At 48.4% G+C, this 115,343-nt stretch carries 107 protein-coding genes and 8 pseudogenes; 54 read left to right on the top strand and 61 right to left on the bottom strand.

Annotation, left to right across the window (positions count from 1 at the left end; all coding sequences use genetic code 11):
- The coding region (locus ACJHYO_RS10220; RefSeq protein ID WP_252518029.1) for a pyridoxal-dependent decarboxylase at positions 1 to 576 on the bottom strand (576 nt) is incomplete at its 3' end.
- Positions 577 to 937: 361 nt separating this feature from the next.
- A pseudogene (locus tag ACJHYO_RS10225) lies at positions 938 to 2,095 on the bottom strand (M16 family metallopeptidase); the annotation flags it as partial.
- A 19-nt stretch (positions 2,096 to 2,114) separates the two neighbouring features.
- Between ACJHYO_RS10225 and ACJHYO_RS10230 the strand changes: the two are divergent.
- Positions 2,115 to 2,240 carry a hypothetical protein gene (locus ACJHYO_RS10230; RefSeq protein WP_122083086.1) on the top strand — a complete coding sequence of 42 codons (126 nt, stop codon included), beginning with the start codon at positions 2,115 to 2,117 and terminating at the stop codon, positions 2,238 to 2,240.
- Here the strand turns inward: ACJHYO_RS10230 and ACJHYO_RS10235 are convergent.
- From ACJHYO_RS10235 to hipB, 14 genes and pseudogenes are all read right to left on the bottom strand, one after another.
- Positions 2,206 to 3,363, bottom strand: a complete 1,158-nt coding sequence (locus tag ACJHYO_RS10235) for an anaerobic sulfatase maturase (protein WP_085455346.1) — start codon at positions 3,361 to 3,363, stop codon at positions 2,206 to 2,208. The genes ACJHYO_RS10230 and ACJHYO_RS10235 overlap by 35 nt on opposite strands.
- 51 nt (positions 3,364 to 3,414) lie before the next feature.
- Positions 3,415 to 5,097, bottom strand: a complete 1,683-nt coding sequence (locus ACJHYO_RS10240) for a sulfatase-like hydrolase/transferase (RefSeq protein WP_001296072.1) — start codon at positions 5,095 to 5,097, stop codon at positions 3,415 to 3,417.
- Positions 5,098 to 5,498: 401 nt separating this feature from the next.
- The gene (gene ydeO / locus ACJHYO_RS10245; RefSeq protein WP_000060473.1) at positions 5,499 to 6,260 is read right to left on the bottom strand and encodes an acid stress response transcriptional regulator YdeO; all 762 of its coding nucleotides are present in this window, start codon (positions 6,258 to 6,260) and stop codon (positions 5,499 to 5,501) included.
- Between the two features lie 75 nt (positions 6,261 to 6,335).
- Entirely contained in the window at positions 6,336 to 6,533 is a 198-nt protein-coding gene (safA, locus tag ACJHYO_RS10250; protein WP_001445447.1) for a two-component system connector SafA, read from the bottom strand.
- A gap of 247 nt (positions 6,534 to 6,780) precedes the next feature.
- On the bottom strand, positions 6,781 to 9,060 hold the full coding sequence (ydeP, locus tag ACJHYO_RS10255; RefSeq protein WP_085455347.1) for an acid resistance putative oxidoreductase YdeP: 2,280 nt from the start codon (positions 9,058 to 9,060) through the stop codon (positions 6,781 to 6,783).
- A 338-nt stretch (positions 9,061 to 9,398) separates the two neighbouring features.
- Positions 9,399 to 10,313, bottom strand: coding sequence for a fimbrial protein (locus ACJHYO_RS10260; protein ID WP_085455348.1), 915 nt, complete (start codon positions 10,311 to 10,313; stop codon positions 9,399 to 9,401).
- 59 nt (positions 10,314 to 10,372) lie between these two features.
- Entirely contained in the window at positions 10,373 to 10,876 is a 504-nt protein-coding gene (locus tag ACJHYO_RS10265) for a fimbrial protein (RefSeq protein WP_000825468.1), read from the bottom strand.
- A 12-nt stretch (positions 10,877 to 10,888) separates the two neighbouring features.
- On the bottom strand, positions 10,889 to 11,419 hold the full coding sequence (locus tag ACJHYO_RS10270) for a fimbrial protein (RefSeq protein WP_000876778.1): 531 nt from the start codon (positions 11,417 to 11,419) through the stop codon (positions 10,889 to 10,891).
- 13 nt (positions 11,420 to 11,432) lie between these two features.
- Complete coding sequence (locus ACJHYO_RS10275) at positions 11,433 to 14,084, bottom strand: fimbria/pilus outer membrane usher protein (protein ID WP_085455349.1); 2,652 nt, start codon at positions 14,082 to 14,084, stop codon at positions 11,433 to 11,435.
- 41 nt (positions 14,085 to 14,125) lie between these two features.
- Positions 14,126 to 14,836: a fimbria/pilus periplasmic chaperone gene (locus tag ACJHYO_RS10280; protein ID WP_001195181.1), complete on the bottom strand. Its 711-nt coding sequence runs from the start codon at positions 14,834 to 14,836 to the stop codon at positions 14,126 to 14,128.
- Positions 14,837 to 15,197: 361 nt separating this feature from the next.
- Complete coding sequence (gene fimA, locus ACJHYO_RS10285) at positions 15,198 to 15,761, bottom strand: type 1 fimbrial major subunit FimA (RefSeq protein ID WP_001296074.1); 564 nt, start codon at positions 15,759 to 15,761, stop codon at positions 15,198 to 15,200.
- A gap of 432 nt (positions 15,762 to 16,193) precedes the next feature.
- Positions 16,194 to 16,460, bottom strand: a pseudogene (locus ACJHYO_RS10290) (helix-turn-helix domain-containing protein); the annotation flags it as partial.
- A gap of 271 nt (positions 16,461 to 16,731) precedes the next feature.
- Positions 16,732 to 18,054, bottom strand: a complete 1,323-nt coding sequence (hipA, locus tag ACJHYO_RS10295) for a type II toxin-antitoxin system serine/threonine protein kinase toxin HipA (RefSeq protein ID WP_001125428.1) — start codon at positions 18,052 to 18,054, stop codon at positions 16,732 to 16,734.
- Positions 18,054 to 18,320 carry a type II toxin-antitoxin system antitoxin HipB gene (hipB, locus tag ACJHYO_RS10300; protein WP_001304368.1) on the bottom strand — a complete coding sequence of 89 codons (267 nt, stop codon included), beginning with the start codon at positions 18,318 to 18,320 and terminating at the stop codon, positions 18,054 to 18,056. The genes hipA and hipB overlap by 1 nt, the downstream gene beginning before the upstream one ends.
- Positions 18,321 to 18,664: 344 nt before the next feature.
- Between hipB and ACJHYO_RS10305 the strand changes: the two are divergent.
- Positions 18,665 to 19,084 (top strand): annotated as a pseudogene (locus ACJHYO_RS10305) (trans-aconitate 2-methyltransferase); the annotation flags it as partial.
- 3 nt (positions 19,085 to 19,087) lie between these two features.
- Here the strand turns inward: ACJHYO_RS10305 and ACJHYO_RS10310 are convergent.
- The 6 genes and pseudogenes from ACJHYO_RS10310 to sad all read right to left on the bottom strand — a co-directional run bounded on the left by ACJHYO_RS10310 (position 19,088) and on the right by sad (position 26,169).
- A complete protein-coding gene (locus ACJHYO_RS10310; protein WP_001313828.1) occupies positions 19,088 to 20,002 on the bottom strand; it encodes a bestrophin family protein in 915 nt (304 codons plus the stop codon).
- Positions 20,003 to 20,198: 196 nt separating this feature from the next.
- The gene (gene uxaB / locus ACJHYO_RS10315) at positions 20,199 to 21,650 is read right to left on the bottom strand and encodes a tagaturonate reductase (RefSeq protein ID WP_001764530.1); all 1,452 of its coding nucleotides are present in this window, start codon (positions 21,648 to 21,650) and stop codon (positions 20,199 to 20,201) included.
- 226 nt (positions 21,651 to 21,876) lie between these two features.
- Positions 21,877 to 23,293: pseudogene (locus ACJHYO_RS10320) on the bottom strand (diguanylate cyclase domain-containing protein).
- A gap of 138 nt (positions 23,294 to 23,431) precedes the next feature.
- Entirely contained in the window at positions 23,432 to 23,791 is a 360-nt protein-coding gene (locus ACJHYO_RS10325; protein WP_001191031.1) for a DUF4186 domain-containing protein, read from the bottom strand.
- Positions 23,791 to 24,717 (bottom strand): glutaminase B, encoded by a 927-nt coding sequence (gene glsB, locus ACJHYO_RS10330; protein ID WP_000257409.1) that lies wholly within the window; start codon positions 24,715 to 24,717, stop codon positions 23,791 to 23,793. Before glsB ends, ACJHYO_RS10325 begins: the two co-directional genes overlap by 1 nt.
- 63 nt (positions 24,718 to 24,780) lie before the next feature.
- Positions 24,781 to 26,169, bottom strand: a complete 1,389-nt coding sequence (gene sad / locus ACJHYO_RS10335; RefSeq protein ID WP_071343035.1) for a succinate-semialdehyde dehydrogenase — start codon at positions 26,167 to 26,169, stop codon at positions 24,781 to 24,783.
- A gap of 100 nt (positions 26,170 to 26,269) precedes the next feature.
- On the opposite strand from sad, the gene ptrR reads away from it, so the two are divergent.
- The 3 genes and pseudogenes from ptrR to ydeA all read left to right on the top strand — a co-directional run bounded on the left by ptrR (position 26,270) and on the right by ydeA (position 28,680).
- Positions 26,270 to 27,151 (top strand): putrescine utilization regulator PtrR, encoded by an 882-nt coding sequence (gene ptrR / locus ACJHYO_RS10340; protein WP_000366517.1) that lies wholly within the window; start codon positions 26,270 to 26,272, stop codon positions 27,149 to 27,151.
- Positions 27,152 to 27,228: 77 nt separating this feature from the next.
- Positions 27,229 to 27,330 (top strand): annotated as a pseudogene (yneK, locus tag ACJHYO_RS10345) (putative protein YneK); the annotation flags it as partial.
- Between the two features lie 159 nt (positions 27,331 to 27,489).
- Positions 27,490 to 28,680, top strand: coding sequence for an L-arabinose MFS transporter (gene ydeA, locus ACJHYO_RS10350; RefSeq protein WP_000210772.1), 1,191 nt, complete (start codon positions 27,490 to 27,492; stop codon positions 28,678 to 28,680).
- A 24-nt stretch (positions 28,681 to 28,704) separates the two neighbouring features.
- Here the strand turns inward: ydeA and marC are convergent, their stop codons facing one another.
- Positions 28,705 to 29,370, bottom strand: a complete 666-nt coding sequence (gene marC, locus ACJHYO_RS10355; RefSeq protein WP_000885033.1) for an NAAT family transporter MarC — start codon at positions 29,368 to 29,370, stop codon at positions 28,705 to 28,707.
- A 211-nt stretch (positions 29,371 to 29,581) separates the two neighbouring features.
- Here marC and marR point away from each other — a divergent pair, with 211 nt between their 5' ends.
- The 3 genes from marR to marB are packed head-to-tail and all read left to right on the top strand — an operon-like array spanning position 29,582 to position 30,670.
- Positions 29,582 to 30,016, top strand: coding sequence for a multiple antibiotic resistance transcriptional regulator MarR (gene marR / locus ACJHYO_RS10360; RefSeq protein ID WP_000843419.1), 435 nt, complete (start codon positions 29,582 to 29,584; stop codon positions 30,014 to 30,016).
- 20 nt (positions 30,017 to 30,036) lie between these two features.
- Positions 30,037 to 30,420, top strand: a complete 384-nt coding sequence (marA, locus tag ACJHYO_RS10365) for an MDR efflux pump AcrAB transcriptional activator MarA (RefSeq protein ID WP_000091198.1) — start codon at positions 30,037 to 30,039, stop codon at positions 30,418 to 30,420.
- A gap of 31 nt (positions 30,421 to 30,451) precedes the next feature.
- Positions 30,452 to 30,670 (top strand): multiple antibiotic resistance protein MarB, encoded by a 219-nt coding sequence (gene marB, locus ACJHYO_RS10370; RefSeq protein ID WP_000803537.1) that lies wholly within the window; start codon positions 30,452 to 30,454, stop codon positions 30,668 to 30,670.
- A 56-nt stretch (positions 30,671 to 30,726) separates the two neighbouring features.
- Here marB and ACJHYO_RS10375 read toward each other — a convergent pair whose 3' ends face one another.
- From ACJHYO_RS10375 to ACJHYO_RS10395, 5 genes are all read right to left on the bottom strand, one after another.
- Positions 30,727 to 32,166, bottom strand: a complete 1,440-nt coding sequence (locus ACJHYO_RS10375) for a 6-phospho-beta-glucosidase (protein ID WP_000012593.1) — start codon at positions 32,164 to 32,166, stop codon at positions 30,727 to 30,729.
- 23 nt (positions 32,167 to 32,189) lie between these two features.
- Entirely contained in the window at positions 32,190 to 33,863 is a 1,674-nt protein-coding gene (locus tag ACJHYO_RS10380) for a carbohydrate porin (RefSeq protein WP_001538767.1), read from the bottom strand.
- Between the two features lie 54 nt (positions 33,864 to 33,917).
- Positions 33,918 to 34,229, bottom strand: a complete 312-nt coding sequence (locus ACJHYO_RS10385; protein WP_001304363.1) for a PTS lactose/cellobiose transporter subunit IIA — start codon at positions 34,227 to 34,229, stop codon at positions 33,918 to 33,920.
- Positions 34,230 to 34,256: 27 nt separating this feature from the next.
- A complete protein-coding gene (locus tag ACJHYO_RS10390) occupies positions 34,257 to 35,579 on the bottom strand; it encodes a PTS sugar transporter subunit IIC (RefSeq protein WP_001304362.1) in 1,323 nt (440 codons plus the stop codon).
- Between the two features lie 114 nt (positions 35,580 to 35,693).
- Positions 35,694 to 36,005: a PTS sugar transporter subunit IIB gene (locus ACJHYO_RS10395; RefSeq protein WP_000722574.1), complete on the bottom strand. Its 312-nt coding sequence runs from the start codon at positions 36,003 to 36,005 to the stop codon at positions 35,694 to 35,696.
- A 198-nt stretch (positions 36,006 to 36,203) separates the two neighbouring features.
- On the opposite strand from ACJHYO_RS10395, the gene ACJHYO_RS10400 reads away from it, so the two are divergent.
- Positions 36,204 to 36,902, top strand: a complete 699-nt coding sequence (locus ACJHYO_RS10400) for a GntR family transcriptional regulator (RefSeq protein WP_000577184.1) — start codon at positions 36,204 to 36,206, stop codon at positions 36,900 to 36,902.
- Between the two features lie 44 nt (positions 36,903 to 36,946).
- Here the strand turns inward: ACJHYO_RS10400 and eamA are convergent, their stop codons facing one another.
- Positions 36,947 to 37,846 (bottom strand): O-acetylserine/cysteine exporter, encoded by a 900-nt coding sequence (eamA, locus tag ACJHYO_RS10405; protein ID WP_000087205.1) that lies wholly within the window; start codon positions 37,844 to 37,846, stop codon positions 36,947 to 36,949.
- Between the two features lie 194 nt (positions 37,847 to 38,040).
- On the opposite strand from eamA, the gene ydeE reads away from it, so the two are divergent.
- The 3 genes and pseudogenes from ydeE to mgtT all read left to right on the top strand — a co-directional run bounded on the left by ydeE (position 38,041) and on the right by mgtT (position 39,555).
- Positions 38,041 to 39,228, top strand: a complete 1,188-nt coding sequence (gene ydeE / locus ACJHYO_RS10410) for an efflux MFS transporter YdeE (protein ID WP_001054186.1) — start codon at positions 38,041 to 38,043, stop codon at positions 39,226 to 39,228.
- 126 nt (positions 39,229 to 39,354) lie between these two features.
- Positions 39,355 to 39,450 carry a protein MgtS gene (gene mgtS / locus ACJHYO_RS10415; protein WP_000901367.1) on the top strand — a complete coding sequence of 32 codons (96 nt, stop codon included), beginning with the start codon at positions 39,355 to 39,357 and terminating at the stop codon, positions 39,448 to 39,450.
- Positions 39,450 to 39,555, top strand: a pseudogene (gene mgtT / locus ACJHYO_RS10420) (protein MgtT). Before mgtS ends, mgtT begins: the two are co-directional and overlap by 1 nt.
- Before the next feature lie 114 nt (positions 39,556 to 39,669).
- Here mgtT and dgcZ read toward each other — a convergent pair.
- On the bottom strand, positions 39,670 to 40,560 hold the full coding sequence (gene dgcZ / locus ACJHYO_RS10425) for a diguanylate cyclase DgcZ (protein ID WP_000592831.1): 891 nt from the start codon (positions 40,558 to 40,560) through the stop codon (positions 39,670 to 39,672).
- A 253-nt stretch (positions 40,561 to 40,813) separates the two neighbouring features.
- Positions 40,814 to 40,903: pseudogene (locus ACJHYO_RS10430) on the bottom strand (TIGR00156 family protein); the annotation flags it as partial.
- Between the two features lie 38 nt (positions 40,904 to 40,941).
- On the opposite strand from ACJHYO_RS10430, the pseudogene ACJHYO_RS10435 reads away from it, so the two are divergent.
- Positions 40,942 to 41,022 (top strand): annotated as a pseudogene (locus tag ACJHYO_RS10435) (hypothetical protein); the annotation flags it as partial.
- Positions 41,023 to 41,066: 44 nt separating this feature from the next.
- Here the strand turns inward: ACJHYO_RS10435 and dcp are convergent.
- Entirely contained in the window at positions 41,067 to 43,112 is a 2,046-nt protein-coding gene (gene dcp, locus ACJHYO_RS10440) for a peptidyl-dipeptidase Dcp (RefSeq protein ID WP_001529113.1), read from the bottom strand.
- Between the two features lie 136 nt (positions 43,113 to 43,248).
- Here dcp and ydfG point away from each other — a divergent pair, with 136 nt between their 5' ends.
- The 3 genes from ydfG to ydfZ all read left to right on the top strand — a co-directional run bounded on the left by ydfG (position 43,249) and on the right by ydfZ (position 45,151).
- Positions 43,249 to 43,995, top strand: coding sequence for a bifunctional NADP-dependent 3-hydroxy acid dehydrogenase/3-hydroxypropionate dehydrogenase YdfG (gene ydfG / locus ACJHYO_RS10445; RefSeq protein ID WP_000636575.1), 747 nt, complete (start codon positions 43,249 to 43,251; stop codon positions 43,993 to 43,995).
- Positions 43,996 to 44,083: 88 nt separating this feature from the next.
- Complete coding sequence (rspR, locus tag ACJHYO_RS10450) at positions 44,084 to 44,770, top strand: DNA-binding transcriptional regulator rspR (RefSeq protein WP_000215549.1); 687 nt, start codon at positions 44,084 to 44,086, stop codon at positions 44,768 to 44,770.
- Between the two features lie 177 nt (positions 44,771 to 44,947).
- Positions 44,948 to 45,151 carry a putative selenium delivery protein YdfZ gene (ydfZ, locus tag ACJHYO_RS10455; protein ID WP_000214712.1) on the top strand — a complete coding sequence of 68 codons (204 nt, stop codon included), beginning with the start codon at positions 44,948 to 44,950 and terminating at the stop codon, positions 45,149 to 45,151.
- 35 nt (positions 45,152 to 45,186) lie between these two features.
- On the opposite strand, the gene ACJHYO_RS10460 is transcribed toward ydfZ, so the two are convergent.
- From ACJHYO_RS10460 to ACJHYO_RS10480, 5 genes are all read right to left on the bottom strand, one after another.
- The gene (locus ACJHYO_RS10460; protein ID WP_410232463.1) at positions 45,187 to 46,647 is read right to left on the bottom strand and encodes a mannitol dehydrogenase family protein; all 1,461 of its coding nucleotides are present in this window, start codon (positions 46,645 to 46,647) and stop codon (positions 45,187 to 45,189) included.
- Between the two features lie 88 nt (positions 46,648 to 46,735).
- Positions 46,736 to 48,103, bottom strand: a complete 1,368-nt coding sequence (gene ydfJ, locus ACJHYO_RS10465; RefSeq protein WP_000151242.1) for an MHS family MFS transporter YdfJ — start codon at positions 48,101 to 48,103, stop codon at positions 46,736 to 46,738.
- Positions 48,104 to 48,160: 57 nt separating this feature from the next.
- Complete coding sequence (locus ACJHYO_RS10470) at positions 48,161 to 49,180, bottom strand: Zn-dependent oxidoreductase (RefSeq protein ID WP_000836075.1); 1,020 nt, start codon at positions 49,178 to 49,180, stop codon at positions 48,161 to 48,163.
- 11 nt (positions 49,181 to 49,191) lie between these two features.
- Positions 49,192 to 50,406, bottom strand: a complete 1,215-nt coding sequence (gene rspA / locus ACJHYO_RS10475) for a starvation-sensing protein RspA (RefSeq protein ID WP_001298659.1) — start codon at positions 50,404 to 50,406, stop codon at positions 49,192 to 49,194.
- A gap of 205 nt (positions 50,407 to 50,611) precedes the next feature.
- Positions 50,612 to 50,938, bottom strand: a complete 327-nt coding sequence (locus tag ACJHYO_RS10480; protein ID WP_000598292.1) for a YnfA family protein — start codon at positions 50,936 to 50,938, stop codon at positions 50,612 to 50,614.
- A 134-nt stretch (positions 50,939 to 51,072) separates the two neighbouring features.
- Here ACJHYO_RS10480 and ACJHYO_RS10485 point away from each other — a divergent pair, with 134 nt between their 5' ends.
- Together ACJHYO_RS10485 and speG are read left to right on the top strand one after the other, a co-directional pair.
- Positions 51,073 to 51,414 carry a DUF1283 family protein gene (locus tag ACJHYO_RS10485; protein ID WP_000705201.1) on the top strand — a complete coding sequence of 114 codons (342 nt, stop codon included), beginning with the start codon at positions 51,073 to 51,075 and terminating at the stop codon, positions 51,412 to 51,414.
- A gap of 34 nt (positions 51,415 to 51,448) precedes the next feature.
- Positions 51,449 to 52,009 (top strand): spermidine N1-acetyltransferase, encoded by a 561-nt coding sequence (speG, locus tag ACJHYO_RS10490; RefSeq protein WP_001138584.1) that lies wholly within the window; start codon positions 51,449 to 51,451, stop codon positions 52,007 to 52,009.
- Between the two features lie 2 nt (positions 52,010 to 52,011).
- On the opposite strand, the gene ACJHYO_RS10495 is transcribed toward speG, so the two are convergent.
- On the bottom strand, positions 52,012 to 52,722 hold the full coding sequence (locus ACJHYO_RS10495) for a YnfC family lipoprotein (RefSeq protein WP_001350228.1): 711 nt from the start codon (positions 52,720 to 52,722) through the stop codon (positions 52,012 to 52,014).
- 107 nt (positions 52,723 to 52,829) lie between these two features.
- On the opposite strand from ACJHYO_RS10495, the gene ACJHYO_RS10500 reads away from it, so the two are divergent.
- From ACJHYO_RS10500 to clcB, 7 genes are all read left to right on the top strand, one after another.
- The gene (locus tag ACJHYO_RS10500) at positions 52,830 to 53,135 is read left to right on the top strand and encodes a DUF1161 domain-containing protein (RefSeq protein ID WP_012601527.1); all 306 of its coding nucleotides are present in this window, start codon (positions 52,830 to 52,832) and stop codon (positions 53,133 to 53,135) included.
- 198 nt (positions 53,136 to 53,333) lie between these two features.
- Complete coding sequence (ynfE, locus tag ACJHYO_RS10505; protein ID WP_085455355.1) at positions 53,334 to 55,760, top strand: selenate/tellurate reductase subunit YnfE; 2,427 nt, start codon at positions 53,334 to 53,336, stop codon at positions 55,758 to 55,760.
- 60 nt (positions 55,761 to 55,820) lie between these two features.
- On the top strand, positions 55,821 to 58,244 hold the full coding sequence (ynfF, locus tag ACJHYO_RS10510; protein ID WP_012601528.1) for a selenate/tellurate reductase subunit YnfF: 2,424 nt from the start codon (positions 55,821 to 55,823) through the stop codon (positions 58,242 to 58,244).
- Positions 58,245 to 58,254: 10 nt separating this feature from the next.
- Positions 58,255 to 58,872: a DMSO reductase like molybdoenzyme iron-sulfur subunit YnfG gene (gene ynfG / locus ACJHYO_RS10515; protein WP_085455356.1), complete on the top strand. Its 618-nt coding sequence runs from the start codon at positions 58,255 to 58,257 to the stop codon at positions 58,870 to 58,872.
- A gap of 1 nt (position 58,873) precedes the next feature.
- A complete protein-coding gene (gene ynfH / locus ACJHYO_RS10520; protein WP_000526467.1) occupies positions 58,874 to 59,728 on the top strand; it encodes a selenate reductase membrane anchor subunit YnfH in 855 nt (284 codons plus the stop codon).
- A gap of 42 nt (positions 59,729 to 59,770) precedes the next feature.
- The gene (gene dmsD, locus ACJHYO_RS10525) at positions 59,771 to 60,385 is read left to right on the top strand and encodes a Tat proofreading chaperone DmsD (protein ID WP_000148699.1); all 615 of its coding nucleotides are present in this window, start codon (positions 59,771 to 59,773) and stop codon (positions 60,383 to 60,385) included.
- Between the two features lie 158 nt (positions 60,386 to 60,543).
- Entirely contained in the window at positions 60,544 to 61,836 is a 1,293-nt protein-coding gene (gene clcB / locus ACJHYO_RS10530) for a voltage-gated ClC-type chloride channel ClcB (protein WP_014639617.1), read from the top strand.
- Here the strand turns inward: clcB and bioD are convergent.
- The 3 genes from bioD to ACJHYO_RS10545 all read right to left on the bottom strand — a co-directional run bounded on the left by bioD (position 61,789) and on the right by ACJHYO_RS10545 (position 64,857).
- Positions 61,789 to 62,484 carry a dethiobiotin synthase gene (gene bioD / locus ACJHYO_RS10535; protein WP_000919226.1) on the bottom strand — a complete coding sequence of 232 codons (696 nt, stop codon included), beginning with the start codon at positions 62,482 to 62,484 and terminating at the stop codon, positions 61,789 to 61,791. The genes clcB and bioD overlap by 48 nt on opposite strands.
- A gap of 124 nt (positions 62,485 to 62,608) precedes the next feature.
- A complete protein-coding gene (mlc, locus tag ACJHYO_RS10540; protein WP_000225284.1) occupies positions 62,609 to 63,829 on the bottom strand; it encodes a sugar metabolism global transcriptional regulator Mlc in 1,221 nt (406 codons plus the stop codon).
- 134 nt (positions 63,830 to 63,963) lie between these two features.
- The gene (locus ACJHYO_RS10545; RefSeq protein WP_001019561.1) at positions 63,964 to 64,857 is read right to left on the bottom strand and encodes a LysR family transcriptional regulator; all 894 of its coding nucleotides are present in this window, start codon (positions 64,855 to 64,857) and stop codon (positions 63,964 to 63,966) included.
- Between the two features lie 106 nt (positions 64,858 to 64,963).
- Here ACJHYO_RS10545 and ACJHYO_RS10550 point away from each other — a divergent pair, with 106 nt between their 5' ends.
- On the top strand, positions 64,964 to 66,217 hold the full coding sequence (locus ACJHYO_RS10550; RefSeq protein WP_000091839.1) for an MFS transporter: 1,254 nt from the start codon (positions 64,964 to 64,966) through the stop codon (positions 66,215 to 66,217).
- Positions 66,218 to 66,266: 49 nt separating this feature from the next.
- Here the strand turns inward: ACJHYO_RS10550 and ACJHYO_RS10555 are convergent, their stop codons facing one another.
- Complete coding sequence (locus tag ACJHYO_RS10555; RefSeq protein ID WP_001299090.1) at positions 66,267 to 66,386, bottom strand: KPN_01571 family protein; 120 nt, start codon at positions 66,384 to 66,386, stop codon at positions 66,267 to 66,269.
- 255 nt (positions 66,387 to 66,641) lie between these two features.
- Here ACJHYO_RS10555 and asr point away from each other — a divergent pair, with 255 nt between their 5' ends.
- The 3 genes from asr to ACJHYO_RS10570 all read left to right on the top strand — a co-directional run bounded on the left by asr (position 66,642) and on the right by ACJHYO_RS10570 (position 68,047).
- Positions 66,642 to 66,950 (top strand): acid resistance repetitive basic protein Asr, encoded by a 309-nt coding sequence (asr, locus tag ACJHYO_RS10560; protein ID WP_001362115.1) that lies wholly within the window; start codon positions 66,642 to 66,644, stop codon positions 66,948 to 66,950.
- A 92-nt stretch (positions 66,951 to 67,042) separates the two neighbouring features.
- The gene (locus tag ACJHYO_RS10565) at positions 67,043 to 67,126 is read left to right on the top strand and encodes a hypothetical protein (RefSeq protein WP_000233090.1); all 84 of its coding nucleotides are present in this window, start codon (positions 67,043 to 67,045) and stop codon (positions 67,124 to 67,126) included.
- Positions 67,127 to 67,225: 99 nt separating this feature from the next.
- On the top strand, positions 67,226 to 68,047 hold the full coding sequence (locus ACJHYO_RS10570) for a trypsin-like serine peptidase (RefSeq protein WP_001260849.1): 822 nt from the start codon (positions 67,226 to 67,228) through the stop codon (positions 68,045 to 68,047).
- A gap of 38 nt (positions 68,048 to 68,085) precedes the next feature.
- Here the strand turns inward: ACJHYO_RS10570 and mdtI are convergent, their stop codons facing one another.
- Together mdtI and mdtJ are read right to left on the bottom strand one after the other, a co-directional pair.
- On the bottom strand, positions 68,086 to 68,415 hold the full coding sequence (gene mdtI, locus ACJHYO_RS10575) for a multidrug/spermidine efflux SMR transporter subunit MdtI (protein WP_000046660.1): 330 nt from the start codon (positions 68,413 to 68,415) through the stop codon (positions 68,086 to 68,088).
- Positions 68,402 to 68,767, bottom strand: coding sequence for a multidrug/spermidine efflux SMR transporter subunit MdtJ (gene mdtJ, locus ACJHYO_RS10580; RefSeq protein WP_000276149.1), 366 nt, complete (start codon positions 68,765 to 68,767; stop codon positions 68,402 to 68,404). Before mdtJ ends, mdtI begins: the two co-directional genes overlap by 14 nt.
- A 411-nt stretch (positions 68,768 to 69,178) precedes the next feature.
- Here mdtJ and tqsA point away from each other — a divergent pair, with 411 nt between their 5' ends.
- Entirely contained in the window at positions 69,179 to 70,207 is a 1,029-nt protein-coding gene (gene tqsA / locus ACJHYO_RS10585; RefSeq protein WP_085455357.1) for an AI-2 transporter TqsA, read from the top strand.
- Between the two features lie 24 nt (positions 70,208 to 70,231).
- On the opposite strand, the gene pntB is transcribed toward tqsA, so the two are convergent.
- Together pntB and pntA are read right to left on the bottom strand one after the other, a co-directional pair.
- Positions 70,232 to 71,620 (bottom strand): Re/Si-specific NAD(P)(+) transhydrogenase subunit beta, encoded by a 1,389-nt coding sequence (gene pntB / locus ACJHYO_RS10590; protein ID WP_000014036.1) that lies wholly within the window; start codon positions 71,618 to 71,620, stop codon positions 70,232 to 70,234.
- Between the two features lie 10 nt (positions 71,621 to 71,630).
- Complete coding sequence (gene pntA, locus ACJHYO_RS10595; protein ID WP_001295398.1) at positions 71,631 to 73,163, bottom strand: Re/Si-specific NAD(P)(+) transhydrogenase subunit alpha; 1,533 nt, start codon at positions 73,161 to 73,163, stop codon at positions 71,631 to 71,633.
- 523 nt (positions 73,164 to 73,686) lie between these two features.
- On the opposite strand from pntA, the gene ydgH reads away from it, so the two are divergent.
- The 3 genes from ydgH to folM all read left to right on the top strand — a co-directional run bounded on the left by ydgH (position 73,687) and on the right by folM (position 76,958).
- Complete coding sequence (gene ydgH, locus ACJHYO_RS10600) at positions 73,687 to 74,631, top strand: DUF1471 family protein YdgH (RefSeq protein ID WP_000769322.1); 945 nt, start codon at positions 73,687 to 73,689, stop codon at positions 74,629 to 74,631.
- A 185-nt stretch (positions 74,632 to 74,816) separates the two neighbouring features.
- Complete coding sequence (locus ACJHYO_RS10605; RefSeq protein ID WP_085455358.1) at positions 74,817 to 76,199, top strand: amino acid permease; 1,383 nt, start codon at positions 74,817 to 74,819, stop codon at positions 76,197 to 76,199.
- A gap of 36 nt (positions 76,200 to 76,235) precedes the next feature.
- Positions 76,236 to 76,958, top strand: a complete 723-nt coding sequence (gene folM, locus ACJHYO_RS10610; protein ID WP_085455359.1) for a dihydromonapterin reductase — start codon at positions 76,236 to 76,238, stop codon at positions 76,956 to 76,958.
- Here the strand turns inward: folM and ACJHYO_RS10615 are convergent.
- Entirely contained in the window at positions 76,955 to 77,290 is a 336-nt protein-coding gene (locus ACJHYO_RS10615; protein WP_000524861.1) for a GlpM family protein, read from the bottom strand. The genes folM and ACJHYO_RS10615 overlap by 4 nt on opposite strands.
- 128 nt (positions 77,291 to 77,418) lie before the next feature.
- On the opposite strand from ACJHYO_RS10615, the gene rstA reads away from it, so the two are divergent.
- The 3 genes from rstA to tus all read left to right on the top strand — a co-directional run bounded on the left by rstA (position 77,419) and on the right by tus (position 80,448).
- On the top strand, positions 77,419 to 78,138 hold the full coding sequence (gene rstA, locus ACJHYO_RS10620) for a two-component system response regulator RstA (protein WP_001296091.1): 720 nt from the start codon (positions 77,419 to 77,421) through the stop codon (positions 78,136 to 78,138).
- Between the two features lie 3 nt (positions 78,139 to 78,141).
- Positions 78,142 to 79,443, top strand: coding sequence for a two-component system sensor histidine kinase RstB (gene rstB / locus ACJHYO_RS10625; RefSeq protein ID WP_000732521.1), 1,302 nt, complete (start codon positions 78,142 to 78,144; stop codon positions 79,441 to 79,443).
- Positions 79,444 to 79,518: 75 nt separating this feature from the next.
- On the top strand, positions 79,519 to 80,448 hold the full coding sequence (gene tus, locus ACJHYO_RS10630; RefSeq protein WP_001332131.1) for a DNA replication terminus site-binding protein: 930 nt from the start codon (positions 79,519 to 79,521) through the stop codon (positions 80,446 to 80,448).
- On the opposite strand, the gene fumC is transcribed toward tus, so the two are convergent.
- Together fumC and fumB are read right to left on the bottom strand one after the other, a co-directional pair.
- Positions 80,445 to 81,848 carry a class II fumarate hydratase gene (fumC, locus tag ACJHYO_RS10635; protein WP_001099099.1) on the bottom strand — a complete coding sequence of 468 codons (1,404 nt, stop codon included), beginning with the start codon at positions 81,846 to 81,848 and terminating at the stop codon, positions 80,445 to 80,447. The genes tus and fumC overlap by 4 nt on opposite strands.
- Positions 81,849 to 81,990: 142 nt before the next feature.
- The gene (gene fumB / locus ACJHYO_RS10640; protein WP_000066637.1) at positions 81,991 to 83,637 is read right to left on the bottom strand and encodes a class I fumarate hydratase; all 1,647 of its coding nucleotides are present in this window, start codon (positions 83,635 to 83,637) and stop codon (positions 81,991 to 81,993) included.
- A gap of 198 nt (positions 83,638 to 83,835) precedes the next feature.
- On the opposite strand from fumB, the gene manA reads away from it, so the two are divergent.
- Together manA and ACJHYO_RS10650 are read left to right on the top strand one after the other, a co-directional pair.
- Positions 83,836 to 85,011, top strand: a complete 1,176-nt coding sequence (manA, locus tag ACJHYO_RS10645; RefSeq protein ID WP_001170643.1) for a mannose-6-phosphate isomerase — start codon at positions 83,836 to 83,838, stop codon at positions 85,009 to 85,011.
- Positions 85,012 to 85,111: 100 nt separating this feature from the next.
- Complete coding sequence (locus ACJHYO_RS10650; protein ID WP_001043378.1) at positions 85,112 to 86,620, top strand: YdgA family protein; 1,509 nt, start codon at positions 85,112 to 85,114, stop codon at positions 86,618 to 86,620.
- 44 nt (positions 86,621 to 86,664) lie between these two features.
- Here the strand turns inward: ACJHYO_RS10650 and uidC are convergent, their stop codons facing one another.
- The 6 genes from uidC to malI all read right to left on the bottom strand — a co-directional run bounded on the left by uidC (position 86,665) and on the right by malI (position 94,266).
- Entirely contained in the window at positions 86,665 to 87,930 is a 1,266-nt protein-coding gene (gene uidC / locus ACJHYO_RS10655) for a glucuronide uptake porin UidC (protein WP_021540985.1), read from the bottom strand.
- Positions 87,931 to 87,968: 38 nt separating this feature from the next.
- Positions 87,969 to 89,342 carry a glucuronide transporter gene (uidB, locus tag ACJHYO_RS10660; RefSeq protein WP_042092970.1) on the bottom strand — a complete coding sequence of 458 codons (1,374 nt, stop codon included), beginning with the start codon at positions 89,340 to 89,342 and terminating at the stop codon, positions 87,969 to 87,971.
- A complete protein-coding gene (gene uidA, locus ACJHYO_RS10665; RefSeq protein WP_085455360.1) occupies positions 89,339 to 91,150 on the bottom strand; it encodes a beta-glucuronidase in 1,812 nt (603 codons plus the stop codon). Before uidA ends, uidB begins: the two co-directional genes overlap by 4 nt.
- 389 nt (positions 91,151 to 91,539) lie before the next feature.
- Positions 91,540 to 92,130: a DNA-binding transcriptional regulator UidR gene (gene uidR / locus ACJHYO_RS10670; protein WP_000969092.1), complete on the bottom strand. Its 591-nt coding sequence runs from the start codon at positions 92,128 to 92,130 to the stop codon at positions 91,540 to 91,542.
- A gap of 228 nt (positions 92,131 to 92,358) precedes the next feature.
- The gene (gene hdhA, locus ACJHYO_RS10675) at positions 92,359 to 93,126 is read right to left on the bottom strand and encodes a 7-alpha-hydroxysteroid dehydrogenase (protein ID WP_000483362.1); all 768 of its coding nucleotides are present in this window, start codon (positions 93,124 to 93,126) and stop codon (positions 92,359 to 92,361) included.
- A 111-nt stretch (positions 93,127 to 93,237) separates the two neighbouring features.
- Complete coding sequence (gene malI / locus ACJHYO_RS10680) at positions 93,238 to 94,266, bottom strand: mal regulon transcriptional regulator MalI (RefSeq protein ID WP_000179504.1); 1,029 nt, start codon at positions 94,264 to 94,266, stop codon at positions 93,238 to 93,240.
- A 174-nt stretch (positions 94,267 to 94,440) separates the two neighbouring features.
- Here malI and malX point away from each other — a divergent pair, with 174 nt between their 5' ends.
- The 3 genes from malX (at position 94,441) to add (ending at position 98,320) form a co-directional block, all read left to right on the top strand.
- Entirely contained in the window at positions 94,441 to 96,033 is a 1,593-nt protein-coding gene (gene malX / locus ACJHYO_RS10685; protein WP_000125605.1) for a PTS maltose transporter subunit IICB, read from the top strand.
- A 9-nt stretch (positions 96,034 to 96,042) separates the two neighbouring features.
- Positions 96,043 to 97,215 carry a bifunctional maltose regulon transcriptional repressor/cystathionine beta-lyase MalY gene (gene malY, locus ACJHYO_RS10690; protein ID WP_000459357.1) on the top strand — a complete coding sequence of 391 codons (1,173 nt, stop codon included), beginning with the start codon at positions 96,043 to 96,045 and terminating at the stop codon, positions 97,213 to 97,215.
- Between the two features lie 103 nt (positions 97,216 to 97,318).
- The gene (gene add, locus ACJHYO_RS10695; protein WP_000567511.1) at positions 97,319 to 98,320 is read left to right on the top strand and encodes an adenosine deaminase; all 1,002 of its coding nucleotides are present in this window, start codon (positions 97,319 to 97,321) and stop codon (positions 98,318 to 98,320) included.
- A gap of 35 nt (positions 98,321 to 98,355) precedes the next feature.
- Here the strand turns inward: add and ACJHYO_RS10700 are convergent, their stop codons facing one another.
- The gene (locus ACJHYO_RS10700) at positions 98,356 to 99,396 is read right to left on the bottom strand and encodes an oxidoreductase (protein WP_001282531.1); all 1,041 of its coding nucleotides are present in this window, start codon (positions 99,394 to 99,396) and stop codon (positions 98,356 to 98,358) included.
- Between the two features lie 242 nt (positions 99,397 to 99,638).
- Between ACJHYO_RS10700 and blr the strand changes: the two genes are divergently transcribed.
- From blr to gstA, 12 genes are all read left to right on the top strand, one after another.
- The gene (gene blr / locus ACJHYO_RS10705) at positions 99,639 to 99,764 is read left to right on the top strand and encodes a division septum protein Blr (protein ID WP_001296096.1); all 126 of its coding nucleotides are present in this window, start codon (positions 99,639 to 99,641) and stop codon (positions 99,762 to 99,764) included.
- A 272-nt stretch (positions 99,765 to 100,036) separates the two neighbouring features.
- Entirely contained in the window at positions 100,037 to 100,252 is a 216-nt protein-coding gene (ydgT, locus tag ACJHYO_RS10710; RefSeq protein ID WP_000217951.1) for a transcription modulator YdgT, read from the top strand.
- An 85-nt stretch (positions 100,253 to 100,337) separates the two neighbouring features.
- Positions 100,338 to 100,778 (top strand): DUF2569 domain-containing protein, encoded by a 441-nt coding sequence (locus ACJHYO_RS10715; protein WP_000214176.1) that lies wholly within the window; start codon positions 100,338 to 100,340, stop codon positions 100,776 to 100,778.
- 76 nt (positions 100,779 to 100,854) lie between these two features.
- Positions 100,855 to 101,436 carry an electron transport complex subunit RsxA gene (rsxA, locus tag ACJHYO_RS10720; RefSeq protein ID WP_000133193.1) on the top strand — a complete coding sequence of 194 codons (582 nt, stop codon included), beginning with the start codon at positions 100,855 to 100,857 and terminating at the stop codon, positions 101,434 to 101,436.
- Positions 101,436 to 102,014 (top strand): electron transport complex subunit RsxB, encoded by a 579-nt coding sequence (gene rsxB / locus ACJHYO_RS10725; protein ID WP_000991809.1) that lies wholly within the window; start codon positions 101,436 to 101,438, stop codon positions 102,012 to 102,014. The genes rsxA and rsxB overlap by 1 nt, the downstream gene beginning before the upstream one ends.
- Positions 102,007 to 104,136, top strand: coding sequence for an electron transport complex subunit RsxC (rsxC, locus tag ACJHYO_RS10730; RefSeq protein ID WP_085455362.1), 2,130 nt, complete (start codon positions 102,007 to 102,009; stop codon positions 104,134 to 104,136). Before rsxB ends, rsxC begins: the two co-directional genes overlap by 8 nt.
- Positions 104,137 to 105,195: an electron transport complex subunit RsxD gene (gene rsxD, locus ACJHYO_RS10735; RefSeq protein ID WP_085455363.1), complete on the top strand. Its 1,059-nt coding sequence runs from the start codon at positions 104,137 to 104,139 to the stop codon at positions 105,193 to 105,195. It abuts the gene before it with no gap.
- Between the two features lie 3 nt (positions 105,196 to 105,198).
- The gene (rsxG, locus tag ACJHYO_RS10740) at positions 105,199 to 105,819 is read left to right on the top strand and encodes an electron transport complex subunit RsxG (RefSeq protein WP_000920791.1); all 621 of its coding nucleotides are present in this window, start codon (positions 105,199 to 105,201) and stop codon (positions 105,817 to 105,819) included.
- Positions 105,820 to 105,822: 3 nt separating this feature from the next.
- The gene (rsxE, locus tag ACJHYO_RS10745; protein WP_085455364.1) at positions 105,823 to 106,518 is read left to right on the top strand and encodes an electron transport complex subunit RsxE; all 696 of its coding nucleotides are present in this window, start codon (positions 105,823 to 105,825) and stop codon (positions 106,516 to 106,518) included.
- A complete protein-coding gene (gene nth, locus ACJHYO_RS10750; RefSeq protein WP_001030339.1) occupies positions 106,518 to 107,153 on the top strand; it encodes an endonuclease III in 636 nt (211 codons plus the stop codon). The genes rsxE and nth overlap by 1 nt, the downstream gene beginning before the upstream one ends.
- Positions 107,154 to 107,763: 610 nt before the next feature.
- On the top strand, positions 107,764 to 109,266 hold the full coding sequence (gene dtpA / locus ACJHYO_RS10755; RefSeq protein WP_000100937.1) for a dipeptide/tripeptide permease DtpA: 1,503 nt from the start codon (positions 107,764 to 107,766) through the stop codon (positions 109,264 to 109,266).
- A gap of 104 nt (positions 109,267 to 109,370) precedes the next feature.
- Positions 109,371 to 109,976: a glutathione transferase GstA gene (gstA, locus tag ACJHYO_RS10760; RefSeq protein ID WP_000765749.1), complete on the top strand. Its 606-nt coding sequence runs from the start codon at positions 109,371 to 109,373 to the stop codon at positions 109,974 to 109,976.
- A gap of 43 nt (positions 109,977 to 110,019) precedes the next feature.
- On the opposite strand, the gene pdxY is transcribed toward gstA, so the two are convergent.
- From pdxY to anmK, 5 genes are all read right to left on the bottom strand, one after another.
- Positions 110,020 to 110,880 (bottom strand): pyridoxal kinase PdxY, encoded by an 861-nt coding sequence (pdxY, locus tag ACJHYO_RS10765; protein ID WP_001296097.1) that lies wholly within the window; start codon positions 110,878 to 110,880, stop codon positions 110,020 to 110,022.
- A gap of 61 nt (positions 110,881 to 110,941) precedes the next feature.
- The gene (gene tyrS / locus ACJHYO_RS10770; RefSeq protein WP_001295400.1) at positions 110,942 to 112,216 is read right to left on the bottom strand and encodes a tyrosine--tRNA ligase; all 1,275 of its coding nucleotides are present in this window, start codon (positions 112,214 to 112,216) and stop codon (positions 110,942 to 110,944) included.
- 128 nt (positions 112,217 to 112,344) lie between these two features.
- On the bottom strand, positions 112,345 to 113,001 hold the full coding sequence (pdxH, locus tag ACJHYO_RS10775) for a pyridoxamine 5'-phosphate oxidase (RefSeq protein ID WP_001282319.1): 657 nt from the start codon (positions 112,999 to 113,001) through the stop codon (positions 112,345 to 112,347).
- A 58-nt stretch (positions 113,002 to 113,059) separates the two neighbouring features.
- Positions 113,060 to 113,389 (bottom strand): C-type lysozyme inhibitor, encoded by a 330-nt coding sequence (gene mliC / locus ACJHYO_RS10780; protein WP_000061974.1) that lies wholly within the window; start codon positions 113,387 to 113,389, stop codon positions 113,060 to 113,062.
- A gap of 97 nt (positions 113,390 to 113,486) precedes the next feature.
- A complete protein-coding gene (gene anmK / locus ACJHYO_RS10785) occupies positions 113,487 to 114,596 on the bottom strand; it encodes an anhydro-N-acetylmuramic acid kinase (protein ID WP_000835060.1) in 1,110 nt (369 codons plus the stop codon).
- A gap of 273 nt (positions 114,597 to 114,869) precedes the next feature.
- Between anmK and slyB the strand changes: the two genes are divergently transcribed.
- The gene (gene slyB, locus ACJHYO_RS10790) at positions 114,870 to 115,337 is read left to right on the top strand and encodes an outer membrane lipoprotein SlyB (RefSeq protein WP_000597201.1); all 468 of its coding nucleotides are present in this window, start codon (positions 114,870 to 114,872) and stop codon (positions 115,335 to 115,337) included.
- Positions 115,338 to 115,343 lie beyond the last annotated feature (6 nt).

A 115,343-nucleotide genomic window follows, 5' to 3' on the forward strand; every position in this document is an offset into this window, starting at 1 on the left:
TTTCGGGTCCATAAACAACTGACCGGGGCGCATAGGGATCTCACGCAACTCCACATCCCAGTAGCGGGCGAATTTATGCCAGCAGATTTGTACCGGACCGCACACCAGGTTCGGTTTGTTAGTCGGCTTACCTGCAGCTTCCATACGCTTGCGCCAACGCCATTTCATCGCCATCCCGCCGAGCATACAGGCCTCGGAAGAACCAATGGTGTTGGTGCCAACGGCCTGACCATTTTTCGGTGCAGGCGCATGCCACAGATCGGCAACCATGTTTACGCAACGCAGATCGATTGCTGCAGATTGCGGATATTCTTCTTTGTCGATCCAGTTTTTGTTAATGGATAAATCCATCAACTTATGGACATTATCGTCGTCCCAGGTCTGGCAGAAAGTGGCCAGGTTCTGACGAGCGTTGCCATCAAGATATAATTCATCATTGATAATCTGGAATGCGACATCATCACGCATTTCGTGCAGCGGAAAACGTTTTGATTCTGCGATAGTGGAAATAGACTTCGCACCAAAACGTGAATCGAGTAGTTCCGACCTTAAATCCGTTACTTGCTTCTTATCCATTTTAAACTCCTTAAAATGATTGGATCGCATTAAAAAAGTAGGATTTATCGATAAAGTAAGCAAGTGCAAAGGACTCGGTTTTAAATAACAAAATCCTAATGTTATTTATCGCGAGATATTGCGTGAATAATGTATTTTTATTAAAAAACAACATAATAGAGAATTCTGTGTGGAGGTAAGGTGTTTTATGTTGTTATTTTATGTGTTTTCTATCGTCTCCTGAATTATCACGTAAAAATCAGACCTTATAATATCATTATTAGTACACGGTTATTTACTTTGAACACATTTATAAAATTATTACATAAAAATAGCGAATATTGATAAAATCCCCGCCAACGATGTGTTGACGGGGCTGTGATTATTTTGGCAATAATACTCCGGTATACGTATTCACCGGATGAGAAAGATATTGTTTAACAGCAGTGTTAACATTCTCTACCGTCATTTGTTTCAACAATTGCTCCTGCTCAATCCATGCTGCAGGATCGTCATATTGAATAAGACTATTTACAATGGTGTTCGCTAATTGTTGAACGCTACGCTGTTGGATATCGAGGCTGCGCTGAACGTTTTGCTGGTATTCGTTCAGTTCTTGCTCACTGATCCCTTTGGCCAGACGCTTAACCATCACTTCATTCGCTAACGTTAACAGTTCATCATGTCGTTCTGGTTGACAAGTAAAAGCCAGCAAATGACTGATATCTTTGGCCTGAGGATCAACCGAGAGGCGAGAAGAAACGCTGTATGCCCCAGATGCCTGTTCACGAATATTAATGCGTAGATCTTTTGCCAGTGCGACGTTAAAAGCATCGAGCGCCATACGCGTCGCCAGATTAACAGGTGTCCGGGAATTATAACGCTTCCACTGTGAAACCTGTGCCACTGGTTCATTTTGTTCTTTTACAGTAACCGATGCGTTGTCCGTCGCGCGAGTTAATGGTTTACCTGCGGCTAATGGCGAATCAGAGTGTTTGATAGATCCTAAGTAACGCGTAATTAACGCCACGAGTTTGTCTTCTGCGACATTACCGACAATGACAAACGTGATATCCGCAGGAGATGAAAACAACTGGCGATCGGCAGCCAGCGCATCTGCGGCAGTAAACTGTGCAATCTGATTTTCTTGCGGTAATTTCGTGCGGTCATCGGCATAGCGCGTCTCATACATCTGCTGGGCGAATTTCTCCGCTGGACGCTGGTCGAGCGTTTTCAACGCCTGAATTTGAGCATTTTGTAGCGATGCCCAAATATTGTCGTTAATCGTGCTGTGGGTGATTCGCTGGTTAATCAACTGGAAACCAGGTTCAGGGTTATTAGTCCGCACGCTAACGGAGAGCAACGTATTCATGCCACTGACTTTACTGCTCATGGTTACCGAGTTTTCCGCACTCCAGCGTTTCAGGCTGGAAGAGGAGAGTTCACCAACGCCGCTTCCGCTTACTGCTTTATTAGCCAGCGCGATAAGTGATTTTTGCTGCGCAGGGAAACTTAAATCGCCTTTATTAGATACGGCAATATTTTCGCAAAGGAAGATGATGAAGACGAAACACCCGACAGGAATTTATGTCGGGTGCCTTGTTAAGGTCATAAGAAGGAGGCTAAGAATGGAGCTAAGGGGGAGCGTTATTAATTATTCTCCATTTGTTTTGCAACATCCATAATGTGGTAAAGCGGTACTCTGTTCTTAGCTAACTCCACCATGGCGTTCATATAAGGTACCATGGTTGAAAAAAGGATTTTATAACCTTCGCAAAAATAGGAAACAGTCTCATTGTTTACTTTAGTAATACGATGCTTAGGGCAACCACCATTGCAGATAGGTTTATATACACATTGCTGACATTTGGCTGAAATCCGTTTTTTTTGCGCTGTCAGTTGTACACTGTTCATCGTTTTGAGTTCCGATTTATTAATGTTTCCAATTTTGTACTGTGGATAGACAAAATGGTCGCATTCGTAAATGTCTCCATTACTTTCAACAACCAGATTATCCTTGCAGGACTCCTGGAAAATACAACTGGTATGCCCATTCCCCAAAAAACGGCTGACAAAGCTTTCAAACTGACGGATGAAAATTTCACCCACATCGTTTTTAACCCATCGCATAAAAATGGTTGACATAAACTTGCCATAAGCCGTGGGAGGCACAGAAAAACCAATGATACGGAATGTGTTCTCACTATGACCACTGAAATCAATATTCGGCGTCCCGGTTTCGAGCAATTCGATAAATTGCATATGTTTACTGCCGATAGATTTTAAAAAATGATAAACCTCAAGAGGGTAATGGACATTAATGTTATTAATGACAGTTAACGTATTAAACTCTATTTGATATGATTTCAGACGCTCGATGGCTGCTATCACTTTTGCAAAAGTACCGTTACCTGAATTACTGCGTCTGTAGCGGTCATGTAGTTCTTGGGGTCCATCGATCGAGATACCAACCAGAAACTCATGTTCTTTGAGAAAGGCACACCATTCATTATTCAATAAAATGCCATTCGTTTGTAATGCATTAAAAATTCGTTTTTGGCCGGCATAGCGTTGTTGATAGTGAATAACTTTACGGAAAAAATCCAGGCCAGCCAGAGTGGGTTCACCGCCTTGCCAGGTAAAATAGACCTGATTGCCAGACGCTGCGATATATTGTTTGATGAACTCTTTCAGAGTGCTGTCATCCATCCATTTTTCATGAGTAAACTGCGACTCTTTTTCAAGGTAAAAACAGTAATCACATTTGAGATTACATTGAAAACTGGAGGGCTTGGCTGTAACGTGCATCGCTATCTCGCTCAATAAGGCGGCGGAAAAATCCGCCGCATGAAGGTTTAGTTATTTCGCTTCGCTTAATGCTTTCTTGATATTGTTAAACTTCTCCTGATTTACCTCGCTAAGCGGTGGCTGGCTGTTATCGATAAACTCTCTTACCACGCCTTGCATCTCTTTAACGACCTGCGGATTGGCGGCGGCAAGGTTATCTTTTTGCTGTAGATCCGTCAGTTTGTATAGACCTAACTGATTATTTTCTACTGTATAGACAAGCGAATAATCGTTATTTCTCACCGTATAAGAGAATTGGCTTAAGTCCTCGGTGTTGGGGTTATGCGGGTAATCGTCTGACTGATGGCGGACAAATTTGTGGTAATTATCCCAGAATGGAATGTTTTCCTCATCAAACCAGTGAGAATAAGATGTTATCCAGGTCAGATTTTTATGTGGCTCGCCCTGTTTCTTATTTTGCAACCAGGGCAGCAAGGAAACGCCATCCAGCTTAAGGTCTTTTGGAATGCTGATATCGGCTGCATCAAGAGCTGTCGGGTAGAAATCCATTGCGGAAATCAGCTTGTCATAATTACCGGGTTGAAGTTTTCCTTTCCACCACATAAACATTGGGGTGTGAGTACCGCCAGGATAGGTCTGACTCTTATAGCCTTTTTGCGCCCCGTTCAGCGGCAGAGGACCATCGATAACTGCACCATTATCGGAGGTAAAGAGAATAATTGTATTGTCATACTGTCCGTTTTTCTTCAGTTGTTCGAGAATGCGTTTTACACCCTGATCAACAGAATAAACGGAAGCGTAGTAATTATCTGCTGTTTGACTGCCGGTATTAAATTGCTTCTGATATTGCTCCGGAGCAGGATTATCATTTGGCAGATGCGGAGCATTATAAGCCAGGTAAAGCATAAAAGGCTGGTCAAGTGTTTTGGCACGATCAACAACGCCAATTGCCTCATCGGTTAACTGATCGCTGATATAACCTTTTGCGGGGACGCGTTCACGGTTTTTGAACAGTGAAGGGGAGTTGTAATATGCCGTTCCCGCAGCATGGAATCCCATAAAGTAATCAAAGCCACGGTTTTGCGGTTGCCATTCTTCCGCAGAAAAGGTAGTGAAGTTGTCATGATAGTCACGCGTTTGTTTATCTTCCGGCACTGGCACATTACTGATTTTTGACAAGTGCCATTTACCTACTGCTGCAGTGTAATAACCATGATTCTGGAATAATTCAGGCAAGAAAGTTTCTGTTAGCGGAATACCATCCTGAGCATCAGTATTGGAATAGACACCAAAGCGGGCGGGTGCTCGACCGGTCATTATTGCGGCGCGGGACGGGCCGGAAACACCGTGCGCCACATAGCCGTTAGTAAAACGTACGCCTTCATCCATTAATGAAAGGAGCGTCGGCGTTGATTTTTGCGCAGCTTCAATGGCTTTATCTATCCCTATTTTGTAGGTATCGACAACTTCACGATTTTCCATTGTTTTTGGGTCAAAAGATCCCTTATCAAAAGGAAGTTGTCCATAACCAAGATCATCCATGGTCAGTACGATAATATTTGGCTTTCCTTTGGTACTGTATTCAGTCGGCGTAAAGTCTGAGAACGCAACGTTTGTTTTGGTTGCTTTCAGCTTTACATCATCTGCCGCATGAGCAGCAAATGCAGCCATACCAGATGCCAGTATCAAAGATATCGAGGTACTTACGACACTTTTCTTTAATGCAGACTTCATAAATGTTCCTCTTCTTATTGTACTTAATTCCAAAGTAATTTTACGAAGAGAAATAAGTTAATGTAAGTGAAGTTAGTCACATAAATAGATAGCAAATTTAGCTAAAAAAAGGGAAATAACAGTCCATAACGCATTGACATTACTTTCTGTTCTACTAAGTAATTTCTCGCCGATAAACAACTAATCTATTGATATTTAATAAATTATTGTATTTTACTGCCAAAATGCCGAACTGAGATCATAAATAATCATGCAACAGGTTATGCAAATGCATAAATATGTGATGACTGTCACTTATTTATTTCAAGAAATATATCGCCTAAAAACAACGCGGGGCAGGGAATGGCTGCCCCATTTAATTCTTACGCAGCGTGTGTGGTTGACTACTCGTTAGCAAATAATCAAATAGCTAAAGCATTCATCGTGTTGTCCGTGTTCATACCCGTGTGCCTTTGACAACGGTACTCCTTAGAAACTCTCTTTGGACTGTTGCCGAAATGTTTGCGGAACGCATAAATAAAATAAGATGTACTCGCATAACCACATTGTTCGGCAATTTTATTGACTGAACCTTCTACGCGTATCAAATTTTTTGCGTGCTGCATTCTGGCATCTAAAAGAATCTGTGAGAATGTCGTTTGCTCTTGCTTTAGTTTTTTCTTCAACAGGCTTTCACTGATGTACAGGCAGTCACAAATATCTTTCAGCTTCCATGGGTGCGCCAGCTTCATGTTGACAATATTTCTCACTTTCCCGGAAACGGATAGCACACCGTTAGTTAATAGTGTAATGAAACCTTTGCATGCGGCAAAAATAGACAGGCAAGAAAAAAGCAAAAGTTCTGAAAAATTATGATGATTGCGTTCTTCCGAGTTGAGATAAGCAATCATTTCATTAAGCAATCCAGTCGGTACATTTGAAGCACGTAAAAACTTCGCAGGAACAGGCACCGTCACTGTCTGGATGTTAGTGCATTGTAGATATTTTTTAATGGTATTTTCATTAAATCCGATTTCTTTAAAATGCCGCTCATAAGGTTCAAAATGCGTACGAACAGCGTTATCTACCATCAGGATCTCGCCGTCAGAGAAGGCGTAATCTTTATCTAAAATGTTAGCGTTGAAGGCATGATGAATAAATATAACAGAACAAACGAGCGACATTTTATCTCCTTAAAACAATAAAGTTTTTATCGATACTTTTTTAACATTTCATATTTATAATTTGCTGTTTATTTTTCAGTCTTGCAAACTATTGATAATGAAATGTGTAAGATCCCTTGCAATGCGACCCATTTCTGAAATACCCAGCTGATTAATTGCCGAAAAAATGGCTATCAATGTAAGGGTCAGTAATAAGACAACCACAATTACAGACATGATCCCTTTATAGTTGTCTCTTTGCGTGATTTTATTTTTCACTATGGTCGCATGCATTTCAAATGTGTTTATTAAACGAATGACGTTAAGCATCGTTAATCAGTATGCTTAATATAACAGGCTGGAGAATAGAGGAAATAGGACGGGTACTTCAGTACTGAGCGGAGTTTCTTACAGCTGTAGGCAGAAGTTTATATCTTATAGTGTGTGGTTTAATTTAATCCATGTGAGCAAATTGCGCGATAATAGTCAATGAGGAATTCTTCTGCTGTGCGGATGACAGCAGAAGAAATGAGGAGGCGAATTAATTTGATGGTTCTAATTCAACCGGAATACTTTTATAGCCAGGAATGCCACTTAATGGATCGTGGTTATCAAGTGTTAGCATGTGATTCGATTCTGGAAAATAGGTCACCAGTGAGCGGTCAGCCATAGGGTAAATGACCACTTTTAATCTATCCATGCGGCGTGAGCTACGTTTACCGTCTGGCGTGAGTGCAATAAGATTAACTCTTTCGCCGTTTTTTACACGGCAAATTTTAGCTTGTTTAGCACTCATAAAGACCACATCTCGTTGACCGAATACCCCTCGATAGCGATCATCCATACCATAAATCGTCGTGTTGTACTGATCGTGACTGCGTACTGTCGCCATGACCAGCTTACTGTTAAACGCTGAAGAGGGATCTTCTAACAGCCCTTTACTGGTAATGAAATTAGCCTTACCTGACGACGTCATCCAGCGCCTTTCAGCTGCTGCGTTTATCAGGTGAAAACCACCAGGATGACGGATGCGCTGGTTATAGTCGGCAAACTCTGGCAGCACAGCTTCAATGTCATTGCGAATGCGATCATAATCTTCCACCAGATACTCCCAGGCTACCACGCTCTGGGGTAGTGCTGCTTGCGCGATTCCCGCGACCACTGCACACTCTGATTTCAGCATTACACCGGCGGGTTTTAACACGCCACGCGAGGCATGAATCATCGACATTGAATCCTCAACGGTTACCGCCTGCGCACCGCTTTTTTGCATGTCAATCTCGCTACGTCCCAGAACCGGCAGAATATAGCTATGCCGTGCGGTCAGCAGATGAGAGCGGTTAAGCTTAGTGGCTATGTGTACCGCCAAATCTAATTGCGTTAACGGTACAGCGCTCGCTTCCCGATCTGGCATTGCCAGTGCAAAGTTGCCCCCCATGCAGATCAATGCTCGAGCCTGCCCCGTACATATTGCTTGCATGCTGGCAATTGCAGCATGTCCAGGTGCATGAGGTGGGGTGAAGCCATAGCGCTCACCCAGGCGAGCCAGAAACTCTGCAGACGGTTTCTCGGTGATACCGACGGTTCGGTCGCCCTGTACATTAGAGTGACCACGTAGTGGGCAGATACCCGCACCAGGCTTGCCAATGTTACCTTTCATCAACAGCAAATTGACCAGTTGCTGTACGTTCTGGGTACCATGTTCGTGCTGAGTGATCCCCATTCCGTAACAGATAATAGTTCGTTCGGCAGCGGCATATGCATCAGCAAGTTCGGCGATTTGTGTCTGACTTAGTCCAGAAATACGTTCGATATCTTTCCACTCGGAATTGAGCACGTCACGGCGTAGCTCGTCAAAGCCGACGGTATGCGTTTGAATAAATTCGTCATCCAGCAATGAGGGCCGACCTGCGGCGCTTGCAGCATCATCGCGCTCAATTAACAGGCGCATCATCCCCTTGAGCAATGCCATATCGCCACCAATGCGCACGTTATAGTAGGCACTGGCCAACTGAGTCTCAGAGTTCGTCAGCATTTCAAACGGGTTTTGCGGTGCGGTAAATCGCTCCAGGCCACGTTCCTGTAGAGGATTGATGGCGATCATTTTCGCTCCCCGCTTCACTAAAGCGCGCAACGAAGTCAGCATGCGAGGGTGGTTTGTACCAGGGTTATGCCCAATGCAAATGACTAAATCGCATTTCTCAAAGTCTTCCAGCAACACGGTCCCTTTACCCACACCGATACTCGCTGCCAATCCCACACTGGTCGGTTCATGGCACATGTTGGAGCAGTCGGGAAAGTTATTGCTCCCGTATTCACGGGCAAAAAGCTGATAAAGAAAGGCAGCTTCATTGGAAGTGCGCCCCGAAGTATAGAATTCAACCTGATTGGGATCACTATAGCTTTGAAGGCGAGCGCCAATTTCGTCGAAAGCTTGTTGCCAGCTTAATGGCTTGTAACAGTCGCTGACGTCATCATATTTCAAAGGCTGAGTGAGACGTCCCGCAGCCTCAAGCTCGTGATCTCCCCAGGTAAGTAATGATTGAACCGTATTCTCAGCAAAGAAAGAGGCATTTACCTGCTTATCCGTGACTTCCCAGGCGATTGCTTTTGCGCCGTTTTCACAAATGTCGAATGACGCACTGTGCTTAGGATCTGGCCATGCACATCCCGGACAGTCAAAGCCCTCTGGCTTATTCATGTCAAACATGGCAATAACATCCTGGCGTATATCCATCTGCTTACGTACTGCATTCGCTACGGATTTAACAGCACCCCAACCACCGGCAGCTCCCTGGTAGGATTCAATTTTTTTCTTCATCTGCTTATCCTGTGTGGAAATGAATTATTAGGATTTGTAATAGCGATGATGCAAAGTATATACAAAGGATTTATCGTCAACATGAATATATAAGAGTAGGGGACTACTCTCTTACTATTTTTACTCTATTATCGTTAAATAATAGAGTAGTATAAATACGATAAGTTAAGCATCATCTCTCATAGGGTTTAAATTAACATGATTCTCAATATAAAAAATAAGACTCTGGCTTCAATTGTGCGCGGATTTTCTTACAAGTGTAGGATAATAGCCTTCACAAAATAATTATCCGCGCAATTTTCGTGAATGGAGCGCATAGACTAATGTCAAAATCACAATTATTCATAGATAAAAGTGACACCAATGACTGACTGGACGGCTCCGGCTGCAACCTTGTTTCCTGTTTGTCCATAGGTTGCGCTTAAACCCAGAGGTACTTTGCTTTTATTTACTGTCCCCAGGGAGACATTTTCTCCTGTTGCCAGTATTTTTCCATTACGTATCAGAGAGACACCCACGCCCGATGCTTTTGTTGCATCTGGTGCTGCGTTAGCAAACACTTGTCGGGCACTGTCAGTGGTGGCACCCGAAAGATAAAATGAGAGCTTTTGTTCGCTAGAGCAATATACACCAAGGGGTATTTCTGCGCTTCCAGGAAAGTCCGGGAGATTCACGGTGACATTACGACTATCAACGGTGCAACCGCCTGTTGGCATAACAACACTGTTATTTGAAATAATATTCCACGTAAAATTACGCGGATTTCCGCTTCCTAACGTGGCAATTTTATACATATGAATACGGGCAATAACTTCCCCTGCTTTTATGACAACTCCACCGGCCACTCCGACTGGGGTAATATAGAGTTTTAACGGTAATGGCATCGGTGTCTTATCACCAATATCCAATACGTTGGTATTTGTCGTCAACGGGAAAGGGTAGGTCACATTATTCCAGTACAGTGATCCTTTATATGACTGTAGGGAGCCTGCGAAAGCTGAACCTTGTACCAGGTTTATATGATCAGTGTCGTACCAGCCGCCGTAATCATTCCAACAACTTATATGCTGAGACAAGTCTACAACCAGATTCTGGCCCGGTTGTATTACAGGATCGAGATTAACATAAACAGAGGTTGTACCTGCTCCAATACTTGACCCGCCATCGACATTACAACTGAAGGCAAAAACTTTGCCTGCCATTAATAGAAGATAAATACCGAACAGGACCTTTATACTGAATGTTTTACCCATGATATATCCTAAGGTTAAAAAATTGATTTAAAAAGGAGGAAAATAAAATCAAATTGATGTTATTGCCAGGTATAGATCACATTGATTAGCGCCTCGATCGTACCCTGGCTTGCGTTTCCATTCACCGTGATAGCTCTTGCCTTAAGTGGAAACTGTGCATTACGAGTGATCACATCAACAATAACCGTTTTGCTATCGCCATTTTTTAACGTCGCATCCTGGTCATCCCTTAGCTCTATCTGAATATTTTCGGCAGTACCTTCATTTTTGTAATAACCCGTATTGTCAGTTGAACCTGTCACGATTGCCGTCACTGCACTTGTTTCAATCGGACAATCGGTTAATGACAAAGTAATATTGTGCCAGCCAGATGCAGAACCAGGTTGTTGCAGATTGCGTGTATAAAGATCCCCGAGATTAACGTTAGCTTCTTTGGTTTGAATAGTGCATGGTTTAGCGACTACCCGACCATTAACAGTGATAGTGACATCGGCGGCCTGGAGAGTTGCTGTGAATAATGTGCAAAACGTAGCTAACAGGAACCTCTTGTGAAGTCTTTTCATATCTGACTCTGATTATTGAAATTCAAGGGTAAAGGTTGCCGAAGCGCTCACCAGTCCTGGATTGACGGACTTCTGAGTTGACTTCAAACGAGCGGAGTAAGGCAAAATATTGTTCTGTTCTGGTACCAATGGGATCCACTGCATCCCAGCATGAAGGTCATTCAATTTCACCGGACGCATATTTCCGTCCAGTATTTCTATACCCAAACCGGAGGCCGTATTGCTTCCTTCATCTAGTTTCAACAGAGTATTATTTTCTGCATCCTCAATACCGTTAAATGCAACCCGAACTCCCGTTGTCCCTTTGCTGCATTCACTTAATGTAATCTGAAAAGGGACGACTGGACTTGTGCTACCGGTCGTTGGAAATTGTCTGGCACTGTTTTTTTGGAGATCTACGGTAAAATTAAGCGAATCCGATGAGACTGTGCAGCCATAATCGAGGACGCGCCCGCTAATTTTAATAACACTATCTGCGGATAAAGCAGAATAGGTGGTTAACCCCAGACATAAACCGAGGAAAATAATGTTATTGTATTTCATAATCTATTGTTCCTTAGCGACAGATTGCTGTCTGCTGGTTCAGCAAGGTTCCAGGAGAGACTACAGGAAGCTTGTAATCGACAATACAGTTTGAGTTTTTATCATTGCCCCATGAAACCTGTAATTTCCCTGACTGTGGAAGTCCAGTCAGATAAACCTGACCATTTTCCGCGACAATGCTGCCATTTTTATTCTCTCCGTGAGTGACAATTGCACCGAATGGAACGCTTTTATTACCGTACTTTAACGTCATTAATACTTTCCCGCCGATTTTTGCATTAAATGTTGCTCTGGCAATAGCACCGTGAGTTGGGATGACAGTGACTACGGTTTCATCCAGTTCAACATTATCTGCAAGGGAATTCGCGTTAAGAGCGACACGATTTTCTCTATATTCTGTCGCAAATGGTAATATGGCATAGCCACGCCAGTCGGTATGAATACCGGTCTGGTTCTCTATTTTGACATTATCAGCGCCAGGAGCCTTAACCAGAACCATTGTGTCGCCCAGCGGCTGTCCAAAGGTGATGCCATCAGCATGAGCAATAATGCCACCACTCATTCCGTAATAAATCTGGCTGCTGTCACCACTCCGACTGTAACCGACATTCGTATTACCGTAAGCTCCACGATAATTAAGAGAACTGTAACCACTGGTGCCAGACGATGTATTACCCCCGTGGGTGTTACCGACCTGAACACTATAATTCAGGTTATTATCCGGTAGCAGAGTGCCATAAACCCCTGATAGGTTGGTCATGCCGCCTTTCAAATCGTTTGACATACTGTAACTGGCGTTTGAATTATGAAATGCCGACTGACTGTCTGTACGCATCCAATGACTAAAGGGAACATTAAGCGTAAAAGCGAGTAAATGATCCCGATCGTTTTGCCATATATTATTGGAATAGCTGTAATTCAGCGAAGTCGTAATATCACCAAACGGCACATTTAATCCAAATGATATTTGCTGGTCGCTGCGTGACGTGTTCCAGTAACTTTGGCGACTGGCACTGAAAAATGTCGTACCGTAATTTCCAAGCTGCTGAGAGATGCTTATTTGTTCCTGACCACGCTTACTGTAGAACAGATTAAAATAATCAATAAATAGTGTCTGCTCACTGGTGTCTCCGGTAGGAGGCTTGACGGTGTAACCACTCATTCGACTGTATGCACTGTCGGATAAGTTATAAAAACCTTGCGTAGAATAGCGATATCCTGCGACCTGGATATTGGTTCCCGTCTGGTAGAAGGATTTGCTGTAGACGGATTTAACCGATTGTCCGCTGTGACGGGTGTCATCTGCAAGCGTCGTATTGGCCTGCGTGATATCGAAAGAAAAGGCACCAAAAAGTCCTAAATCTTTACCAATACCAAGGTTGAAGGCCTGATAATCTTCTGCAATTTGCATTCCGCCATAAGGTGTCCAGTTTCCTTTCAGACCATGCATCAAGCTTGCTTGTACGAACTTGGGGGAGCTTTGCAGGTTATTTCCACTACGATATTCCCCCATGGCAAGCGCATAACGCGTATATCCAGCACGTTGGAGAACCGGAACAGACGAATAAGGAACATATAATGTCTGAATACTGCCGTCTGCCTCTTTTATGGTTACTTGCAGATCACCACCATTGGCCGCAGAGTTGATATCATCAATAGTAAAAGGGCCGGGTGGGACAGTAGTCTGATAAACATCGTATCCATTCTGTTTTACACTCACTTGTGCGGTGCCACGAGCAATACCATGAATCACCGGAGCGAAACCATGTTGGCTATCGGGCAACATCGCTTCTGTTGAATTTATTTTGAGGCCACGAAAGTTCACACTATCAAAAATATCGCCATCGGTATAACTATCACCTACCGTTAAGCGTGAGCGTAAGGGAATAATGTCACGTTCAGCCGACGTATTGATATGCTGCCATTTATTGCTGTCAGATGAATTGCTACTCCCACTGTTATAACTCCACGTTGAGTTATCGCGCAGTCGCCAACTACCAATGTTGATGCCACTCTGTAAATTCAAATATGCATAGTTGGATTTTCCTGCATTATGGTTACTACGATTATTAATAGAATTACTATTAAAACTATAGTTTAGTAGCCCAGCATTTATTCCTTCTTCCCACAGATCCGGAGAAACATAGCCGCGAGCCATTCTGCCAACATAAATTTGCGGAACGGAGAGTGATAGATGTTGCTGACCAACATTAAACTCAGATGATGCGTCAGCCAAACGATCCTGAAGTGGTGTGCATGCGCTGTTGTCCGGCACATGTTTTTCTGCCGAATGTTCCTTGTTGTCTAATAATGCTGATTTTTTTATGCCAAGACTGACAAGAAGGTCTGTACTCAGGCATGGGATGAGATCTGCGTTATTATCATCTGCAATAAAAGTAATATCCCGACTAGCCATAAATTCGTCGTTCAAATAAATGTCGACCCGATATGTACCAGGTGGGGCCTCGCGTCCCTTAGTAAAGGCAGATAAATCGACAGATTCAGCAAGGTCATTGCTTAAAAACCGTGGATTAAAATAATACTCTGCGTCAACGGGAAAAACCGCAGTTGCTAAGCCAAGGGCAAAGGTAAGCCGTGCAAAGCGAGGCAGTATTAACACCTGATGCATACGATATGCCTTAAATGCGGCACGAAAGGCTGTCATTTTTAATCCCGATTGAGTTTATTATTAATTAGGTCACTGGCTTACTGCATGGTTGCCTTAATACGCGGAGTTAATGCACCGTAATCATTGATTGTCTGAAAACTGATATCCCCGGTTACAGCATGCGGGATATCCACCGATACTTCACCTTTTGGCGGCACCATGGTGTTTGGGAGATTGCTATTTCCTGCTTTCATATTTGTTACGGTAATGAAGTAGGGCGTTGGATTAATAAGAGTGAGTTTGCTACCGCTGCGACGAAACCGAAGCATTGCAGGCGCTTCTTCAGGTGCCATTGCCAGATGCGTGGGGCGATAAAACATTTTTATGCGGCTAATAATTGCCAGCTGTAATGTATTCTCATTCTTCTGGTCTTTTTCCATAGCAGGGATAGCTTTAACATTAACCCAGAACAGGCTTTCACGGTCGCCTGGTAACTGATGATTAGTGGCGTTGATTATCCGAAGCGTATTCTCTTTTTTACCTTGCATGGAAAAAAGCGGTGGGGTAATGACAAACTGGGTATCTTTCTGGTCACCCGCATTTTCTATCCATGACTGAATGAGATAGACACTGGCAGGATCATTATTCGTGACAGGCAATAAAACCTGTTTCTGGTTTGCCGGATAAATTACCCGCGTCGCACCAAGTGCGACAGCTGCGTTGGCAATGGTGCTATGGCAAGCAAAGAGCAATAAAAGTAACACTGTCGCCATAAAGGAAACAGAGTAGGGGGTACGCGTAGTTTGCATCTGATGCATTCTCCATGTGTTAAGAGGATAAGCGGGGAAACCGTTACATCAGACAATCGGTAAATATTGCTAATGTATTGGCGAGTCGCCGGTTTTCCAGACTTAATGCGTTTGTAATAAATGTTGGTTCTCTTTTGATAGGAAAACCTTGCTACCAAGTAAATATTTTAAATAACAGCAAGTTTAACTACTGTTGTTTATTGATCGTTTAGATATTATGTGATTTTTCATACCACTCCAAAATACAAACCATTTTTCATTAATAATGAGATGAACATTGGTGAATTTCTCGGGTGTGCGTAGCCATGCCACACACACCCTGTTTCAATTTCAGATGACGCATAGTCACCTTAAGAGTGAATTATAGATATTGAACTTTGAAGGTCGCATCAGCGTTTGCAGTACCAGCTACTGACTGCCCGAGAGCAATATAACGAGCCTGGAACGGCAGTATATTCGTGCCATCAATCAAGTCAGTTTTAGCGCTAAAAGTAGCACCATCAAGTACTAATACCTCCCCTGTACGGTCCAAAATTTGGATACCGACATTTTGGGCAGAGCCTGCCGCTGAACTCTGCAGCGCTAATGTATCGTCATTACTGGTGACAGTAGTACCCAGGAATGCAACAGCTGCATTACTGGAAACATTGGTATCACAATCATTCAGCTTGATATTGAAGCCAACGGCGGAGCTGAGGTCACCCGCTTTAGCCAGGCGAGAAGAACGAACCTGACCCAGCTCAACCGTTTGGTTCATTGATTCTGAATCAATCGCACAAGCGGCATTTACCACTTCACCTTTAAAATGAATTACACCGCCATTAACAGTGGTCGTTACTGATTCATCACCCTCGGCTGCGCTTACCGCAGCAGACGACATCGCCAACACAGAAACGACAATAATACCGACATGTTTGAGTTTCATAATTCTCCAAAATTTATATTTAAGTAGCTGAATAAAGAGAGTTAACAATTAAGTTATTCTGTTATTGCTTATAAAACAAGAATCATTCTTGATTGGATGTTGCCCTGAGAATATAGTTTCCATGGTTATTACATTTCACGAAGAATGATAATATCTTTAAATTACAAGGACACCTATTCACAACAAGTTTATTGCTGCACTTGTTGTAGAGAGTATTTGTAAAAACATTTTATGTCGCTAAATAACATGACGATTTCATTATGCATGTTATTTATAAACAGCGACTAAACAGAATATTATTGCGAACAAGGGAAGTGTCAGGAAAGGTCAAGAGGTACTAATAGTTTATATGGCTATAAACATTAGCTATGGTTAATGTTTGCCTGGTGAAACTAACACGGAATTGCTCTAAACAGATAAGTGCAGGGTTTATTAAAGCTGACCGACAGACTTTCTTAACCTGGTAATATCTCTCTTAGGTGACTCTCCAAACATCCGCGAATATTCCCGACTGAAATGGGATAAGCTTTCGTAACCGACAACATAGGCTGCAGTGGTGACATCGTAATGTTCATTCAGCATCAGTCGCCTGGCTTCATTGAGGCGTAGCCATTTCTGATACCGGAGTGGACTCATTCCCGCAAGCTGTCTGAAGTGTTGATGAAAAGAGGGGGTGTTCATTTGCACGCGGTTTGCCAGCCTGACTCTTCAACGCAGGGAAGATGCGGCAAACGGCAAACCTGCATACCAGCCAGCCTATATCCGGTATGCACAGGCCAATCATGAAAGAGGAGAGGCTTTATGTTCTGGAACCCTGAAGTAATAACGACGACCGGAAAATCGCTTCGCATCACTCAAATTCAATTTAACATAATATACATTATGCGCACCAACATAAACCAAGGGAGAATCCAGTCGTTGGCGGTTCATGATTTGTTCTGCTCATTAACAACGACCAAAACCCCATATCTTACTTAATACCGTATTCTCGGCTTAACCGACCGTGCAACCTCAACACATTGGTTTCAACTGCCGTCACCACGTTCTCCGGAAAATCTGTCGGTAATGAAGTCTTCACGTTATCCAGTGCTGCCGGAATCATTCTGGCAAAGTCACTCAGGATTTCATGCATCTGCACTTCCGGGAATTTCAGCACCTTTGCTGTCGCCAGAAAATGTCGCGGATAAATTTTATCGATTGCCGTTTTTTTGCCTTTGGATGCGTTAAGCCCCATTGCCAGTTTGAGATCGCTGATGTGTATTCCCGTACCGCCAAGGACCGGAAATGCCGAAATGATGTCATAAAATGGTGTGAGCCGATAACTGCCGCCAGCCTGAATAAATACGGAGAAGTTTTTTGCATGGCCATCCGTTGCGCCAATCAACCACTGGAAGACCTGAAACTTCATAAAATCATAGCGATCTTTCAGCGCCTCGCTGGACCCCATCAAAAAAGCCATAATTTGCGCGATACCGGGGCCTCCATCTGATTCATATTTCACCGATGAAGGTAAACCGAATGTCTGGCACATATCCTCCTGTGGCAAGCGAAGTAAAACCGTTCGCTCAGTATTCCAACGCCTGTCAAAACGTTCGACCGCTAACGCGCGCACCCTTCCCGCTTTAATGATTTCTGCGTCCGGAACATTCAACCCGAGTTCTTTCGCCAGCAGCAAACAGTAATACTCATTATCAACGCTTTGGCTAAGATCGAGCGTCGCATTGGGCTGTCTGATTTCGCCAATCGGCAATTTGATAATGTGCGTCGTTGGCGTTATTCCCTTCGGAATGCACCAGTCATTGCCTATTCTGAACAGCGCAGTCTTCTCCTGTGCGCCAGCAACCGAGATGCGAAAGTCATTTTCTTCTCTAATCATGCCTAACGGGATATCTGCTTTATAAGCCGTTAATACTTCTTCAAGTCTGGCTTCAGTAAGCTTTTCCCATGCCATTATCGGACACGTTACGGTTTCATCTTCGGGGATTAACGTCACGGCACCAACGCTATCTCGCCCTATTTCTGACAATAAATCAAACGGTTGTCTGGATTTAGCATGATAACGTTTAACGATCCGGTCACGTACAATCGGGCTATCGGGTAACAGGTTATCGAAGAAGTTAAATACGGCATCAGAGGTGATATTCCCCCTCTGCAATGGCAGCGAAAGTGACAACGGTCTGGCATAACGGCTGGCTAACCACTCAGGTGCATACTTAAAGGTGTGCGCGCCGTTGGCTAACTTCGTTAACTCGCCTACCCGCTGGTTGTTCATCCAAGTGACTAGTTTAGGCATTACCACTCCAAATCTTGCTGTTCTGCTGCTTCTGGCGAGGCATTTTTCGCGTCGCATAGCGTCATTGAGAGTTCAAGCGACTGTAAAATCTTAAAAAATGTCGTGAGCGAGGTATTGTCAGGATTGTTTTCGAAATTGGAAATTGTCGCCTGCTTAATGCCGATTTTTTTCGCCAACTCGCTCTGCGTCCAGCCGTTTTGCTGGCGAACCAGTTTCATTGCATTCGCCAATTGCGTTGGGCTATAGATCTTCTGAAAGCTCATCATGTCATACGTCCACAGCAAATTTATCCGCTTAAGGGGATATTATCAGTTTTATCCTTTAGTGAGGATAAAGTCAATCTGGAAACACATCTTATCCGCTCTACGGGATAAACGCTGCGATATCCGCGATCGCGGATAAAAAGGAGGATTTAAAAAAGCACATCCTAATGCGGTGGCTTCTTTGACTACCGGAATCTGTAATCTTAATGACCTGGCCGCGTAAAAAACGTCTGTTCAATGGGGTGATGCCGTGAGGCGAATTTATCAGTTTTATCTACAATTGGGGTAACGCGCTGACGGGAGTAAAAAAATGTCTGACTGGAACCCCTCTTTATATCTGCACTTTGCCGCTGAACGTTTCGTTACTCAGTCCGCTGGGCGTGCTGGCAGTACAGATGCCAGATAACTGGCTGGAGCCGACCCATGTGCTCATGCGCGAAGTTGCCTGGGAACAAAACTACCCGGATCGCGGGCGTGAGCCGCTGGCTGGCGTTCATGCTTACTACGATATTCTGAGTGAAGCCGGATGTGAGGTCGATATCTGGCGAACCACTTACTATCACCAGATGCCGTCGCACCAGGCGATTATCGATTGGGTGACCGCCACTGGATTACGTCCGTGGTTACAGGATCTGACCGAGAGCGAACAGCAGCATTTTCTTACGCGCTACCATCAGATGCTGGAAGAGCAATATCCCCTCCAGGAGAACGGACAGATATTGCTGGCATTTCCGCGTCTGTTTATTGTTGCCCGCCGTACGGAGTAATTATCACGTCAGCTGGTAATGGCGATCGGGAAGAATTTTCGCTGGAATTTCTGCTTCATCGTTCATCTGTAACAGGTCAATTTCAATAGCGTTGCAGATGGCATCCAGCGGTAAATCATTGTTTTCAGTACCGAAGGGATCTTCCAGTTCTTCCGCCAGACAATCCAGCGAAATAAAAGTGTAGGAAATCAGCACAGAGATAAAAGGCGTCATGTAATGCAGGTCCACGACCAGCGCAAACGGCAGCATGATACAAAACAGATACACGGTGCGATGCAAAATCAGGGTGTAGGCAAAGGGAATTGGCGTATAGGCAATGCGCTCGCATCCTGCCAGGACCGCTGAAATATCATTAAGCCGATCGTTGAGGCTAATAAACAGGATATCTGAAAGTTGTCCATTGCGTCGCTGAACCGCCAACCACTCCCCCATTATTAACAAGATACGGTTAGCTGGAGAGTTCGAAGCCAGTACACGCTGAAGATCTTCAGTCTTGAGATAATGAGCCAGCACTTCCGCCTGTGGCTGTTTGCGTAATGTCATGCGTAAACAGTGGGCGAAGGCGATTTGCAGCCGGGCAAACTCCCTTACACTTGCCGAATCCGGCAATGTCGTTTTTACCTCGCGCAGTAACGACCGCGAGGCAATCATCAACTGCCCCCAAAGTTTTCGCGCTTCAACGTAACGGGCGTAACCGGCATTATTACGAAAACCAAGAAAAATGGCGATGGCGACACCGAGAATGCTGAACGGTGCGAGGGTGAATTTAATGCCCAAATGCGTGTACCAGGGCAGCATGAAAATAACAGCGATAGAAAAGAGAAAATTGAGTAGTAAGCGCGAGGATATCTTGGATAATACTGAACCGTGCCAGACAAAAATACGGCGCAGCCAGTGTTGTTGTGGACGAACAATCATGGTTATCTTCAGGCGTGGAAAAGTCGCCCTATTAAACGTGATTACGATCACATTCTCAAGACACTACTTACAAATTACCTACAAGCTTACAACATTAACAGGTGCTGCATGTGGCACCTGTTAATGATAAAGGCGCATAGGATGTTGTAACTAATATAGTGAAATAAGAAACCCGGTCGAAACCGGGTTCAGAGTATTAGCACAACGGGCGTACAGCTTCGCGCATCCCTTTTTCGAGAATCGCATCCAGGTCATTAGCAACCTGCTCGACCAGACCAGGCACTTGCGTCAGGTCCTGCTCCCAGTGGTCTTTTTCTGCCAACACAATCGCTACCAGTTCCTGGGTCCCGATAACACGGTCACGATATTGGCTCCAGAGTTGCTGATAACGTTCCAGCCAGTGTGCATCGTCCTGTACCGGATATGTTTCTCCATTACGCTCACCGCGATAGAACGCAATCAATGCCGCTAATGCGAAAGTAAGGCGCGCCGGAAGTGTGCCGTTTGCCTTCTGCCCTGCCAGCAGCTGCGGCAGGATGCGTGTGCGGAACTTGGTCATACCGTTGAGCGCGATAGACAGCAGTTGATGCTTGATGTACGGGTTACGGAAACGTCCGGTGACTGCACTGGCGAAAGACTCCAGCTCATCGCGTGGCAAATCCAGTACCGGAATAATTTCTTCGTAGATGGCTTTTTCAACGAATGCGCAAATTTCAGCATCATTCATCGCTTCACCTACGGTATCCAGCCCTGCCTGGAACGCCACCGGCACCAGCGCGGTGTGCGCACCGTTGAGGATTGCCACTTTGCGTTCTTTATACGGTTTAATATCGTCAACGATCAGCACGTTGAGCGGATATTTGTCCAGACGAAGTTCAGTCGCTAAGGATTTCGGCCCCTGAATCACAAACAGGTAAAAGTGTTCAGCGGTGTCGAGGAAACCATCGTGGTAGCCCAGTTCTTCTTCCAGTTTAGCCACTTCATCACGTGGATAACCGGTAACGATACGGTCCACCAGCGTAGAACAGAAGCTGTTAGCCTGATCCAGCCATTGAATAAATGCTTCTGGCAGTGCCCACTCTTGCGCATAGCGCAGCACCAGTTCACGCAACGCGTCGCCATTATAGTCAATCAACTCACACGGGATGATGATCCAACCTTTATCCAGCGCACCGTTGAAATGGCTAAAACGTTCGAACAGCAGACGGGTCAGTTTTGCCGGATAACTTACCGCTGGCGCGTCATCGAATTTATCGCCCGCATGGTAGCTGATACCCGCTTCGGTGGTGTTAGAGAAAACAAAGCGCATTTCCGGGTTGTGAGCCAGTTTCAGGAATTCATCGTATTCACTGTAGACGCTGATTTCACGATTAACCGAGCGAATCAGACGCGCGTCGCTGACCGCTTCACCCTTCTCATTCAGGCCACGGATAATGGTGGTATACAGACCATCCTGCGTGCTCAGTGACGGCGGGAATGAAGTTTCAATCGGACGAACAACGACCACGCCAGAATTCAGATCGGTGTGCTCATTCAGGAGATCGATTTGCCAGTCAACAAAGGCGCGCAGGAAGTTACCTTCACCAAACTGAATGATACGTTCTGGATACTTTGCACCGGGAAAATCGCGACGATTTAGTGTTTTCACAATGGGTTCCCTTCTGATTAGTCATACAACCTGTTTGAATTGGTACGACAGGTTAGCAAACTTTAATACGCCGAACCCTTGTTTTGATCAACTCCTGATGATTAATGAGCAGTTTTATGAGAAAAGTGTGGCGCGGATCATGGTTTAATCGAGGAAACAGGCCTTTTCTTGGATCATAAAGTGGTAGAACACATTGCATTTAATTCGCTCTGAGTAAATAAAGATGTCAGACAACTTCCTCACCGTAACGCATAGTGCTGGTACGGTTGCGCCCATCTTTCTTCGAGCGATACAGACACGTATCGGCTTCGACCATCAATTTATTAAAGTCATCGGTCAGCGTTCGGTACGATGCGCAACCACTACCGACGCCAATACTTACCGTGAGATAAAGCGTTTTTTGTTGCCAGGTGAACGGTTGAAGTTCTACGCCTTTACGGATTTTTTCCGCCATTAGCAGGCCATCGACAGGATTCACCGACGGCACTGCAACAGCAAATTCTTCGCCGCCCATTCGCGCCACCAGCCCCTTATCACCGACAATCTTCTGAATATGCTGGGCAAACACGCTTAACACTTTATCGCCACATTCATGTCCATAGTTATCGTTAATGCTTTTGAAATAGTCGATATCAAGCAGCATGACCGTCAGATGTTGTGTCTGTTTCAGCGATGGACTTTTCAGCGCCTCATAAAGACCGGACCGTGAGTAAACCTGAGTCAGAAAATCAAAGTCGGCTCGCAGCGCAACTTGCTTCATTAGCGAATTGATCGCTGCCACGCTAAAGGAAACCATATGGGCATATCGCCATCGTGGCAATACCGAGACGTGCGGAGAACATTTGCGGAATGGAGAACGGCGAACCGACCGAGATATCAATCACCGAATTTGCCACCAGTACGACTTCCACCGCACCGGTGACAAAGGTCAACAGACATGTTACCTGCGGCGTATAGCGCACTGCACACCAGATTAATGCAGGGAGCGGAAACGCCAGACTCCCCGCTCCGCCAATGACTACCGAGGCAATAACCGACACAATAAGCGCGATAGCAGGCATCATCTGCTCTGCTTTAAAGCGCGGCAGTACTCCAGGAATTGCCAACGTCAGCATACAAGGCACGATCAACACGCCCGTTGAGAATTGCTCACTAAACCAGTCGGCAAGCAAAGGCCAGAAATCCAGACTATCAATACTGACCGAACCAATCGCCCCGACAATAGCGCATAATAATGCGGCAAGCAGACAGTAATTAAATAGCCGTAAGGCACTTACTGGCTCATACTTATTTTTTCCCAGACGCTTATCCCGCGCGACCAGTAAGGCGACGGTAACAATAAACATCATATTGGAGAAATTGATAGCCAGTGAAACCAGCCCCCATTCGGTGGTTATGGCATCATAAACCAGCATCGCTACATAACTGATCGCATAGTAATGCAGTCGATTAAGCCAGACATAGCGGGCAAACACCCCCGCCATTACGCCATTCAGCGGCCAGAAAAGAGAAAGTTCGTGAACCAGCCGTAACTCTGCACCAATAAAATAGAACAGCGTGGTTAGCACAAAAATAGCGATGCTATTACGTAGCAGATGACCTTCCTGGAACAAACGGAAAGTTGAAATGGGCTGTACATGCATTAATTATCTGTCCATACAATTGCGGGTGGCAATTATCTCAACGCAATAAGTAAATTCTTAGAAAGGATAGCATGTTCGCTGACAACGGCGGCAACTAAAGATACCTAATGAATGCCATTTTATCGATTTCCGTAATTATCATGGCTGATTCATCTGTATAACCAGCCAGTGGTAGATTACCGTCACAATATAACGTTGTTGCTCCTCACTTAACGCTTCCCCCTGAGGAATGTTATGCCACTTAGCCAGACAACCGCGACAACAGGTCGCGGTGGCGTGTTGAGCGATAAAAACCGGATGCCCGCGCATGGGGGTTTGCTTACCGTCGTTAGCCGGTAATGCCGGAGCAAGACGTTTAGCGACAAAATCCGCCGCATGTTGTTCAATGACTGGCGCGCCTTTCTCCAGACAATACTGACGCTCTTTCACACCCAAACGAAAGCGAGAGCGAAATTTTGAACGGGATAAACGCGCGAAGAGTGGATCGAGAGACTGCATTAATAAACTGAACGCCCTAATTGTTTCGTCAATTGTTCAAGGACTGCAATGCCCGCAAGCGAGTTACCGGCATCATCCAGTTCCGGACTCCAGACTGCGATGGCCATTTCATGCGGAACAATCGCCACAATACCGCCACCAACGCCAGATTTTGCCGGTAGTCCCACCCGCCAGGCAAACTCCCCCGCGTTCTGGTACATACCGCTGGTCGCCATCAGCGCGTTAATTTGCCGCGCCTGCATTGGCGTCACCACAGGTTCATCAATATGAATAGCTTTCCCCTGATTCGCCAGAAAGACAAACGTCCGGGCCAGCTCTACACAGCTCATTTTCAGAGCGCAGTAATGAAAGTAGTTTTGCAGAACGGTTGTCACGTCATGATGGAAATTGCCAAACGACTTCATCAGCCAGGCGATAGCCGCATTTCGCGCGGAATGTTCAAATTCGGAACGCGCTACCACCGTATCGTAGGAAATATCAGACACACCACTTAAGCCGCGCACGACTTCCAGCATACGTTGCCGAGGAGCGCTTAATCGCCCTTGCAACATATCGCAGACCACCAGCGCACCGGCATTAATAAACGGATTACGCGGAATACCCTGCTCCATTTCCAGTTGCACTAAAGAATTGAACGGTGATCCAGACGGATCTTTGCCGACGCGTTGCCAGATTTCCTCTTCGGAGTAATGACGCATGGCGACAACGAGACTCAGCACTTTGGAAATAGACTGAATGGAAAAACGTTCTTGCGCGTCTCCGGCCTGAAAAAGCTGTCCGTCAACGGTACAGATAGCAATCCCCAATCGGGAACCGTCTACCGTAGCCAGCGCCGGAATATAATCCGCGACTTTACCCTGACCAATGAGCGGCCGCACTTGCCGCAAGATGTTTTCTAAAATTGCATTATCCATGGCGACTGCCACTTTCTACTCCTGGACCGCAGGTCTGAAAAGACCTGCGAGTATATCAGAGCTGAATATATAGCGTCAGACCCGGTCTTTCCATACCGTCTGAATATTACAGAATTCGTGTAAGCCGAAATGGGAAAGCTCACGACCAAAGCCACTCTTCTTCACGCCACCAAAGGCGACTCGCGCATCGCTGGCACAATAACCATTGATAAATACCCCACCGCATTCCAGACGTGCCGCCATCTGTCTGGCCTGTGTTTCGTCGGTGGTGAAAATGGTCGCTGAAAGGCCGAACTCACTATCATTAGCCAGTTCCAGCGCATGTTCTGCATCTTTCGCAATGGTGATTGCCGCAACGGGGCCAAACATTTCTTCCCGAAACGCGGTCATTTCTGGGGTAACATTCGCCAGAACCGTTGGCGGATAGTAGTTACCTGCTCCAGCCATCTTTTCCCCTCCCAGTAACAAACGCGCACCCTGCGCCAGTGTTTTTTCCACCTGATGATGCAGCTCATCACGTAAATCAAAACGAGCCATTGGTCCGAGAGCGTTCTCTTCATCACGGGGATCGCCCATTTTCAAGGCTGCCGCAGCTGCCACAAAACGTTCGGTAAATGCCGAAGCAATTCCCTCTTCGATGATAAAGCGTTTTGCCGCTGCACAAACCTGTCCGGTATTCTGATAACGTCCGGCTACCGCCGCTTTCACCGCCAGTTCCAGATCGGCATCGTTAAGCACAATAAACGGATCCGAACCACCCAGTTCCAGTACGCATTTTTTCAGTGCCGCTCCAGCCTGTGCGCCAATAGCCGCTCCAGCACGAACACTTCCGGTCACTGTGACAGCAGCAATGCGCGAGTCTTTAATCATCAGACTGACACCGTCGTTGTCGGCATTCAGCCAGCCATATACGCCTTGTGGGATACCCGCATCTTTAAACACCTGGGCAATGAGCTGTGCACAGCCCATCACATTCGGCGCATGTTTAAGTAAGTAGCCGTTACCAGCAAGAATGATGGGAACAGCGCCACGCATCACCTGCCATAACGGAAAATTCCACGGCATAATCGCCAGAATCGTCCCCAACGGTCGATACTCAATAACCGCCTGCTGATTTTCCACCAGCGTAGGTTCTGCCTTCAGCATTGCTGGACCATGTTCTGCATACCAGTCACACAAATTCGCCGATTTCGCCACTTCAGCGCGCGCCTGGTTGATTGGTTTGCCCATTTCACGGGTGATCATTTGCGCCATTTCTTCGCTACGGGCGCGCAGAGCCTTACCGATATCACGCAGTTTTTCAGCACGATAATCTATATTTGCCTCGCGCCAGTCGCGAAAGCCTGCTGCTGCCAGCTGAAGCGCGTTTTCGATATCGTCAACACTAGCCCACGGCAGCACAGAAAGTTGTTCACCGGTGGCAGGATTTATCGAAATTGCATGAGTTGCCGGAGTAATGGTCATCGGGGTATCTCCTTTATGAGTCATGGTATGAAGATACGCAGATTTACTCTTGCTTTAAAATGAATAATATTAAGCCACTTATTCACGAATCGAGAATGCTATGGATCTGACCCAACTGGAGATGTTCAACGCGGTTGCCGAAGCTGGCAGCATTACCCAGGCTGCAGCAAAAGTGCATCGCGTGCCGTCGAATCTCACTACCCGTCTACGCCAGCTGGAAACAGAACTGGGGGTTGATCTGTTTATTCGCGAGAATCAGCGTTTACGTCTCTCGCCTGCCGGGCATAACTTTTTACGCTATAGCCAACAAATTCTCACGTTAGTGGATGAAGCGCGGAGCGTTGTCGCTGGCGATGAGCCGCAAGGTTTATTTTCTCTGGGATCGCTGGAAAGCACCGCTGCAGTGCGCATTCCGGCCACGCTGGCGGAATTTAACCGTCGTTATCCCAAAATTCAGTTTTCACTTTCCACCGGCCCTTCCGGCACTATGCTGGAAGGTGTGCTGGAGGGAAAACTGAATGCGGCGTTTATTGATGGACCCATTAACCATACTGCCATCGACGGGATACCGGTATACCGCGAGGAACTAATGATCGTCACGCCACAAGGACATGCGCCAGTAACCCGTGCCAGTCAGGTGAATGGCAGTAACATTTATGCCTTCCGCGCCAATTGTTCGTATCGTCGCCACTTCGAAAGCTGGTTTCATGCTGACGGTGCCGCTCCGGGAACTATTCACGAGATGGAGTCTTATCACGGGATGTTGGCCTGTGTGGTCGCAGGAGCAGGCATTGCGCTTATTCCACGCTCTATGCTGGAAAGTATGCCGGGGCATCACCAGGTTGAAGCGTGGCCGTTAGCTGAGCAATGGCGTTGGTTAACAACCTGGCTGGTCTGGCGTCGTGGTGCGAAAACGCGTCCGCTTGAGGCATTTATTCAACTGCTGGATGCGCCTGACTCGGCAAAACAGGGTTACCAATGAGCTATTTTTGATAGTTCATGCGGATAATATGCTCTATATAGTGATGTTCCGATGACTTATGACTATATGGGGCAAATATGGTTACGCCAGTAAGCATCAGCAATTACATATCTCTTCCTGATGATTTTCCCGTTCGTAATATTGCACCTCAAGTAAAAGAAGAACAGGCCCCCTTCCTGATCGTCATTAAAATGTGATGTTAACAACTCTCTGATGCGTGACAGAACAACCGTCAGAGAGATGGAAATGCGATCCAGATCACAAATGCATTGTATTCACATCATTAACCGTTTTAAGATCATTTCATCACTTTTTCGCAACTCACCCGATAATCTGTTATGACAACAAACACTGTTTCCCGCAAAGTAGCGTGGCTACGGGTCGTTACGCTGGCAGTCGCCGCCTTTATCTTCAATACCACCGAATTTGTCCCTGTTGGCCTGCTCTCTGACATTGCGCATAGTTTTCACATGCAAACCGCTCAGGTCGGCATCATGTTGACAATTTATGCATGGGTAGTGGCGCTAATGTCATTGCCTTTTATGTTAATGACCAGCCAGGTTGAACGCCGCAAATTACTGATCTGCCTGTTTGTGGTGTTTATTGCCAGCCACGTACTGTCGTTTTTATCGTGGAGTTTTACCGTTCTGGTGATCAGTCGCATTGGTGTGGCTTTTGCACATGCGATTTTCTGGTCGATTACGGCGTCTCTGGCGATCCGTATGGCTCCGGCCGGGAAGCGAGCACAGGCATTGAGTTTAATTGCCACCGGTACAGCACTGGCAATGGTATTAGGTTTACCTCTCGGGCGCATTGTGGGGCAGTATTTTGGCTGGCGAATGACCTTCTTCGCGATTGGTATCGGGGCGCTTATTACCCTTTTGTGCCTGATTAAGTTACTTCCCTTGCTGCCCAGTGAGCATTCCGGTTCATTGAAAAGCCTCCCGCTATTGTTCCGCCGCCCGGCATTGATGAGCATTTATTTGTTAACTGTGGTGGTTGTCACCGCCCATTACACGGCATACAGCTATATCGAGCCTTTTGTACAAAACATTGCGGGATTCAGCGCCAACTTTGCCACGGCATTACTGTTATTACTCGGTGGTGCGGGCATTATTGGCAGCGTGATTTTCGGTAAACTGGGTAATCAGTATGCGTCTGCGTTGGTGAGTACAGCGATTGCGCTATTGCTGGTGTGCCTGGCACTGCTGCTACCTGCGGCGAACAGTGAAATACACCTCGGGATGCTGAGTATTTTCTGGGGGATCGCGATGATGATCATCGGGCTTGGTATGCAGGTTAAAGTGCTGGCGCTGGCACCAGATGCCACCGACGTCGCGATGGCGCTATTCTCCGGGATATTTAATATTGGAATCGGCGCGGGTGCGTTGGTAGGTAATCAGGTGAGTCTGCACTGGTCAATGTCGATGATTGGTTATGTAGGCGCGGTGCCTGCTTTTGCTGCGTTAATATGGTCAATCATCATTTTTCGCCGCTGGCCAGTGACACTCGAAGAACAGACGCAATAGTCGAAAGGCCCATTCGGGCCTTTTTTAATGATACGTTTTAATGATTTCCAGGATGCCGTTAATAATAAACTGCACGCCCATACATACCAGCAGGAATCCCATCAGACGGGAGATCGCTTCAATACCCCCCTTGCCCACCAGCCGCATAATTGCGCCAGAGCTGCGTAGACTTCCCCACAAAATAACCGCCACCAGGAAAAAGATCAGCGGCGGCGCAACCATCAGTACCCAATCAGCGAAGGTTGAACTCTGACGCACTGTGGAGGCCGAGCTAATAATCATCGCAATGGTTCCCGGACCGGCGGTACTTGGCATTGCCAGTGGTACAAAAGCAATATTGGCACTGGGTTCATCTTCCAGCTCTTCCGACTTGCTTTTCGCTTCCGGTGAATCAATCGCTTTCTGTTGCGGAAAGAGCATCCGAAAACCGATAAACGCGACGATCAAACCGCCTGCAATTCGCAGACCGGGAATCGAAATGCCAAATGTATCCATCACCAGTTGCCCGGCGTAATATGCCACCATCATGATGGCAAATACGTACACCGAGGCCATCAACGACTGACGATTACGTTCGGCACTGTTCATGTTGCCTGCCAAGCCAAGAAATAACGCGACAGTTGTTAATGGGTTAGCTAACGGCAGTAACACCACCAGCCCCAGGCCTATTGCTTTAAACAAATCTAACATTGGTGGTTGTTATCCTGTGTATCTGGTTTATCAGCGAAAAGTATAAGGGGTAAACAAGGATAAAGTGTCACTCTTTAGCTAACCTTGCATCGCATTGACCAAAACTTGAACCGATTTAGCAAAACGTGGCATCGGTCAATTCATTCATTTGACTTATACTTGCCTGGGCAATATTATCCCCTGCAACTAATTACTTGCCAGGGCAACTAATGTGAAAAGTACCAGCGATCTGTTCAATGAAATTATTCCATTGGGTCGCTTAATCCATATGGTTAATCAGAAGAAAGATCGCCTGCTTAACGAGTATCTGTCTCCGCTGGATATTACCGCGGCACAGTTTAAGGTGCTCTGCTCTATCCGCTGCGCGGCGTGTATTACTCCGGTTGAACTGAAAAAAGTGTTGTCGGTCGACCTGGGGGCACTGACCCGTATGCTGGATCGCCTGGTCTGTAAAGGCTGGGTGGAAAGGTTGCCGAACCCGAATGATAAGCGCGGCGTACTGGTAAAACTTACCACCAGCGGCGCGGCAATATGTGAACAATGCCATCAATTAGTTGGCCAGGACCTGCATCAAGAATTAACAAAAAACCTGACGGCGGACGAAGTGGCAACACTTGAGCATTTGCTTAAGAAAGTCCTGCCGTAAACGAAAAAAGAGGTATGACGATGTCCAGACGCAATACTGACGCTATTACCATTCATAGCATTTTGGACTGGATCGAGGACAACCTGGAATCGCCACTGTCACTGGAGAAAGTGTCAGAGCGTTCGGGTTACTCCAAATGGCACCTGCAACGGATGTTTAAAAAAGAAACCGGTCATTCATTAGGTCAATACATCCGTAGCCGTAAGATGACGGAAATCGCGCAAAAGCTGAAGGAAAGTAACGAGCCGATACTCTATCTGGCAGAACGATATGGCTTCGAGTCCCAACAAACTCTGACCCGAACCTTCAAAAATTACTTTGATGTTCCGCCGCATAAATACCGGATGACCAATATGCAGGGTGAATCGCGCTTTTTACATCCATTAAATCATTACAACAACTAGTTGATAACGTGACAACGTCACTGAGGCAATCATGAAACCACTTTTATCCGCAATAGCAACTGCGCTTATTCTCTTTTCTGCGCAGGGCGTTGCGGAACAAACCACGCAGCCGGTTGTTACTTCCTGTGGCAATGTCGTGGTTGTTCCCACATCGCAGGAACAACCACCGTTTGATTTAAATCACATGGGTACTGGCAGTGATAAGTCGGATGCGCTCGGCGTGCCCTATTATAATCAACACGCTATGTAGTTATTGTCAGGCTCTGATCACAGAGCCTGACATTTCCGTAATATCTTCCTGAAGTCTCATATATTTTCGCCATTGTTGGCGATGAGATCCCGATACCAGTAAAACGATGCTTTACGTATCCGTTCCAGCGTTCCCTTCCCTTCGTTGTCTTTATCGACATAAATCATTCCGTAGCGTTTTTTCATTTCTCCTGTTCCGGCAGAAACCAGGTCAATGCAACCCCACGGGGTGTAGCCAATTAAGTCAACACCATCTTCAACTACGGCTTTTTTCATTTCCCGAATATGGGAGGAAAAGTAATCAATGCGATAGTGATCGTTCACCGTGCCGTCAGCTTGTCTCTGGTCAACCGCACCAAATCCATTTTCGACAATAAACAGCGGCAACTGGAAATGATCCCAGAACCAGTTGAGTGAATAACGTAGCCCTGCCGGATCAATTTGCCATCCCCATTCGGATGTATCGATATAAGGGTTGCTGACCAAATCTCGTGGTTCAACATAATCCAGTTGCGGATTATCTGGCGAAAATTGCGTCGTAAAAGACATGTAGTAGCTAAAGCCGATAAAGTCGACACAACCTCTGGCAAGAATCGCGTTATCATCTGGTGTGATATCGAGGTTGAATCCTTTCCTTGCAAAGTAATTCAGCATATGTTGCGGATAATATCCACGAGCATGAACATCAGTAAACCAGTAACGACGATGCATCGCTTTCGTGGCCATCATCATATCGTTGGGTGCACACGTCAGAGGATAGATGGGGCACATAGCAATCATACAGCCGATATTAAATTCAGGATTGATCAGTTTTCCAGTCTGTACCGCCAGGGCACTGGCAACTAACTCATAATGTACCGCCTGGTACATTATTTGTTCGCGCTCATTGAGATCTTCCTCTGGCGAATACAAGATACCGGAATTAGTAAATGGACACAGGCTTTCGCTGAAATTCACCTGATTATTGATTTCGTTAAACGTCATCCAGTACTTTACTTTTTCTTTATAGCGCGTGAAGACCGTTGATGCGAAGTGGATAAAAAAGTCGATCAGTTTACGGTTTCGCCAGCCACCATATTTTGTCACCAAATGATAAGGCATCTCAAAATGCGAAAGCGTCACCACAGGTTCCATTCCCTGCTTCAGGCATTCATCGAAGAGATCATCATAAAATTGTAAACCCTCTTCATTCGGCTCCTGTTCGTCACCTTGCGGAAAGATTCGTGTCCAGGCAATGGAAGTTCGAAAGCATTTGAATCCCATCCCGGCAAATAACTGAATATCTGTTTTATAGCGATGATAAAAATCAATTGCTTCATGATTGGGATAATTAAGTCCGTCGATAACGCCTTCTGTCACTTCACGCGGCACCCCGTGAGCGCCAGCAGTCATTACATCAGCGATACTGATGCCTTTTCCTCCTTCATTCCAGCCACCTTCCAATTGATGTGCGGCTACCGCACCGCCCCATAAAAAATCTTCTTTAAATCCTGACATACACAACTCCTTAACTAAATAGATTACCACCAGACTTCCGCCTGGATGCCGGCCATAAACTCGTCTTTGCTGTTCTCATTAAACTTAAAATTCGATAATTCGTTATCCAGAATATTGATATACGTCCCGTAGAAGCGAATTTCTGGTCGTGAACCTAAAATACTTTCACCCACTTTCAATGCATGCCAGAGTGTCGTTTTATAAGCCGATTCATTTAGCGTTACCCCCTGCTGAGTTTTGTTCTGTTGCTTAAACCAGCCTAATTCAAGCCCCGTCTGATTCCATGTATTCCAGATCCAGGCCGGTCTTATTACGGTGCGAATACTGTCAAAATCACTATGAGCGCCACTTTCATAACTATAAACATCTTCGCCATGAGAATAGACAAGCGCGTTAGCCATAATAATATTGTCAGTCAGATACATCTCGCCCTGAGAGATTAAACGCCAGGCGATCCCATTGGTATGGTCACCATAGTAATAGCGACCATGCGCCATCGTATTACTGGCATCTGAGAAACTGGCAAAACTGCTGGCATAGGAATTATTGGCAACCTGTAACGTAAATTCATTAAACGTATCGCGTTGCAAGTTTTGCCGTAAAACAGAAGTCAGCATCCAGCTATCTTTCATTTCAAAATAACTGTCGTCATTTTCATTATCTTGTTGTTGATCCGTTTTATTAGGTGCGGAATATTTAGCCATTAATGACAACGTCGCATCATCCCATAACGGGATATTGCGATAACGAACATCCACAGAATTGGTATTCATCTGACTGGTACGCGTAAAATCACGAGAGTAAACATCGACATCATCTCGGCTTAAGGACATATCAAACAGCCCTACACCAAGCGCCCAGTTTTCAATCCCCACACCCGCGGCAACATCCGTGGTTAAGGTTTTCCAGTCCAGCATTTGGATCTCATATTGCGGGAGTTTATGTTTGCCGACCCAGAAGTCTGCCTCTCGTGCGAAGGGTAAAAAACCTCGCGTTGTCAGATAAATATCACTGAACTGCATGATATTTTCATTGGCACTGTCACCAAACCAGGCATCGTTATACTGCTGACCTACGTTTCCATCATAGGTAACGACCGCATTTGCCGTTCTACCGTCCTGATTATAAACACGCTGATTTAAGGTCAGGTCAAACCAACCACTCATCTCGTTACCAAAACGTCCCAGAGAACCCGCTGCATAAGTTTGTGGTGAGCCGTGATTACCGGTGCCCCAGCCTGAGCGGAAGTACCCCTGATAGCTGAATCCAATATCATCCTTTATATATTTACTGATATCTTTCAGGGTCACGCTTTCGATAGTGGTTTTATCGCCTTTACTTTCAATAACGGCAATTTGCTGCGATCCATTTATAGTATGTGCTGCGGCAGACGAGTTCTGTTCACCGTTTTCATTTTTGATGTTATCAGCAACGGGAGATGTCGCTGATATTTCGGCAAGCGAGGCCGATTGATATTTATTTTCTGTGATGCTTTTTTGTAATGTCGAAAGTCGGAATTTATATACTCCCAGTTCATTCTGTGTTGCTTTCAGCTCTTGTTTATTTTGCGACAATTCATTTTCAAGCAATTCAAGGCGCTGCTCTATGGTTAATTTTGTTGCCATCGCGTTCAACGGAAACAATGCTGTAATAATAGAAATAGACAAAAGGCTGACGTTAAGCGTCTTTATATTCATAACTTATCCTTAAGAGTGTAGTAATTTCCTCCAGATATCGCACTGGAGAAAAAATCAGGCATGGAGCTCTTTTCTTAATGAAATAATTTCCCTGGCTAAATCCTGGCATAATATTGCATTCATCAAATGATCCTGTGCATGTATCAGAATTAAATTAACTTCTATTTTGCCACAGCCTTCATCCTGACTAATTAACGCGGTCTGAATCTTATGCGCCTGAAGACAGGCAGATTCAGAGCTGGCCATTAGTTTAGTTGCGCCCTGCCAGTCTTTTTGCCCGGCACAACGTATGGCTTCCATCGCATCAGAACGAGCCTGTCCCGCGTTGATCAGTAACTCCATAACAAGTTCTTCATCTGCAAACATCACAATCTCCTTCCTGGGTAAATGGAATTATCCGTTAGTTGTCATGTTATTGACTTTGTTGGCGGCGATAACAAAAGGTAAATAGATCATTGTCGCCACACCTAAACATAAAAAACCAACCAGTAATGCCAGCCAGTTTCCCCCGGTTCCGAGGAAAGCAATTAAAGGTCCGGGCGTAGTCCAGGGCACGGCATAAGCAACCGGTGGAATAATTTCCATCGAAACAAAGAAGTAACCAATGGCACAGTTAACAATGGGAACCATAATAAACGGCACCATCATGATGGGGTTAAGTACAATAGGAAGGCCGAACATTATCGGTTCATTGATATTGAAAATACCGGGGATAAATGACATTTTTGCCAGATCACGGTATTCCGCACGCTTAGAAGCGATAAAAATAGCCAACAATAACCCCAACGTCATACCTGAACCGCCGCAGTTGGCGAATGCATCATTAATAGAAGTCCAGGTAATCGGATATGGCGCGCCCCAGGTAGTGCCGTGTTGAGCGGCCCAGGAGAGATTCTCCAGATTAGCCTCAGAAAAAACGGTTTCTCGAATTGCCGACGTTGTATTAGGTCCGTGGATCCCCAGCACCCAGAGGAAATTACCCACAGCCCCCAGGATAATTACCGCAAAGATATTCGTTCCCATATGTTTGAGCGGCGTCTGGATTAATGTGTAAATGAGATCATTTAATCCTGCCGGGGATATCAATGTCAGGCAATAATTAAGTGCGGAAAAGAACACCATGACAAAAAATATTGGCAATAAAACTTTAAATGAACGCGCTACCGCAGGAGGTACAGCTGCCGGCATCGTTATGGTGATTTTGGGGTTTCGAGCTAAGCGACAAAATATTTCACTGGTGATCAATGCAACGATAACAGCAACAAACAACCCCTGCGCGCCGAGATATTTTGTCGTCAGGAATGCCTGCCCATCTATCATCTGGTATGGGGTATAAACAATAAAAAATGCTCCTATTGCCGTTAATCCACATAAAAGATCATCTTGCTCATAGCTAATCGCCACATTCCTGGCGACCAGGAAAGCAATCATAATTGACATGATATTTACAGAACCATTCATTACCGGAGTAAAAATAGCTTGTGCTTTTTCAAGGTTGGGGAAAATGCTGTTCAGATGCAGTAATCCGGCAATAAAACCGTCGGGCGATAATATGGCAAAGTTAATTAATATAATTAATGAGCTTGCCATGATAATTGGAAACGTAAAAACGAATCCATCTCTCACCGCTGCAACATGTTTTTGTGAGTTTAACTTGATAGCAACTGGAACAAGAAAACGTTCCATTCCACGTTCGAATGATGCCATTAATCCCATTTTTTTATACCTGTTGTTCTGGATATTTATACATCCCAATAAAGCATGTATGCCATATCCATTTTATGATGTGTGAAAAGTTAGTTCAGGTAATAGTTTAATAATATTAGATTCTTACTCTTGCAGTAGTTTCATCGCAAATTCAAGAACTGCCTGTCCGTTCATTGTGCCATAGTCTTTCATCTCGATAACGGCTACAGGCATTTTCCCCTGTGCAACGGCTTCAATCTCTGGTTTCTGAAAGCGAACTTGCGGACCAAGTAAAACAACGTCAACTTCGTTATTTTTAATTTTCCCTTTAGCCTCTGCAATCGCCAATGCGGAAATATTAACTTCAAGTGAAATAGCGGTAGCATGATCAATCATACGTTTAACCAGCATACTGGTTGACATGCCCGCAGCGCAAACTAACAATATCTTTTTCATATTTTTCCTTACTGGTATATAACAGACTACATTGTGTAAATATCATATCCCACAGTAGCTACACGTCCTGGTACATTGATCACAGTAATACAGCAATAAAGTTGTTCAACAACAGGGTGATAATTAAACGACTCGGCCATACGATAAACTAATCAGGTCTCAACTCCTTGTTTTCAATGGCTCTTAAAAGGTGCAAAAGTGATTTTTCAAAAGATTGCCCGCTTACTTAAATCCGAGATCAATGGCAATTCATGGCATGTTGGTGATTTGTTGCCGTCAGAAGCGGAACTCGCTGTTCGTTATAATGTTTCGCGTAATACCCTGCGTAAGGCATTATCCCTGCTGGAAGGCGAAGGAATTATTCACAGAAAGCATGGTTCAGGAACATACATTCAAAAAAAGAATTTTGTTGCACACATTGATCACATGAACAGTTTCAGTGAAATTGCACATAAAAGCGGCAAAGAGGCAGGAAGTCAGATTATGAAATTTGAAGTGCAGGATGCTTCTCCTACTATTGCGACTGAGCTGAATTTAGTGACTGGTGAGCAGGTTTATTACATAAAGAGACTGCGATTCATTGAGGATAATGCAGCACAATTAGAAGAAACGTGGATGTCAGTGGCACGTTTTCCTGATTTAACCGTATCGCATATGCAAAAATCCAAATTTTCGTATATTGAGAACGAATGCGGGATCAAAATCATTGGCACCTTTGAAACTTTCTCCCCGACTTTTCCTACCCCAGAAATCGCCAGTATTTTACGGATCAGCCCACGGGATCCCATACTTAAAATTCAGACCCAGGCTGTGGATAGTAACTCTATTCCGCTGGATTATTCGTTACTTTACAGCAATATTTTCGAGTTCCAGGTAAAGTACTTTTTCCCGCGATAAAAGCAGACGCACAGAGTGCTGGCATCACATTCTGTGCGTATGGTTTAGCCTCTGACCTTTACCGCTTTACGCCACCGCAAGCCAAATACATTGATATACAGCCCGGTCATAATGAGCACCGCACCGAAAAATTGCAGACCCGTTAAGCGTTCATCCAACAATAGTGCCGCACTTGCCAGTCCAACTACAGGCACCAGTAACGATAACGGTGCAACCCGCCAGGTTTCATAGCGTCCCAGTAACGTCCCCCAGATCCCATAACCAACAATTGTCGCCACAAACGCCAGATACATCAGAGACAAGATGGTGGTCATATCGATAGTAACCAGACTGTGAATCATGGTTGCGGAACCATCGAGAATCAGCGAGGCAACAAAGAAGGGAATGATTGGGATTAATGCGCTCCAGATTACCAGCGACATCACTGCCGGACGCGTTGCGTGCGACATGATCTTTTTATTGAAGATGTTGCCACACGCCCAACTAAATGCTGCCGCCAGGGTCAACATAAAGCCGAGCATCGCCACATGCTGACCGTTCAGACTATCTTCGATTAACACCAGTACGCCAAAAATCGCTAAGGCGATCCCCGCCAATTGTTTGCCATGTAGTCGTTCACCGAAAGTAAACGCGCCAAGCACGATAGTAAAAAACGCTTGTGCCTGTAACACCAACGAGGCCAGTCCAGCAGGCATACCAAAGTTAATAGCGCAGAACAGAAAGGCAAACTGCGCAAAACTGATGGTTAATCCATACCCCAGCAGCAAATTCAGTGGTACTTTCGGTCGTGCGACAAAAAAGATGGCCGGGAAAGCAACCAGCATAAAGCGCAAACCGGCCAGCATCAGCGGTGGCATGTTATGAAGCCCCACTTTGATGACCACAAAATTTAGCCCCCATACAACCACTACCAGTAGCGCCAACACCCCATCTTTTCGCGACATTCTACCGCCTCTGAATTTCATCTTTTGTAAGCAATCAACTTAGCTGAATTTACTTTTCTTTAACAGTTGATTCGTTAGTCGCCGATTACGACGGCATTAATGCGCAAATAAGTCGCTATACTTCGGATTTTTGCCATGCTATTTCTTTACATCTCTAAAACAAAACATAACGAAACGCACTGCCGGACAGACAAATGAACTTATCCCTACGACGCTCTACCAGCGCCCTTCTTGCCTCGTCGTTGTTATTAACCATCGGACGCGGCGCTACGCTGCCGTTTATGACCATTTACTTGAGTCGCCAGTACAGCCTGAGTGTCGATCTAATCGGTTATGCGATGACAATTGCGCTCACTATTGGCGTCGTTTTTAGCCTCGGTTTTGGTATCCTGGCGGATAAGTTCGACAAGAAACGCTATATGTTACTGGCAATTACCGCCTTCGCCAGCGGTTTTATTGCCATTCCTTTAGTGAATAACGTGACGCTGGTGGTGCTCTTTTTTGCCCTTATTAACTGCGCCTATTCCGTCTTTGCTACCGTGTTGAAAGCCTGGTTTGCCGACAATCTTTCGTCCACCAGCAAAACGAAAATCTTCTCAATCAACTACACCATGCTCAACATTGGCTGGACCATCGGTCCGCCGCTAGGCACGCTGTTGGTGATGCAGAGCATCAATCTGCCCTTCTGGCTGGCAGCTATCTGTTCCGCGTTCCCCATGCTTTTCATTCAAATTTGGGTAAAGCGCAGCGAGAAAATCATCGCCACGGAAACAGGCAGTGTCTGGTCGCCGAAAGTTTTATTACAAGATAAAGCACTGTTGTGGTTTACCTGCTCTGGCTTTCTGGCTTCTTTTGTTAGCGGCGCATTTGCTTCATGCATTTCACAATATGTGATGGTGATTGCTGATGGTGATTTTGCCGAAAAGGTGGTCGCGGTTGTTCTTCCGGTGAATGCTGCCATGGTGGTTACGTTGCAATATTCCGTGGGCCGCCGCCTTAACCCGGCTAACATCCGCGCGCTGATGACAGCAGGCACCCTCTGTTTCGTCATCGGGCTGGTCGGTTTTATTTTTTCCGGCAACAGCCTGCTATTGTGGGGTATGTCAGCTGCGGTATTTACTGTCGGTGAAATCATTTATGCGCCGGGCGAGTATATGTTGATTGACCATATTGCGCCGCCAGGAATGAAAGCCAGCTATTTTTCCGCCCAGTCTTTAGGCTGGCTTGGTGCTGCGATTAACCCATTAGTGAGTGGCATAGTACTTACCAGTCTGCCGCCTTTCTCGCTGTTTATCATCTTAGCGTTGGTGATCGTTGTTGCGTGGGTGCTGATGTTAAAAGGAATTCGTGCAAGACCGTGGGGGCAGCCCGCGCTTTGTTGATTTAAGTCGAACACAATAAGAATTTAATTCAGCCTTCGTTTAGGTTACCTCTGCTAATATCTTTCTCATTGAGATGAAAATTAAGGTAAGCGAGGAAACACACCACACCATAAACGGAGGCAAATAATGCTGGGTAATATGAATGTTTTTATGGCCGTACTGGGAATAATTTTATTTTCTGGGTTTCTGGCCGCGTATTTCAGCCACAAATGGGATGACTAATGAACGGAGATAATCCCTCACCTAACCGGCCCCTTGTTACAGTTGTGTACAAGGGGCCTGATTTTTATGACGGCGAAAAAAAAACCGCCAGTAAACCGGCGGTGAATGCTTGCATGGATAGATTTGTGTTTTGCTTTTACGCTAACAGGCATTTTCCTGCACTGATAACGGATCGTTGACACAGTAGCATCAGTTTTCTCAATGAATGTTAAACGGAGCTTAAACTCGGTTAATCACATTTTGTTCGTCAATAAACATGCAGCGATTCCTTCCGGTTTGCTTACCCTCATACATTGCCCTGTCCGCTCTTCCAATGACCACATCCAGAGGCTCTTCAGGAAATGCACGACTCACACCAGCAGTCACGGTAATGTTGATATGCCCTTCAGAATGTGTGATGGCATGGTTATCGACTAACTGGCAAATTCTGACACCTGCACGACATGCTTCTTCATCATTAGTCGCTTTGACAATAATGATAAATTCTTCGCCCCCGTAGCGATAAACCGTTTCGTAATCGCGCGTCCAACTGGCTAAGTAAGTTGCGAGGGTGCGTAATACTACATCGCCGATTAAATGCCCGTAGGTATCATTAACCAATTTAAATCGGTCTATATCCAACAACATTAAATAAAGATTCAGAGGTTCAGCATTGCGTAACTGATGATCGAAGGATTCATCAAGAACCCGACGACCCGGCAATCCCGTCAGAACATCCATACTGCTACGGATCGTCAGCAAATAAATTTTGTAATCGGTTAATGCCGCAGTAAAAGAAAGCAACCCTTCCTGAAAAGCGTCGAAATGCGCGTCCTGCCAGTGATTTTCAACAATAGCCAGCATTAATTCCCGACCACAGTTATGCATATGTTGATGGGCAGAATCCATTAGCCGAACGTAAGGTAATTCATCGTTATCGAGTGGCCCCAGATGATCAATCCACCGACCAAACTGGCACAGCCCATAAGAATGGTTATCCGTTATTTCTGGCTTACTGGCATCTCTCGCGACCACGCTGTGAAACATACTTACCAGCCACTGGTAGTGGGCATCGATAGCCTTATTGAGATTTAACAAGATGGCATCAATTTCCGTTGTCTTCTTGATCATTGCCACTCCTTTTTCACAGTTCCTTGTGTGCGCTATTCTAACGAGAGAAAAGCAAAATTACGTCAATATTTTCATAGAAATCCGGAGTTATGAGCATCTCTGAGATAACATTGTGATTTAAAACAAAATCAGCAGATAAAAAAGTGTTTAATTCTATAAATTAACTCTGCATTATCGCAATTAAAAGGATGACAAATAGCATAACCCAATACCCTAATGGCCCAGTAGTTCAGGCCATCAGGCTAATTTATTTTTATTTCTGCAACTGAGTGACCCGAACGACGGCCGGCGCGCTTTTCTTATCCAGACTGCCGCTAATGTTGATCATCTGGTCCGGCTGAATTTGAAAATTATTATAACGGAAGAGTATACAAAAAAAGTAATTTTGCTGGCGACTGCGAAACGGCATTCGCATTAGCGGTGAAGTTTGCCCTCGCCCAGTTGCTGCAATTACTGCTATAACGAAGCTGGTCTGGCGATAAATCCAGGCCAGCCATTGGTGGTGTTTATACGTTCAAGCCACGATGTTGCAGCATCGGCATAATCTGAGGTGCCTTACCGCGCCATTGTCGATACAGGCGTTCCAGATCTTCGCTGTTACCTCTGGAAAGAATCGCCTCGCGAAAACGCCGCCCATTTTCACGCGTTAATCCGCCCTGCTCAACAAACCACTGGTAACCATCATCGGCCAACATTTGCGTCCACAGATAAGCGTAATAACCTGCGGCATATCCGCCACCAAAAATATGGGCGAAATAACTGCTGCGATAGCGTGGCGGTATAGCAGGAAGATCCATATTTTCCGCCACCAGCGCCCGCAATTCGAAATCATCGACGTCCTGCATTGCTTCGTTTTCTTCCAGGCAATGCCAGCGCATATCGAGAAGTGCGGCGCTAAGCAGTTCGCTCATCTCATACCCTTTATTGAACAGACTGGCATTACGCATTTTCTGTTGAAGTTCGTCAGGCATTGCGGCCCCGCTCTGATAATGCCGGGCGTAGCGAGCAAATACCTGCGGATGTGTTGCCCAGTGTTCGTTGATTTGCGACGGAAATTCGACAAAATCACGCGGCGTGTTGGTGCCGGAAAGCGTGGCATAACGCTGGCGGGCAAAAAGGCCGTGCAGCGTATGACCAAATTCATGGAATAAGGTTATTACATCATCCCAGAGTAACAACGCAGGCTCACCGGCAGCGGGTTTCTGATAATTGCAGACGTTATAAATTACCGGGTGCGTTTCATTCAGCGTTGATTGCTCAACAAAATTGCCCATCCATGCACCGCCGCTTTTTGAATCACGGGCGAAGAAATCACCGTAAAATAACGCCAGCCCCACGCCATTATGATCAAAAATTTCCCACACACGAACGTCAGGATGGTAGACAGGAATATCAAAACGTTCGACAAACTTAATACCGAAGAGCTGATTCGCAGTCCAGAATACGCCTTCATTCAACACCGTGTTTAATTCGAAATAAGGCTTGAGCTGCGCTTCATCGAGATCGAATTTCTCACGTCTTACCTGCTCGGCATAAAATGCCCAGTCCCACGACTGCGCGCTAAACCCGCCCTGCTGCTTATCGATAATCGCCTGTATCGAGGCTAATTCATCGCTCGCACGTTGACGCGCCGCTGGAACAATTTCCCGCATAAAGTTGAGCGCTGCTTCTGGCGTTTTTGCCATCTGATCGGCGATTTTCCATGCGGCATAATGAGGAAAACCAAGCAGTTTCGCCTGCTGCGCGCGGATCTCCACCAGACGTTGAATGATAGCGCGGGTATCATTGGCATCATTTTTTTCCGCTCGCGTCCAGCCCGCAGTAAACAGTTTTTCACGCGTCGCGCGATCGCGCAGTTCAGCAAGCGCTGGTTGCTGGGTGGTATTCAGCAGCGGAATCAGCCAGTTGTTATCCAGACCTTTCTCGCGAGCCGCCTCTGCCGCCAGCACAATCTCTTGTTCACTCATTCCTGCCAGCTGCGCGATATCGTTCACAACCAGACCGCCGGATTTATTTGCTGCCAGTAACCGCTGGTTAAACTGGCTGGTCAGGGTCGCAGCTTCTGTATTCAGTACTTTTAATTTTGCTTTATCAGCTTGCTCAAGTTTGGCTCCGGCAAGGACAAAACGTTGATGAATCACCTCCACCAGGCGGATGGATTCACTATCAAGCCCCAGGGATTCACGGCGTTGCCAGACAGCATCTACCCGCGCGAATAATTCCCCGTTCAGATAGATATCATTCGCAAGTTCCGCCAGTTCAGCGGAAAACTGTTCATCAAGACGCTGTAATTCATCATTGGTATGCGCCGCAGTCATCGCAAAAAAGACGCTGGTAACGCGGGTAAGTAATTCTCCGCTTTGTTCCAGTGCCAGAATAGTATTGTTGAAATCAGGTGTTTGCGGGTTAAGCGCGATGGCAGCAATTTCTGCCCGCTTTTGCTGTATTCCCTCATCGAATGCCGGGCGATAGTGATGGTTGGCAATTTGATCAAAATGGGGAGCCAGATACGGCAGTGTGCTTTGCACAAGGAAAGGATTCATTGTTGTCATTTTCTTCTCCTGAACGCGAGGTGTTCCATAGCGTAGGCTTACTGATAACGGAGTGCAATCTTGCAAACCAGTATTACCCGCTCTTAAGCATCACGTGCTATGTTATTGACACACAAAAGCGTTGAGGAACAGTGAGATGATCGTTTTAGTAACTGGAGCAACGGCAGGTTTTGGTGAATGCATTACTCGTCGTTTTATTCAACAAGGGCATAAAGTTATCGCCACTGGCCGTCGCCAGGAGCGGTTGCAGGAGTTAAAAGACGAACTGGGAGATAATCTGTATATCGCCCAACTGGACGTTCGCAACCGCGCCGCTATTGAAGAGATGCTGGCATCGCTTCCTGCCGAGTGGAGCAATATTGATATCCTGGTAAACAATGCTGGCCTGGCGTTGGGCATGGAGCCTGCGCATAAAGCCAGCGTTGAAGACTGGGAAACGATGATTGATACCAACAACAAAGGCCTGGTATATATGACGCGCGCCGTCTTACCGGGTATGGTTGAACGTAATCATGGTCATATTATTAACATTGGCTCAACGGCAGGTAGCTGGCCGTATGCCGGTGGTAACGTTTACGGTGCGACGAAAGCGTTTGTTCGTCAGTTTAGCCTGAATCTGCGTACGGACCTGCATGGTACGGCGGTGCGCGTCACCGACATCGAACCGGGTCTGGTGGGTGGCACCGAGTTTTCCAATGTCCGCTTTAAAGGCGATGACGGTAAAGCGGAAAAAACCTATCAAAATACCGTTGCATTGACACCAGAAGATGTCAGCGAAGCCGTCTGGTGGGTGTCAACGCTGCCTGCTCACGTCAATATCAATACCCTGGAAATGATGCCGGTTACCCAAAGCTATGCCGGACTGAATGTCCACCGTCAGTAATTTTTATACCCGGCGTAACTGCCGGGTTATTGCTTGTCACAAAAAAGTGGTAGACTCATGCAGTTAACTCACTCACAAGCAAGAACGAATGACCGTCGAAACGCAACTTAATCCCACACAGCCTGTCAATCAGCAAATTTATCGTATTCTTCGTCGCGACATTGTCCATTGCCTGATTGCACCAGGCACACCGTTGTCGGAAAAAGAAGTTTCTGTTCGTTTCAATGTGTCACGCCAGCCGGTTCGTGAAGCCTTTATTAAACTGGCGGAAAACGGCCTGATTCAAATTCGTCCGCAGCGTGGCAGCTACGTCAACAAAATTTCCATGGCCCAGGTGCGCAACGGCAGTTTTATCCGTCAGGCCATTGAGTGCGCGGTGGCGCGTCGGGCGGCGAGCATGATTACCGAAAGCCAGTGCTACCAACTGGAACAAAATCTTCACCAGCAACGCATTGCCATTGAGCGCAAGCAACTGGATGATTTTTTTGAACTTGATGACAACTTCCATCAACTCCTGACCCAGATTGCCGACTGTCAACTGGCGTGGGATACCATTGAGAACCTGAAAGCGACCGTTGATCGCGTGCGCTATATGAGTTTCGACCACGTTTCTCCACCAGAAATGCTGTTACGCCAGCATCTTGATATTTTCTCTGCCCTGCAAAAACGTGATGGCGATGCGGTAGAACGTGCAATGACGCAACATTTGCAGGAAATCAGCGAATCCGTGCGCCAGATCCGCCAGGAAAACAGCGACTGGTTTAGCGAAGAGTAATTCATTTCCTCTCATCCCATCCGGGGTGAGAGTCTATTCGCCCCGCCTTATGGCTCATGCATGCATCAAAAAAGATGTGAGCTTGATCAAAAACAAAAAATATTTCACTCGACAGGAGTATTTATATTGCGCCCGTTACGTGGGCTTCGACTGTAAATCAGAAAGGAGAAAACACCTATGACGACCTACGATCGTAACCGTAACGCAATCACCACTGGCAGCCGTGTTATGGTTAGCGGCACCGGTCACACTGGCAAGATCCTGTCGATTGATACTGAAGGTCTGACCGCTGAGCAAATCCGCCGCGGAAAAACCGTAGTTGTTGAAGGTTGTGAAGAGAAACTGGCACCTCTGGACCTGATTCGTCTCGGCATGAACTAAGCGTGTGAATGCCGCCGATGGCGGCATTGCTTTTTTTACTTCACGGAATATTTCGCCACGGTCGCTTTCGCGCCATGCGCTAATAAAGACAAGTACGCTTCCGTTACTTTTGTCGTAAACAAACTATTGCCTGGTAAATCATCACCAAAGATCGCCTTAATTGCCAGCAGTGACTGGACGCGCGCTGTCCCTTCAGCACTACTTTGTACTGCCTTCTGAATAACAGGTAACAGTGGATCACTGATTTCTATCGGATTTCCCTGTTCATCAACACCACCGACATAACGCATCCAACCCGCGACGCCCAGCGCCAGCAGATCGAACTTGCTGTCATGCGCCAGATGCCAGCGAACAGAATCCAACATCCGCTGTGGCAATTTCTGGCTGCCATCCATCGCAATCTGCCAGGTTCGATGACGTAACGCCGGGTTGCTATAGCGTTCAATTAATCGGTTAGCGTAATCTTGCAAATTAACGCCCTGCACTTTCAGCGTCGGCGCTTGTTCCTGCAACATTAAGGCATACGCTGCATGACGATAATGTTCATCTTCCATGCAGTCATTAATGTGCTGATATCCGGCAAGATACCCCAGATACGCCAGGAATGAATGACTGCCATTGAGCATGCGCAGTTTCATTTCTTCATAAGGCAGCACATCACTAACCAGTTCGGCTCCCGCTTTTTCCCATTCCGGACGTCCGGCAACAAAGTTATCTTCAATTACCCACTGGCGGAAAGGTTCACAGGCAACGCCTGCCGGATCGCGCACACCGGTAAGTTGTTCGATTTTCGCCAGCGTATCCTCTGTCACTGCGGGCACAATACGGTCCACCATTGTTGATGGGAAAGTCACGTTTTCTTCGATCCATTGTGCCAGTTTTACATCAACAGCTTGCGCGTAGGAAGTGACAACGTCACGCATAACATGACCGTTTTCTGGCATGTTGTCACATGACATGACGGTAAATGCGGGAAGTCCTGCCGCTTTACGGCGAGCCAGCGCCTCGACAATCCCCCCTGTTGCAGTTTTCGGCTGGTGGGGATTTTGCACGTCGGCAGCGACCATCGGGTGATCGAGCATTAACTGTCCGGTCGCCGGAGAGTGGAAATACCCTTTTTCGGTGATTGTCAGAGAGACAATCGCGATTTGCGGTTCACACATCGCAGCCAACACGGTTTCTAAGCCATCTATCTGTACGTGCAAGGCTTTTTTAACGACGCCAACGACGCGAGCCGTCCACGCATCGGCCGACATTTCCGCAACGGTATAAAGATTATCTTGCTGTTGTAAATCGGCAATTTGCTGTTCGCCGCCGATTAAGTTGACCTCATAATATCCCCAGTCACTGAAATGTTCCGTAGCAAGAATATCGGCATACACGCCCTGATGCGCACGGTGAAATGCACCAAAGCCTAAATGAACAATTCTTGGGGCCAGGTTATTACGATCATAAACAGGGAGCGTCGCTTTTGCTGATAACAAATGATTTCCCATAACAATTCCTTAAAATTAAATATAGCAAGCTACATGTTTTGTTATATGAATAAAAATCCCCTCTCCGGTAAGAGAAGGGATTGAGGATTTACAGACTTCTGGACGGTTGCGCAGCTCTTACAACATGTGGTTGATCTTCTGCGGCGTCTTCCAGCGCACTTAAATCACGGTCTTTCACTTCTGGCATTTTCAGCGCAGAGATTAAACCAATCACAGAATATGCCATGATCATAATGGCGATCGGATACCAGGATTCCGTCATGGTGCAGAAAATCCCCGCCAGGATAGGACCAAAACCGGAAGCGATAAGACCACCAATTTCTTTAGAAATAGCCATTCGGGTAAAGCGGTTTTTACAGCCGAACATTTCTGCCATGGTAATGTTTTCCAGAGCAAATAATCCAAGCACCGCACAGTTATGAATCACAATCAGTGCAACCATAATGGTGCTCGGGGCATAGCTTTTATCTACGATGATAGAAAGCATTGGCCACGCCAGCACAATTGCAGAGGTATTCATAATAATATACGGGATCCGGCGACCAATTTTATCGGATAACCAACCAAGGAACGGAATGGTCATAAAGCCGAGAATCGAACTGATCATCAATGCATCTGTTGGAATTGCTTTGTTAAACAATAACGTCTGCACTAAATAGCCTGCAAGGAAAGTCTGAATTAAACCTGAGTTACCAGCCTGACCAAAACGCAGCCCTGTTGCCAGCCAGAAGGATTTGCTCTGGAACATGCTACCAGCAGGTGCAGGTTTTGCTGTCGGTTGGTTGCTGTCGTTAACCTTCTCAAAGACCGGGCTTTCTTTCAGATTCATACGCAACCAGATAGCAAAGACCATCACGACAACGCTCGCCAGGAAAGGTATACGCCATCCCCACGCCAGCAGTTCCTCTTTACTGAGAATGAAGAACATAAAGGCCCAGATTGCCGTTGCGCTCAAGGTTCCGCAGTTAGTTCCCATAGCCACAAATGAAGAGATAATTCCGCGCTTACCTTTTGGCGCATATTCCGCCAGCATCGTACCGGCACCGGAAATTTCCGCACCTGCACCCAACCCCTGAATAATACGCAGCGTCACCAGCAAGATGGGGGCAAAAACACCAATTTGTGCATAAGTCGGTAACACACCAATTAAGGTGGTACAGATCCCCATCATGGTGATGGTAATAAAGAGCACTTTTTTACGCCCTATTCTGTCGCCCATTTTGCCGAAAATAAATGCTCCGACAATACGTGCCACATAACCTGCACCATAGGTTCCCATTGCCAGAATTAACGCCATTGCCGTTGATGATTCAGGAAAAAATATTTCATGAAACACTAACGCTGCGCCGAGCGAATATAACTGGAAGTCCATAAATTCAAGCGCAGTGCCCAACCATCCCGATACTGCTGCTTTCACCAAATCCTTAGTACTTCTTTCGTGTTTTTCTATTGTCATAATGGTTATCTCTAAAAAAGAGGTAAGATGCGTACTACTTACTCGCCGTTATTGGTATTATTCAGAAAAAGTGAGTAAGACTTTGCAGCAATGTTTTTGATCCTGTTCAAATAAACTAATGGCATCCGCAACATGCTGGAAATCAAATGTATGGGTAATTAGTTTTTCTGGTTTAATTAACCCTTTACTTAACCAGTCGATAACGACCGGGAATTTATTTGCATTTAAGCGTGAAGAGAAAATAGAGAGTTCTTTTCCGGTAATTCCTTGCTGAATCACTTCAGACGGTTCACTGGAGAAGCCCATCAATACAATACGTGCCGCTGGAGAAGCCAGCGTTACGGCCTCTTTCAAGATTGAAGGATGACAAGCGGCATCGATAATTAAAGTCGGCTTGATGCCTTTTTCAGCGAAACTCTCGCCAAGCGGTGTCTGGCTGTTATTAATCGCCCAGTCTGCCCCGCTCTCTTTCGCTTTTTCCAGTCGTTCATCAATGCGATCGGCAACAATCACATTTTTAACGTTATAGACGCCTTTTAATACCTGAACGATCGTCAGGCCGATTGGGCCGGCACCGTAAACCAGAACGGTATCATTTTCAGTCGGTTGACCATGACCGGTAACGTTAGCCGCAATGGTAAAAGGTTCGATCATCACCGCATATTGATCGGCCACAGCTTCAGGAATTTTCCACGCATTTTTTGCCGGAACCACGGCATATTCACTGAAACCACCGTCAGCGTGCACACCTAATACAGCAAGTGTCGTACAAACGTTCGGCTTACCTATAGAGCACGGATAGCAATGCCCACAGCTGACCACCGGATCGACAGCAACGCGTTCACCGACTCTGGCGCTTTCCACGCCGTCACCCACTGCATCAATGACGCCAAAGAATTCATGACCAATGACGCGCGGATATTTCGCAAAAGGATTATGCCCACGGTAAATATGGCTATCTGAACCACAAATTCCGGCAAGTTTAACTTTTACTCGTACTTCACCCGCTGACGGGGTGGGTATTTCACGTTCGATAATCGACAGTTGATTCGGTTTTTCAATTAAAATGCTTTTCATTACCTTACTCCTTACCAGTTCCACAGCGTGCCATCTTCCAGACGTGCGACTGGCAGATAAGCAGGTTCATAGGGATATTTCGCCGCCAGCTTTTCATCGAATTCGATGCCAAGGCCCGGTTTTTCTCCCGGATGCATATAGCCGTTATCGAAAGTCCAGTTGTGCGGGAAGACTTCGAGCATTTGTTCGGAATAACCCATGTATTCCTGGACACCGAAATTGGGGACCCACAGATCAAAGTGCAGCGCCGCAGCCATGCAGACTGGTGACAAATCGGAAGGACCGTGTGAGCCAGTACGTACCTGATACAGCGAAGCAAAATCGGCAATCCGACGCATACCGGTAATTCCGCCTGCATGGGTCAGCGTGGTGCGGATATAATCGATGAGTTGCTCTTCAATCAGTTGTTTGCAGTCCCAGATGCTGTTGAAGACTTCACCCACCGCGATGGGTGTGACGGTATGTTGGCGAATGAGACGGAAGCATTCCTGGTTTTCCGCAGGCGTCGGGTCTTCCATCCAGAACATGCGATAATCTTCAATGCTCTTACCAAAGCGCGCCGCTTCAATAGGCGTTAAGCGATGGTGCATGTCATGCAGCAGATGTTCATCAAAACCAAACTTGTTACGTACCGCGTCAAACAATTTCGGCATGAAATCGAGGTATTTCTCCGTCGACCACAGCTGCTCTTCCGGCCACTGTCCTTTGGTTGCGGGTTCATAAGCCAGACCTTTACCTTTCGACATGCCGTAGGTGGTTTTCATACCAGGGATTCCGCACTGCACGCGGATGGCTTTGAATCCCAGCTCCTGATGACGGGCATAATCATCCAGAGCTTCATCAATACTGTGACCGGTGGTATGGCAATAAACCATCACCCCTTCACGAGACGCGCCGCCGAGTAACTGGTAAAGCGGCATGTTGGCAGCTTTGGCTTTAATATCCCACAGCGCCATATCAACCGCTGAAATGGCCGACATCGTAACCGGACCGCGACGCCAGTAAGCACCTTTATAGAAAAACTGCCAGATATCTTCGATACGGTGTGCATCGCGACCAATAAGCTGCGGACAAAGGTGATCCTGCAAATAAGAGGCCACGGAAAGCTCACGTCCATTTAGGGTGGCATCCCCAAGGCCCGTAATACCGTCCTCAGTGGTGATTTTTAATGTGACGAAATTACGCCCCGGACAGGTAACAAAAACTTCAGCCTTTACGATCTTCATGTTCGATTCCTTGCATCGCTTGTCGTGATGCATGAAATCTACGCAACTGAGCTACTACCATACAAGTATGAAGATCAAAAAAAGCCGGAGTGATCACAAAAAAAGGCGTATATTTGCGCCGTGAATGGTTGACAAAAGATGAAATAGAATACCTTTTGTCAGCTGACACTTCCTCGTATCTTATTGATAAAATGGATTTATGTTCCTACGTGCGCCCCCAGCCCGCAACAATGATCAACATGCCGCAAAGCGCAATTAACGCCCCCGTCCAGTCATAAAGAGTCAGTTTCACGCCATCCACAACGCGCAGCCACATCAACGCCGTGCAAACATAAACGCCACCATAAGCCGCGTAAACACGCCCACTCGCCGCAGGATGCAACGTTAACAACCAGACAAACAGCGCCAGTGAAATCCCCGCCGGAAGCAACAGCCAGATACTGGCGTTTCGCTTCAACCACAGCCAGGGCAAAAAGCATCCAATAATTTCACACAGCGCAGTAGCAAAAAATAGTAACGTTGTTTTAATCATCTTTGTCACTTATTGACATCACGTATAGTTATAGGGCGACATAATATCATCAATATAAACACCCTCCTTGAACGTTTTGCGTTCGCAGTGGATGGTGTAGAATCAGCTTTAATCATTCATACAGGGAATGAATTATGAAAATCACTCTCAGCAAACGAATCGGCCTGCTCGCTTTTCTGCTGCCTTGCGCACTGGCATTGAGCACAACTGTTCATGCCGAAACTAACAAACTGGTGATTGAGTCTGGCGACAGTGCACAAAGCCGCCAGCGCGCCGCTATGGAAAAAGAGCAATGGAATGACACGCGTAATCTGCGCCAGAAAGTGAATAAACGCACTGAAAAAGAGTGGGATAAAGCCGACGCTGCTTTTGATAACCGCGATAAATGTGAGCAAAGCGCCAACATCAATGCCTACTGGGAGCCAAATACTTTGCGCTGCCTGGACCGTCGAACTGGCCGCGTTATTATCCCCTAACCTGTTATTGATTTAAGGAATGTAAGGACACGTTATGCCAAGCGCCCACAGTGTTAAGCTACGCCCGCTGGAGCGTGAAGATTTACGCTATGTACATCAACTCGACAATAACGCCAGTGTGATGCGTTACTGGTTTGAGGAACCCTACGAAGCCTTTGTTGAACTCTCTGATCTGTATGATAAGCATATTCACGATCAGAGCGAACGGCGCTTTGTGGTGGAATGTGACGGCGAAAAAGCCGGTCTGGTGGAGCTGGTGGAAATTAACCATGTTCATCGCCGCGCAGAATTTCAGATAATTATCTCCCCGGAGTATCAGGGGAAAGGTCTGGCAACCCGTGCCGCCAAATTAGCAATGGACTATGGCTTCACCGTTCTCAATCTCTATAAGCTGTATCTGATCGTTGATAAAGAGAATGAAAAAGCGATTCACATTTACCGCAAGCTTGGCTTTACGGTTGAAGGTGAATTGATGCATGAGTTCTTTATTAATGGTCAATATCGTAATGCCATTCGCATGTGTATATTCCAGCATCAGTATCTGGCTGAGCACAAAACACCGGGTCAGACTCTCCTGAAGCCGACCGCACAATAGTATTAATAATAATCGATCGTATTTTTGATGGTGTAAACCCGTTCGACGGCGGGTTTTACTCCTTCATCAACAATGATTAGCTGACAGTCCACCGGATTGGCGTGATTGTCATATTCACAGCTCTGTTTTACATTTCCAACCCGTTGATTATTCAGTAAAGTAACCGCTGTGTAATCTAATTTTTTGATCGGGTCCGTTGATGGCGTGGCGCTGACAGATAATGTTTTATCGTTACTTTTCGTGGTTTTACCCAGCGGATACCCCTGATCATCATAGCGATATTCCATCTGCATCTGTTTGCTGCTGGCTTTAATCACGAAACCATTATCATCGGTTTCCCAACTCACCCCGGCAGAAGGTAATTCTGCTAGCTGGCATTTTCCCTGCAAACGAACTCTTTTCTCCAGCGTCTCGGCATCACGGTAATAATTGGCGTCCAGTACCAGGGCAACCACGGTATTATTTTCCAGATCCAGTAATTCGAGAGAATCAAAACAGCCTTCTTCCGACAAAGTCCCCGAAACACGTTTCGTCACTTCACCTTGCTCATCCATTAATGTCTGAGTGAAATCTTTTACGGGACCACGCAGCGGATCAAAATCGAATTCATTAGAGAAACTGGCCATCTCCGGGGTAAATGAAAGTGTTACCTCTGTGCGGTCACATCCTGTGAGTAATATCGCGAGTAAGCATGGCAGTAATTTGTATTTCACAACAGTCACCTGAGAGTAGAGATGATTCTCAATCATAGTAGCAAATACAGTACTTTACACGTTAAATGCTATGCTTAAAGAAGTTATCTTCGCGTAAGGAGCTTATGATGAAACTCTCAACCTGCTGTGCCGCGCTTCTGCTCGCCCTCGCCTCACCCACGGCACTCGCCGCGCCGGGATCCTGTGAGCGCATACAGAGCGATATATCACAGCGCATTATCAATAATGGCGTACCCGAAAACAGCTTCACGTTAAGTATTGTACCCAATGACCAGGTTGATCAGCCTGATTCCCAGGTCGTCGGGCATTGCGCTAATGATACGCATAAAATTCTCTACACCCGTACCACCAGCGGTAACGTCTCTGCTCCCGCGCAGTCTACCCAGGATAACGCGCCTGCTGAACCGCAGTAACACATTATCGACTGAACGCCGGATACGACACATCCGGCGATTTGAACATACAACATAATCCCACCTTATTACTCATACCCTTCTATTGATATGGATTAATAATTATTAACCCCAAATGGGTAGACTCCCTCTATTGTTAGCGCGCTAAATATTCAATATATAAACATTTATATAACGATAAAAAACAGGGAGTGAGTTATGTCCAAAAATAAACAAATGGTGGGCATCAGCCGCAGAACACTCGTTAAATCTACCGCGATAGGTTCTCTGGCGCTGGCTGCAGGCGGTTTTTCTTTGCCGTTTACCCTGCGCAGTGCAGCAGCAGCGGTACAACAGGCCAGCGAAAAAGTGGTCTGGGGTGCCTGTTCCGTCAACTGTGGTAGCCGCTGTGCACTTCGTCTGCATGTTAAAGATAATGAAGTGACCTGGGTGGAAACTGACAACACCGGCAGCGACGAGTATGGCAACCATCAGGTACGCGCCTGTTTGCGCGGTCGCTCCATCCGTCGGCGTATTAATCATCCCGATCGCCTGAATTACCCAATGAAACGCGTGGGCAAACGCGGCGAAGGCAAATTCGAACGGATTAGCTGGGATGAAGCCCTGGATACTATCGCCAGTAGCCTGAAAAAAACCGTCAAACAATATGGCAATGAGGCTGTATATATTCAGTACTCTTCGGGGATTGTTGGCGGCAATATGACCCGCTCTTCTCCATCAGCCTCGGCGGTCAAACGCCTGATGAACTGCTACGGCGGTTCACTAAATCAGTATGGCTCCTACAGCACTGCGCAAATTTCCTGTGCCATGCCCTACACCTACGGCAGTAATGATGGCAACAGCACCACGGATATTGAAAACAGCAAGCTGGTCGTGATGTTTGGTAACAACCCGGCTGAAACCCGCATGAGCGGCGGTGGCATCACTTATCTTCTTGAAAAAGCGCGCGAGAAATCGAACGCAAAAATGATTGTTATCGATCCGCGATATACCGATACGGCTGCTGGTCGTGAAGATGAATGGCTTCCTATTCGCCCGGGCACCGATGCCGCGCTGGTTGCGGGTATTGCCTGGGTATTGATTAACGAAAATCTCGTTGATCAACCTTTTCTCGATAAATACTGCGTCGGCTATGACGAAAAAACCTTACCCGCAGATGCACCCAAAAATGGTCACTATAAAGCCTATATTCTTGGTGAAGGTGATGATAAAACAGCGAAAACGCCGCAGTGGGCTTCGCAAATTACAGGTATCCCGGTAGACCGTATCATCAAACTGGCGCGTGAAATTGGCACAGCAAAACCCGCTTATATCTGCCAGGGCTGGGGGCCGCAACGCCAGGCAAACGGCGAGCTGACGGCACGCGCTATTGCTATGTTGCCTATTTTGACGGGCAATGTCGGCATCAGCGGCGGAAATAGTGGTGCGCGTGAATCGACCTACACCATTACCATCGAACGCTTGCCGGTGCTGGATAATCCGGTCAAAACGTCAATCTCCTGCTTCAGCTGGACAGATGCTATCGATCATGGCCCGCAAATGACGGCAATCCGCGACGGCGTCCGGGGCAAAGATAAACTAGATGTGCCCATTAAGTTCATCTGGAACTACGCGGGAAATACCCTGGTTAATCAGCATTCTGACATCAACAAAACGCATGAAATTCTGCAGGACGAATCGAAATGCGAAATGATTGTGGTCATCGAAAACTTTATGACCTCATCGGCAAAATATGCCGACATTCTGCTGCCAGACCTGATGACCGTTGAGCAGGAAGATATTATTCCTAACGACTACGCCGGTAACATGGGATATCTCATTTTCCTCCAGCCTGTCACCAGCGAAAAATTCGAACGCAAACCAATTTACTGGATCCTGAGTGAAGTCGCGAAACGTCTTGGACCTGACGTCTATCAAAAGTTCACTGAAGGTCGCACGCAGGAACATTGGTTACAACATCTGTACGCCAAAATGCTTGCCAAAGATCCGGCATTACCGTCTTACGACGAATTAAAAAAAATGGGTATCTATAAGCGTAAAGATCCCAATGGTCATTTTGTCGCCTACAAAGCATTTCGTGACGACCCCGAGGCAAATCCACTTAAAACGCCTTCCGGTAAGATTGAAATTTATTCCAGCAAGCTGGCGGAAATTGCCCGTACCTGGGAACTGGAAAAAGATGAAGTGATAAGCCCACTGCCGGTTTATGCCTCAACCTTTGAAGGCTGGGACTCCCCTGAACGTAGTGCCTTCCCACTGCAACTGTTTGGTTTCCATTACAAATCCCGTACGCACTCGACCTACGGCAACATTGATGTCCTGAAGGCAGCCTGCCGTCAGGAAGTGTGGATCAACCCTATAGATGCACAGAAACGTGGGATTGCCAACGGCGATATGGTGCGGGTGTTTAACCATCGTGGCGAAGTTCGGCTACCAGCCAAAGTGACACCACGCATTCTCCCTGGAGTTAGTGCTATGGGCCAGGGAGCCTGGCACGAGGCCAATATGTCTGGCGATAAAATCGACCACGGCGGCTGTGTGAATACGCTAACCACTCTGCGCCCTTCACCACTGGCGAAGGGAAACCCGCAGCACACTAATCTGGTCGAGATCGAAAAAATATAACCCACTACGACCATAAATTTTGACATGACATTTTGTTTGAAAAGCAATAAGTGAGTAATGATGAAAATCCATAACACAGAGGCGCTCATGTCGGCTGAAATCAGTCGTAGAAGTCTGATGAAAACCTCCGCACTTGGCAGTCTCGCGCTGGCAAGCAGTGCTTTCACTTTGCCGTTTTCCCAAATGGTCCGAGCGGCACAGGCACCGGTAGAAGAGAAAGCGGTCTGGAGTTCCTGCACCGTTAACTGCGGGAGCCGCTGTCTGTTACGTTTGCATGTGAAAGATGACACCGTGTACTGGGTAGAGTCTGATACGACAGGTGACGACGTTTACGGTAATCATCAGGTTCGGGCATGTTTACGCGGGCGCTCTATCCGCCGACGGATGAATCATCCTGACAGGTTGAAATATCCCATGAAGCGCGTCGGCAAGCGCGGTGAAGGTAAATTTGAACGGATAAGTTGGGACGAAGCCCTGGATACCATCAGTGATAATCTTCGGCGGATCCTAAAAGATTACGGCAATGAGGCTGTACATGTTCTCTATGGAACAGGCGTAGATGGCGGAAACATCACCAACTCAAACGTCCCGTACCGTCTGATGAACTCTTGCGGTGGTTTTCTCAGTCGCTATGGCAGCTATAGTACCGCACAGATCAGTGCCGCAATGAGTTATATGTTCGGTGCCAATGATGGCAACAGCCCGGATGATATCGCCAATACGAAACTGGTCGTTATGTTCGGAAATAACCCGGCAGAAACACGGATGAGCGGCGGTGGTGTCACTTACTACGTCGAGCAAGCCCGCGAACGTTCAAACGCACGCATGATCGTCATCGATCCACGTTATAACGACACAGCTGCCGGGCGTGAAGATGAATGGCTGCCCATTCGCCCTGGCACCGATGGCGCACTGGCCTGTGCGATTGCCTGGGTACTGATTACTGAAAACATGGTCGATCAGCCATTTCTCGACAAATATTGTGTTGGTTACGATGAAAAAACGCTGCCAGCTAACGCTCCACGTAACGCGCATTATAAAGCCTATATTCTGGGCGAAGGGACTGACAGCATAGCTAAGACGCCGGAATGGGCAGCAAAAATCACCAGCATCCCAGCAGAAAAAATTATCCAGTTGGCACGAGAGATCGGTTCAGCAAAACCGGCTTATATTTGTCAGGGTTGGGGGCCACAACGACATTCCAACGGCGAGCAAACGTCCCGCGCTATTGCCATGCTTTCCGTTCTCACCGGTAACGTCGGCATAAACGGCGGCAACTCAGGTGTACGCGAAGGTAGCTGGGATCTGGGGGTAGAATGGTTCCCGATGCTCGAGAATCCAGTTAAAACGCAGATTTCCGTCTTTACATGGACAGATGCCATCGACCATGGTACGGAAATGACCGCGACCCGTGATGGTGTTCGAGGAAAAGAAAAACTGGATGTCCCCATCAAGTTTTTATGGTGCTACGCCAGTAACACATTGATCAATCAACATGGCGACATCAATCACACCCATGAGGTGCTTCAGGATGACAGCAAGTGCGAGATGATTGTTGGCATTGACCACTTCATGACTGCCTCGGCTAAGTATTGCGATATCCTGTTACCCGACCTGATGCCAACAGAGCAAGAAGACCTTATCTCTCATGAGTCTGCCGGGAATATGGGCTATGTGATCCTCGCCCAACCCGCAACCTCAGCAAAATTTGAACGCAAACCCATCTACTGGATGCTGAGCGAAGTCGCCAAACGCTTAGGACCAGACGTTTATCAAACCTTTACTGAAGGTCGCAGTCAGCATGAATGGATCAAATATCTCCATGCGAAAACGAAGGAACGTAACCCTGAGATGCCCGACTACGAGGAGATGAAAACGACCGGGATCTTTAAGAAAAAATGCCCGGAAGAACACTACGTCGCTTTCCGCGCATTCCGTGAAGATCCACAGGCAAATCCGTTGAAAACACCTTCGGGGAAAATCGAAATTTATTCTGAACGACTGGCGAAGATTGCAGATACCTGGGAATTGAAAAAAGATGAAATTATTCATCCCCTTCCTGCGTATACCCCAGGTTTTGATGGCTGGGACGATCCCCTGCGGAAAACCTATCCACTGCAACTAACGGGCTTCCACTACAAAGCGCGTACCCACTCCAGCTACGGCAATATTGATGTGTTACAGCAGGCCTGCCCACAAGAGGTGTGGATCAACCCTATTGATGCTCAGGCACGCGGTATCCGTCATGGCGATACCGTGCGGGTATTTAACAATAATGGAGAAATGCTGATTGCCGCAAAAGTGACTCCGCGTATTCTGCCTGGCGTTACCGCCATCGGGCAAGGTGCGTGGCTTAAAGCGGATATGTTTGGTGACCGGGTCGATCACGGCGGCAGTATCAATATTCTGACCTCTCACCGCCCTTCACCGCTGGCAAAGGGAAACCCGTCGCACAGCAATCTTGTCCAGATCGAAAAGGTTTAAGGAGTAGCCCATGACCACACAATATGGATTTTTTATCGATTCCAGCCGCTGTACTGGCTGTAAAACCTGCGAACTGGCGTGCAAAGATTTTAAAGATCTTGGCCCGGAAGTCAGTTTCCGCCGTATTTATGAATATGCTGGCGGCGACTGGCAGGAAGATAATGGCGTCTGGCACCAGAACGTGTTCGCTTATTATCTCTCCATCTCCTGTAACCATTGCGATGACCCCGCATGTACAAAAGTCTGCCCCAGCGGCGCAATGCATAAGCGTGAAGATGGCTTTGTGGTGGTTGATGAAGATGTTTGTATCGGCTGCCGCTACTGCCACATGGCTTGTCCGTACGGCGCGCCACAGTACAATGCTGAAAAAGGGCACATGACGAAGTGCGATGGTTGTTATTCGCGCGTCGCCGAGGGGAAACAACCCATATGTGTCGAATCCTGCCCGCTGCGTGCACTTGAGTTCGGTCCAATTGAAGAGATGCGCCAGAAGCACGGCACTCTGGCTGCCGTCGCGCCACTGCCGCGCGCACATTTCACAAAACCCAATATCGTTATCAAACCTAACGCCAACAGCCGCCCGACCGGCGATACCACTGGTTATCTGGCTAATCCGGAGGAAGTGTAAAATGGGAAATGGATGGCATGAATGGCCACTGGTTATCTTTACCGTATTGGGTCAATGCGTAGTAGGCGCGCTGATTGTTAGCGGAATTGGCTGGTTCGCCGCCAAAAATGACGCAGACCGTCAGCACATTATTCGTGGCATGTTTTTCCTCTGGCTGTTGATGGGCATCGGGTTTATTGCCTCTGTCATGCACCTGGGATCGCCACTGCGGGCGTTTAACTCGCTGAATAGAATCGGAGCTTCTGGTCTGAGTAACGAGATTGCTGCCGGTTCCATATTTTTTGCCGTTGGCGGATTATGGTGGCTGGTGGCGGTCATCGGTAAAATGCCGCAAGCGTTGGGGAAACTCTGGTTACTTGTCAGCATGGCGCTCGGCATCATTTTCGTCTGGATGATGACCTGCGTGTATCAAATCGACACTGTGCCAACCTGGCATAACGGTTACACTACGCTGGCTTTCTTCCTGACGGTATTGTTGAGCGGTCCAATACTTGCTGCCACAATTCTACGTGCAGCCCGCGTTACATTTAATACCACACCATTTGCCATCATTAGCATTCTGGCGCTGATCGCTTGTGCCGGGTTGATTGTGCTGCAAGGTTTGTCTCTGGCGTCTATTCACTCATCCGTACAACAAGCCAGCGCACTGGTACCAGATTACGCCTCCTTACAGGTCTGGCGTGTGGTATTGTTATGCGCAGGTCTAGGATGCTGGCTTTGTCCGCTCATTCGTCGCCGTGAACCTCACGTTGCCGGACTTGTTCTGGGGTTAATCCTCATTCTTGGCGGTGAGATGATCGGGCGTGTGCTCTTTTATGGCCTGCACATGACAGTAGGAATGGCTATTGCAGGTTAACAAATTGGTGCGGGGCAACCCGCACATTTCAGGATGTTAGGAATGACCCATTTTTCACAGCAAGATAATTTTTCTGTTGCGGCGCGCGTGTTGGGCGCGCTGTTTTATTACGCTCCAGAGAGTGCAGAAGCCGCACCTCTGGTTGCGGTACTCACCCGTGACGGCTGGGAAACTCAGTGGCCTCTACCAGAAGCGTCATTAGCGCCGCTGGTGACGGCTTTTCAGACACAGAGTGAAGAGACTCACGCCCAGGCCTGGCAGCGTTTGTTTGTCGGCCCGTGGGCACTGCCGTCTCCGCCGTGGGGATCGGTCTGGCTGGATCGCGAATCTGTGCTGTTTGGCGATTCAACATTGGCACTTCGTCAGTGGATGCGCGAGAAAGGCATTCAGTTCGAAATGAAGCAAAACGAACCGGAAGATCATTTTGGTTCACTGCTGCTGATGGCTGCGTGGTTGGCGGAGAATGGTCGCCAGACAGAATGCGAAGAATTGCTGGCATGGCACCTTTTTCCGTGGTCAACACGTTTTCTTGACGTTTTTATCGAAAAAGCAGAACACCCTTTCTACCGTGCACTGGGTGAACTCGCTCGCTTAACGCTGGCGCAATGGCAATCACAACTGTTGATTCCTGTCGCGGTTAAACCGCTGTTTCGATAGGATCACCGTATTATTGCCGGATGGTGACGATTACACGCAATTCGGCAATTAATAGGTTACAGTGTCACGTTTTTTATCTCTTAAAGCACGCACTGCTTTTGCGGCTGGCCTCTTTTGCCGCAAAATAGTCGCCCGTGTTTCATTGCCCATTTCTGCTCATGCATCATCTACACATCTATCCGGATCTGCGCACTATGTTCCGCCGTCTGCTTATCGCAACAATCGTCGGTATTCTTGCGGCCTTTGCCGTTGCCGGGTTTCGTCATGCGATGCTGCTACTGGAGTGGCTGTTCCTCAATAATGACTCCGGCAGTCTGGTCAATGCAGCGACAAATCTTTCCCCGTGGCGACGGCTGCTAACCCCGGCGCTCGGCGGACTGGCGGCGGGTTTGTTGCTGATGGGCTGGCAGAAATTTACCCAGCAACGCCCTCATGCGCCGACCGATTACATGGAAGCGTTGCAAACCGATGGTCAGTTTGATTACGCAGCAAGCCTGGTTAAATCGCTTGCCTCTCTACTGGTAGTAACCAGCGGCAGTGCAATTGGTCGCGAAGGTGCGATGATTCTTTTAGCTGCCCTTGCAGCCTCGTGTTTTGCCCAACGTTTTACGCCACGCCAGGAGTGGAAATTATGGATCGCCTGTGGAGCTGCGGCGGGAATGGCTGCGGCCTATCGCGCCCCGCTTGCTGGCAGTTTATTTATAGCCGAAGTGCTGTTTGGCACTATGATGTTGGCCTCTCTCGGCCCGGTGATTATTTCCGCCGTCGTGGCGTTGCTGATTAGCAATCTTATTAATCATAGCGACGCATTACTCTACAGCGTACAACTCTCAGTGACGGTTCAGGCTCGTGACTATGCGCTGATTATCAGTACAGGTGTGCTGGCAGGTCTGTGCGGACCACTGTTGTTAACGTTAATGAACGCCTGTCATCGTGGATTTGTGAGTCTCAAGCTTGCGCCGCCCTGGCAACTGGCACTGGGCGGGTTGATCGTGGGTCTGCTTTCCCTGTTCACACCTGCAGTGTGGGGCAACGGCTATAGCACCGTACAATCCTTTTTAACCGCTCCGCCACTGTTAATGATCATTGCCGGGATCTTCCTCTGTAAACTGTGTGCCGTGCTGGCGAGTAGTGGTTCTGGCGCGCCCGGTGGTGTCTTTACACCGACGCTATTTATCGGTCTTGCCATTGGCATGTTGTATGGTCGTAGCCTGGGATTATGGTTACCTGATGGCGAAGAAATTACGCTTTTACTCGGATTGACCGGGATGGCGACACTGTTGGCGGCGACCACGCACGCGCCGATTATGTCGACGTTGATGATATGTGAAATGACCGGGGAGTATCAGCTACTCCCCGGTTTATTGATTGCCTGCGTAATTGCGTCGGTAATTTCGCGGACGTTACACCGTGACTCTATCTACCGCCAGCACACTGCGAAGCATAGCTAAGCGGATGTATTGCCCCAGTTCACGCTGTTCGGCGCGCGGCAGATAAGGCAGTTCACCAATGAGCGGTGCCGGAAGTTTTTTACCGAGCACATCAATGATTTCCGCATAATGCGCCAGTCCTGGGTTGATTCGGTTAGCCACCCAGCCAATGAGCGGCAGCCCGTCGTTGGCAATCGCCTGAGCTGTTAGCAGTGCATGGTTAATGCAACCTTCCTGAATACCGACAACCATCAACACCGGCAGTTGTTCCTGCACCACCCATTCAGAGAGCGGACGCAAATCATTCATCAGACTGCGCCAGCCGCCAGTCCCTTCTACCACGACATGATCGACTTTATCGGTCAGGTTTGCCAGGCCGTTTGAAATGAGGGTGTAATTGATTGGGCAACTGTGCGCCACGCTACTTTCTTCTTCGCTTAACGCGATAGGATTAACTGCTTCATAAGGCAGTTCGATGGTTGAAACACTCTGCAACACCAGGGCATCTTTATTACGCAGCCCTTCGGGTGTCTCTTTGCTCCCCTTCGCTACGGGTTTATATCCCGCAACCGTTTTTCCCTGGGAGGCTAACGCTTGTAGCAATGCGCGGGAAACCACCGTTTTCCCTACAGAAGTGTCTGTACCGGTAATAAAGAAACGCTTCAGCATCACTAACTCCACCGTTATGCTTCACAAATATAAACCAGGAAAATAATTAACCTTGAAAGTCTAAGTTATGCTTTCCTGGCCCAAATTGAGATAGCGCAAATTTTGGTAGAACAGTTAAAAAATGTTAACCCTGCAACAGACGAATCAACAAAGAACCGTTATACATCGCGTCTTTTACCAGCGCAGCGCCTGCCATCGTGCCCTGGTTAGAAAACTGAGTACTCTCAACGCTAATGTGCTGACTATACGCAGGAAGGGCCTGCTGACGGATGCTGTCCGAGATGACTGGGAAGAGGATATCTGCCGCTTTACTTAACGGTGAGCCAATCAGTATTTTTTGTGGGTTAAATAAATTCACCATGATGGCAAGAATGCGACCGACATGCGCGCCTACCCCGGTAATGATGTCTTTTGCCAGTAGATCGCCGCGCAATGCCGCCTGACACAATGAGTCCACGGTTAACGGTTGTCCATGTAACATCGAGCTCATGGATTGATTGAGACGCAGCTGTGCCAGCTCAAGAATACTGTCCACACTGGCGATGGTTTCGAGGCAACCGTGATTCCCGCAATAACAGCGTTTCCCATACGGGTCGACCTGTGTGTGGCCTATTTCCACGAGGCTACTGCTGCCTGCGTGTAGCAGATGACCATCGGTAATGACGCCAGCCCCCACGTTGTGATCGATAACCACCTGAATCACATCGCGCGCCCCGCGTGAGGCACCAAACAAGGCCTCAGCCATCGTCCATGCGCTGATATCATGCTGAATATAAACCGGTACGCCGGTATGCTGCTCCAGCGCCTCGCCGAGCGGCATCTCTTTTACATCCTCGTAGAACGGCATGCGATGTACAATACCATTTTCCGTATCAATAATTCCCGGCAAGGTTATGGCAATCGAAGTCAGACGCTCAAGTTTTTTCTGGTGGCGGATAAAAAACTGATCGATATGGGAAATGATACGCTCCAGCAATGGCGAGTCATCTTTTAACGCCAGTTCCTGCGACTCTTCCACTACCAGTTTGCTGCTCAGATCGCGCAAAGCAAGGAAAATCTCCCCGCGACTAATGCGCAGAGAAAGATAGTGCCAGGCTTCAGTTTCAACCACCAGCCCCACTGCCGGACGGCCACGGTTCCCCGCTTCTTTGATTTCCAGCTCTTGCACCAGGTGTGCTTCGAGCATCTCACGGACAATTTTAGTGATACTGGCAGGAGCCAGTTGCGCCAGACGGGAAAGATCGATACGCGAGACTGGACCAAGCTGATCAATCAGGCGATAAACCGCGCCCGCGTTGGTCTGCTTTATTTGATCAATGTGCCCAGGCTGATTTTCAGCAACCACCGCATACTCCCTATATTTTCGCGCTCCGAAATAATCTGTAGGCTATGGTGAAGCACTTCAATACGTGTCGTCAAATTTTTACTTAGGCATGTGATTAACAGCACATTTTTCGGGCTTTTTCGCTGAAATTTCCCTCACCTGAGAGCATTCAGCAGATGAATACGAAAGTTACGCGCAGCCGGACTTTGTTCATGATGTTTCGGCCAGACCAACCACATTTCAGAAACCGCATCCTCTTCAGCAATCGGCACCCAGCGCATTTCGTTGAGCTGAACACGTTTAAATGACGCAGGCAAAATTGAAACACCCAGACCGGCGGAAACCAGACCGATGATGGTCATTGCCTCACCCACCTCCTGAGTGATGACGGGCGTCAAATTGTAACGTCTCATCAGCCCGAGAATATCGTCATACAGCCCTGTTCCGACGTGCGGATCAAAAAAGACAAAGGGTTCTTTCGCCAGTTCAGCCAGCGTTACACTCGGGTTATTTGCCAGGGGATGATCGTGCGGGATCATCGCCATAAGCGGTTCATGGACGATGACTGCGTGTTCAAGCGTCTCCGGTAACGCTGTGTTACGCAGCAATCCCATATCCAGCGTTCCTTCAATGAGCGGAGCGATTTGCTCGCGAGTGTTCATTTCGCGGGTTTGTAAATGGACATCGGGATAATCACGGCGAAACAGCGATAACGTATCGGACACCGCCCGAATAAAAGGAGCGGACGAAGTAAAACCAATGCGCAACTCCCCCGCTTCGCCCTGATGCAGCCTTTCAGCGCGAGCGGCAGCATCATCCACCATAGACAGGATTTGCCGACTATCTACAAGAAACTGTTTTCCTGCTTCCGTCAGCAATACACTGCGATTGGTCCGTGCCAGCAGTCGGGCACCAATTTGTTGCTCCAGCGCCTGAATCTGCTGACTTAGAGGTGGTTGCGAAATATTCAGGCGGGCAGCGGCACGCCCGAAATGCAGCTCTTCTGCAACAGCGACAAAGTAACGCAGATGACGAAGTTCAATATTCATATTTAAAACATCTTATTTGAGATTATTAATATATTAGACAGAACAATTCGATTTTCCTAATCTATTCATAAGCCTGATCCACAGGCATATTTAGCAAGGATTTCAAGTGAGCCGTACTACAACTGTTGATGGCGCTCCGGCAAGCGACACTGACAAGCAAAGCATTTCTCAGCCAAATCAATTTATTAAACGCGGTACGCCGCAATTTATGCGCGTCACCCTGGCGCTTTTCTCTGCCGGACTGGCAACTTTCGCACTTCTCTATTGTGTGCAACCTATCCTTCCGGTGCTTTCACAAGAGTTTGGCTTAACGCCCGCGAACAGTAGTATTTCACTGTCCATTTCAACGGCGATGTTGGCTATCGGTTTGCTGTTTACTGGCCCGCTATCCGATGCCATTGGTCGCAAACCAGTGATGGTCACGGCGCTACTGTTGGCCTCCATTTGTACGTTACTTTCGACAATGATGACCAGCTGGCACGGCATTTTGATTATGCGCGCCTTGATTGGGCTTTCGTTAAGTGGCGTGGCAGCCGTTGGCATGACTTATCTTAGCGAGGAAATCCACCCCAGTTTCGTGGCCTTTTCAATGGGGTTGTATATCAGCGGCAACTCAATTGGCGGCATGAGCGGACGCTTAATTAGCGGTGTCTTCACGGACTTTTTTAACTGGCGAATTGCTCTGGCGGCAATCGGTTGTTTCGCGTTGGCCTCGGCGTTGATGTTCTGGAAAATCCTCCCTGAATCACGCCATTTTCGCCCGACTTCGCTGCGCCCTAAGACGTTATTCATCAACTTTCGTCTGCACTGGCGTGACCGGGGATTACCGTTATTGTTCGCAGAAGGCTTTTTGCTGATGGGGTCGTTCGTCACGCTGTTTAATTACATCGGCTATAGGTTGATGCTTTCCCCCTGGCATGTCAGTCAGGCCGTGGTTGGCTTATTATCGCTGGCTTATTTGACCGGTACATGGAGCTCACCCAAAGCCGGAACCATGACCACCCGCTATGGACGCGGTCCGGTGATGTTGTTTTCGACGGGGGTTATGCTGTTTGGTTTACTGATGACCTTATTCAGCTCGCTGTGGCTGATCTTTGCCGGAATGTTACTCTTCTCAGCCGGATTCTTCGCAGCCCACTCCGTTGCCAGCAGCTGGATCGGCCCCCGCGCAAAACGCGCTAAAGGCCAGGCCTCCTCGCTGTATCTGTTCAGTTACTATCTGGGGTCGAGTATTGCCGGGACGCTGGGTGGTGTTTTCTGGCATAACTATGGCTGGAACGGCGTCGGCGCATTTATTGCTCTGATGCTGGTCATTGCTCTGCTGGTCGGGACGCGTTTGCATCATCGTCTGCACGCCTGAAAAAATAAGTCCGGACTGAGGTAAATACCCGTCCGGACTTATTGCCTGCTCAAACCAACGTTAATAGCCATCCTAAAATAGACGAAGCGCCAGCCAATTCCCGCAGCGCATCTAGCGTCATCAGGATTATAAGTACCCAAATAAACGGATTCATTTTGCTGTGTGTCATTTATTACTGATGCGCAGTTATTCTACCGCTTTGTAAGTAGTAAAATAGTTAACACGATCAAGACTACTATTATTGGTAGCTAAATTTTCCTTAAGTCACAATACGTTATTATCAATGCTGTAATTTATTCAGCGTTTGTACATATCGTTACACGCTGAAACCAACCACTCACGGAAGTCTGCCATTCCCAGGGATATAGTTATTTCAACGGCCCCGCAGTGGGGTTAAATGAAAAAACAAATTGAGGGTATGACAATGAAAAAAGTATTAGCTCTGGTTGTTGCCGCTGCTATGGGTCTGTCTTCTGCTGCCTTTGCTGCAGAGACTGCGACCACACCTGCTCCGACTGCGACGACCACCAAAGCAGCGCCTGCGAAAACCACACATCATAAAAAACAGCATAAAGCAGCACCTGCCCAGAAAGCGCAGGCGGCTAAAAAGCATCATAAAAATGCCAAAGCTGAACAGAAAGCCCCTGAACAAAAAGCGCAGGCGGCGAAGAAACACGCCAAGAAACACAGCCATCAGCAACCGGCAAAACCTGCTGCACAACCCGCAGCGTAAGTTTTCAACAGTAATGCTGGCGCGCCCCCTCGCGCCTGAAAATTACGGTGCTAAGCGGGTAACGTTTAGCACCGCCTTTAGCGGAGGGTAGTATGGTGGGCCGTTATCGCTTTGAGTTCATTCTTATCATCCTTATTTTATGCGCACTGATTGCCGCCCGTTTTTATCTTTCCTGATCGTAGTTATCTGATTTTACTCCCACTTTCATCCCGTCCCGTCTATAGTATTTATGAGGGTTTGCTTTTAATAATCATAATTACCCACCAGAGTGTGATATGCGTACAACCATTGCTGTAGTGTTGGGTGCAATTAGTTTGACGTCTGCTTTTGTGTTTGCAGATAAACCAGACGTTGCCAAATCGGCAAACGATGAGGTCAGCACCCTGTTTTTTGGTCATGATGATCGTGTGCCAGTGAATGACACGACCCAATCACCGTGGGATGCGGTTGGCCAACTGGAAACGGCCAGCGGCAATTTATGTACGGCGACACTGATTGCACCCAATCTGGCATTAACGGCAGGACACTGTTTATTGACGCCGCCAAAGGGTAAAGCCGATAAAGCGGTAGCGCTGCGTTTCGTGTCAAATAAAGGTCTTTGGCGCTATGAGATCCACGACATAGAAGGCCGCGTTGATCCGACACTGGGAAAGCGGTTAAAAGCAGATGGGGATGGCTGGATTGTACCTCCCGCAGCTGCGCCCTGGGACTTCGGTTTGATTGTGCTACGTAATCCCCCTTCTGGCATTACACCGTTGCCGTTATTTGAGGGAGATAAAGCCGCGCTTACCGCCGCATTAAAAGCGGCTGGTCGTAAAGTGACTCAGGCGGGCTACCCTGAAGATCATCTCGATACGTTGTACAGTCATCAAAACTGTGAAGTGACTGGCTGGGCGCAAACGTCGGTGATGTCGCATCAGTGCGATACCTTGCCGGGTGACAGCGGTTCGCCTCTGATGTTGCATACCGATGACGGCTGGCAATTAATTGGGGTGCAAAGCTCGGCTCCTGCCGCGAAAGATCGCTGGCGCGCCGATAACCGGGCCATTTCTGTTACCGGTTTTCGCGACAAGCTGGATCAACTGTCGCAAAAATAATGTTCAAACGCTGCCCGACAGCGCGGGCAGCGTGTTCATCAGGCAAGTTTCACCATGATCATTCCAGCCAACAGCAGCACCAGGCCAATCCAGCCTTTACGATTTAACCGTTGACCAAACAAGATCCAACCTGCGGCTAACGTGGCGGCAATACCAAACCCGCCCCACAATGCATAAGCGACAGACAAGTCGATCCCTTTAACGGCCTGAGAAAGCGCACTAAAGGCAGCCAGCACCGCCGCCAGGGAAAGCAAGCCAAATATTTTGCAACGAAAGCCGTCAGAAAATTTCAAAAAGACGTTAGCAACGATTTCCAGCACGATTGCCAATGCCAGCCAGGCGGCGTGAACCCATTCAAACTGCGCCATGGTTCACCTCCAGTTCAGGTTTACGCGCTTTACGGGTACCTGATTTGATCAATACAATCCCGGCGACCAGGGTGGTTAACCCGGCAATTTTCATCAGCGATAAACTTTCGTCGAATAACAAAACGCTAAACAAGGTAATAAATAAAATACCGATACCTTCCCACAGCGCATAAGCCACGCCTAAGGCGATTTTTTTAACGGCGAAAGAGAGAAATATATACGACAGAGAAATCATCACCAGCATTAAAATAAAGCCGCCATTTCCCTCACTGACGCTCGCCCATTTCATGGACAGCGTACCGGTAATTTCTGTAGCAATAGCCAGACCTAATAAAATCCAATAAATATACATTGTCCTTCTCCTGCAAGAGAATTATTTTAATTTTCGCTTAATTCAGCGAAACCAAAGTAAAGTGGTCAAGCCCCGCGCTTAGCGCAAGCTTTGGCAGAAGAAAGGACTAAAGCGCGTTGCGCCAGTGCTGCTCACCTACGAGCAAGATAGTGGATGAGGTACGAAGATGGGTAAATGTAGAAAATAACGTCCTGAACAAATTGTCCATAATATTACAATTATCCGCAGTGTTGCTTCTCGTCCTCGCGGATGATAATTGTCCTCGGTAGTTGAACACGCCTGATTTGTATCATAGCTTAAGAATTAACTCAAAATATTTTCACTTCTTTACCTGAGCGGTTTGATTTTCGTTATGATGACGGAGCGAAAAAGACATTATTATTAGCAAAGGAAGAAAAAACGGGGACAAGCATGGCAAAGCCGATCATCACGCTCAATGGCCTAAAAATCGTCATTATGTTGGGAATGCTGGTCATTATTCTCTGCGGTATCCGTTTTGCCGCCGAGATCATCGTGCCGTTTATTCTCGCATTATTTATTGCTGTTATTCTTAACCCGCTGGTGCAACACATGGTCCGCTGGCGTGTGCCGCGTGTACTGGCAGTGTCAATTTTGATGACCATCATCGTGATGGTGTTGCTGTTAGCTTATCTGGGTTCCGCGCTCAATGAGTTGACGCGGACGTTACCGCAATATCGCAACTCTATTATGACGCCGCTGCAAGCGATTGAACCGTTGTTGCAACGCGTAGGGATTGATGTCTCAGTTGACCAGCTGGCGCATTACATTGATCCGAACGCGGCGATGACGTTGCTCACCAACTTATTGACGCAGTTATCTAATGCCATGTCATCAATCTTTTTATTGCTGCTGACGGTGCTGTTTATGTTGCTCGAAGTGCCACAATTGCCCGGAAAATTTCAGCAAATGATGGCGCGTCCGGTTGAAGGGATGGCGGCGATTCAGCGTGCGATTGACAGTGTGTCTCATTATCTGGTGCTGAAAACAGCCATCAGCATCATCACCGGCCAGGTCGCCTGGGCGATGCTCGCCGCACTCGATGTTCGCTTCGCTTTTGTCTGGGGATTGCTGGCCTTTGCGCTTAATTACATCCCGAATATTGGTTCAGTTCTCGCGGCAATCCCCCCTATCGCTCAGGTACTGGTGTTTAATGGCTTCTACGAAGCGTTGCTGGTGCTGGCGGGATATCTGCTGATTAATCTGGTCTTCGGCAATATTCTGGAGCCGCGCATCATGGGACGTGGGCTGGGGCTTTCCACATTGGTGGTATTTTTGTCGTTGATTTTTTGGGGATGGTTGTTAGGACCTGTGGGTATGCTGCTTTCCGTGCCGTTGACAATTATTGTCAAAATTGCGCTTGAACAAACAGCGGGAGGTCAAAGCATCGCCGTTCTGTTAAGCGATCTCAATAAAGAGTGACGGCCTCCGCAGAGGCCGTCAGGGTTACAGAGCTTTCAGGATTGCATCCACGCTGGCTTTGGCGTCACCAAACAGCATGTGGGTGTTTTCCTTGAAGAACAGCGGGTTTTGCACACCAGCATAGCCAGTGTTCATCGAACGTTTAAAGACAATCACGTTCTGCGCTTTCCACACTTCCAGCACAGGCATACCAGCAATCGGACTCTTCGGATCATCCTGCGCCGCCGGGTTAACCGTATCGTTAGCACCAATCACCAGTACGGTATCGGTATCAGCAAAGTCATCGTTGATCTCGTCCATTTCCAGCACGATGTCATACGGTACTTTTGCTTCAGCCAGCAATACGTTCATATGTCCAGGCAAACGCCCCGCAACCGGGTGGATACCGAAACGCACGTTGATACCACGAGCGCGCAGTTTCTCGGTAATTTCAGCGACAGGATATTGCGCCTGCGCAACTGCCATGCCGTACCCCGGAGTAATGATCACTGAATGGGAGTTTTTCAGCAGTTCCGCTGTCTCTTCTGCGGTGATTTCGCGGTGCTCGCCCACTTCCTGATCATCACCAGTAGAAGAGCCGTCGGTGCCGAAACCACCCGCAATAACGCTGATAAAGGAACGGTTCATCGCCTTACACATAATGTAAGAAAGGATAGCGCCCGAAGAACCGACCAGCGCACCGGTCACAATCAGCAGGTCGTTGCTGAGCATAAAGCCCGCAGCCGCAGCCGCCCAGCCGGAGTACGAGTTCAGCATCGACACCACCACAGGCATATCTGCACCACCGATGGAGGCGACTAAATGCCAGCCGAATACCAGCGCAATGGCGGTCATTATCAGCAATGCCAGCACTTGCAGGCCGACGCTGTCCGTGCGAACAAATACAATCAGCAGCAGGAAGGAAACGACCAGAGCCGCCAGGTTCATTTTGTGACGGTTTGGCAGCATCAACGGTTTAGACGAAATCTTGCCACACAGTTTGCCGAACGCCACCACCGAACCCGTGAACGTTACCGCCCCGATGAAGATACCGAGGAACACTTCCGTCAGGTGAATATTGACCAGAATCGGTGCCATTCCCGCGTCATGATGCAGATAGCTGTTAAAGCCAACCAGCACTGCCGCCAGACCCACGAAGCTGTGCAGGATCGCCACCAGTTCTGGCATTTCGGTCATTTCAACTTTCTTCGCCAGCCGGATACCAATTGCCCCACCAATGACCATCGCCAGCAAGATCCAGCCAACATTACCCGTATCCGGTCCAAAAATGGTTGCGATTAACGCAATCGCCATCCCGGCGATACCGAAGTTGTTACCCTGGCGAGACGTTTCATGTTTCGAAAGACCGGCCAGACTGAAGATAAACAGGATCGCGGCAACAATGTATGCAGCTGTAACTAATCCTCCAGACATATGTTACCCCTTAATTTTTGCGGAACATTTTTAGCATGCGCTGAGTCACGGTGAAGCCACCGAAAATATTAATGCTGGCTATAAGCACCGCGATAAAACTAAGGAAGCTAACCCAGCCGCCCTGGCCAATCTGCAACAGTGCTCCGACAACAATAATCCCTGAAATCGCGTTGGTGACCGACATCAACGGTGTATGCAGCGCGTGCGATACATTCCACACCACGTAATAACCGACAACACAGGCCAGCGCAAAAACGGTGAAGTGCCCAAGAAACTCTTTCGGCGCAACGCTTGCCAACCAGCCGAAAAGAATGATTGCCAGCGCCATCAACGCGTATTTACGCCACGGTGAGCAGGCACATTTTTCCTCAGTTTTCACTTCCGGTGCCGCTTTTTGTGCCGCCTGCGGCTGAGCTGATACCTGAATCGGCGGTGCCGGCCAGGTAATTTCGCCCGCACGGATCACGGTCACGCCACGAATCACCACATCATCAAAATCCACAGTGATGTTGCCGTCTTTCTCTTTGCACAACAGTTTCAGCAGATTAACGAGGTTAGTGCCGTAAAGCTGTGAGGATTGCGTCGGCAGACGGCCCGGAAGATCGGTGTAACCAATTACTTTGACACCATTTTCCGTAGTGAAGATTTCACCCGGCACGGTGTATTCACAGTTGCCGCCGTTTTGGGCTGCCAGGTCGACAATCACACTGCCCGCCTTCATGGAGTCAACCATTTCACGGGTAATTAGCTTCGGCGCTGGTTTGCCTGGAATAAGCGCGGTGGTGACAATGATATCGACCTCTTTTGCCTGGGCGGCAAAGAGTTCCATTTCCGCTTTGATGAACGCGTCCGACATCACTTTGGCATAGCCATCGCCGCTGCCCGCTTCCTCTTTAAAATCCAGCTCGAGGAATTCTGCGCCCATACTTTGAACTTGTTCTTTCACTTCCGGGCGGGTGTCGAATGCACGCACAATCGCGCCGAGACTGTTTGCTGCGCCAATGGCGGCCAGACCCGCAACACCCGCACCAATCACCATCACTTTTGCCGGTGGCACTTTCCCGGCCGCAGTAATTTGCCCGGTAAAGAAGCGCCCAAATTCATGTGCCGCTTCAACAATGGCGCGATAACCGGCGATATTCGCCATCGAGCTTAGTGCGTCCAGCGATTGTGCGCGTGAGATACGCGGCACAGAGTCCATCGCCATCACGGTCACGTTACGTTCCGCAAGTTTTTGCATTAATTCCGGATTCTGCGCAGGCCAGATAAAACTCACCAGCGTTGTCCCAGGATTCAGTAACGCAATTTCATCATCTAACGGCGCATTGACCTTCAGAATGATCTCTGACTGCCAGACGCTATTCCCTTCTACAATTTCAGCGCCCGCTTGCACAAACGCTTTATCGTCAAAACTTGCCAGTTGACCCGCGCCGCTCTCTACCGCGACGGTAAAACCCAGTTTCAGCAGCTGTTCCACTGTTTTTGGCGTTGCTGCAACACGGGTTTCATTGGTTAACCGTTCTCTTGGTATGCCAATTCGCATGATATTCCCTTCCATCGGTTTTATTGATGATGGTTTGCCTGTGTCAGGAGCCACACAAGCCGCTCATGTACGAGCTAAATGTTACTCCGTTAAAATAAATTAGTAACAAACGCCCTATAACGTACTGAAAATTATGCCTGTGATCTAGCGCCAAAAATCAGTATTTCGGCGTGAACTCGCAAAATATTAACGATTCAGCCGTGATAGTGGGATAAACACCTTAGAACGCCGGATAAAGACTGATAATTGTCTTCGACGGCCGGGTAAAACGAGACATCGCCCCGGCACAAATCACTACTTAACATTAAATTAACTTATACAATTCAGTTGCTTCAGTAGTATTGATGGTGATACGGCTGTTTTTTAAGCATAGACGGTCATTTGAGCAGAATTAAAATTGGTTTAAGGAATGTGATATGAAAAATGACGCAGACAGTTACACCGTTTAAATGCAATAATCAGCCACGTTTCTCGTTAATAACAATACCAGTACCTGGTTTGCGCAAGGCGAAGGATTATTTTTATGAAGCTTAAGAACACCCTCCTGGCGTCGGCACTGCTTTCTGCTACGGCATTCTCCGTTAACGCAGCAACAGAACTGACACCGGAGCAAGCGGCAGCGGTTAAACCTTTTGACCGTGTAGTGGTTACCGGTCGTTTTAATGCTATTGGCGAAGCGGTGAAAGCCGTTTCTCGTCGCGCAGATAAAGAAGGTGCCGCCTCTTTTTATGTTGTCGACACTTCTGATTTTGGTAACAGCGGTAACTGGCGTGTGGTCGCTGACCTCTATAAAGCCGATGCTGAAAAAGCAGAAGAAACAAGTAATCGCGTAATTAACGGTGTTGTCGAACTGCCGAAAGATCAGGCTGTTCTGATTGAACCGTTTGACACGGTCACCGTCCAGGGCTTCTATCGTAGCCAGCCAGAAGTCAATGATGCCATCACCAAAGCGGCAAAAGCGAAAGGTGCCTACTCTTTCTACATTGTTCGTCAAATCGATGCCAACCAGGGCGGTAACCAGCGTATTACTGCATTCATCTATAAAAAAGATGCTAAGAAACGTATTGTCCAGAGCCCGGATGTAATCCCGGCAGATTCCGAAGCAGGACGTGCAGCTCTGGCTGCCGGTGGCGAAGCCGCGAAGAAAGTTGAGATCCCGGGGGTTGCGACTACCGCATCACCAAGTTCTGAAGTCGGTCGCTTCTTTGAAACCCAGTCATCAAAAGGCGGGCGTTACACCGTCACGCTCCCGGACGGCACTAAAGTCGAAGAACTGAACAAAGCGACAGCAGCGATGATGGTCCCGTTCGACAGCATCAAATTCTCTGGCAACTACGGCAACATGACCGAAGTCTCCTATCAGGTTGCGAAACGTGCCGCGAAGAAAGGTGCTAAGTATTACCACATCACCCGCCAGTGGCAGGAACGTGGTAATAACCTGACCGTCAGCGCAGATCTGTATAAATAACTATTCAGTTACTCCTATAAGGCGGCTTGATGCCGCCTTTCGCATTTTTAGTCATAAATTTCCCTGCGACCATTGCATGCAGACACATCTCTTCGTAAAATCCCGCGCTTCAGTGGCAAACTCCATTTTTATGCGTTTTGCCCTAATATTTATTCTTCTTGTCACGTTTTAATCACTGGATATCGATGGAAAAGAAACTGGGACTGAGCGCACTCACCGCGCTGGTATTAAGCTCAATGCTGGGCGCGGGTGTTTTCAGTCTGCCGCAAAATATGGCGGCAGTTGCCAGCCCGGCAGCACTGCTCATCGGCTGGGGTATTACTGGCGCTGGCATTTTATTGCTGGCCTTTGCCATGCTGATCCTCACGCGCATTCGCCCCGAACTTGACGGCGGTATCTTTACCTATGCCCGCGAAGGGTTTGGCGAGCTAATCGGCTTTTGTTCCGCATGGGGATACTGGCTGTGCGCGGTCATCGCCAACGTCTCCTATCTGGTGATCGTTTTTTCCGCGTTAAGCTTTTTTACGGACACGCCGGAATTGCGCCTGTTTGGCGATGGTAATACCTGGCAATCGATCGTCGGTGCATCGGCTTTATTGTGGATTGTTCACTTTTTGATCCTGCGCGGGGTGCAAACCGCTGCCAGCATTAACCTTGTGGCGACACTGGCAAAATTGTTGCCGTTGGGTCTGTTTGTTGTGCTGGCGATAATGATGTTCAAACTGGATACCTTCAAGCTCGACTTCACCGGACTTGCACTTGGCGTACCCGTGTGGGAACAGGTGAAAAACACCATGCTGATCACCCTGTGGGTTTTCATTGGTGTGGAAGGTGCCGTGGTTGTTTCTGCGCGTGCGCGTAATAAGCGTGATGTTGGCAAAGCGACACTGCTGGCGGTTCTCTCCGCTCTGGGCGTTTATTTGCTGGTAACGCTGCTTTCGCTGGGCGTGGTGGCACGTCCTGAACTGGCTGAAATTCGTAACCCGTCAATGGCCGGTCTGATGGTGGAAATGATGGGACCGTGGGGCGAAATCATCATCGCTGTCGGTTTGATCGTTTCCGTTTGCGGCGCGTACTTAAGCTGGACCATCATGGCAGCAGAAGTTCCGTTCCTTGCAGCCACTCATAAAGCATTCCCGCGCATTTTTGCGCGCCAGAACGCACAAGCTGCGCCATCCGCTTCACTGTGGCTGACCAACATCTGCGTGCAAATTTGTCTGGTGCTCATCTGGCTGACCGGTTCCGATTACAACACATTGCTGACCATCGCCTCAGAAATGATTCTGGTGCCCTATTTCCTGGTCGGCGCGTTCTTGCTGAAAATCGCAACCCGTCCACTGCATAAGGCGGTAGGTGTCGGTGCCTGCATTTATGGCTTATGGTTACTGTACGCCTCTGGTCCAATGCACTTGCTGTTATCCGTTGTTCTGTATGCGCCGGGGCTGCTGGTTTTCCTGTACGCGCGTAAAACGCATACACATGATAATGTACTGAACCGTCAGGAAATGGTGCTGATTGGCATGCTGTTAATTGCCTCAGTTCCGGCGACCTGGATGCTGGTGGGATAACGTTCATCCCATCGTTGGATAGCAAAGGAGATCACGATGGGTAAAACCCAGCCCTTGCCAATAATAATTACTGGCGGAGGTCGCCGCATCGGCCTCGCCCTCGCATGGCATTTCATTAATCAAAAGCAACCGGTGATTGTCAGCTATCGGACGCACTATCCCGCCATTGATGGACTGATTAAAGCAGGTGCGCAGTGTATTCAGGCTGATTTTTCGACCAACGACGGTGTGATGGCGTTTGCCGATGAAGTACTAAAAAGCACCCATGGTCTGCGTGCTATTTTGCATAACGCCAGCGCGTGGATGGCGGAAAAACCGGGTGCGCCACTGACCGACGTACTGGCTTGCATGATGCAGATCCACGTTAATACCCCATACCTGCTCAACCATGCTCTGGAAAGATTACTGCGTGGGCACGGACACGCCGCCAGCGATATCATTCACTTTACCGATTATGTGGTGGAGCGCGGTAGCGACAAACATATTGCCTATGCTGCAAGCAAAGCGGCACTGGATAATATGACCCGCTCGTTTGCCCGCAAGCTGGCACCGGAAGTGAAAGTGAATTCTATCGCGCCATCGCTGATCCTGTTTAATGAACATGATGATGCCGAATATCGACAACAGGCGCTGAATAAATCACTGATGAAAACCGCGCCTGGCGAGAAAGAAGTGATCGACCTGGTCGATTACTTACTTACCAGCTGCTTTGTCACCGGACGCAGTCTCCCACTTGATGGCGGTCGTCATCTGCGTTAATGCAGCTTAATCCAGCATATAATCAACACCCATGCGCTTATTCCCCAGCACGCAACAGAGCCAACAAAAGCAGCGGGCAAGCGCATCATTCCGGTGAAATACCATAGGGACGCCAGGTAAACAAAATAGGGAATAATCGACCACATACTAAAAATGATGGTTGCGCGTAAGGCTTCAATGCCGCGTTCGCTGGCAACAATATAATGCGCGATAAGCGCAAAGGTCGGGAAAAGTGGAATCAGCCCGGCGATATAATAATTTTTCGTTTTTGCTAAAACACCAATCAACAGCACTACCAGCGCACCGAGCGCGGCTTTGATTACCAGCCCCATCTTTTTACCTTAACACTTCCATAACAAGTCATCAGTAGAATACCTGATGAAACCTTGTTTAGAAACGATTGATAGTAAGTAAAAACAGTGCGGTGTATTGTGACGTTTTTATATCTACCGTGAATGTTATGAACACTATCGTATTTGTGGAAGATGATGCGGAAGTCGGTGCACTGATTGCCGCATACCTGGCAAAACATGATATGCAGGTTACCGTAGAGCCGCGCGGCGACCGGGCCGAAGAAACTATTCTGCGAGAAAATCCGGATTTGGTGTTACTCGACATCATGCTACCAGGCAAGGACGGCATGACCATTTGTCGTGATTTACGCGCAAAGTGGTCCGGACCGATTGTTCTTCTAACCTCTCTCGATAGCGATATGAACCACATCCTGGCACTGGAAATGGGCGCCTGCGACTATATTCTCAAAACGACGCCCCCTGCTGTTTTGCTAGCGCGTTTACGCTTGCATTTGCGTCAGAATGAGCAAGCCACAGTGACCAAAGGTATTCAGGAAACGTCTCTGACTCCCTACAAAGCCCTGCATTTCGGCACGTTGACCATCGATCCCATCAACCGCGTAGTCTCCCTGGCTAACACTGAAATCTCGCTCTCGACAGCTGATTTCGAATTATTGTGGGAATTAGCTACCCATGCCGGGCAAATCATGGACCGCGATGCATTGCTGAAAAATTTACGCGGCGTCAGTTATGACGGACTGGATCGTAGCGTGGACGTGGCTATTTCGCGGTTAAGAAAAAAACTGCTCGATAACGCCGCAGAACCTTATCGTATTAAAACCGTGCGTAACAAAGGCTATCTTTTTGCGCCTCATGCGTGGGAATAAGCGATGAAAAAACTGTTTATCCAGTTTTACCTGTTATTGTTTGTCTGCTTCCTTGTGATGTCTCTGCTGGTCGGGCTGGTGTACAAATTTACCGCCGAACGCGCAGGCAAACAGTCGCTGGATGATTTGATGAACAGTTCGCTGTATCTGATGCGCAGCGAATTGCGTGAGATCCCCCCACACGACTGGGGTAAGACGCTGAAAGAGATGGATTTAAATCTCTCTTTCGATCTGCGTGTCGAGCCACTGAGTAAATACCATCTTGATGATATTTCCATGCACCGGCTGCGTGGCGGCGAAATTGTCGCTCTGGACGATCAGTACACTTTTTTGCAACGTATCCCGCGCAGCCACTACGTGCTGGCAGTTGGTCCTGTTCCTTATCTTTATTACCTCCATCAGATGCGATTGCTGGATATCGCCCTGATCGCTTTTATTGCCATTTCCCTCGCCTTTCCGGTGTTTATCTGGATGCGTCCGCACTGGCAGGATATGTTAAAACTGGAAGCAGCGGCGCAACGATTTGGCGATGGGCATCTCAGTGAGCGTATCCACTTTGATGAAGGTTCGAGCTTTGAACGACTTGGCGTCGCATTTAACCAGATGGCGGACAATATCAACGCCTTGATTGCCAGCAAAAAACAGCTTATTGACGGTATCGCTCACGAACTGCGAACACCGTTAGTGCGCCTGCGTTATCGACTGGAGATGAGCGATAACCTGAGCGCCGCCGAATCCCAGGCGTTGAATCGCGATATCAGTCAACTTGAAGCTTTAATTGAAGAGCTGCTGACTTATGCCCGACTCGATCGCCCACAAAATGAGCTTCATCTTAGCGAGCCAGACCTGCCGTTGTGGCTGTCAACGCATCTGGCAGATATTCAGGCAGTAACGCCCGATAAAACGGTACGGATAAAAACGCTCATGCAAGGCCATTATGCGGCGTTGGATATGCGCTTAATGGAGCGCGTGCTGGATAATTTGCTCAATAACGCCCTGCGCTACTGTCACTCAACGGTTGAAACCAGCCTGCTACTGTCGGGGAATAGAGCGACATTAATTGTTGAGGATGATGGCCCAGGGATTGCCCCAGAAAACCGCGAACATATCTTTGAACCTTTTGTTCGCCTCGATCCCAGCCGGGATCGCTCAACCGGCGGCTGCGGGCTGGGGCTGGCCATTGTCCACTCTATAGCACTGGCAATGGGCGGTACGGTTAATTGTGACACCAGCGAACTGGGTGGTGCCCGCTTCTCGTTCAGCTGGCCGTTATGGCATAACATCCCGCAATTTACCTCTGCCTGACACTATGCGCACGGTGGTCAAGTCACCACCATTGTGCTATAAAATAAGGATGTTGTAACTAAAGTGGTTAATATTATGGCGCGTTACGATCTCGTAGACCGACTCAACACTACTTTTCGCCAGATGGAACAAGAGCTGGCTGCATTTGCCGCTCATCTTGAGCAACACAAGCTATTGGTTGCCCGCGTGTTCTCTTTGCCGGAGGTAAAAAAAGAGGATGAGCATAATCCGCTTAATCGTATTGAGGTAAAACAACATCTCGGCAACGACGCGCAATCGCTGGCGTTGCGTCATTTTCGCCATTTATTTATTCAACAACAGTCCGAAAATCGCAGCAGCAAGGCCGCTGTCCGTCTGCCTGGCGTGTTGTGTTACCAGGTCGATAACTTTTCGCAAGCAGCGTTAGTCAGTCATATTCAGCACATCAATAAACTCAAGACCACGTTCGAGCATATCGTCACGGTTGAATCAGAACTCCCCTCCGCGGCACGTTTTGAATGGGTGCATCGTCATTTGCCGGGGCTGATTACACTTAATGCTTACCGCACGCTCACCGTTCTGCACGACCCCGCCACTTTACGTTTTGGCTGGGCTAATAAACATATCATTAAAAATTTGCATCGTGATGAAGTCCTGGCACAGCTGGAAAAAAGCCTGAAATCACCACGCAGTGTCGCACCGTGGACGCGCGAGGAGTGGCAAAGAAAACTGGAGCGAGAATATCAGGATATCGCTGCCCTGCCACAGAACGCGAAGTTAAAAATCAAACGTCCGGTGAAGGTGCAGCCGATTGCCCGCGTCTGGTACAAAGGAGATCAAAAACAAGTACAACACGCCTGCCCTACGCCGCTGATTGCACTGATTAATCGGGATAATGGCGCGGGCGTGCCAGACGTTGGTGAGTTGTTAAATTACGATGCCGACAATGTGCAGCACCGTTATAAACCACAGGCGCAGCCGCTTCGTTTAATCATTCCACGGCTGCACCTGTATGTTGCAGATTAACCCCCGGCTTTCATACTGCCGACCATCTGTTCTGGCCGTACCCAGCGGTCAAACTCGGCTTCGCTAAGATACCCCAGCGCAAGGGCCGCCGCTTTTAAGGTCAGCCCTTCTTTATGCGCTTTTTTGGCGATCTCGGCGGCTTTGTCATAACCAATGTGGGTGTTAAGCGCAGTCACCAGCATCAGCGATTCATTGAGTAATTGATTGATTCGCTCACGATTCGGTTCAATGCCCACTGCACAGTGTTTGTTGAAACTTTCCATGCCATCTGCCAGCAAGCGCACCGATTGCAGGAAATTATGGATCACCATCGGACGGAAGACGTTCAGTTCAAAGTTACCGGAAGCGCCACCCATGTTGATCGCCACGTCGTTCCCCATCACCTGACAGCAGAGCATGGTTAATGCTTCGCACTGTGTTGGGTTCACTTTCCCTGGCATGATTGAGCTGCCCGGCTCATTTTCCGGGATTGAGATTTCACCAATTCCGCAGCGCGGGCCAGAGGCCAGCCAGCGGACATCATTGGCAATTTTCATCAGTGACGCAGCCAACCCTTTCAACGCGCCGTGCGCCTGAACCAGGGCATCACAGGTCGCCAGCGCTTCAAATTTGTTCGGCGCGGTAACAAACGGTGCACAGGTAATGACTGCCAGTTCATCTGCTACGCGACGCGCATATTCCGGATGGGTATTTAGTCCAGTACCCACCGCTGTACCGCCCAGAGCCAGTTCCGCTACGTGAGGCAGGCTGTATTCGATATGTTTGAGATTATGCTCCAGCATCGCTACCCAGCCGGAAATCTCCTGCCCCAGCGTTAACGGCGTCGCGTCCTGCAAGTGGGTACGACCGATTTTGACGATATCGGCAAATGCGCGGGATTTTTCACTCAGCGTCTGGGTCAGGGTTTTAAGTTGTGGAATGAGTTGCTTGCGCAGCGCCAGTAGTGCCGCAACGTGCATCGCCGTCGGAAAGACATCGTTGGAACTTTGGCTTTTGTTCACGTCGTCGTTAGGGTGAACTTTACGTTCCATCCCGCGCACGCCGCCGAGTAATTCACTGGCCCGGTTAGCCAACACTTCGTTCATGTTCATGTTACTTTGCGTGCCGGAGCCGGTCTGCCAGATAGCCAGCGGGAATTCGTCGTCATGCTGTCCTGCCAGTACTTCATCCGCCGCCTGCCGAATGGCGCTCGCTTTCTCTTCAGACAACAAGCCTAAATCTTCATTAACTTTTGCCGCTGCGCGCTTGGTTAGCGCCAGCGCATGAATCAGTGAGGTGGGCATTTTCTCCGTCGAAATGCGGAAATGCTCCAGCGAGCGCTGAGTTTGTGCGCCCCACAGCTTATCTGCCGGGACATCAATCGCTCCCATCGAATCTTTTTCGCTGCGTACTGTATTCATGGCCTGCTCCTCACCTGATTAATTTTTTCTTTCTGTTTTGCTTTCGTTAAGCAACTTTTAGCTCACTCATTATTTACCATTTGATAACAAACGTTTGGTCTTTCGTGCCATGTAAAAAAACCGCCCCGAAGGGCGGCTCTGTTTATTTCACACAGCGGGTGCATTGTGTGAGTTGTATCTGCTGGAAGAAGTCATTTCCTTTATCATCCACAAGGATAAACGCCGGGAAATCTTCCACTTCAATTTTCCAGATGGCTTCCATTCCCAGTTCCGGATATTCAACACATTCCAGGCTCTTAATACTTCCCTGCGCCAATACAGCTGCCGGACCACCGATACTGCCGAGGTAGAAGCCGCCGTGTTTTTTACAAGCATCCGTCACCTGCTGGCTGCGGTTGCCTTTCGCCAGCATGATCATACTTCCGCCCAGCGCTTGCAGTTGATCGACATAAGAATCCATCCGTCCGGCGGTCGTTGGGCCAAGAGAACCGGAGGCATAACCTTCCGGCGTTTTGGCCGGACCCGCGTAGTAAATCGGATGATCTTTAATATACTGCGGCAGCCCTTCACCGTTATCCATCCGCTCTTTCAGTTTGGCGTGAGCAATATCACGACCAACGATAATCGTGCCGTTAAGCGATAAGCGTGTAGAAACGGGATACTGCGACAACTGTGCGAGGATCTCTTTCATCGGACGGTTAAGGTCAACGCGCACCGCTTCGCCTTCTCCTGCTTTGCGCAGCTCTTCCGGGATATATTTGCCTGGATTATGTTCCAGTTTTTCGATCCAAATCCCCTGACGGTTGATCTTCGCTTTGATATTACGGTCAGCAGAACAGGAGACGCCCATACCGACCGGGCAGGATGCGCCGTGACGTGGCAGGCGAATCACGCGGATGTCGTGAGCGAAGTATTTACCACCAAACTGCGCACCCAGACCAAGATTTTGCGCTTCGATCAGCAATTCTTTTTCAAGTTCCACATCGCGGAACGCCTGACCGTGCTCATTCCCTTCCGTTGGCAGTTCATCATAGTATTTAGCGGAAGCCAGTTTCACCGTTTTAAGATTCGTTTCTGCAGAAGTTCCACCAATAACGAACGCAATATGATACGGAGGACAGGCCGCCGTACCCAGCGTGCGCATCTTCTCAACCAGGTAATTTTTCAGTTTTCCCGGCGTCAGTAACGCTTTGGTTTCCTGATAGAGATACGTCTTGTTTGCCGAACCGCCACCTTTGGCGATACAGAGGAATTTGTACTCGTCGCCATCAACGGCATAAAGATCGATCTGCGCTGGCAAGTTGGTGCCGGTATTCACCTCTTTATACATATCCAGCGGCGCGTTTTGCGAGTAGCGCAGATTATCCTCGATATAAGTGTTATAGACACCGCGCGCCAGCGCCGCTTCATCACCGCCACCGGTCCATACACGCTGCCCTTTTTTACCAACAATAATCGCGGTGCCGGTATCCTGACAGGTTGGCAGAACGCCTTTTGCCGCGATGTCGGAGTTACGCAGGAATTGCAGCGCCACATATTTATCATTTTCGCTGGCCTCCGGGTCACGCAGAATGTCGGCCACCTGTTGTTGGTGAGCCGGACGCAGCATAAATGACGCATCATGAAACGCCTGACGCGCCAACAGAGTTAACGCTTCGGGTGCGACTTTCAAAATCTCCTGCCCTTCAAATTCAGATACGCTAACGTGTTCGCTGGTTAGCAGGTAATACTCAGTATCATCTTTTTTGAGTGGAAAAGGAGCCTGATAATGAAAGGGTTTGTTTGACATTGTTCTCTCACTTACTGCCTGGTTTGGTTATGCTCTGGGCGGGTGTTCCGTTGCCCTGTTAAAAGCGAGTAACAATATCCTACACACTTTTTTAACAAAAACTGAGACTAGTACGACTTTTTGCGGCTCCAGGTTACTTCCCGTAGGATTCTTGCTTTAATAGCGGGATTAATTTCCACATTAAAACAGGGATTGATCATGCAAAAACTCATTAACTCAGTGCAAAACTATGCCTGGGGCAGCAAAACGGCGTTGACTGAACTTTATGGTATGGAAAATCCGTCCAGCCAGCCGATGGCCGAGTTGTGGATGGGCGCGCATCCAAAGAGCAGTTCACGTGTGCACGATGCCGCAGGAGATATCGTTTCACTGCGTGATGTGATTGAGAGTGATAAAGCGACTCTTTTGGGAGATGCCGTTGCCAAACGCTTTGGCGAGTTGCCTTTCCTGTTCAAAGTATTATGCGCAGCCCAGCCGCTCTCCATTCAGGTTCATCCAAACAAACGCAATTCTGAAATCGGTTTTGCCAAAGAAAATGCTGCAGGTATTCCGATGGATGCCGCTGAGCGTAACTATAAAGATCCTAATCACAAGCCTGAGCTGGTTTTCGCCCTGACCCCTTTCCTCGCGATGAACGCGTTTCGTGAGTTTTCCGAGATTGTCTCCCTGCTCCAGCCAGTCGCAGGTGCACATCCGGCGATTGCTCACTTTTTACAACAGCCTGATGCCGAACGTTTAAGCGAACTGTTCGCCAGCCTGTTGAATATGCAGGGTGAAGAAAAATCCCGCGCGCTGGCGATTTTAAAATCGGCCCTCGACAGCCAGCAGGGTGAACCATGGCAAACGATTCGTTTAATTTCTGAATTTTACCCGGAAGACAGCGGTCTGTTCTCCCCGCTGTTGCTGAATGTGGTGAAATTGAATCCTGGCGAAGCGATGTTCCTGTTCGCTGAAACACCGCACGCTTACCTGCAAGGCGTGGCGCTGGAAGTGATGGCGAACTCCGATAACGTGCTGCGTGCAGGTCTGACGCCTAAATACATTGATATTCCGGAACTGGTTGCCAACGTGAAGTTCGAAGCCAAACCGGCTAACCAGTTGTTGACCCAGCCGGTAAAACAAGGTGCAGAACTGGACTTCCCGATTCCTGTGGATGATTTTGCCTTCTCGTTGCATGACCTTAGTGATAAAGAAACCACCATCAGCCAGCAGAGTGCCGCCATTTTGTTCTGCGTCGAAGGCGATGCAACGCTGTGTAAAGGTTCTCAGCAGTTACAGCTTAAACCGGGTGAATCAGCGTTTATTGCCGCCAACGAATCACCGGTGACTGTCAAAGGCCACGGCCGTTTAGCGCGTGTTTACAACAAGCTGTAAGAGCTTACTGAAAAAATTAACATCTCTTGCTAAGCTTATTAAAGGCTTATAACACCTTCAGGCGGCCAGTCCGCCTGATTTCATTTTATGGATAATCATTATGAATAAATCGCTGGTAGCGGTAGGCGTCATTGTTGCGCTAGGCGTAGTCTGGACAGGCGGCGCATGGTATACAGGCAAGAAGATTGAAACCCATCTCGAAGACATGGTCGCGCAGGCGAACGCGCAACTCAAACTGACAGCTCCTGAATCCAACCTGGAAGTCAGTTATCAAAACTATCATCGCGGCGTATTCAGCAGCCAGTTGCAACTGTTGGTGAAACCCATTGCCGGAAAAGTAAATCCGTGGATTAAAAGCGGTCAGAGCGTCATCTTCAACGAATCGGTTGATCATGGTCCCTTCCCGCTTGCCCAGCTTAAAAAACTGAATCTGATCCCGTCGATGGCATCAATTCAAACCACGCTGGTTAATAACGAAGTAAGCAAACCACTGTTTGATATGGCAAAAGGTGAAACGCCTTTTGAGATTAACTCCCGCATTGGTTACAGCGGAGATTCCAGTTCCGACATTTCGCTCAAGCCACTGAATTACGAGCAAAAGGATGAAAAAGTCGCCTTTAGCGGCGGCGAGTTCCAGTTAAATGCAGACAGAGACGGCAAAGCTATCTCCCTTTCCGGGGAGGCGCAAAGTGGTCGGATAGACGCGGTTAACGAATACAACCAGAAAGTGCAGTTAACCTTTAATAATCTGAAAACCGACGGTTCCAGCACGCTGGCAAGTTTTGGTGAGCGCGTAGGAAACCAAAAACTGTCGCTGGAAAAAATGACCATTTCAGTGGAGGGCAAAGAACTGGCACTGCTGGAAGGCATGGAGATCAGCGGTAAATCGGATCTGGTCAATGACGGTAAAACGGTCAATAGCCAACTGGATTACTCGCTAAACAGCCTGAAGGTACAGAATCAGGATCTGGGCAGTGGCAAGCTGACTTTAAAAGTCGGCCAAATTGATGGCGAAGCCTGGCATCAGTTTAGCCAGCAATATAACGCGCAAACTCAGGCGCTGCTGGCACAGCCAGAAATTGCCAACAATCCCGAACTTTATCAGGAGAAAGTGACGGAAGCCTTCTTTAGCGCTCTGCCGCTGATGCTGAAAGGCGATCCGGTGATTACTATCGCGCCGCTAAGCTGGAAAAACAGTCAGGGTGAAAGTGCGCTGAATCTGTCGCTGTTCCTGAAAGATCCGGCAACGACTAAAGAAGCGCCGCAAACGCTGGCGCAGGAAGTGGACCGCTCGGTTAAATCTCTGGATGCGAAACTGACCATTCCGGTGGATATGGCAACTGAGTTGATGACTCAGGTAGCGAAGCTGGAAGGTTATCAGGAAGATCAAGCGAAAAAACTGGCGAAACAGCAAGTTGAAGGTGCATCAGCAATGGGGCAGATGTTCCGTCTGACCACCTTGCAGGACAATACCATCACCACCAGCCTGCAATATGCTAACGGTCAGATAACGTTAAACGGGCAGAAAATGCCACTGGAAGATTTCGTGGGTATGTTTGCGATGCCGGCATTAAACGTTCCGGCTGTACCCGCTATTCCGCAGCAGTAATTCACAGCCAAAACGCCGGAGATTTTTCTCTCCGGCGTTTTTTCTTACTTCAGCATAAAGTCATACTGAATACTCATTTTCACATCCCAGTAATTCAGGCGATCGCCCAGCGTACTGCCATCGCGCTTTTCCCGCCCTTTATCGGCAGCAAGAAAGAAATTCATCCCTTGTAACGGCCCTTCGCTGACCCGATAGTTCATACCCCCTAAGATACCCGCGCCTTCAATCCGCACATCTCGTTTACTGGATTCATAGCCGCGGGTCACAATCGGTGCAAATGTCAGCGTAAATTGCGGAGTTAAACGATAGTTGACGCCCAATTGCCAGGACTGCATTCCTTCACGGTTACGATCAAGACTTAATGAAAAGGGATAGCCAATGTCGGTATCCACCACGGCACCATTCATTGCATGGCGCAAATAACCACCACTGCCAAATACGCTTCCCCACGGCGCATTCCAGGTCAATTGTCCACTAACTAACGCCGTTTCATTGGGCTGGCTGGTATTACGACTTAAACCTTCAAGTTGCGCGTAAAAGCCGAGCAACTCCCCTTTCAACGTATAATTCGGGTCAAGCGGTATGCTTTTCTCGAGAATACTTTGTATCTGATTGGAAACATCTTTCTGTACCGATGCCCCCAGAGAATAGCGACTGGTATCATCATGCCAACTGGCGGCTAAAAAAGAACGTGCGCGATGTTTATCGTATTTTCCCGTCTGGCTGTTATAAACCCCTTCATCACGAATACCGGTTGTTGAATCGGTCCATAAAAATACTCGTGAACGCCACATTCCCCACAGATCAATATTTGGCGTTAAAGCCCAATAACCTAATGCTCCTTCAGAAACAGTCGGTAATGTACGTTGCGAACTGCCAGCCATTAACGGAATACGATAAGGTAAGCTACCATAACTATAATCCGTCCCGAAGCGACCTAATTTAAGCAGACTACTTTCACTGGGTTTTATTTTTACTGCCCCCAGGGTAAAGCCAAAACTTTTATCACCATCAAGATACCACCGGGTGCTCATATCAGCACGAGCACCTAATTTATAAACATAATACGCCCCGCCTTCAACGCCAATAATATTGGAATAATAACCACTATTGAAATCGAGCAATCCTCCCTGTACCCATGCGTAAATATCTCTCCCCGCGCCAGCACTGGGCTTATCAGCCCTGCGTAATTCATTTTTCAGTCTGATGCGTAGTCCCGCTTCATCGTCAGCCAGTTGCGCCGCGTAAGCAGAGGTAAGGCCAGAGGCAGCCGTCAGGCAAATAACGGCCATGGCCACTATTTTTCTCATAGTTGCACCTTTGATGTTCTGATTATTTTTATTGAATATTAATTAGTGATATCGCTGATTAATTGCTGCTGCATTTTTTTACGATTATCAATTTCAACCACGATTTCTTTGAATTTTTTATCCGTGAGCGGATAAAACCAGATAATGACGAATGCCAGTAGCATAAATCCGCAAGGTACTAAGGCAATTGATGTGCGGATGCCCATAATAACTTCCGGCGTTTGCGCCTGATTGGCGATATATCCGCTTAATCCCAAAATAAAGGCAGGAATTGAACCTCCGATTGCCTGACCGCATTTACGGGTAAATGAGAATAGTGAATAGGTGAGCCCTTCAATTCGCACGCCGGTCAGGTATTCACCGTATTCTACGGTATCAGCTTCCAGTGCCCACATCACGGTCATGGTAACGCCCTGGCCAATTGATGCGATGGCCAACGCAACCAACGCCACCGGCAGTGACCAGACGGAAACCCAGAAGAACAGCAGATAACCGCAGGTTCCCAGCAAAGCGCCAATCAGGAAGGTATTCTTTTTACCGATCCTCGCGACCATCCCCGGCACCAGCGGTGCCGATGCCACAGTACCGACCAGGTTTTGCACCAGTACCAGCACAGTGAACAGCCCGGTATCATTTAACACATAGCGCACGTAGAACAACGACGAGGCGCTGACCGCGAAGGTCGAAATCAGCACACACAGCGCACCGATGCACAACATAAACAGCGGGCGATTCCGTTTCAGGGTTTGCAGACTGATCTTCAATGACGGCTGCGCCACGATACGTACCACATTCTCACGCGTCGATTTGAAGCAGATGAAGTAAAGCACCATTCCGGCAATCGCCAGCACAATTGTCCAGAAATGATATACCGACACCATCTCTTCCGGGCTGGAGTTCTTAATGCTCGGTCCTATCAGAAATGCCAGGCAGACAAAAGTCAATGAAGCGGCAATCCCGCGAGCCGCGCCCAGACGGGCGCGGGATTGTGGTTGTTGGGTCATCGCGGTAGCAAGTGAACCATAAGGAATATTCACCAGGCTGTAGCAAAGCCCGAGTCCCATGTAGGTCAAATATGCATACACAACTTTGCTGCTATGGCTCCAGTCGGTCGGCACCCAGAATACCAGCACGCTGAAGATCATTAACGGCGCAGTACCGAAGAGTAAAAACGGGCGGAATTTTCCCCATCGGGTATTCACACTGTCCACCACTCGTCCGGCAAAGACATCGGCGAAGGCATCGAATACCCGCACCAGTAACAGCATGGTGCCCGCCGCAGCGGCACCGACGCCAGCGACGTCGGTGTAGTAACTCAACAGGAAGAGCGCCCCCATTGCGAAGGCGAAGTTATTGGCGACGTCACCGAGGCTGTAGCCGACGATGGTGCGCCAGGAGAGTTGTTGATTCATTGTTTGCCTCCCTGCTGCGGTTTTTCACCGAAGTTCATGCCGGTCCAGCGTTTTTGCAGCAGAAAAGCCGCCGACTTCGGTTTGCGGTCGCGGGTGAAGATCCCTTTCTTGTTACCGCCAACGCGCAATATGCCTTGCGAGGTCGCAAAATCGGCGAAATTCCATACCTGCTCACCGACGACAGCGCTGACGCGATCAAAGACGCGGTGATACATATCCAGCCATGCGCACTGATACTCTTCACTCCACATGTCGGTGTACATTGAGTGCAGGCCGGCTAACGTATCCACACCGTATTCGGTGATGATAATCGGCTGATGCAGTTTCTCCTGCCAGGCCAGAAGTTCTTTTTCCAGTACCTTCTCTGCCGTTTCCAAATCGCCGCTTTGGACATACCAACCGTAATAACGGTTCAGGCACAGCACATCAAAGAGATCGCTGATGGTATCGGTGTGAGCGTCGCAGAACATTACATTGACACAGGTGATCGGACGCGTCGGGTCGAGTTTACGCGTTGCTTCCGCCAGTGGCGCAAAATATTCCCGTGCACCTTGCGGACGGGTATCCGGTTCGTTGGCAATACTCCACATCACCACGCTTGGGTGGTTTTTGTCACGCGCAATCAGCTCTTTAATCGCCTGTAAGTGCGCCTGCTGGGTTTCCCCGTTGACTGCCTCTTCGCTGTACAGTTCTTTCGGCTTGTTGCCCGCTTCGAAACCAATGCCTAAAGAGAGGTTAAAGCCGACAGCTGCAGTTTCATCAATCACCACGATTCCATGTTCATCTGCCCAGTCGAGCATCTCTTCAGCGTAAGGGTAATGCGAGGTACGGTAGGAGTTGGCCCCAATCCAGTCCATTAGTGCGTGATCGTGCACCATCAGCACGTTATCGAATCCTTTGCCGCGCAAATCCGCATCTTCATGACGACCAAAGCCAGTAAAGTAGAACGGTTTGTGGTTGATCAGGAACTGTTCGCCCTTCACTGCCACTGACCGGATGCCGACGCGCAGCGGGTAGATATCACACTCTGTCTGGCTTTTGGCTGTGACGCACAGTTCATAGAGATAACCTTCACCCGGTTGCCAGAGGTGCGGATTCACTACTTGCAAAGTCCCGCTGGTGCCTTGTCCAGTTGCAACCACCTGTTGATCCGCATCACGCAGTTCAACGCTGACATCACCATTTGCCCCCACCTGCCAGTCAACAGATGCGTGGTTACAGTCTTGCGCGACATGCGTCACCACGGTGATATCGTCCACCCAGGTATTCGGCGTGGTGTAGAGCATTACGCTGCGATGGATCCCGGCGTAGTTAAAGAAATCATGAAAGTAAGACTGCTTTTTCTTGCCGTTTTCGTCGGTAATCACCATTCCCGGCGGGATAGTCTGCCAGTTCAGTTCGTTGTTCACACAAACAGTGATACGTACACTTTTCCCGGCAATAACATACGGAGTGACATCGGCTTCAAATGGCGTATAGCCGCCCTGATGCTCCATCACTTCCTGATTATTTACCCACACTTTGCCGTAATGAGTGACCGCATCGAAACGCAGTACAATACGCTGGCCCGCCCAACCTTTCGGTATAAAGACTTCGCGCTGATACCAGACGTTGCCCACATAATTACGAATATCTGCATCGGCGAACTGATCGTTAAAACTGCCCGGCACAGCAATTGCCCGGCTTTCTTGTAACGCGCTTTCCCACCAACGCTGATCAATTCCACAGTTTTCGCGATCCAGACTGAATGCCCACAGGCCGTCGAGTTTTTTGATTTCACGGGTTGGGGTTTCTACAGGACGTAACATAAGGGACTCCTCATTAAGATAAAAATACTGGTCAACCTTTAATCTGATTAGTTAACCAATTCTGTGTTGCACACAGTTATCTGTGAGAAACCCATGGAAGAGAAATGGAAATAAAAAGAACTGACACCGCGATCAAAAAACCAAAAACTGCAATACCCACAGCGTGATATTGATCGCATTAATCTTTAAAACAGCGTTGACAGAAGCCACAAAATAAGCAATCGAACGTTCGTTCGAACATATTGGGAGCGATAAACCCTCATGATATATTGCTACGATGAATATTTAGGTGGGATTCTCCGATCCCTGGGAGGATGATTTTTGCACAGAGAAATTACGATATGAAACGCGGGCTCAGTTGTCACCAGCCCGCGGAAAGAGAGAGAGGATCAGGATGCGGTTAATATACCGCCAATCATCGCGCGTAATCCCTGAGCAAACGACGCTTCACGCGCCAGATCTTCCGCTTCGATATCGGCCAGTACACCGTAGGTCAGATCCAGCAGTAAACGTGAAGTCATTGCCGTGTTGATATCTGGGCTTATCTCGCCTTTTTGCTGGGCATCACGCATCCGCTGGGCAACAAATTCCGTGATCGTCATATGCTTATTTTTAAGCATGGCGGCGACCTGTGGGTTACGCATCCCTTCCGCCATAATTTCGACCACCAGCGCCCGTTGCCCAAAGGCTTCATGGGTGAGAGAGACAATAGACTCGACCATATAGTCAACGAAATGAATCCCTTCAATCGGTTCCCGGAAACGGGCCAGCGCCCTCTCCTGGTCCTGTAAGATAATCGCCTGAATCAAGGCTTCTTTGGAGATGAAATGGTGATAGAGCGTCCCGGGACTAATGGCGCAGGATTTACAGATGGCTTTCATCGAGGCACTGTGAAATCCATTTTCTGAAAAAATCTCTCTGGCAGCATTGAGGATCCGGGTCCGTGTCGGTTGTGCTTCAGTCTGCATGTTATCCATCATTAAACCATTATAGTTAGCATGAATAACTAGTTTACCGCGTTGTCAGGTGAGCGCCTATCATTGCTGTTGAATAGTGCGAAGGCACACTCAATTCGTAAGCTTTTTATCCAGATATTGGTTAACCAATAGCCGTGATTTGGCTGCCAGTTGTTTAGCAGAGACGTTGATGAGTTGCACACGCTATCCCGGTAAATAACACATACGGCTGTTTACCGGTTCGTTAGTGTATTAATTGAGCTCCTGTACCCCACCACCGGAGACGGTGAGAATTTGTCCGCTTACCCAGCTGGCTGCAGGCGAGCAAAGGAACAGCGCCGCGTTAGCTATATCTTGCGGTTGGCCCAGACGTCTGATTGGTGTGTGTTGCAACATTTTCTGTTCAATTTCTGGTGTAATAACGGATTTCAGGGCATCGGTTAATATTGCCCCCGGTGCAATGCCATTCACCCGAATATTTTTTTCACCCAGGTCAAACGCCATATTTCTGACCAGATGACTGGCCGCAGCTTTAGATGATGCATAGGAGGTCATGTTTATATTTTTATTTTCTGCCGCCATAGAAGTAATGGTCAGAATAACGCCACCGCCATTTTTTTCCATTTCTGGCGCAACAAGTTGTGACAGATGGAAAAAAGAAAATACATTCAGTTCATAAGCGCGACGAAAATCTGCCATTGGCATATCAAACGGTTTAGGCCCACCGCCACCGGCGTTGTTAACCAGGATATCAACTTTACCCAACTTACTGACGGCAAAGTCTGCCAGTGCAGAGAGTTCCTGTTCGGAAGTAATATCGCAGCGGCAGGCAAATGCCTGACCACCCAGTTGTTGAATTTCATCTACAACATGATTAGCTGCATCGGCGTTAATATCACTGACCACCACAGATGCGCCAGCTGTCGCGAATGTAATGGCGATTTCTTTACCAATACCTGCACCCGCACCTGTGATGATGGCGCATTTTCCGTCGAGTCTCAGGTTGTCAGAATTAAACACATAAACCTCCTGTGAACTTCAGTAAAAATAAAAGGCACCGCCTGTGTGCCACATTTTTTATCATTAACCTTGAGGAAAGGACACTACCAGGTATAGCAGATAAAGAGAGGATTATTTCTCCGCAATGAGCCGGGCGGGAATAATAAGATTGCGAGAATGCGTCTCTTCATGGGTGATTTTTTGCATCATGCGATCCGCAAGTGTGGTACCAAGTTCCCGCGCTGGCGTGCTGGCCCAGGTAACGGGTATATCATCAAGTGTGGTTGGCGTTGCATCGGTAAATGCCGCCAGCGAAACCTGTTGCTCAAAGTAACGATCGACTCCGCTTTCCCCGCTTTGCCTCCCTGCTTTCAGCAAACCAAACCATGCCCCCATCGCAATAGTTTCGTTATAGCAAACCACGGCGCTGATGGTCGGGTTATGACGTAAAAGCGCCGTGATAGCTTCCGCGGCTTGCTTCTGGCTGGAAGTGCACTCCAGCACCCAATCGCTGTGAAACGGCAGGCCAAATTTTAGTAGAGTCGCACAATAGCCCCCCACCCGTTCTGCCCGGGTTAATGAGGAACTTTGCCCTCCCAGCCAGGCGATACGCTGATGCCCATTGCGAATGAGATGCTCCGTCAACAACTGTGCAGCCTGCATGTTGTCCGGGCGAACCGTATCAACGTCATCAAGATAACTGGCACGGGAAGCGAAAATCACCGGGATAGCTTTTTCTTCTGCTATCCGTCGCAGGTCATCGCTGCTTCCTGCAGCCCCGGCAATGACCACACCATCGACACCCTGATTCAGTAATAGTGAAAACCGCTGTGCCAGCTGCTCGCCGTCTTTACCGCCGTGAAGCAAAAAAACCATCCGTCCCTGCGCTTCCAGAGCTTCCGTCAATCCGGCCGTCAATTCGGCGTAAAACGGCGCAGATAAATCACGGACGATCAAACCAATGACGCCGCTTTGCCCGCCGCGCAGCGCCGACGCCTGGCGATTGCGCACAAATCCCAGCTCTTCAATGGCGGCGTTAACGCGTTCTCCTGTGGCGGTAGAGATTCGCCCTTTGCCACTAAGCACCAGCGAAACGGTACTTACCGACACGCCCGCAGCCAGCGCAACATCATGAATGGTTATTTTTTTGGCGGTAGCCATGCAGATGACCTACTCCCTGATTATGTGACAGATAAAACGTTTTACCTTTTATTTATCTTATACCCGCTATTATCGTTGTGTAATGTGATTTATGCCTCACTAAAATTTGATAAAACGTTTTATCTTCTCGCGCAATTTACTGAATCCAGATTGTTCTCTACGAGGAGTCGTTTTATGACGGCGAAAACAGCACCGAAAGTCACGCTGTGGGAGTTCTTCCAGCAGTTAGGCAAAACCTTCATGTTACCCGTGGCATTATTGTCGTTCTGCGGCATTATGCTCGGCATTGGTAGTTCTCTTAGCAGCCATGATGTCATCACCCTGATCCCGGTCCTGGGCAACCCCGTGTTGCAGGCTATCTTTACCTGGATGAGTAAGATTGGCTCGTTTGCTTTTAGTTTCCTGCCAGTCATGTTCTGTATCGCCATCCCGCTGGGTCTGGCACGCGAAAACAAAGGCGTAGCGGCATTCGCTGGCTTCGTCGGTTATGCGGTAATGAACCTCGCGGTAAACTTCTGGTTGACCAATAAAGGCATTCTGCCAACCACGGACGCCGCGGTTCTGAAAGCCAATAACATTCAGAGCATTCTTGGGATCCAGTCGATCGACACCGGGATCCTCGGTGCGGTGATCGCCGGTATTATCGTCTGGATGCTGCATGAGCGATTCCATAATATCCGCCTGCCAGATGCGCTGGCATTCTTCGGCGGTACGCGCTTCGTACCAATCATCTCCTCGCTGGTGATGGGTCTTGTCGGCCTGGTGATTCCATTAGTCTGGCCGATTTTCGCCATGGGTATTAGCGGCTTAGGCCATATGATCAACAGCGCGGGTGATTTCGGACCGATGCTGTTTGGTACCGGTGAACGTCTGCTGTTGCCGTTTGGTCTGCATCACATTCTGGTGGCATTAATTCGCTTTACCGACGCAGGCGGCACGCAGGAAGTCTGCGGTCAAACCGTCAGCGGTGCACTGACCATCTTCCAGGCGCAATTGAGTTGCCCAACCACTCACGGTTTTTCTGAAAGCGCCACGCGTTTCCTTTCGCAAGGTAAAATGCCTGCGTTTCTCGGCGGTCTGCCAGGTGCAGCGTTAGCTATGTATCACTGTGCGCGCCCGGAAAATCGCCATAAAATTAAAGGTCTGCTGATTTCTGGCCTGATCGCCTGTGTCGTTGGCGGCACGACCGAACCGCTGGAATTCCTGTTCCTGTTCGTAGCGCCAGTTCTGTATGTCATCCACGCGCTGTTAACCGGCCTCGGCTTCACTGTCATGTCTGTGCTCGGCGTCACCATCGGTAATACCGACGGCAATATCATCGACTTTGTGGTGTTCGGTATTTTGCATGGTCTGTCAACCAAGTGGTACATGGTGCCAGTAGTGGCGGCAATCTGGTTTGTCGTTTACTACATCATCTTCCGTTTCGCTATCACCCGCTTCAATCTCAAAACCCCGGGGCGCGATAGTGAAGTTGCCAGTTCAATCGAAAAAGCCGTTGCCGGTGCGCCGGGTAAATCAGGTTACAACGTTCCGGCAATCCTCGAAGCCTTAGGCGGTGCCGACAATATTGTCAGTCTCGATAACTGCATTACGCGTCTGCGTTTGTCTGTAAAAGATATGTCGCTTGTTAATGTGCAGGCACTGAAGGACAATCGGGCAATTGGCGTAGTACAACTTAATCAACATAATCTGCAGGTTGTTATCGGGCCACAAGTTCAGTCAGTAAAAGATGAAATGGTCGGTCTGATGCGTACTGTCCAGGCATAAGGATAAGATATGTTCGATTTTTCAAAGGTCGTGGATCGTCATGGCACATGGTGTACGCAGTGGGATTATGTCGCTGACCGTTTCGGCACTGCTGACCTGTTACCGTTCACGATTTCAGACATGGATTTTGCCACTGCCCCCTGCATTATCGAGGCGCTGAATCAGCGCCTGATACACGGCGTGTTTGGCTACAGCCGCTGGAAAAACGATGAGTTTCTCGCGGCTATTGCCCACTGGTTTTCCACCCAGCATTACACCGCCATCGATCCTCAGTCGGTGGTGTATGGCCCTTCTGTTATCTATATGGTTTCAGAACTGATTCGTCAGTGGTCTGAAACAGGTGAAGGCGTGGTGATCCACACACCCGCCTATGACGCATTTTACAAGGCCATTGAAGGTAACCAGCGCACAGTAATGCCCGTTGCTTTAGAGAAGCAGGCTGACGGCTGGTTTTGCGATATGGGCAAGCTGGAAGCCGTGCTGGCGAAACCAGAATGTAAAATTATGCTCCTGTGTAGCCCACAGAATCCTACCGGGAAAGTGTGGACGTGCGATGAGCTGGAGATCATGGCTGACCTGTGCGAGCGTCATGGTGTGCGGGTTATTTCCGATGAAATCCATATGGATATGGTTTGGGGCGAGCAGCCGCATATTCCCTGGAGTAATGTGGCGCGCGGAGACTGGGCGTTGCTAACGTCGGGATCAAAAAGTTTCAATATTCCCGCCCTGACCGGTGCTTACGGGATTATAGAAAATAGCAGTAGCCGCGATGCCTATTTATCGGCACTGAAAGGACGTGATGGGCTTTCTTCCCCTTCGGTACTGGCGTTAACTGCTCATATCGCCGCCTATCAGCAAGGCGCGCCATGGCTGGATGCCTTACGCGTCTATCTGAAAGATAACCTGACGTATATCGCAGATAAAATGAACGCTGCGTTTCCTGAACTCAACTGGCAGATCCCGCAATCCACTTATCTGGCCTGGCTTGATCTACGTCCGTTGAATATTGACGACAACGCGTTGCAAAAAGCGCTTATCGAGCAAGAAAAGATCGCGATCATGCCGGGATATACCTACGGTGAAGAAGGTCGTGGTTTTATCCGACTCAATGCCGGCTGCCCACGTTCGAAACTGGAAAAAGGTGTGGCTGGATTAATTAACGCCATCCGCGCTGTTGGTTAACCCCAATTGCGCAACGTAAAAAATCGTTGCGCAATCGTGGATTTTTACCCTGCTTTGTTTTTATAATGGTGCGCACTTTTATATCCAGAAAAAGAGTGCGACCATGATTGATACCACCCTGCCATTAACTGATATCCATCGCCACCTTGATGGCAACATTCGTCCCCAGACCATTCTTGAACTTGGCCGCCAGTATAATATCTCGCTTCCTGCACAATCCCTGGAAACACTGATTCCCCACGTTCAGGTCATTGCCAACGAACCCGATCTGGTGAGCTTTCTGACTAAACTTGACTGGGGCGTTAAAGTTCTCGCCTCTCTTGATGCCTGCCGCCGCGTGGCATTTGAAAACATTGAAGATGCAGCCCGTAACGGCCTGCACTATGTCGAGCTGCGTTTTTCACCAGGCTACATGGCAATGGCACATCAGCTGCCTGTAGCGGGTGTTGTCGAAGCGGTGATCGATGGCGTACGTGAAGGTTGCCGCACCTTTGGTGTGCAGGCGAAGCTTATCGGTATTATGAGCCGGACCTTCGGCGAAGCCGCCTGTCAGCAAGAGCTGGAGGCCTTTTTAGCCCACCGTGACCAGATTACCGCACTTGATTTAGCCGGTGATGAACTTGGTTTCCCGGGAAGTCTGTTCCTTTCTCATTTCAACCGCGCGCGTGATGCGGGCTGGCATATTACCGTCCATGCAGGCGAAGCTGCCGGACCGGAAAGCATCTGGCAGGCGATTCGTGAACTGGGGGCGGAGCGTATTGGACATGGCGTAAAAGCCATTGAAGATCGGGCGCTGATGGATTTTCTCGCCGAGCAACAAATTGGTATTGAATCCTGTCTGACCTCCAATATTCAGACCAGCACCGTGGCGGATCTGGCTGCACATCCGCTGAAAACGTTCCTTGAGCATGGCATTCGTGCCAGCATTAACACTGACGATCCCGGCGTGCAGGGAGTGGATATCATTCACGAATATACCGTTGCCGCGCCAGCTGCTGGGTTATCCCGCGAGCAAATCCGCCAGGCACAGATTAATGGTCTGGAAATGGCTTTCCTCAGCGCAGAGGAAAAACGCGCACTGCGAGAAAAAGTTGCCGCGAAGTAACAAAAATGGATGGTGCTAATTGCACCATCCCCTTTTCACGCAAGGCACAAAGTCGCGCGATGTTTGGCGGATTCGATGCCCAGCTCAATCAACTCCATTACCTGGATTGCCTGACTTGCCGGAACCGGATTTTCACCATCGCCATTTAACGCATCACGAATAGCCGCATAGTAAGCCGGATAATTCCCCGGCACTGTCAACAGCGTTTCTTCGACACGTTCCTCACCTTCCACGCGGGTAAGTACGCCATCGCGCATATCGTAGCCCCAGTCTTCCTGCGGCAGACGCTCGCCATTTTTCAGACGTTCTTCCTGTGGATCGAGGCCATATTTCACATAACTGCCTCGGGATCCATGCACGATATACCGTGCTGACTCGGCTGCTGCCAGCATGGTGCCGTGTAAAATCACTCGCCGCTGCGGATAGGACAAGATAGCGTGGAAATAATCGGTCGACTGCGCTCCGGGCCGTAACTGTGCCAAATCTACCGTCATGCTAACCGGTAAACCAAATAACGTAATGGCCTGATCAAGAAGGTGCGGTGCTAAATCGTACCAGATACCGCTGCCTGGGCCGCCCTGTTCACGCCAACGATCGCGCACCTGCGGGCGGAAGCGGTCAAAATGGGACTCAAAGTAAGCAATTTCACCCAGCACGCCTTCCGCGAGCAAACCTTTTAGCGTCAGGAAATCGCTATCCCAGCGACGGTTATGGAATACAGACAGCACTCGCCCCAGGCTTTTTGCCAGCGCTTCCAGCTCTCGTGCTTGTGACAGTGTCACGGTAAAGGGTTTATCAACGACCACATGTTTACCCGCCTCAAGCGCCGCTTTGGCTAACGGAAAATGGGTATCGTTGGGTGTAGGAATGACAATCAGGTCTATGTTGGGATCGTTAAACAGATGCTTCGGCTCAGAGACAACCGTAACCGTTGGCCAGTCAGCTTTTACTTTTGTTTCATCGCTGCTGGAGATTACCGCCAGCTCCAGCCCGGGCGTGCCCGCAATCAGGGGTGCATGGAAGGTTTTGCTCGCATAACCATACCCAATCAACCCAACACGGATGTTGTCGCTCATGTCATTGCCTCTCATTGAAGTATGATGGCTATTTGACACTATCCTTTACCCTCGCTCAACAGTTTAATAACCTGCCAGCAATAAGGGATGTTGTTTAACTTAAGTCAAAAAAATAGCGATTTTTCCAACGACAAAAGCTAAATATTGCAAAAACCTCAGTAAAAATCTTGCTGGAGCTATTATTGCTAAGTAACATTTACCCCCTGAAGTTAATGGATCAATCAACAGAGATGTGGGCTGTAATGAATCGTCTTATTGAATTAACAGGTTGGATCGTTCTTGTCGTTTCAGTCATTCTTCTTGGCGTGGCGAGTCACATTGACAACTATCAGCCACCTGAACAGAGTACTACAGTACAACACAAGTAAGCTCTGCACTTGTTGAGCGACATGCTGCCCGTCCGGGTGCATGTTTTCACTTGTCGGATATTAAACCAGGAATTTATTATCTTGTTCGATGTTGTTGATGATTGTCAGGGATAGTAAAGCGCGTTACTCTTTCCAGAGCAGTTTTTCATCCCTGAATATTTGCCATCAGCACATTCTTATTATTGTAATAACACAAGCGTTCACTTTTGGTGAAATTTTATCATCACTAATAATACCTACCCCTTTGGTATTAATTATTTTATGGACCTTTTATGACTGTTCAGGACTACTTATTAAAATTTCGCAAAATCAGTTCACTCGAAAGTCTGGAAAAACTCTACGACCATCTTAATTACACCCTGACGGACGATCAGGAACTGATCAATATGTATCGTGCTGCCGATCACCGTCGCGCAGAGCTGGTTTCTGGCGGGCGTTTGTTTGACCTCGGCCAGGTACCGAAGTCCGTCTGGCGTTATGTCCAGTAAAGAAAGTAGCGATCGGTTATAAAAGCCTTATAATAACGCCCCTAAAATTAGATTTGTCTGTTTGCGTCGCTATTCTGGAGAACCTATGACCACCACAACGCCACAACGTATTGGAGGCTGGTTGCTTGGCCCGTTGGCCTGGCTTTTAGTCGCTCTGTTGAGTACGACGCTGGCGTTGTTGCTGTATACCGCTGCGTTATCTTCTCCGCAAACATTTCAAACGCTCGGCGGACAAGCACTGACGACACAAATCTTATGGGGCGTTTCTTTTATTACCGCTATCGCCATGTGGTATTACACACTGTGGTTGACCATCGCTTTCTTTAAACGTCGGCGTTGTGTTCCTAAACACTATATTATCTGGCTGCTTATTTCCGTATTGCTGGCAGTAAAAGCGTTCGCTTTTTCACCCGTAGAAGATGGCATAGCCGTTCGCCAGTTGCTGTTTACTTTGTTGGCAACCGCATTGATCGTCCCCTATTTCAAACGCTCGTCGCGGGTGAAAGCGACGTTTGTGAATCCGTAATAACCTTACAGTTAACCTGTTGTCGCCTGCTCTGGATTAACGGATAATAGGCGGCTTTTTTATTTCAGGCCGAAAAATGACTGACTACCTGTTACTGTTTGTCGGAACTGTACTGGTCAATAACTTTGTACTGGTCAAGTTTCTCGGTCTCTGTCCGTTTATGGGGGTTTCCAAAAAGCTGGAAACCGCGATGGGCATGGGGCTGGCAACAACGTTTGTAATGACGCTGGCGTCTATTTGCGCCTGGCTTATCGATACGTGGATTTTGATCCCACTTAATCTGATTTACCTGCGCACCCTGGCGTTTATTCTGGTGATTGCTGTGGTTGTGCAGTTCACCGAAATGGTGGTGCGCAAAACCAGCCCGGTACTTTACCGTCTGCTGGGGATTTTTTTGCCGCTTATCACCACCAACTGTGCCGTGCTCGGCGTGGCATTGCTGAATATCAATCTCGGGCACAATTTCTTGCAGTCAGCGCTGTACGGTTTTTCCGCCGCTGTCGGTTTCTCGCTGGTGATGGTGCTCTTCGCCGCCATCCGCGAACGCCTTGCTGTGGCTGATGTCCCGGCACCTTTTCGCGGTAATGCCATTGCGTTAATTACCGCAGGTCTTATGTCTCTGGCCTTTATGGGCTTTAGTGGTTTGGTGAAGTTGTAATGAATGCTATCTGGATTGCCGTTGCCGCCGTGAGCCTGCTGGGCCTGGCGTTTGGCGCCATTCTGGGTTATGCCTCCCGCCGTTTTGCGGTGGAAGACGATCCGGTCGTTGAGAAAATTGACGAAATCTTACCGCAGAGCCAGTGTGGTCAGTGCGGTTATCCCGGCTGTCGCCCCTACGCGGAAGCCATCAGCTGTAACGGTGAAAAAATCAACCGTTGCGCCCCAGGTGGCGAAGCTGTGATGCTAAAAATTGCCGAGTTACTTAATGTCGAGCCGCAGCCGCTGGATGGCGAAGCGCAAGAGCTAACGCCAGCGCGGATGGTGGCGGTTATTGATGAAAATAACTGTATTGGCTGCACTAAATGTATTCAGGCGTGTCCGGTAGACGCCATCGTTGGCGCTACCCGCGCCATGCATACGGTAATGAGTGATCTCTGTACGGGCTGCAACTTATGTGTTGATCCGTGCCCGACACACTGCATCTCGTTGCAACCGGTCGCAGAAACTCCTGACTCCTGGAAATGGGATCTGAACACCATTCCCGTGCGTATCATTCCCGTGGAACACCATGCTTAAGTTATTCTCTGCATTCAGAAGAAATAAAATCTGGGATTTCAACGGCGGCATCCATCCACCGGAGATGAAAACCCAGTCCAACGGTACACCCCTGCGCCAGGTACCACTGGCGCAGCGTTTTGTCATTCCACTGAAACAACATATTGGCGCTGAAGGTGAGTTGTGCGTTAGCGTCGGCGATAAAGTATTGCGCGGCCAGCCGCTTACCCGTGGTCGCGGCAAAATGCTGCCTGTTCACGCGCCCACCTCGGGTACCGTTACGGCTATTGCGCCCCACTCTACGGCTCATCCTTCAGCTTTAGCTGAATTAAGCGTGATTATTGATGCCGATGGTGAAGACTGCTGGATCCCGCGCGACGGCTGGGCCGATTATCGCTCTCGCAGTCGCGAAGAGTTAATCGAGCGCATTCATCAGTTTGGTGTTGCCGGGCTGGGCGGTGCAGGATTCCCGACAGGCGTTAAATTGCAGGGTGGTGGAGATAAGATTGAAACGTTGATTATCAACGCTGCTGAGTGCGAGCCGTACATTACCGCCGATGACCGTTTGATGCAGGATTGCGCGGCTCAGGTCGTAGAGGGTATTCGCATTCTTGCGCATATTCTGCAGCCACGCGAAATTCTTGTCGGCATTGAAGATAACAAACCGCAGGCGATTTCCATGCTGCGCGCGGTGCTGGCGGACTCTCACGATATTTCTCTGCGAGTGATTCCAACCAAATATCCTTCTGGCGGTGCTAAACAATTAACCTATATTCTGACCGGGAAGCAGGTTCCACATGGCGGGCGTTCATCCGATATCGGCGTATTAATGCAAAACGTCGGCACTGCTTATGCAGTGAAACGTGCCGTTATTGATGGCGAGCCGATTACCGAGCGTGTTGTAACCCTGACTGGCGAAGCAATCGCACGCCCGGGCAACGTCTGGGCACGGCTGGGTACGCCAGTGCGTCATTTATTGAATGATGCCGGATTCTGCCCCTCTGCCGATCAAATGGTGATTATGGGCGGCCCGCTAATGGGCTTTACCTTGCCATGGCTGGATGTCCCGGTCGTAAAGATTACCAACTGTCTGTTAGCTCCCTCGGCCAATGAACTTGGCGAACCACAGGAAGAACAAAGCTGCATCCGGTGTAGCGCCTGTGCTGACGCCTGCCCTGCGGATCTTTTGCCGCAACAGTTGTACTGGTTCAGCAAAGGTCAGCAACACGATAAAGCAACCACGCATAACATTGCCGACTGCATTGAATGTGGGGCTTGCGCGTGGGTTTGCCCGAGCAATATTCCCCTGGTGCAATATTTCCGTCAGGAAAAAGCTGAAATTGCGGCTATTCGTCAGGAAGAAAAGCGCGCCGCAGAAGCCAAAGCGCGTTTCGAAGCGCGCCAGGCTCGCCTTGAGCGCGAAAAAGCGGCTCGCCTTGAACGACATAAGAGCGCAGCCGTTCAACCTGCAGCCAAAGATAAAGATGCGATTGCTGCCGCTCTGGCGCGGGTGAAAGAGAAACAGGCCCAGGCTACACAGCCTATTGTGATTAAAGCGGGCGAACGCCCGGATAACAGTGCAATTATTGCAGCACGGGAAGCTCGTAAAGCGCAAGCCAGAGCGAAACAGGCAGAACTGCAGCAAACTAACGACGCAGCAACCGTTGCTGATCCACGTAAAACTGCCGTTGAAGCCGCTATCGCCCGCGCCAAAGCGCGCAAGCTGGAACAGCAACAGGCTAATGCGGAACCAGAAGAACAGGTCGATCCGCGCAAAGCCGCCGTCGAAGCCGCTATTGCCCGTGCCAAAGCGCGCAAGCTGGAGCAGCAACAGGCTAATGCCGAGCCAGAAGAACAGATTGATCCGCGCAAAGCTGCCGTCGAAGCGGCTATTGCCCGTGCCAAAGCGCGCAAGCTGGAACAGCAACAACAGGCTAATGCGGAACCAGAAGAACAGGTTGATCCACGCAAAGCCGCCATCGAAGCGGCTATTGCACGCGCCAAAGCGCGCAAGCTGGAACAGCAACAGGCTAATGCAGAGCCAGAAGAACAGATTGATCCGCGCAAAGCGGCAGTTGCTGCGGCTATTGCCCGCGTTCAGGCCAAAAAAGCCGCCCAGCAAAAGGTTGTAAACGAGGACTAAATGGTATTCAGAATAGCTAGCTCCCCTTATACCCATAACCAGCGCCAGACATCGCGCATTATGCTGTTGGTATTGCTCGCAGCCGTGCCAGGAATCGCAGCGCAACTGTGGTTTTTTGGTTGGGGTACTCTCGTTCAGATCCTGTTGGCGTCGGTCAGTGCTCTTCTGGCCGAAGCTCTCGTCCTCAAACTACGCAAGCAGTCGGTAGCTGCAACGTTGAAAGATAACTCAGCATTGCTGACAGGCTTATTGCTGGCGGTAAGTATTCCCCCCCTCGCGCCATGGTGGATGGTCGTGCTGGGTACGGTGTTTGCGGTGATCATCGCTAAACAGTTGTATGGCGGTCTGGGGCAAAACCCGTTTAATCCGGCAATGATTGGTTATGTGGTCTTACTGATCTCCTTCCCGGTGCAGATGACCAGTTGGTTACCGCCACATGAAATTGCGGTCAACATCCCTGGTTTTATCGACACCATACAGGTTATTTTCAGTGGTCATACCACCAGTGGTGGTGATATGAACACGCTACGCTTAGGTATTGATGGCATTAGTCAGGCGACACCGCTGGATACATTTAAAACCTCTGTCCGTGCCGGTCATTCGGTTGAAGAGATTATGCAATATCCGATCTACAGCGGTATTCTGGCGGGCGCTGGTTGGCAATGGGTAAATCTCGCCTGGCTGGCTGGCGGCGTGTGGTTGCTATGGCAGAAAGCGATTCGCTGGCATATTCCCCTCAGCTTCTTAGCAACGTTGGCGTTATGCGCAACGTTGGGCTGGTTGTTCTCACCAGAAACACTGGCAGCACCGCAAATTCATCTGCTGTCTGGAGCGACCATGCTCGGCGCATTCTTTATTTTGACTGACCCGGTTACCGCTTCTACGACCAATCGTGGTCGTCTTATTTTCGGCGCGCTGGCGGGCTTATTAGTCTGGATGATCCGCAGTTTCGGCGGCTATCCTGACGGCGTTGCTTTTGCCGTCCTGCTGGCGAACATCACGGTTCCTCTGATCGATTACTACACGCGTCCGCGCGTCTACGGCCATCGCAAAGGGTAAACCATGCTGAAAACTATCCGAAAACACGGCATTACGTTGGCGCTCTTTGCAGCGGGTTCAACAGGGTTAACTGCGGCCATCAACCAGATGACCAAAACGACAATTGCTGAACAGGCCAGTCTGCAACAAAAGGCGTTATTTGATCAGGTGCTGCCAGCTGAACGCTATAACAATGCGCTGGCACAGAGTTGCTATCTGGTAACTGCGCCAGAGTTAGGTAAAGGTGAGCATCGGGTTTACATCGCCAAACAGGATGACAAACCGGTAGCTGCCGTTCTGGAAGCAACCGCGCCAGATGGCTATTCAGGTGCGATTCAGCTGCTGGTAGGAGCCGATTTTAACGGCACGGTACTTGGCACGCGCGTGACTGAGCACCACGAAACGCCAGGGCTTGGCGATAAAATCGAACTGCGCCTTTCTGACTGGATCACCCATTTTGCGGGTAAAAAAATCAGTGGTGCGGATGATGCGAACTGGGCGGTGAAGAAAGATGGTGGTGATTTCGACCAGTTCACCGGCGCGACGATTACTCCCCGCGCGGTGGTTAATGCGGTAAAACGCGCCGGATTGTACGCTCAGACGTTACCGGCACAACTTTCTCAACTTCCTGCCTGTGGAGAATAAAACGTGAGCGAAATTAAAGACGTTATTGTTCAGGGGTTGTGGAAAAACAACTCTGCGCTGGTCCAGCTGCTCGGCCTTTGTCCTCTGTTGGCGGTCACGTCCACTGCCACTAACGCTCTGGGTTTAGGACTTGCGACTACGCTGGTACTGACGCTAACCAACCTGACCATTTCGACGCTGCGTCACTGGACACCCGCCGAGATCCGCATTCCCATTTACGTGATGATCATCGCCTCGGTGGTCAGCGCTGTACAGATGCTGATCAACGCCTACGCCTTTGGCCTGTATCAATCATTAGGGATTTTTATTCCGCTGATTGTCACTAACTGTATCGTTGTGGGCCGCGCTGAAGCCTTCGCCGCCAAAAAAGGTCCGGCGCTTTCGGCACTGGACGGCTTTTCAATTGGTATGGGCGCAACCTGCGCTATGTTCGTGCTGGGTTCACTACGCGAAATTATCGGCAATGGCACGTTGTTTGACGGTGCAGATGCGCTGTTAGGTAGCTGGGCGAAAGTATTACGCGTGGAGATTTTCCACACCGACTCCCCTTTCCTGCTGGCGATGCTGCCACCAGGTGCATTTATTGGCCTGGGACTGATGCTGGCAGGAAAATACCTGATTGATGAAAAAATGAAAAAGTGCCGTACTGAAGCAGCTGCCGAACGTGCATTGCCAAACGGTGAAACAGGGAATGTCTGATGAACAAAGCAAAACGCCTGGAGATCCTCACTCGCCTGCGTGAGAACAATCCTCATCCCACCACCGAGCTTAATTTCAGTTCGCCTTTTGAATTGCTGATTGCCGTACTGCTTTCCGCTCAGGCGACCGATGTCAGTGTTAATAAGGCGACGGCGAAACTCTACCCGGTGGCTAATACGCCTGCAGCGATGCTTGAACTGGGCGTTGAAGGGGTGAAAACCTATATCAAAACGATTGGCCTTTATAACAGCAAAGCAGAAAATATCATCAAAACCTGCCGTATATTACTGGAACAACATAATGGCGAGGTTCCGGAAGATCGTGCTGCGCTTGAAGCCCTGCCTGGTGTAGGTCGTAAAACAGCCAACGTCGTATTAAACACTGCATTCGGCTGGCCGACTATTGCTGTCGACACGCACATTTTCCGCGTTTGTAATCGTACACAATTTGCGCCGGGGAAAAACGTCGAACAGGTAGAAGAAAAGCTACTGAAAGTGGTTCCGGCAGAGTTTAAAGTCGACTGCCACCATTGGTTGATCCTGCACGGGCGTTATACCTGCATTGCCCGCAAGCCTCGCTGTGGCTCTTGTATTATTGAAGATCTTTGTGAATACAAAGAGAAAGTTGACATCTAAAGATCAGGGGTAACACCGATTACCCCATTCATAACCTTTCTTTATCCTCTTTTAAAACATCTTTTTAACGTCAATGATGCCATTGCTTAGCGTTATCATCAGGTAATCCGTTTGCAGATAACCAAAAATGCAGGTTAATTGTTTTTTTAATAGCGAAATTTTCTATTCATTCGTGATCAAGATCACGATGCTGTGGCAATGTAAAAACATTGCAAGAATCAGGTTAAAATCATTTAAATTTACACACGCAACAAATATTGACCTACAAAACATTACACTGGCTATTTTTCAGAAACTGGACTATCTCACTAGGAAAAACGCCAAATAGTAGAACATATCGCCATTAAGCCATCATCACCCTCTCAGGGTAGTGAAAAAATCTGCCGTTACGTTTTTTGAAAAATTTAACGCTGGATAACATTTCCCGGAATGGTTGAATTCCCCGCCTCAGTTATATGTAACAGATTATTACAAAGGACTTGTCTGAAAGTGCAAGATAGTGAACATTACCTGCCGTTTCCCCTCCCACTATAACAATTGCGCGTATGTTTTTTAGACATAACGCGAGAAAGCACCCCCGTTAATATGGGATGTAAAAAAAGAGGTAAAAGTGTCCACTGCAAACCAAAAACCAACTGAAAGCGTCAGTTTGAACGCTTTTAAACAACCGAAGGCGTTCTATCTCATCTTCTCGATTGAGTTATGGGAACGTTTTGGTTATTACGGCCTACAAGGAATTATGGCTGTTTACCTGGTTAAACAACTGGGTATGTCTGAAGCGGATTCAATCACCCTTTTCTCTTCCTTTAGTGCCCTGGTTTATGGTCTGGTCGCTATCGGCGGCTGGTTAGGTGACAAGGTACTGGGTACTAAACGCGTAATTATGCTCGGCGCTATTGTGCTGGCGATTGGTTATGCTCTGGTTGCCTGGTCTGGTCACGACGCCGGTATCGTTTATATGGGTATGGCGGCTATTGCGGTCGGTAACGGCCTGTTTAAAGCTAACCCGTCTTCTCTGCTTTCTACATGCTATGAGAAAAACGACCCGCGTCTGGACGGTGCATTCACCATGTACTACATGTCCGTCAACATCGGCTCTTTCTTCTCTATGATTGCTACGCCGTGGCTGGCCGCGAAATACGGCTGGAGTGTTGCGTTTGCGTTGAGCGTTGTAGGCCTGCTGATCACTATCGTTAACTTCGCCTTCTGCCAACGTTGGGTTAAACAGTACGGTTCAAAACCAGACTTCGAGCCTATCAACTACCGTAACCTGCTGCTGACCATTATTGGTGTTGTGGCACTGATCGCTATCGCCACCTGGCTGCTGCACAATCAGGAAGTTGCGCGTATGGCGCTGGGCGTTGTTGCCTTCGGTATCGTGGTTATCTTCGGTAAAGAAGCCTTCGCGATGAAAGGTGCTGCGCGTCGTAAAATGATCGTTGCCTTCATCCTGATGCTCGAAGCCATTATTTTCTTCGTGCTTTATAGCCAGATGCCAACGTCACTGAACTTCTTTGCGATTCGTAACGTTGAACACACCATTCTGGGCCTGGCCGTAGAACCTGAGCAGTATCAGGCACTGAACCCGTTCTGGATCATCATTGGTAGCCCGATTCTGGCCGCTATCTATAACAAGATGGGCGATACCCTGCCAATGCCAACCAAGTTTGCTATCGGCATGGTGATGTGTTCTGGTGCGTTCCTGATTCTGCCGCTGGGTGCGAAATTCGCGTCTGACGCTGGTATCGTGTCTGTAAGCTGGCTGGTCGCGAGCTATGGCCTGCAGAGTATCGGGGAACTGATGATCTCTGGCCTGGGTCTGGCAATGGTTGCACAACTCGTTCCGCAGCGTCTGATGGGCTTCATTATGGGTAGCTGGTTCCTGACCACTGCCGGTGCAAACCTGATTGGTGGTTATGTTGCAGGTATGATGGCTGTGCCGGATAACGTTACCGATCCGCTGATGTCACTGGAAGTCTATGGTCGCGTATTCTTGCAGATTGGTGTCGCTACTGCCGTTATTGCAGTACTGATGCTGTTTACCGCGCCGAAACTGCACCGCATGACGCAGGATGACGCTGCAGACAAAGCGGCGAAAGCAGCCGTAGCGTAAAATTCAGGGAAACTCTTTTACAAGCCGCTAACTTTTCGTTAGCGGCTTTTTTTTGTTCAGCAACGCACTACCATACTTTAAACCACAGACAAAAGGAGTTACCGATGAAATTGTTCTACAAACCGGGCGCCTGCTCTCTCGCTTCCCATATCACCCTGCGTGAGAGCGGAAAGGATTTTACGCTCGTCAGTGTGGATTTAATGAAAAAACGTCTCGAAAACGGTGACGATTACTTTGCCGTTAACCCTAAGGGACAGGTACCTGCATTGCTGCTGGACGATGGTACTTTGCTGACGGAAGGCGTAGCGATTATGCAGTATCTTGCCGACAGCGTCCCCGACCGCCAGTTGCTGGCACCGGTAAACAGTATTTCCCGCTATAAAACCATCGAATGGCTGAATTACATCGCCACCGAGCTGCATAAAGGTTTCACACCTCTGTTTCGCCCTGATACACCGGAAGAGTACAAACCGACAGTTCGCGCGCAGCTGGAGAAGAAGCTGCAATATGTGAACGAGGCACTGAAGGATGAGCACTGGATCTGCGGGCAACGATTCACAATTGCTGATGCCTATCTGTTTACGGTTCTGCGCTGGGCATACGCGGTGAAACTGAATCTGGAAGGGTTAGAGCACATTGCGGCATTTATGCAACGTATGGCTGAACGTCCGGAAGTACAAGACGCGCTGTCAGCGGAAGGCTTAAAGTAATAGCCATCGGCCCACAGGTCGTTGTGGGCCGAAATGAGATATTTCAGAGCTTTGTTGCGCTGAAATAATGTTCTGGATTGGCAATACGATCCTGAGCAGCAACCACTTGCAGCTCATATTCCTGCATTGCTTTTGTGGTCACCATGATTTCGTATACTGCAGCGGTCACATGTTCCAGGGCCTCCTGCAGCGTTGCCCCCTGAAGCAATTTCACCAGCAGTAAACCGCTCGTCACATCACCAACACCTACCGGCTGGCGCATACCAAAATCCACCAGCGGACGGCTGATATGCCAGGCTTCATCGGCGGTGACTAGCAGCATTTCAAAACGGTCACGGCTGTAGCCAGCTCGCGCCAGGTGTTTAACCAACACAATTTGTGGCCCTTGCGCAATGAGTTCGCGCGCTGCCAGAACCGCTTCTTCGACGTTATTTACCGGATGCTCACAGAGTATTTCCAGCTCAACCAGATTCGGCGCAATGATATCGCTGGCAGGCAAACCGTGCCGCACATGAAACTCTGCGACACCCGGTGCAACGATACAGCCTTTTTCCGGATGACCCATTACCGGATCGCAAAAATATTTCGCCTGTGGATTCGCTGCTTTCACCTGACGAACGATACCGAGGATATGTTCACCCTGCTCCGCCGATCCCAGATAGCCACTTAATACGGCATCACAGGTGTGTAATTTATCAATGGCGGCAATGCCTTGCACAATTTCGGTTAAATGGCTGGGCGGCATCACGCAGCCAGTCCATTTGCCGTATTGGGTGTGATTAGAAAATTGAACGGTGTTCAGCGGCCAGACGTTCGCGCCCAGGCGGCGCATCGGAAACTCTGCCGCACTGTTACCCGCATGACCATAAACAACGTGAGACTGGATAGCGAGAATATTTTTCATCATGTTCCCTGTATAAAAACCAGGGGGAGTGATTTCTCACTCCCCCTTTCCACTTAATGCATTATTTCCAGCAAATCAGACAGTAATTCTTTTTGCCGCGACGCAGTAAGGTAAAACGACCAAACAGACGATCTTCTTCTTTAAAGAAGTATTCAGGATCGGACTGTTTTTCACCGTTAATGGTGATGGCATTGGAGGCGATAGTTTTACGCGCCTGACCACGAGAAGGTTGCAGTTCAGAATCGACCAGCGCCTGCATCAGGTCTGCGCCCTTTTCCATCTCAACCATCGGTACGCCGTCCTGCGCCAGCTGTTCGAAGTCCGCTTCACTCAGCGCACTCAAGGAACCGCTGAACAGGCATTCGGTAATACGTTTTGCCGCCTGCAAACCTTCTTCACCATGCACCAGACGTGTCACCTGTTCTGCAAGCACATACTGGGCGCGCGGTGCTTTACCGCTGTTTTTATCTTCTTCTTCCAGGGCGTTGATCTCTTCAATGCTCATGAAGGTGAAGAACTTCAGGAAGCGGTAAACGTCGGCATCCGCAGTGTTGATCCAGAACTGGTAGAATTTGTACGGGCTGGTTTTCTTCGGATCCAACCAGACTGCGCCGCCTTCAGTTTTACCAAATTTGGTGCCGTCTGCTTTGGTGATCAGCGGAACGGTCAAGCCAAACACCTGATTCTGATGCAGACGACGGGTCAGGTCGATACCAGAAGTGATGTTACCCCACTGGTCAGAACCACCGATTTGCAGCACTACACCGTACTGTTTGTTCAGACAGGCGAAGTCATAACCCTGCAACAGGTTGTAGGAAAACTCAGTGAACGAAATCCCCTGATCTTCACGGTTGAGACGCTGCTTAACCGCTTCTTTGTTGATCATCTGGTTAACGGAGAAGTGTTTGCCAATATCGCGCAGGAAGGTCAGCACATTCATATTGCCGAACCAGTCATAGTTGTTCGCCGCGATAGCAGAGTTTTCTCCACAGTCGAAATCGAGGAACGGGGCAACCTGCTTGCGGATTTTGTCCACCCACTCCTGAACAGTTTCTTCAGTGTTCAGCTTACGCTCGGCAGCTTTGAAGCTCGGGTCGCCAATCAGACCCGTCGCGCCGCCTACCAGCGCAACCGGCTTGTGGCCCGCCTGCTGGAAGCGTTTCAGGCATAACAATGGAACAAGATGCCCCAAATGCAAGCTGTCAGCGGTAGGATCGAAGCCGCAATAGAGCGCGATCGGGCCTTGCGCCAGTCGCTCTGCTAACGCTTCCTCGTCCGTCACCTGGGCTACCAGCCCCCGCTCTTGCAATTGTTTAATCAAGTTACTGCTTGCCATCAAAATCTCCATGTATATAACGACTGCACCTTTGCCGGTACACGACTTTTCGCCAGATGCGAAAGAGACATAGAATAAAGTGCCAGAATCAGGAGTACCAGCGATTAAAGCAAGATTTTTGCATCTTTTCAGGGTGCAAGACGATCAATCTTCCACGCATCATTTTCACGCTGGTACAAAAAGCGGTCATGCAGGCGATGCTCACCGCCCTGCCAGAACTCAATCTGTTCAAGGCTGACGCGAAAACCACCCCAAAAACTTGGCAATGGCACTTCGCCCTGTTGAAACTTCTGCTTCAGCTCCAGGAATTTACTTTCAAGGATACCGCGGGCAGAAATGCGACTGGACTGCTTCGAAACCCATGCACCAATCTGGCTATCACGCGGGCGGCTATGAAAATATTTCATCACTTCGAGAGTCGAAAGTCGTTCCGCTTTACCGATCACCATCACCTGGCGTTCAAGGGTATGCCACGGGAACAGCAGGCTAACGCGCGGATTATTTTCGATTTGATGTGCTTTACGGCTGCCGAGGTTGGTGTAAAACACCATGCCTTTTTCGTCGTAATGTTTGAGTAAAACGATGCGCTGATAAGGCTGACCATGTTCATCCACGGTAGCGACCACCATCGCGGTAGGGTCAGCCAGTTTGGCTTCACAAGCCTGAGAGAGCCAACGTTCAAAAAGGGTTAATGGATCGGCGGGTAGATCGCGGCGGCGTAACCCGCCTTTGGTGTATTCACGGCGCAGATGCGCGATTTGCTGCAATTCGTCGTTATCAGACATGGTTTTCTTTACGGATTGTCAGTGGGTGACGCTATTGTGCGCCGCCCCTGGAAAAATCTCAACGCTGCGGATTTTGTAACTGACAGTTATTCAAGACGATGCGGTCGCGTTTATAGACAGTCGCTTCCTCGCCTTTCGACCAGAAAACATAGATTCCGTCGGTGTAACGTGCACCAGACGCTGAAATTCCCTGTTTGAGATGCAGTAGTTGATTATCGTAAACAAAACTGACTTCCTGGCGCGGATTATTCAGTTTGACCGTCAACGGTTTTTCATCACACTGGTATTCCAGCGTATCGGTTTGCATGCGCTCAACCAGTTGATTGAACGCGCTACAGCCGGTGAGAAGCACCGGCAAACAGATCAGTAACAGTTTTTTCATAGACATATCCCGAAGACTTTCCTGGTCTGGAGGGCAATACGCCCTCCCTAACGTTCCAAGTGTAACGGCAGACGCGGTAAGAAAAATTCAGTTAACTCTGATATCACGGGTTAGCGGGGAAAATAGCCCCCAGTACCGTCTCCTGGCTTGCGCCAGTGACGGAAGGCAGATTTCCTGGTAATCCCGCCAGCGTTCGCCAGGCAAGCCAGGCGAACGCCAATGCTTCCATGTCATCGCCACTAATGCCAACGGCATCGGTGGTGGTGACTTCTGTGCCTGGCAGTAATGCCGCCAGACGCGCCATGAGTAGCGGATTACGACTACCTCCACCACATACCATCAATCGTTCGCAGCCACCGCTCAACAAAACTTGTTCAGAAATGGTCACGGCGGTGAGTTCTGCCAGTGTGGCCTGCACATCACGGGGATCACCCCCCGGAAAATGGCGCAAATGGCGCTCCAGCCAGCCGTAGTTAAAGTATTCGCGTCCGGTGCTTTTCGGTGCGGGTTGCGAGAAATATGGGTCGCAGAGCATATTTTGCAGCAGTGGGAGAATAACTTTACCCGCCCGTGCCCACTCGGCATCTTTATCGTAAGGTTTACCGGCCTGACGCCAGATCCAGGCATCCATCAGCATGTTACCAGGACCGGTATCGTAGCCCCCAACCGGCTGGCCAGGAATGAGCAGTGACAGATTGGCGATGCCGCCAATATTGAGCACCATTCGTCGCTCGGTTGGGTGAGCCAGCAGCGCATGATGGAACGCAGGTACCAGCGGTGCACCTTGTCCTCCCAAGGCAATATCGCGACGGCGAAAATCACCGACAACCGTAATTCCGGTGCGCGCCACAATTTGATTGTTATCGCCAATCTGTAAAGTGTGTGGTGCCACGCCCGTCGGTTCGTGCCAGACGGTTTGACCGTGGCAGCCGATCGCAACTATATCTCTCGCCTGCAGGTTTTGTTCCTTAAGCAAGGCATTGACCGCATCAGCAAAAAGTCGCCCAAGTTGAGTATCAAGCTGTCCAAACTGCGAAAGTGTAAGCTGCTGGCCCTGGCAAATATCCAGTACAGCCTGTTTCAGAGACACCGGGATCGGCCAGCTCAAACTTGCCAGCTGTGCGACCCGGTGTTCATCAATTGTCGCCAACACAACATCAACACCATCAAGGCTGGTGCCTGACATAACGCCAATAAAGCGGCCCGATTTCATAGTTCATCCTTTTTCAATCTGACGTTTGCGCACCACTCAAACATAAACTTTTCGTGAATACCATGCGGAATGACCAATTTTTACCGTTGGTAGTAAAACATTATCTTCAAATCAATAATCATCATGAATATTTTGTTTATAATTGGTTGATCCTACTTTCATTATGATTTGCTCATATTTGGTAGAACATGTAACCATGGATTCACATATGCCATATACTTTGACCATGAGGGATGCTTGCGTGGCGTTTCATGGTGAACAGGAGATTTTTCAATGATTAAACGCGTATTGGTTGTTTCAATGGTAGGTCTGTCTCTTGTCGGTTGTGTTAATAACGACACCCTGTCAGGGGATGTTTATACCGCTTCTGAAGCGAAACAAGTACAGAATGTCAGCTATGGCACCATCGTTAATGTACGTCAGGTACAGATTCAGGGCGGTGATGATTCCAACGTTATCGGCGCAATTGGTGGTGCTGTACTTGGTGGTTTCCTGGGAAATACTATTGGCGGCGGAACCGGGCGTTCTCTGGCTACTGCAGCAGGGGCTGTTGCAGGTGGTGTAGCCGGTCAGGGCGTACAGAGTGCAATGAACAAAACGCAGGGTGTCGAGCTGGAAATTCGTAAAGATGATGGCAACACCATCATGGTGGTACAGAAACAAGGGAACACTCATTTCTCTCCAGGCCAACGTGTCGTACTGGCCAGCAATGGCAGTCAGGTGACCGTTTCCCCGCGCTAAATAAGT

The organism is Escherichia sp. WS1118 (genome assembly GCF_046487695.1).
Taxonomy (GTDB): domain Bacteria; phylum Pseudomonadota; class Gammaproteobacteria; order Enterobacterales; family Enterobacteriaceae; genus Escherichia; species Escherichia coli.

Excerpts from the sequence above, each read along its gene's own strand:
- ACJHYO_RS10230 (WP_122083086.1), top strand. The coding sequence starts at position 2,115 with ATGAAGACGAAACACCCGACAGGAATTTATGTCGGGTGCCTTGTTAAG.
- ACJHYO_RS10235 (WP_085455346.1), bottom strand. The coding sequence starts at position 3,363 with ATGCACGTTACAGCCAAGCCCTCCAGTTTTCAATGTAATCTCAAATGT.
- ACJHYO_RS10240 (WP_001296072.1), bottom strand. The coding sequence starts at position 5,097 with ATGAAGTCTGCATTAAAGAAAAGTGTCGTAAGTACCTCGATATCTTTG.
- ydeO (WP_000060473.1), bottom strand. The coding sequence starts at position 6,260 with ATGTCGCTCGTTTGTTCTGTTATATTTATTCATCATGCCTTCAACGCT.
- safA (WP_001445447.1), bottom strand. The coding sequence starts at position 6,533 with ATGCATGCGACCATAGTGAAAAATAAAATCACGCAAAGAGACAACTAT.
- ydeP (WP_085455347.1), bottom strand. The coding sequence starts at position 9,060 with ATGAAGAAAAAAATTGAATCCTACCAGGGAGCTGCCGGTGGTTGGGGT.
- ACJHYO_RS10260 (WP_085455348.1), bottom strand. The coding sequence starts at position 10,313 with ATGGGTAAAACATTCAGTATAAAGGTCCTGTTCGGTATTTATCTTCTA.
- ACJHYO_RS10265 (WP_000825468.1), bottom strand. The coding sequence starts at position 10,876 with ATGAAAAGACTTCACAAGAGGTTCCTGTTAGCTACGTTTTGCACATTA.
- ACJHYO_RS10270 (WP_000876778.1), bottom strand. The coding sequence starts at position 11,419 with ATGAAATACAATAACATTATTTTCCTCGGTTTATGTCTGGGGTTAACC.
- ACJHYO_RS10275 (WP_085455349.1), bottom strand. The coding sequence starts at position 14,084 with ATGACAGCCTTTCGTGCCGCATTTAAGGCATATCGTATGCATCAGGTG.
- ACJHYO_RS10280 (WP_001195181.1), bottom strand. The coding sequence starts at position 14,836 with ATGCAAACTACGCGTACCCCCTACTCTGTTTCCTTTATGGCGACAGTG.
- fimA (WP_001296074.1), bottom strand. The coding sequence starts at position 15,761 with ATGAAACTCAAACATGTCGGTATTATTGTCGTTTCTGTGTTGGCGATG.
- hipA (WP_001125428.1), bottom strand. The coding sequence starts at position 18,054 with ATGCCTAAACTAGTCACTTGGATGAACAACCAGCGGGTAGGCGAGTTA.
- hipB (WP_001304368.1), bottom strand. The coding sequence starts at position 18,320 with ATGATGAGCTTTCAGAAGATCTATAGCCCAACGCAATTGGCGAATGCA.
- ACJHYO_RS10310 (WP_001313828.1), bottom strand. The coding sequence starts at position 20,002 with ATGATTGTTCGTCCACAACAACACTGGCTGCGCCGTATTTTTGTCTGG.
- ACJHYO_RS10325 (WP_001191031.1), bottom strand. The coding sequence starts at position 23,791 with ATGCAGTCTCTCGATCCACTCTTCGCGCGTTTATCCCGTTCAAAATTT.
- sad (WP_071343035.1), bottom strand. The coding sequence starts at position 26,169 with ATGACCATTACTCCGGCAACTCATGCAATTTCGATAAATCCTGCCACC.
- ptrR (WP_000366517.1), top strand. The coding sequence starts at position 26,270 with ATGGATCTGACCCAACTGGAGATGTTCAACGCGGTTGCCGAAGCTGGC.
- ydeA (WP_000210772.1), top strand. The coding sequence starts at position 27,490 with ATGACAACAAACACTGTTTCCCGCAAAGTAGCGTGGCTACGGGTCGTT.
- marC (WP_000885033.1), bottom strand. The coding sequence starts at position 29,370 with ATGTTAGATTTGTTTAAAGCAATAGGCCTGGGGCTGGTGGTGTTACTG.
- marA (WP_000091198.1), top strand. The coding sequence starts at position 30,037 with ATGTCCAGACGCAATACTGACGCTATTACCATTCATAGCATTTTGGAC.
- marB (WP_000803537.1), top strand. The coding sequence starts at position 30,452 with ATGAAACCACTTTTATCCGCAATAGCAACTGCGCTTATTCTCTTTTCT.
- ACJHYO_RS10375 (WP_000012593.1), bottom strand. The coding sequence starts at position 32,166 with ATGTCAGGATTTAAAGAAGATTTTTTATGGGGCGGTGCGGTAGCCGCA.
- ACJHYO_RS10380 (WP_001538767.1), bottom strand. The coding sequence starts at position 33,863 with ATGAATATAAAGACGCTTAACGTCAGCCTTTTGTCTATTTCTATTATT.
- ACJHYO_RS10385 (WP_001304363.1), bottom strand. The coding sequence starts at position 34,229 with ATGTTTGCAGATGAAGAACTTGTTATGGAGTTACTGATCAACGCGGGA.
- ACJHYO_RS10390 (WP_001304362.1), bottom strand. The coding sequence starts at position 35,579 with ATGGGATTAATGGCATCATTCGAACGTGGAATGGAACGTTTTCTTGTT.
- ACJHYO_RS10395 (WP_000722574.1), bottom strand. The coding sequence starts at position 36,005 with ATGAAAAAGATATTGTTAGTTTGCGCTGCGGGCATGTCAACCAGTATG.
- eamA (WP_000087205.1), bottom strand. The coding sequence starts at position 37,846 with ATGTCGCGAAAAGATGGGGTGTTGGCGCTACTGGTAGTGGTTGTATGG.
- ydeE (WP_001054186.1), top strand. The coding sequence starts at position 38,041 with ATGAACTTATCCCTACGACGCTCTACCAGCGCCCTTCTTGCCTCGTCG.
- mgtS (WP_000901367.1), top strand. The coding sequence starts at position 39,355 with ATGCTGGGTAATATGAATGTTTTTATGGCCGTACTGGGAATAATTTTA.
- dgcZ (WP_000592831.1), bottom strand. The coding sequence starts at position 40,560 with ATGATCAAGAAGACAACGGAAATTGATGCCATCTTGTTAAATCTCAAT.
- dcp (WP_001529113.1), bottom strand. The coding sequence starts at position 43,112 with ATGACAACAATGAATCCTTTCCTTGTGCAAAGCACACTGCCGTATCTG.
- ydfG (WP_000636575.1), top strand. The coding sequence starts at position 43,249 with ATGATCGTTTTAGTAACTGGAGCAACGGCAGGTTTTGGTGAATGCATT.
- rspR (WP_000215549.1), top strand. The coding sequence starts at position 44,084 with ATGACCGTCGAAACGCAACTTAATCCCACACAGCCTGTCAATCAGCAA.
- ydfZ (WP_000214712.1), top strand. The coding sequence starts at position 44,948 with ATGACGACCTACGATCGTAACCGTAACGCAATCACCACTGGCAGCCGT.
- ACJHYO_RS10460 (WP_410232463.1), bottom strand. The coding sequence starts at position 46,647 with ATGGGAAATCATTTGTTATCAGCAAAAGCGACGCTCCCTGTTTATGAT.
- ydfJ (WP_000151242.1), bottom strand. The coding sequence starts at position 48,103 with ATGACAATAGAAAAACACGAAAGAAGTACTAAGGATTTGGTGAAAGCA.
- ACJHYO_RS10470 (WP_000836075.1), bottom strand. The coding sequence starts at position 49,180 with ATGAAAAGCATTTTAATTGAAAAACCGAATCAACTGTCGATTATCGAA.
- rspA (WP_001298659.1), bottom strand. The coding sequence starts at position 50,406 with ATGAAGATCGTAAAGGCTGAAGTTTTTGTTACCTGTCCGGGGCGTAAT.
- ACJHYO_RS10480 (WP_000598292.1), bottom strand. The coding sequence starts at position 50,938 with ATGATTAAAACAACGTTACTATTTTTTGCTACTGCGCTGTGTGAAATT.
- ACJHYO_RS10485 (WP_000705201.1), top strand. The coding sequence starts at position 51,073 with ATGAAAATCACTCTCAGCAAACGAATCGGCCTGCTCGCTTTTCTGCTG.
- speG (WP_001138584.1), top strand. The coding sequence starts at position 51,449 with ATGCCAAGCGCCCACAGTGTTAAGCTACGCCCGCTGGAGCGTGAAGAT.
- ACJHYO_RS10500 (WP_012601527.1), top strand. The coding sequence starts at position 52,830 with ATGAAACTCTCAACCTGCTGTGCCGCGCTTCTGCTCGCCCTCGCCTCA.
- ynfE (WP_085455355.1), top strand. The coding sequence starts at position 53,334 with ATGTCCAAAAATAAACAAATGGTGGGCATCAGCCGCAGAACACTCGTT.
- ynfF (WP_012601528.1), top strand. The coding sequence starts at position 55,821 with ATGAAAATCCATAACACAGAGGCGCTCATGTCGGCTGAAATCAGTCGT.
- ynfG (WP_085455356.1), top strand. The coding sequence starts at position 58,255 with ATGACCACACAATATGGATTTTTTATCGATTCCAGCCGCTGTACTGGC.
- ynfH (WP_000526467.1), top strand. The coding sequence starts at position 58,874 with ATGGGAAATGGATGGCATGAATGGCCACTGGTTATCTTTACCGTATTG.
- dmsD (WP_000148699.1), top strand. The coding sequence starts at position 59,771 with ATGACCCATTTTTCACAGCAAGATAATTTTTCTGTTGCGGCGCGCGTG.
- clcB (WP_014639617.1), top strand. The coding sequence starts at position 60,544 with ATGCATCATCTACACATCTATCCGGATCTGCGCACTATGTTCCGCCGT.
- bioD (WP_000919226.1), bottom strand. The coding sequence starts at position 62,484 with ATGCTGAAGCGTTTCTTTATTACCGGTACAGACACTTCTGTAGGGAAA.
- ACJHYO_RS10545 (WP_001019561.1), bottom strand. The coding sequence starts at position 64,857 with ATGAATATTGAACTTCGTCATCTGCGTTACTTTGTCGCTGTTGCAGAA.
- ACJHYO_RS10555 (WP_001299090.1), bottom strand. The coding sequence starts at position 66,386 with ATGACACACAGCAAAATGAATCCGTTTATTTGGGTACTTATAATCCTG.
- asr (WP_001362115.1), top strand. The coding sequence starts at position 66,642 with ATGAAAAAAGTATTAGCTCTGGTTGTTGCCGCTGCTATGGGTCTGTCT.
- ACJHYO_RS10565 (WP_000233090.1), top strand. The coding sequence starts at position 67,043 with ATGGTGGGCCGTTATCGCTTTGAGTTCATTCTTATCATCCTTATTTTA.
- ACJHYO_RS10570 (WP_001260849.1), top strand. The coding sequence starts at position 67,226 with ATGCGTACAACCATTGCTGTAGTGTTGGGTGCAATTAGTTTGACGTCT.
- mdtI (WP_000046660.1), bottom strand. The coding sequence starts at position 68,415 with ATGGCGCAGTTTGAATGGGTTCACGCCGCCTGGCTGGCATTGGCAATC.
- mdtJ (WP_000276149.1), bottom strand. The coding sequence starts at position 68,767 with ATGTATATTTATTGGATTTTATTAGGTCTGGCTATTGCTACAGAAATT.
- tqsA (WP_085455357.1), top strand. The coding sequence starts at position 69,179 with ATGGCAAAGCCGATCATCACGCTCAATGGCCTAAAAATCGTCATTATG.
- pntB (WP_000014036.1), bottom strand. The coding sequence starts at position 71,620 with ATGTCTGGAGGATTAGTTACAGCTGCATACATTGTTGCCGCGATCCTG.
- pntA (WP_001295398.1), bottom strand. The coding sequence starts at position 73,163 with ATGCGAATTGGCATACCAAGAGAACGGTTAACCAATGAAACCCGTGTT.
- ydgH (WP_000769322.1), top strand. The coding sequence starts at position 73,687 with ATGAAGCTTAAGAACACCCTCCTGGCGTCGGCACTGCTTTCTGCTACG.
- ACJHYO_RS10605 (WP_085455358.1), top strand. The coding sequence starts at position 74,817 with ATGGAAAAGAAACTGGGACTGAGCGCACTCACCGCGCTGGTATTAAGC.
- folM (WP_085455359.1), top strand. The coding sequence starts at position 76,236 with ATGGGTAAAACCCAGCCCTTGCCAATAATAATTACTGGCGGAGGTCGC.
- ACJHYO_RS10615 (WP_000524861.1), bottom strand. The coding sequence starts at position 77,290 with ATGGGGCTGGTAATCAAAGCCGCGCTCGGTGCGCTGGTAGTGCTGTTG.
- rstA (WP_001296091.1), top strand. The coding sequence starts at position 77,419 with ATGAACACTATCGTATTTGTGGAAGATGATGCGGAAGTCGGTGCACTG.
- rstB (WP_000732521.1), top strand. The coding sequence starts at position 78,142 with ATGAAAAAACTGTTTATCCAGTTTTACCTGTTATTGTTTGTCTGCTTC.
- tus (WP_001332131.1), top strand. The coding sequence starts at position 79,519 with ATGGCGCGTTACGATCTCGTAGACCGACTCAACACTACTTTTCGCCAG.
- fumC (WP_001099099.1), bottom strand. The coding sequence starts at position 81,848 with ATGAATACAGTACGCAGCGAAAAAGATTCGATGGGAGCGATTGATGTC.
- fumB (WP_000066637.1), bottom strand. The coding sequence starts at position 83,637 with ATGTCAAACAAACCCTTTCATTATCAGGCTCCTTTTCCACTCAAAAAA.
- manA (WP_001170643.1), top strand. The coding sequence starts at position 83,836 with ATGCAAAAACTCATTAACTCAGTGCAAAACTATGCCTGGGGCAGCAAA.
- ACJHYO_RS10650 (WP_001043378.1), top strand. The coding sequence starts at position 85,112 with ATGAATAAATCGCTGGTAGCGGTAGGCGTCATTGTTGCGCTAGGCGTA.
- uidC (WP_021540985.1), bottom strand. The coding sequence starts at position 87,930 with ATGAGAAAAATAGTGGCCATGGCCGTTATTTGCCTGACGGCTGCCTCT.
- uidB (WP_042092970.1), bottom strand. The coding sequence starts at position 89,342 with ATGAATCAACAACTCTCCTGGCGCACCATCGTCGGCTACAGCCTCGGT.
- uidA (WP_085455360.1), bottom strand. The coding sequence starts at position 91,150 with ATGTTACGTCCTGTAGAAACCCCAACCCGTGAAATCAAAAAACTCGAC.
- uidR (WP_000969092.1), bottom strand. The coding sequence starts at position 92,130 with ATGATGGATAACATGCAGACTGAAGCACAACCGACACGGACCCGGATC.
- malI (WP_000179504.1), bottom strand. The coding sequence starts at position 94,266 with ATGGCTACCGCCAAAAAAATAACCATTCATGATGTTGCGCTGGCTGCG.
- malX (WP_000125605.1), top strand. The coding sequence starts at position 94,441 with ATGACGGCGAAAACAGCACCGAAAGTCACGCTGTGGGAGTTCTTCCAG.
- malY (WP_000459357.1), top strand. The coding sequence starts at position 96,043 with ATGTTCGATTTTTCAAAGGTCGTGGATCGTCATGGCACATGGTGTACG.
- add (WP_000567511.1), top strand. The coding sequence starts at position 97,319 with ATGATTGATACCACCCTGCCATTAACTGATATCCATCGCCACCTTGAT.
- ACJHYO_RS10700 (WP_001282531.1), bottom strand. The coding sequence starts at position 99,396 with ATGAGCGACAACATCCGTGTTGGGTTGATTGGGTATGGTTATGCGAGC.
- blr (WP_001296096.1), top strand. The coding sequence starts at position 99,639 with ATGAATCGTCTTATTGAATTAACAGGTTGGATCGTTCTTGTCGTTTCA.
- ydgT (WP_000217951.1), top strand. The coding sequence starts at position 100,037 with ATGACTGTTCAGGACTACTTATTAAAATTTCGCAAAATCAGTTCACTC.
- ACJHYO_RS10715 (WP_000214176.1), top strand. The coding sequence starts at position 100,338 with ATGACCACCACAACGCCACAACGTATTGGAGGCTGGTTGCTTGGCCCG.
- rsxA (WP_000133193.1), top strand. The coding sequence starts at position 100,855 with ATGACTGACTACCTGTTACTGTTTGTCGGAACTGTACTGGTCAATAAC.
- rsxB (WP_000991809.1), top strand. The coding sequence starts at position 101,436 with ATGAATGCTATCTGGATTGCCGTTGCCGCCGTGAGCCTGCTGGGCCTG.
- rsxC (WP_085455362.1), top strand. The coding sequence starts at position 102,007 with ATGCTTAAGTTATTCTCTGCATTCAGAAGAAATAAAATCTGGGATTTC.
- rsxD (WP_085455363.1), top strand. The coding sequence starts at position 104,137 with ATGGTATTCAGAATAGCTAGCTCCCCTTATACCCATAACCAGCGCCAG.
- rsxG (WP_000920791.1), top strand. The coding sequence starts at position 105,199 with ATGCTGAAAACTATCCGAAAACACGGCATTACGTTGGCGCTCTTTGCA.
- nth (WP_001030339.1), top strand. The coding sequence starts at position 106,518 with ATGAACAAAGCAAAACGCCTGGAGATCCTCACTCGCCTGCGTGAGAAC.
- gstA (WP_000765749.1), top strand. The coding sequence starts at position 109,371 with ATGAAATTGTTCTACAAACCGGGCGCCTGCTCTCTCGCTTCCCATATC.
- pdxY (WP_001296097.1), bottom strand. The coding sequence starts at position 110,880 with ATGAAAAATATTCTCGCTATCCAGTCTCACGTTGTTTATGGTCATGCG.
- tyrS (WP_001295400.1), bottom strand. The coding sequence starts at position 112,216 with ATGGCAAGCAGTAACTTGATTAAACAATTGCAAGAGCGGGGGCTGGTA.
- pdxH (WP_001282319.1), bottom strand. The coding sequence starts at position 113,001 with ATGTCTGATAACGACGAATTGCAGCAAATCGCGCATCTGCGCCGTGAA.
- mliC (WP_000061974.1), bottom strand. The coding sequence starts at position 113,389 with ATGTCTATGAAAAAACTGTTACTGATCTGTTTGCCGGTGCTTCTCACC.
- anmK (WP_000835060.1), bottom strand. The coding sequence starts at position 114,596 with ATGAAATCGGGCCGCTTTATTGGCGTTATGTCAGGCACCAGCCTTGAT.
- slyB (WP_000597201.1), top strand. The coding sequence starts at position 114,870 with ATGATTAAACGCGTATTGGTTGTTTCAATGGTAGGTCTGTCTCTTGTC.